The sequence below is a fragment of the Pseudomonas sp. AC136 genome, from assembly GCF_979258585.1.
The window spans coordinates 4,801,828-4,914,858 of record NZ_OZ409865.1 but is presented as its reverse complement, the minus strand read 5'-3'; the positions used below and the strand labels follow the sequence as shown (position 1 = coordinate 4,914,858).

Annotated in this window: 101 protein-coding genes, 4 tRNA genes, 3 rRNA genes and 1 pseudogene (2 of these 109 cut by a window edge); 38 read left to right on the top strand and 71 right to left on the bottom strand. The window is 59.7% G+C overall.

The genetic code is table 11. The features are described from left to right. Both pyk and ACZZZU_RS22010 read left to right on the top strand, forming a co-directional pair. A protein-coding gene (pyk, locus tag ACZZZU_RS22015) for a pyruvate kinase (protein WP_463541621.1) crosses the window boundary here: on the top strand, positions 1-1,053 show its 3' portion. The gene continues 393 nt to the left of window position 1, outside the view; only the last 1,053 of its 1,446 coding nucleotides appear in the window; its start codon lies beyond the left edge, outside the window; it ends in the stop codon at positions 1,051-1,053. 196 nt (positions 1,054-1,249) lie between these two features. Further along, on the top strand, positions 1,250-2,146 hold the full coding sequence (locus ACZZZU_RS22010) for an urea transporter (protein WP_463551814.1): 897 nt from the start codon (positions 1,250-1,252) through the stop codon (positions 2,144-2,146). Positions 2,147-2,328: 182 nt separating this feature from the next. On the opposite strand, the gene ACZZZU_RS22005 is transcribed toward ACZZZU_RS22010, so the two are convergent. The 6 genes from ACZZZU_RS22005 to dinG all read right to left on the bottom strand — a co-directional run bounded on the left by ACZZZU_RS22005 (position 2,329) and on the right by dinG (position 10,771). Next, positions 2,329-2,793 carry a glycine zipper 2TM domain-containing protein gene (locus ACZZZU_RS22005; RefSeq protein ID WP_122451358.1) on the bottom strand — a complete coding sequence of 155 codons (465 nt, stop codon included), beginning with the start codon at positions 2,791-2,793 and terminating at the stop codon, positions 2,329-2,331. Between the two features lie 102 nt (positions 2,794-2,895). Continuing rightward, entirely contained in the window at positions 2,896-3,543 is a 648-nt protein-coding gene (gene pdxH, locus ACZZZU_RS22000; protein WP_463551813.1) for a pyridoxamine 5'-phosphate oxidase, read from the bottom strand. Between the two features lie 48 nt (positions 3,544-3,591). Next, complete coding sequence (locus ACZZZU_RS21995; RefSeq protein WP_463551812.1) at positions 3,592-4,569, bottom strand: OmpA family protein; 978 nt, start codon at positions 4,567-4,569, stop codon at positions 3,592-3,594. Positions 4,570-4,799: 230 nt separating this feature from the next. Continuing rightward, positions 4,800-5,948, bottom strand: coding sequence for a serine hydrolase domain-containing protein (locus ACZZZU_RS21990; RefSeq protein WP_463551811.1), 1,149 nt, complete (start codon positions 5,946-5,948; stop codon positions 4,800-4,802). A 99-nt stretch (positions 5,949-6,047) separates the two neighbouring features. Continuing rightward, positions 6,048-8,567: a beta-agarase gene (locus tag ACZZZU_RS21985; protein WP_463551810.1), complete on the bottom strand. Its 2,520-nt coding sequence runs from the start codon at positions 8,565-8,567 to the stop codon at positions 6,048-6,050. Positions 8,568-8,626: 59 nt separating this feature from the next. Further along, positions 8,627-10,771, bottom strand: a complete 2,145-nt coding sequence (gene dinG / locus ACZZZU_RS21980) for an ATP-dependent DNA helicase DinG (protein ID WP_122496763.1) — start codon at positions 10,769-10,771, stop codon at positions 8,627-8,629. Positions 10,772-10,872: 101 nt separating this feature from the next. Between dinG and ACZZZU_RS21975 the strand changes: the two genes are divergently transcribed. Continuing rightward, the gene (locus tag ACZZZU_RS21975; RefSeq protein ID WP_463551809.1) at positions 10,873-11,337 is read left to right on the top strand and encodes a DUF2269 family protein; all 465 of its coding nucleotides are present in this window, start codon (positions 10,873-10,875) and stop codon (positions 11,335-11,337) included. Between the two features lie 168 nt (positions 11,338-11,505). On the opposite strand, the gene ACZZZU_RS21970 is transcribed toward ACZZZU_RS21975, so the two are convergent. The 4 genes from ACZZZU_RS21970 to ACZZZU_RS21955 all read right to left on the bottom strand — a co-directional run bounded on the left by ACZZZU_RS21970 (position 11,506) and on the right by ACZZZU_RS21955 (position 14,294). Then, a complete protein-coding gene (locus ACZZZU_RS21970) occupies positions 11,506-12,285 on the bottom strand; it encodes a collagen-like protein (RefSeq protein WP_463551808.1) in 780 nt (259 codons plus the stop codon). Continuing rightward, positions 12,278-12,616, bottom strand: coding sequence for a DUF1145 domain-containing protein (locus ACZZZU_RS21965; RefSeq protein WP_463551807.1), 339 nt, complete (start codon positions 12,614-12,616; stop codon positions 12,278-12,280). Before ACZZZU_RS21965 ends, ACZZZU_RS21970 begins: the two co-directional genes overlap by 8 nt. Before the next feature lie 136 nt (positions 12,617-12,752). Then, on the bottom strand, positions 12,753-13,412 hold the full coding sequence (locus tag ACZZZU_RS21960; RefSeq protein ID WP_463551806.1) for an OmpA family protein: 660 nt from the start codon (positions 13,410-13,412) through the stop codon (positions 12,753-12,755). A 183-nt stretch (positions 13,413-13,595) separates the two neighbouring features. Next, positions 13,596-14,294: a PA1041 family peptidoglycan-binding anchor lipoprotein gene (locus tag ACZZZU_RS21955; protein ID WP_122496753.1), complete on the bottom strand. Its 699-nt coding sequence runs from the start codon at positions 14,292-14,294 to the stop codon at positions 13,596-13,598. A gap of 131 nt (positions 14,295-14,425) precedes the next feature. Between ACZZZU_RS21955 and ACZZZU_RS21950 the strand changes: the two genes are divergently transcribed. Together ACZZZU_RS21950 and ACZZZU_RS21945 are read left to right on the top strand one after the other, a co-directional pair. Continuing rightward, on the top strand, positions 14,426-14,923 hold the full coding sequence (locus tag ACZZZU_RS21950) for a DUF6231 family protein (RefSeq protein WP_122496751.1): 498 nt from the start codon (positions 14,426-14,428) through the stop codon (positions 14,921-14,923). A 5-nt stretch (positions 14,924-14,928) separates the two neighbouring features. Next, on the top strand, positions 14,929-15,423 hold the full coding sequence (locus tag ACZZZU_RS21945) for a YchJ family protein (protein WP_122497277.1): 495 nt from the start codon (positions 14,929-14,931) through the stop codon (positions 15,421-15,423). A gap of 91 nt (positions 15,424-15,514) precedes the next feature. Here ACZZZU_RS21945 and ACZZZU_RS21940 read toward each other — a convergent pair whose 3' ends face one another. Further along, positions 15,515-16,075, bottom strand: coding sequence for a hypothetical protein (locus ACZZZU_RS21940; RefSeq protein WP_463551805.1), 561 nt, complete (start codon positions 16,073-16,075; stop codon positions 15,515-15,517). Positions 16,076-16,219: 144 nt separating this feature from the next. Between ACZZZU_RS21940 and ACZZZU_RS21935 the strand changes: the two genes are divergently transcribed. From ACZZZU_RS21935 to ACZZZU_RS21920, 4 genes are all read left to right on the top strand, one after another. Beyond that, complete coding sequence (locus tag ACZZZU_RS21935; RefSeq protein WP_122496747.1) at positions 16,220-16,714, top strand: LEA type 2 family protein; 495 nt, start codon at positions 16,220-16,222, stop codon at positions 16,712-16,714. 7 nt (positions 16,715-16,721) lie between these two features. Beyond that, entirely contained in the window at positions 16,722-16,928 is a 207-nt protein-coding gene (locus ACZZZU_RS21930) for an SEC-C metal-binding domain-containing protein (protein WP_463551804.1), read from the top strand. A gap of 314 nt (positions 16,929-17,242) precedes the next feature. Continuing rightward, the gene (locus ACZZZU_RS21925) at positions 17,243-17,890 is read left to right on the top strand and encodes a glutathione binding-like protein (RefSeq protein ID WP_122496743.1); all 648 of its coding nucleotides are present in this window, start codon (positions 17,243-17,245) and stop codon (positions 17,888-17,890) included. A 96-nt stretch (positions 17,891-17,986) separates the two neighbouring features. Next, positions 17,987-20,515, top strand: a complete 2,529-nt coding sequence (locus ACZZZU_RS21920) for a penicillin acylase family protein (RefSeq protein WP_463551803.1) — start codon at positions 17,987-17,989, stop codon at positions 20,513-20,515. Positions 20,516-21,023: 508 nt separating this feature from the next. Here ACZZZU_RS21920 and ACZZZU_RS21915 read toward each other — a convergent pair. Both ACZZZU_RS21915 and speE read right to left on the bottom strand, forming a co-directional pair. After that, complete coding sequence (locus ACZZZU_RS21915; RefSeq protein WP_463551802.1) at positions 21,024-23,120, bottom strand: LTA synthase family protein; 2,097 nt, start codon at positions 23,118-23,120, stop codon at positions 21,024-21,026. Between the two features lie 220 nt (positions 23,121-23,340). Then, positions 23,341-24,201 (bottom strand): polyamine aminopropyltransferase, encoded by an 861-nt coding sequence (speE, locus tag ACZZZU_RS21910; RefSeq protein ID WP_463551801.1) that lies wholly within the window; start codon positions 24,199-24,201, stop codon positions 23,341-23,343. 195 nt (positions 24,202-24,396) lie between these two features. On the opposite strand from speE, the gene ACZZZU_RS21905 reads away from it, so the two are divergent. Both ACZZZU_RS21905 and ACZZZU_RS21900 read left to right on the top strand, forming a co-directional pair. After that, positions 24,397-25,287, top strand: coding sequence for a DNA-3-methyladenine glycosylase family protein (locus ACZZZU_RS21905; protein WP_463551800.1), 891 nt, complete (start codon positions 24,397-24,399; stop codon positions 25,285-25,287). A gap of 3 nt (positions 25,288-25,290) precedes the next feature. Continuing rightward, positions 25,291-25,764 (top strand): methylated-DNA--[protein]-cysteine S-methyltransferase, encoded by a 474-nt coding sequence (locus ACZZZU_RS21900; protein WP_463551799.1) that lies wholly within the window; start codon positions 25,291-25,293, stop codon positions 25,762-25,764. 11 nt (positions 25,765-25,775) lie between these two features. On the opposite strand, the gene ACZZZU_RS21895 is transcribed toward ACZZZU_RS21900, so the two are convergent. The 7 genes from ACZZZU_RS21895 to aroC form a co-directional block, all read right to left on the bottom strand. Next, a complete protein-coding gene (locus ACZZZU_RS21895; protein WP_122451337.1) occupies positions 25,776-25,967 on the bottom strand; it encodes a PLDc N-terminal domain-containing protein in 192 nt (63 codons plus the stop codon). Positions 25,968-26,051: 84 nt separating this feature from the next. Next, on the bottom strand, positions 26,052-26,273 hold the full coding sequence (locus ACZZZU_RS21890; RefSeq protein ID WP_463551798.1) for a hypothetical protein: 222 nt from the start codon (positions 26,271-26,273) through the stop codon (positions 26,052-26,054). An 80-nt stretch (positions 26,274-26,353) separates the two neighbouring features. Beyond that, positions 26,354-27,037 (bottom strand): acireductone synthase, encoded by a 684-nt coding sequence (gene mtnC / locus ACZZZU_RS21885; protein WP_463551797.1) that lies wholly within the window; start codon positions 27,035-27,037, stop codon positions 26,354-26,356. A 158-nt stretch (positions 27,038-27,195) separates the two neighbouring features. After that, positions 27,196-27,741 (bottom strand): 1,2-dihydroxy-3-keto-5-methylthiopentene dioxygenase, encoded by a 546-nt coding sequence (locus ACZZZU_RS21880; protein WP_122496729.1) that lies wholly within the window; start codon positions 27,739-27,741, stop codon positions 27,196-27,198. Beyond that, positions 27,738-28,373, bottom strand: a complete 636-nt coding sequence (locus ACZZZU_RS21875; protein WP_463551796.1) for a methylthioribulose 1-phosphate dehydratase — start codon at positions 28,371-28,373, stop codon at positions 27,738-27,740. Before ACZZZU_RS21875 ends, ACZZZU_RS21880 begins: the two co-directional genes overlap by 4 nt. Further along, positions 28,370-29,566, bottom strand: coding sequence for an MFS transporter (locus ACZZZU_RS21870; protein WP_463551795.1), 1,197 nt, complete (start codon positions 29,564-29,566; stop codon positions 28,370-28,372). The genes ACZZZU_RS21875 and ACZZZU_RS21870 overlap by 4 nt, the downstream gene beginning before the upstream one ends. 58 nt (positions 29,567-29,624) lie before the next feature. Further along, on the bottom strand, positions 29,625-30,716 hold the full coding sequence (gene aroC / locus ACZZZU_RS21865) for a chorismate synthase (protein ID WP_463551794.1): 1,092 nt from the start codon (positions 30,714-30,716) through the stop codon (positions 29,625-29,627). A gap of 130 nt (positions 30,717-30,846) precedes the next feature. On the opposite strand from aroC, the gene ACZZZU_RS21860 reads away from it, so the two are divergent. Both ACZZZU_RS21860 and ACZZZU_RS21855 read left to right on the top strand, forming a co-directional pair. Then, positions 30,847-31,803: an alpha/beta hydrolase gene (locus ACZZZU_RS21860; protein WP_463551793.1), complete on the top strand. Its 957-nt coding sequence runs from the start codon at positions 30,847-30,849 to the stop codon at positions 31,801-31,803. A gap of 97 nt (positions 31,804-31,900) precedes the next feature. After that, positions 31,901-32,719 carry a hypothetical protein gene (locus ACZZZU_RS21855; protein WP_463551792.1) on the top strand — a complete coding sequence of 273 codons (819 nt, stop codon included), beginning with the start codon at positions 31,901-31,903 and terminating at the stop codon, positions 32,717-32,719. A gap of 348 nt (positions 32,720-33,067) precedes the next feature. Here the strand turns inward: ACZZZU_RS21855 and prmB are convergent, their stop codons facing one another. Further along, complete coding sequence (gene prmB, locus ACZZZU_RS21850; RefSeq protein ID WP_463551791.1) at positions 33,068-33,982, bottom strand: 50S ribosomal protein L3 N(5)-glutamine methyltransferase; 915 nt, start codon at positions 33,980-33,982, stop codon at positions 33,068-33,070. 182 nt (positions 33,983-34,164) lie between these two features. On the opposite strand from prmB, the gene ACZZZU_RS21845 reads away from it, so the two are divergent. The 6 genes from ACZZZU_RS21845 (at position 34,165) to ACZZZU_RS21820 (ending at position 37,611) form a co-directional block, all read left to right on the top strand. Further along, positions 34,165-34,758 carry a cysteine hydrolase family protein gene (locus ACZZZU_RS21845; RefSeq protein ID WP_122496721.1) on the top strand — a complete coding sequence of 198 codons (594 nt, stop codon included), beginning with the start codon at positions 34,165-34,167 and terminating at the stop codon, positions 34,756-34,758. Between the two features lie 108 nt (positions 34,759-34,866). Further along, positions 34,867-35,187 (top strand): hypothetical protein, encoded by a 321-nt coding sequence (locus ACZZZU_RS21840; protein WP_122496719.1) that lies wholly within the window; start codon positions 34,867-34,869, stop codon positions 35,185-35,187. A 70-nt stretch (positions 35,188-35,257) separates the two neighbouring features. Further along, positions 35,258-35,815 (top strand): Smr/MutS family protein, encoded by a 558-nt coding sequence (locus ACZZZU_RS21835; RefSeq protein WP_463551790.1) that lies wholly within the window; start codon positions 35,258-35,260, stop codon positions 35,813-35,815. An 88-nt stretch (positions 35,816-35,903) separates the two neighbouring features. Beyond that, a complete protein-coding gene (gene folE, locus ACZZZU_RS21830) occupies positions 35,904-36,449 on the top strand; it encodes a GTP cyclohydrolase I FolE (protein WP_122451324.1) in 546 nt (181 codons plus the stop codon). Positions 36,450-36,668: 219 nt separating this feature from the next. Then, positions 36,669-37,145, top strand: coding sequence for a bacteriohemerythrin (locus ACZZZU_RS21825; RefSeq protein WP_122496715.1), 477 nt, complete (start codon positions 36,669-36,671; stop codon positions 37,143-37,145). A gap of 94 nt (positions 37,146-37,239) precedes the next feature. Beyond that, the gene (locus ACZZZU_RS21820; RefSeq protein ID WP_122496713.1) at positions 37,240-37,611 is read left to right on the top strand and encodes a glutathione S-transferase N-terminal domain-containing protein; all 372 of its coding nucleotides are present in this window, start codon (positions 37,240-37,242) and stop codon (positions 37,609-37,611) included. A gap of 9 nt (positions 37,612-37,620) precedes the next feature. Here ACZZZU_RS21820 and ACZZZU_RS21815 read toward each other — a convergent pair whose 3' ends face one another. The 3 genes from ACZZZU_RS21815 to ACZZZU_RS21805 are packed head-to-tail and all read right to left on the bottom strand — an operon-like array spanning position 37,621 to position 39,580. After that, complete coding sequence (locus ACZZZU_RS21815) at positions 37,621-37,854, bottom strand: anti-sigma factor family protein (RefSeq protein WP_463551789.1); 234 nt, start codon at positions 37,852-37,854, stop codon at positions 37,621-37,623. Continuing rightward, positions 37,848-38,459 (bottom strand): RNA polymerase sigma factor, encoded by a 612-nt coding sequence (locus tag ACZZZU_RS21810; protein WP_463551788.1) that lies wholly within the window; start codon positions 38,457-38,459, stop codon positions 37,848-37,850. Before ACZZZU_RS21810 ends, ACZZZU_RS21815 begins: the two co-directional genes overlap by 7 nt. After that, positions 38,459-39,580, bottom strand: coding sequence for a beta-ketoacyl-ACP synthase III (locus tag ACZZZU_RS21805; RefSeq protein ID WP_122496704.1), 1,122 nt, complete (start codon positions 39,578-39,580; stop codon positions 38,459-38,461). Before ACZZZU_RS21805 ends, ACZZZU_RS21810 begins: the two co-directional genes overlap by 1 nt. Before the next feature lie 236 nt (positions 39,581-39,816). Between ACZZZU_RS21805 and ACZZZU_RS21800 the strand changes: the two genes are divergently transcribed. From ACZZZU_RS21800 to ACZZZU_RS21780, 5 genes are all read left to right on the top strand, one after another. Then, positions 39,817-41,073 carry a serine hydrolase gene (locus ACZZZU_RS21800; RefSeq protein WP_463551787.1) on the top strand — a complete coding sequence of 419 codons (1,257 nt, stop codon included), beginning with the start codon at positions 39,817-39,819 and terminating at the stop codon, positions 41,071-41,073. A gap of 284 nt (positions 41,074-41,357) precedes the next feature. After that, the gene (locus ACZZZU_RS21795) at positions 41,358-42,104 is read left to right on the top strand and encodes a gluconate 2-dehydrogenase subunit 3 family protein (protein ID WP_463551786.1); all 747 of its coding nucleotides are present in this window, start codon (positions 41,358-41,360) and stop codon (positions 42,102-42,104) included. A gap of 6 nt (positions 42,105-42,110) precedes the next feature. Continuing rightward, a complete protein-coding gene (locus ACZZZU_RS21790; protein WP_463551785.1) occupies positions 42,111-43,874 on the top strand; it encodes a GMC family oxidoreductase in 1,764 nt (587 codons plus the stop codon). Further along, positions 43,871-45,091, top strand: a complete 1,221-nt coding sequence (locus tag ACZZZU_RS21785) for a c-type cytochrome (protein ID WP_463551784.1) — start codon at positions 43,871-43,873, stop codon at positions 45,089-45,091. Before ACZZZU_RS21790 ends, ACZZZU_RS21785 begins: the two co-directional genes overlap by 4 nt. Positions 45,092-45,276: 185 nt before the next feature. Continuing rightward, on the top strand, positions 45,277-46,098 hold the full coding sequence (locus ACZZZU_RS21780) for an enoyl-CoA hydratase/isomerase family protein (protein WP_463551783.1): 822 nt from the start codon (positions 45,277-45,279) through the stop codon (positions 46,096-46,098). A 212-nt stretch (positions 46,099-46,310) separates the two neighbouring features. Here the strand turns inward: ACZZZU_RS21780 and ACZZZU_RS21775 are convergent, their stop codons facing one another. Beyond that, positions 46,311-46,754 carry a hypothetical protein gene (locus ACZZZU_RS21775; RefSeq protein ID WP_463551782.1) on the bottom strand — a complete coding sequence of 148 codons (444 nt, stop codon included), beginning with the start codon at positions 46,752-46,754 and terminating at the stop codon, positions 46,311-46,313. Between the two features lie 178 nt (positions 46,755-46,932). Beyond that, complete coding sequence (locus ACZZZU_RS21770; protein WP_122496686.1) at positions 46,933-47,370, bottom strand: HIT family protein; 438 nt, start codon at positions 47,368-47,370, stop codon at positions 46,933-46,935. A gap of 341 nt (positions 47,371-47,711) precedes the next feature. Here ACZZZU_RS21770 and ACZZZU_RS21765 point away from each other — a divergent pair, with 341 nt between their 5' ends. Beyond that, complete coding sequence (locus ACZZZU_RS21765) at positions 47,712-48,710, top strand: TRAP transporter substrate-binding protein (protein WP_122496683.1); 999 nt, start codon at positions 47,712-47,714, stop codon at positions 48,708-48,710. A 143-nt stretch (positions 48,711-48,853) separates the two neighbouring features. Here ACZZZU_RS21765 and hrpA read toward each other — a convergent pair whose 3' ends face one another. From hrpA to fadD2, 4 genes are all read right to left on the bottom strand, one after another. Next, positions 48,854-52,903 (bottom strand): ATP-dependent RNA helicase HrpA, encoded by a 4,050-nt coding sequence (gene hrpA / locus ACZZZU_RS21760; RefSeq protein WP_463551781.1) that lies wholly within the window; start codon positions 52,901-52,903, stop codon positions 48,854-48,856. Between the two features lie 170 nt (positions 52,904-53,073). After that, the gene (locus ACZZZU_RS21755; RefSeq protein WP_463551780.1) at positions 53,074-54,450 is read right to left on the bottom strand and encodes a hypothetical protein; all 1,377 of its coding nucleotides are present in this window, start codon (positions 54,448-54,450) and stop codon (positions 53,074-53,076) included. A gap of 258 nt (positions 54,451-54,708) precedes the next feature. Further along, positions 54,709-56,397 carry a long-chain-fatty-acid--CoA ligase FadD1 gene (gene fadD1, locus ACZZZU_RS21750; protein WP_122496675.1) on the bottom strand — a complete coding sequence of 563 codons (1,689 nt, stop codon included), beginning with the start codon at positions 56,395-56,397 and terminating at the stop codon, positions 54,709-54,711. A 239-nt stretch (positions 56,398-56,636) separates the two neighbouring features. Further along, a complete protein-coding gene (fadD2, locus tag ACZZZU_RS21745) occupies positions 56,637-58,325 on the bottom strand; it encodes a long-chain-fatty-acid--CoA ligase FadD2 (protein WP_122496672.1) in 1,689 nt (562 codons plus the stop codon). A gap of 282 nt (positions 58,326-58,607) precedes the next feature. On the opposite strand from fadD2, the gene ACZZZU_RS21740 reads away from it, so the two are divergent. Both ACZZZU_RS21740 and ACZZZU_RS21735 read left to right on the top strand, forming a co-directional pair. Continuing rightward, positions 58,608-59,567, top strand: a complete 960-nt coding sequence (locus ACZZZU_RS21740; RefSeq protein WP_463551779.1) for an alpha/beta hydrolase — start codon at positions 58,608-58,610, stop codon at positions 59,565-59,567. Continuing rightward, a complete protein-coding gene (locus tag ACZZZU_RS21735) occupies positions 59,564-60,034 on the top strand; it encodes a MaoC family dehydratase (protein WP_122451309.1) in 471 nt (156 codons plus the stop codon). The genes ACZZZU_RS21740 and ACZZZU_RS21735 overlap by 4 nt, the downstream gene beginning before the upstream one ends. Positions 60,035-60,148: 114 nt before the next feature. On the opposite strand, the gene ACZZZU_RS21730 is transcribed toward ACZZZU_RS21735, so the two are convergent. The 7 genes from ACZZZU_RS21730 to ACZZZU_RS21700 all read right to left on the bottom strand — a co-directional run bounded on the left by ACZZZU_RS21730 (position 60,149) and on the right by ACZZZU_RS21700 (position 64,803). Further along, positions 60,149-61,027 carry an efflux RND transporter periplasmic adaptor subunit gene (locus ACZZZU_RS21730; RefSeq protein WP_463551778.1) on the bottom strand — a complete coding sequence of 293 codons (879 nt, stop codon included), beginning with the start codon at positions 61,025-61,027 and terminating at the stop codon, positions 60,149-60,151. Between the two features lie 12 nt (positions 61,028-61,039). Beyond that, complete coding sequence (locus ACZZZU_RS21725; protein ID WP_122496665.1) at positions 61,040-61,246, bottom strand: DUF1656 domain-containing protein; 207 nt, start codon at positions 61,244-61,246, stop codon at positions 61,040-61,042. Beyond that, positions 61,233-63,251, bottom strand: coding sequence for an FUSC family protein (locus tag ACZZZU_RS21720; RefSeq protein ID WP_463551777.1), 2,019 nt, complete (start codon positions 63,249-63,251; stop codon positions 61,233-61,235). The genes ACZZZU_RS21725 and ACZZZU_RS21720 overlap by 14 nt, the downstream gene beginning before the upstream one ends. 160 nt (positions 63,252-63,411) lie before the next feature. Next, positions 63,412-63,531: a cytochrome c oxidase subunit CcoM gene (gene ccoM / locus ACZZZU_RS21715; RefSeq protein WP_277342762.1), complete on the bottom strand. Its 120-nt coding sequence runs from the start codon at positions 63,529-63,531 to the stop codon at positions 63,412-63,414. Between the two features lie 164 nt (positions 63,532-63,695). Beyond that, positions 63,696-63,860: a hypothetical protein gene (locus tag ACZZZU_RS21710; RefSeq protein WP_163016694.1), complete on the bottom strand. Its 165-nt coding sequence runs from the start codon at positions 63,858-63,860 to the stop codon at positions 63,696-63,698. Further along, positions 63,857-64,459 (bottom strand): alpha-ketoglutarate-dependent dioxygenase AlkB family protein, encoded by a 603-nt coding sequence (locus ACZZZU_RS21705; RefSeq protein ID WP_122496660.1) that lies wholly within the window; start codon positions 64,457-64,459, stop codon positions 63,857-63,859. Before ACZZZU_RS21705 ends, ACZZZU_RS21710 begins: the two co-directional genes overlap by 4 nt. Before the next feature lie 44 nt (positions 64,460-64,503). After that, positions 64,504-64,803, bottom strand: a complete 300-nt coding sequence (locus ACZZZU_RS21700) for an aspartate-semialdehyde dehydrogenase (RefSeq protein ID WP_122496658.1) — start codon at positions 64,801-64,803, stop codon at positions 64,504-64,506. Between the two features lie 257 nt (positions 64,804-65,060). Here ACZZZU_RS21700 and rapA point away from each other — a divergent pair, with 257 nt between their 5' ends. Beyond that, on the top strand, positions 65,061-67,907 hold the full coding sequence (gene rapA / locus ACZZZU_RS21695; RefSeq protein WP_463551776.1) for an RNA polymerase-associated protein RapA: 2,847 nt from the start codon (positions 65,061-65,063) through the stop codon (positions 67,905-67,907). A gap of 75 nt (positions 67,908-67,982) precedes the next feature. Here the strand turns inward: rapA and ACZZZU_RS21690 are convergent, their stop codons facing one another. The 6 genes from ACZZZU_RS21690 to ACZZZU_RS21665 form a co-directional block, all read right to left on the bottom strand. Further along, positions 67,983-68,558 (bottom strand): hypothetical protein, encoded by a 576-nt coding sequence (locus tag ACZZZU_RS21690; protein ID WP_463382158.1) that lies wholly within the window; start codon positions 68,556-68,558, stop codon positions 67,983-67,985. A gap of 191 nt (positions 68,559-68,749) precedes the next feature. After that, entirely contained in the window at positions 68,750-70,282 is a 1,533-nt protein-coding gene (locus tag ACZZZU_RS21685) for a DHA2 family efflux MFS transporter permease subunit (protein WP_122496649.1), read from the bottom strand. 31 nt (positions 70,283-70,313) lie between these two features. Further along, the gene (locus ACZZZU_RS21680) at positions 70,314-71,501 is read right to left on the bottom strand and encodes an HlyD family secretion protein (RefSeq protein WP_463551775.1); all 1,188 of its coding nucleotides are present in this window, start codon (positions 71,499-71,501) and stop codon (positions 70,314-70,316) included. Between the two features lie 5 nt (positions 71,502-71,506). Continuing rightward, positions 71,507-72,973, bottom strand: a complete 1,467-nt coding sequence (locus tag ACZZZU_RS21675) for an efflux transporter outer membrane subunit (RefSeq protein ID WP_463551774.1) — start codon at positions 72,971-72,973, stop codon at positions 71,507-71,509. Continuing rightward, positions 72,970-73,443: a MarR family winged helix-turn-helix transcriptional regulator gene (locus ACZZZU_RS21670; protein ID WP_463551773.1), complete on the bottom strand. Its 474-nt coding sequence runs from the start codon at positions 73,441-73,443 to the stop codon at positions 72,970-72,972. Before ACZZZU_RS21670 ends, ACZZZU_RS21675 begins: the two co-directional genes overlap by 4 nt. Before the next feature lie 167 nt (positions 73,444-73,610). After that, positions 73,611-74,222 (bottom strand): MiaE family protein, encoded by a 612-nt coding sequence (locus ACZZZU_RS21665; protein WP_463551772.1) that lies wholly within the window; start codon positions 74,220-74,222, stop codon positions 73,611-73,613. A gap of 156 nt (positions 74,223-74,378) precedes the next feature. Between ACZZZU_RS21665 and ACZZZU_RS21660 the strand changes: the two genes are divergently transcribed. Then, complete coding sequence (locus ACZZZU_RS21660) at positions 74,379-75,242, top strand: universal stress protein (RefSeq protein ID WP_463551771.1); 864 nt, start codon at positions 74,379-74,381, stop codon at positions 75,240-75,242. 56 nt (positions 75,243-75,298) lie between these two features. Here ACZZZU_RS21660 and ACZZZU_RS21655 read toward each other — a convergent pair whose 3' ends face one another. Beyond that, positions 75,299-75,775, bottom strand: a complete 477-nt coding sequence (locus ACZZZU_RS21655; RefSeq protein ID WP_463551770.1) for a DUF1289 domain-containing protein — start codon at positions 75,773-75,775, stop codon at positions 75,299-75,301. A 332-nt stretch (positions 75,776-76,107) separates the two neighbouring features. On the opposite strand from ACZZZU_RS21655, the gene acnB reads away from it, so the two are divergent. From acnB to ACZZZU_RS21630, 5 genes are all read left to right on the top strand, one after another. Then, positions 76,108-78,717, top strand: coding sequence for a bifunctional aconitate hydratase 2/2-methylisocitrate dehydratase (gene acnB / locus ACZZZU_RS21650; RefSeq protein WP_463552173.1), 2,610 nt, complete (start codon positions 76,108-76,110; stop codon positions 78,715-78,717). 140 nt (positions 78,718-78,857) lie between these two features. Further along, positions 78,858-79,067 (top strand): YgdI/YgdR family lipoprotein, encoded by a 210-nt coding sequence (locus ACZZZU_RS21645; RefSeq protein WP_122496630.1) that lies wholly within the window; start codon positions 78,858-78,860, stop codon positions 79,065-79,067. Positions 79,068-79,228: 161 nt separating this feature from the next. Continuing rightward, positions 79,229-80,449 (top strand): alanine transaminase, encoded by a 1,221-nt coding sequence (alaC, locus tag ACZZZU_RS21640; RefSeq protein ID WP_463551769.1) that lies wholly within the window; start codon positions 79,229-79,231, stop codon positions 80,447-80,449. A gap of 112 nt (positions 80,450-80,561) precedes the next feature. Continuing rightward, complete coding sequence (locus ACZZZU_RS21635; protein ID WP_463551768.1) at positions 80,562-81,251, top strand: polysaccharide lyase family 7 protein; 690 nt, start codon at positions 80,562-80,564, stop codon at positions 81,249-81,251. An 84-nt stretch (positions 81,252-81,335) separates the two neighbouring features. Then, a complete protein-coding gene (locus ACZZZU_RS21630; protein ID WP_463551767.1) occupies positions 81,336-81,779 on the top strand; it encodes a thioesterase family protein in 444 nt (147 codons plus the stop codon). A 149-nt stretch (positions 81,780-81,928) separates the two neighbouring features. Here the strand turns inward: ACZZZU_RS21630 and rrf are convergent. The 5 genes from rrf to ACZZZU_RS21605 form a co-directional block, all read right to left on the bottom strand. Then, positions 81,929-82,044: ribosomal RNA gene (gene rrf, locus ACZZZU_RS21625) — 5S ribosomal RNA — on the bottom strand. Positions 82,045-82,186: 142 nt separating this feature from the next. Further along, positions 82,187-85,076, bottom strand: a 23S ribosomal RNA gene (locus ACZZZU_RS21620). 249 nt (positions 85,077-85,325) lie between these two features. Continuing rightward, positions 85,326-85,401: transfer RNA gene (locus ACZZZU_RS21615), tRNA-Ala, on the bottom strand. 26 nt (positions 85,402-85,427) lie between these two features. Further along, positions 85,428-85,504 (bottom strand) — tRNA-Ile (locus tag ACZZZU_RS21610). A 128-nt stretch (positions 85,505-85,632) separates the two neighbouring features. Beyond that, positions 85,633-87,169 (bottom strand): 16S ribosomal RNA (locus ACZZZU_RS21605). Together the 16S, 23S and 5S rRNA genes with 2 tRNA genes alongside form the textbook arrangement of a ribosomal RNA operon. A gap of 681 nt (positions 87,170-87,850) precedes the next feature. Between ACZZZU_RS21605 and ACZZZU_RS21600 the strand changes: the two genes are divergently transcribed. Next, positions 87,851-88,717, top strand: coding sequence for an SPFH domain-containing protein (locus ACZZZU_RS21600; RefSeq protein ID WP_122492472.1), 867 nt, complete (start codon positions 87,851-87,853; stop codon positions 88,715-88,717). Positions 88,718-88,994: 277 nt separating this feature from the next. Here ACZZZU_RS21600 and ACZZZU_RS21595 read toward each other — a convergent pair. The 10 genes from ACZZZU_RS21595 to ACZZZU_RS21550 form a co-directional block, all read right to left on the bottom strand. Beyond that, a tRNA-Pro gene (locus ACZZZU_RS21595) sits at positions 88,995-89,071 on the bottom strand. 91 nt (positions 89,072-89,162) lie between these two features. Next, positions 89,163-89,519, bottom strand: coding sequence for a MerR family transcriptional regulator (locus ACZZZU_RS21590; protein WP_122492473.1), 357 nt, complete (start codon positions 89,517-89,519; stop codon positions 89,163-89,165). Next, entirely contained in the window at positions 89,500-89,802 is a 303-nt protein-coding gene (gene ihfA / locus ACZZZU_RS21585; RefSeq protein ID WP_003243414.1) for an integration host factor subunit alpha, read from the bottom strand. The genes ACZZZU_RS21590 and ihfA overlap by 20 nt, the downstream gene beginning before the upstream one ends. A gap of 3 nt (positions 89,803-89,805) precedes the next feature. Beyond that, positions 89,806-92,184: a phenylalanine--tRNA ligase subunit beta gene (gene pheT, locus ACZZZU_RS21580; RefSeq protein ID WP_463551766.1), complete on the bottom strand. Its 2,379-nt coding sequence runs from the start codon at positions 92,182-92,184 to the stop codon at positions 89,806-89,808. Between the two features lie 38 nt (positions 92,185-92,222). After that, positions 92,223-93,239, bottom strand: a complete 1,017-nt coding sequence (gene pheS / locus ACZZZU_RS21575; RefSeq protein WP_122492475.1) for a phenylalanine--tRNA ligase subunit alpha — start codon at positions 93,237-93,239, stop codon at positions 92,223-92,225. A 95-nt stretch (positions 93,240-93,334) separates the two neighbouring features. Beyond that, on the bottom strand, positions 93,335-93,691 hold the full coding sequence (gene rplT / locus ACZZZU_RS21570; protein WP_108096687.1) for a 50S ribosomal protein L20: 357 nt from the start codon (positions 93,689-93,691) through the stop codon (positions 93,335-93,337). Positions 93,692-93,720: 29 nt separating this feature from the next. Beyond that, complete coding sequence (gene rpmI, locus ACZZZU_RS21565; protein ID WP_042552869.1) at positions 93,721-93,915, bottom strand: 50S ribosomal protein L35; 195 nt, start codon at positions 93,913-93,915, stop codon at positions 93,721-93,723. Positions 93,916-93,975: 60 nt separating this feature from the next. After that, positions 93,976-94,527, bottom strand: a complete 552-nt coding sequence (gene infC, locus ACZZZU_RS21560; protein ID WP_206000741.1) for a translation initiation factor IF-3 — start codon at positions 94,525-94,527, stop codon at positions 93,976-93,978. Continuing rightward, on the bottom strand, positions 94,527-96,449 hold the full coding sequence (gene thrS / locus ACZZZU_RS21555; protein WP_463551765.1) for a threonine--tRNA ligase: 1,923 nt from the start codon (positions 96,447-96,449) through the stop codon (positions 94,527-94,529). The genes infC and thrS overlap by 1 nt, the downstream gene beginning before the upstream one ends. Before the next feature lie 222 nt (positions 96,450-96,671). Continuing rightward, positions 96,672-96,748, bottom strand: a tRNA-Val gene (locus ACZZZU_RS21550). 183 nt (positions 96,749-96,931) lie between these two features. Here ACZZZU_RS21550 and ACZZZU_RS21545 point away from each other — a divergent pair. Then, entirely contained in the window at positions 96,932-98,215 is a 1,284-nt protein-coding gene (locus ACZZZU_RS21545) for an NAD(P)/FAD-dependent oxidoreductase (RefSeq protein ID WP_122492478.1), read from the top strand. A 59-nt stretch (positions 98,216-98,274) separates the two neighbouring features. Here the strand turns inward: ACZZZU_RS21545 and ACZZZU_RS21540 are convergent, their stop codons facing one another. From ACZZZU_RS21540 to ppsA, 9 genes and pseudogenes are all read right to left on the bottom strand, one after another. Beyond that, positions 98,275-98,769, bottom strand: a complete 495-nt coding sequence (locus ACZZZU_RS21540; protein ID WP_463551764.1) for a peptidase C39 family protein — start codon at positions 98,767-98,769, stop codon at positions 98,275-98,277. A gap of 298 nt (positions 98,770-99,067) precedes the next feature. Continuing rightward, entirely contained in the window at positions 99,068-100,105 is a 1,038-nt protein-coding gene (locus ACZZZU_RS21535) for an OmpA family protein (protein WP_122492480.1), read from the bottom strand. Positions 100,106-100,212: 107 nt separating this feature from the next. Then, a complete protein-coding gene (sigX, locus tag ACZZZU_RS21530) occupies positions 100,213-100,803 on the bottom strand; it encodes an RNA polymerase sigma factor SigX (RefSeq protein ID WP_122492481.1) in 591 nt (196 codons plus the stop codon). Between the two features lie 93 nt (positions 100,804-100,896). Further along, a complete protein-coding gene (locus tag ACZZZU_RS21525; protein WP_122492482.1) occupies positions 100,897-101,721 on the bottom strand; it encodes a mechanosensitive ion channel family protein in 825 nt (274 codons plus the stop codon). A gap of 2 nt (positions 101,722-101,723) precedes the next feature. After that, entirely contained in the window at positions 101,724-101,969 is a 246-nt protein-coding gene (locus ACZZZU_RS21520; RefSeq protein WP_463551763.1) for a CrfX protein, read from the bottom strand. 53 nt (positions 101,970-102,022) lie between these two features. Continuing rightward, a pseudogene (locus ACZZZU_RS21515) lies at positions 102,023-103,019 on the bottom strand (zinc transporter ZntB). A 78-nt stretch (positions 103,020-103,097) separates the two neighbouring features. After that, positions 103,098-103,586, bottom strand: coding sequence for a ribonuclease E activity regulator RraA (gene rraA, locus ACZZZU_RS21510; RefSeq protein ID WP_122492485.1), 489 nt, complete (start codon positions 103,584-103,586; stop codon positions 103,098-103,100). Positions 103,587-103,654: 68 nt separating this feature from the next. Next, positions 103,655-104,662, bottom strand: coding sequence for an alpha/beta fold hydrolase (locus ACZZZU_RS21505; protein WP_463551762.1), 1,008 nt, complete (start codon positions 104,660-104,662; stop codon positions 103,655-103,657). A gap of 128 nt (positions 104,663-104,790) precedes the next feature. Beyond that, positions 104,791-107,163: a phosphoenolpyruvate synthase gene (ppsA, locus tag ACZZZU_RS21500; RefSeq protein WP_463551761.1), complete on the bottom strand. Its 2,373-nt coding sequence runs from the start codon at positions 107,161-107,163 to the stop codon at positions 104,791-104,793. A 192-nt stretch (positions 107,164-107,355) separates the two neighbouring features. Here ppsA and ppsR point away from each other — a divergent pair, with 192 nt between their 5' ends. Both ppsR and ACZZZU_RS21490 read left to right on the top strand, forming a co-directional pair. After that, entirely contained in the window at positions 107,356-108,174 is an 819-nt protein-coding gene (gene ppsR, locus ACZZZU_RS21495) for a posphoenolpyruvate synthetase regulatory kinase/phosphorylase PpsR (protein WP_110618553.1), read from the top strand. A gap of 45 nt (positions 108,175-108,219) precedes the next feature. Continuing rightward, positions 108,220-108,864, top strand: a complete 645-nt coding sequence (locus ACZZZU_RS21490) for a LysE family translocator (protein WP_463551760.1) — start codon at positions 108,220-108,222, stop codon at positions 108,862-108,864. 162 nt (positions 108,865-109,026) lie between these two features. On the opposite strand, the gene prpF is transcribed toward ACZZZU_RS21490, so the two are convergent. The 3 genes from prpF to prpC all read right to left on the bottom strand — a co-directional run. Further along, positions 109,027-110,214, bottom strand: coding sequence for a 2-methylaconitate cis-trans isomerase PrpF (gene prpF / locus ACZZZU_RS21485; RefSeq protein ID WP_463551759.1), 1,188 nt, complete (start codon positions 110,212-110,214; stop codon positions 109,027-109,029). A gap of 131 nt (positions 110,215-110,345) precedes the next feature. Next, positions 110,346-112,955, bottom strand: a complete 2,610-nt coding sequence (gene acnD / locus ACZZZU_RS21480) for a Fe/S-dependent 2-methylisocitrate dehydratase AcnD (protein WP_463552172.1) — start codon at positions 112,953-112,955, stop codon at positions 110,346-110,348. A gap of 14 nt (positions 112,956-112,969) precedes the next feature. After that, positions 112,970-113,031, bottom strand: partial view of a bifunctional 2-methylcitrate synthase/citrate synthase gene (prpC, locus tag ACZZZU_RS21475; RefSeq protein ID WP_463551758.1) — the 3' end only. It continues 1,102 nt past the right edge of the window; 62 of the gene's 1,164 nt are visible here — the last part of the coding sequence; the start codon falls outside the window, past its right edge; it ends in the stop codon at positions 112,970-112,972.

Below are 113,031 nucleotides of genomic sequence, written 5' to 3'. Positions count from 1 at the left end.
ATGAGCCTGCTGCTAGACGACGGCCGCCTGCGCTTGGAAGTGACGCGCAAGCAGAACACCGGGGTCGACACCCTGGTGAGCGCCGGTGGCGAACTGTCGGACCGCAAAGGCGTGAACGTGCCGGAAGCTGTGCTGCAACTGAGCCCGCTGACCAAAAAAGACCGCATCGACCTCGACTTCGGCCTGCAACTGGGCGTGGACTGGGTGGCCTTGTCGTTTGTGCAGCGCCCGGAAGACATCGTCGAAGCCCGCGAGCTGATTCAGGGCAAAGCCTTCCTCATGGCGAAAATTGAAAAGCCGTCGGCCGTGCAGCACCTCGAAGCCATCGCCCAACTGTGCGACGCGATCATGGTGGCCCGTGGCGATTTGGGCGTGGAAGTGCCGGCCGAGAACGTGCCGCGCATTCAGAAAGACATCATCCGCACCTGCCGCCAGCTGGGTAAACCGGTGGTGGTGGCCACGCAGATGCTCGAGTCGATGCGCTTCTCCCCTGCCCCGACCCGCGCCGAAGTCACCGACGTCGCCAACGCCGTGGCTGAAGGTGCAGACGCAGTGATGCTGTCGGCCGAAACCGCCTCGGGCGACTACCCGCTCGAAGCCGTAAGCATGATGAGCAAAATCATCCGCCAGGTTGAAAACGGCCCGGACTTCCAGGCCCAGCTCGATGTCAGCCGCCCACAAGCTGAGGCCACCGCCTCGGACGCCATCAGCTGCGCCATTCGCCGCATCAGCGGCATTCTGCCTGTGGCGGCACTGGTCAACTACACCGAATCCGGCAGCTCCAGCCTGCGCGCCTCCCGCGAGCGACCGAAAGCGCCCATCCTCAGCCTGACCCCCAACATCCAGACCGCCCGCCGCCTCTCCGTGGCCTGGGGCATTTACTCAGTGGTGAACGCACGGTTGAGCAAGGTCGAGGAAATCACCACCACCGCATTGGAAATCGCCCAGGCAACCAACATGGCCAAGCGTGGGGATACGGTGGTGATTACCGCGGGGATGCCGTTTGGGCAGTCGGGGACGACGAATAGCCTTCGTATCGAGACATTGCTTTAAGCGATCCCTGCGACCCGGAAGCCGGGCAGGAAAATCAAAATCCCATCTGGTTCATGCCAGTTCGGCGTTCTTCGTGCCCTCGTAGAACGCCTTTTTTTAGCTCCACGGAACCCTGTAGGAGCGGCTTTAGCCGCGATGCTTTTGATTTAAAAGCATCGCGGCTAAAGCCGCTCCTACAGGGGCTGACGTAACGACCATGCCCCATTTCACCTACGGCAAAGCCCTGCTCCACGGCTGCAGCCAAATCTTCCTGCAACAGCACGCCCTCTTCGGCGCGCTGTGTTTGCTCGCGATTGCGATCGGCGCGCCGCACTTGCTGGGCGGTGCGCTGCTCGGCGGTTTCGCTGCCACGCTGGCTGCCCGCCGTCGCGGTTATGACCTCGCCGATATCGACGCCGGCCTCTACACCTATAACGGCGTGCTGCTGGGCCTGATGCTGTGCGACCGCTTTGCCTGGTCGGCGCTGTTGCCGTTGCTGATCATCGCCAGCGCCGGCGCGTCGAGCCTGGTGTTGAACCGGCTGATGCGCGGCAGCCGTCAGCGTCAGTGGTTGCCGGCCTTTACCGCGCCCTTTGTGGGGCTGAGCTGGCTGGTGCTGAGTTTGCTGCCCGTCACCTTGGCGCCTCCGCTGCAAGCGACTGTGCCGAGTGTGGTCACGCTGGATGTGCCTGGCATTGGCGCGGCGCTGTTAAGAGGCATCGGTCAGGTGATCTTTTTAGGCGAGCCGCTGGCGGGCGCCATTGTGCTGATCGGCCTGTTTCTCGCCAGCCGGCGGGCGGCACTTTGGGCGCTGGCGGGCTCGGCCGTGGGGCTCGGCGTGGCGCTGCAACTGGGCTGGAATAGCGAACACGCGCTGAATGGGCTGTATGGCTATAACGGCGCGTTGGTCGGGGTGGCGCTGAGTCAGGTGTATCGCAACCTGGCGGTGATCGTGCTGGGTATTTTGCTGGCGTTGCCGTTACAACCGGGCTTCGCGGCGTTCGCGCTGCCGGAGCTGACGGCGCCGTTTATTTTGGCCTGTTGGCTGGTGCAAGCGACGCATCGGACGTTGCAGCGTGGGGCGGAAGATTCGCGGCCCAAAAGGCTTCTATAGCGGCGGCCCTCACCCCTAGCCCCTCTCCCGTAAACGGGAGAGGGGAATTTGATCACCGATGCTCCTGATGTTCGCGTTCAAGCCCCCTCTCCCGTTTACGGGAGAGGGCTGGGGTGAGGGGCGGTTAATCTGGCGCCCACAAAAAAGCCGGCCCTGAGGCCGGCTCTTCATTACCGCTGCAATCAGTGCGCGACGCGGCTGGTGCCGTTGACGCTCATGATGCGAACACGCTCGCCGACGCGGAAAATCTCGTTTTCCTGCACTTCCTGCACATAGGCGCGCATGCTGCCGTCGTCTTCGCGAACGGTGATTTCCACACCTTGCGCGCGGGTCAGGCCTTCTTCAGTTACCGAACCCAACAGCCCACCGGCCACAGCGCCGATCACCGCCGCGACGATGCTGCCGCGACCGCCGCCGACGGTGCTACCCGCGACGCCACCCACCACCGCACCGGCACCGGCGCCAATTGGCGTTTTAGTGCCTTCGATTTTGACCGGACGCAGCGATTCAACGGTGCCCATGCGTACGGTTTGCACGGTGCGCGCTTCATCACGCGAGTAGGAGTCGCCCGTCAGACTGGACTGGCAACCGGTGAGTGCCAGGGCCGCAACCGTGAACGACGCGACTAACAATAGAGACTTACGCATAACGGTACCTCCGGGAGATGACAGGCCATTAGACAGCGCCGCTCAGGGCGATGTCACGGGCGCTGCACAAGATTAGTTCCTGATTGGGCTGAACGGCCCAAATCAGGGCGCCAGGCGCTCACGCAACCAGGTGCCGTTGTCTAGACGATAGTTCAAACGGTCATGCAGACGGCTGGCGCGGCCCTGCCAAAACTCGATGCGCTCTGGCACCAGGCGATAACCGCCCCAGTGCGGCGGGCAGGTAGGCGCGGAATCAAGAAAACGCCGTTCGGTTTCGGCCAGCAGCGCTTCCAATTCGCCACGGTCTTCAATCACCCGGCTTTGCGGCGAGGCCCATGCGCCCAGGCGACTGCCCAGCGGACGGACTTGGAAGTAGGCATCGGATTCTTCGGCACTGACTTTTTCCACCCGCCCCTCGATGCGAACCTGACGTTCGAGGGTCGGCCAGAAAAACGTCATGGCCGCAAACGGACGCGCCGCCAGTTGCTCGCCCTTGGCGCTTTCGTAGTTGGTGAAAAAAGTAAAACCCTGCTCATCGACGCTTTTAAGCAACAGCACCCGGCAATGCGGGCGGCCGTCGGCGTCGACGGTGGCCAGGGTCATGGCGTTGGCTTCCACCGGCAGTTGCTCGGTGCTGCGCGCATCGGCGAACCATTGCTGGAACAACGCCACAGGCTCGGCCGGGGCTTGCGCCTCGGTGAGCCCGTCGCGGGTGTAGTCACGGCGCATATCGGCCAAATTAGCGGTCATCACGCGGCTCCTTGAGTGTTAACAAGCGGCGGACACAGACCAACCAGCTCAGTTCTTCGCCTCAGCGGCCTTGTCCGGACTGGCAGCCTGCCCTGGATTATTTTGCGCCACTTTGACCGAGGTCGACTTCGCCGCACTTGGCTTGTCAGCAGCCTTGGCAGCCGGTTTGGCGGCCGGTTTCTTGGCGGCAACGGCGGGCTTGGCAGCGGGTTTCTTCGCAGCCGGTTTGGCAGCAGCTTTCGCGGCGGGCTTAGCGGCGGTTTTACCCTTGGCTTTGGCTGGCGCCACGGCCGGAATCGGGTCGTTTTTCACCAGGGTTTGTACCGCCGGAACTGGGTCTGGCTGGTTGTACTTGGCAAGCAGCGCAGTCATGGTGTCTTGCGGCGTCAGCATGATTTCCACGCGACGGTTCAGGGCGCGGCCTTCCGGGCTGTCGTTGGCAGCACGCGGCAGAACAGAGCCAAAACCGCGCACCATGAGGCGATCATTTTTCAAACCGCTGAGGCGGAAGATGGCGGTGATGGCGCGAGCGCGGTCCAGGCTCAGCTCGCGGTTACGCGCTTCTTCGCCCGACGGATCGGCGTGGCCAAGAATCAGCACGGCCACTTGCTTGTCGTTTTCCACCAGCTTGGCAACGCGGCTGATGGGCCCCAGCGTAACGGGCATCAACATGCTCGGGCGGTCGGGGTTGAACGAGGAATCCACCGGGGCGGAGACCACCAGCAGGTTCTCACGACGCTCCAGTTCAAACTTGCTGCCCTCAAGCGCAGTGCGCAGGCGCGGCTCGTATTGGTCCATCCAGGCCTGGGTGATTTTCGGGTCGGGCATGACCACGGCATCGGCTTTTTTGGCTTTTTCATCATCGCCAAACGGCCACCACCAATGGCCGCCCGAAGCAGGCTTTTCAGCAGTGGCTACGGCGGCGGTGGCAGCGGGAGGCGATTTATCGGACGTTTCAGAAAAGGAAGCACAACCAGTGAGAGCGGCGCACAGCGCCAGAGCAGCAGCAGACTTGGTAGGAAACATTGGAACCTCAAAAAACACAAAAAAATAAACTCAAGAACCGCACAGCCCACGCTTTCTGCTTTGGAGAGCGCTATGGCCGGACTGGCTCGCGTAGCTGGCTGTTTCTAGCGGACAGCCATGGCAACGGTGCAGCGGCAAAGGTGATCACAATTGACGGGCCCACTCCTCCCTGACAGGGCACGCCCCCACTGTAAGCAGCTTCGTTTAACAGCCTGTGCAACGGGGTAAAACTACAAACATTCACCCAGCGTGCGCGCCAATTTTTGCGCCCGTGGGTCCATCAATACGTAGGGCCCGAGGGAATTGGTGACGAAGCCGAAAGCAACCTTACACGCAGGATCGGCAAAGCCGATAGAACCTCCCGCGCCGGGATGACCAAAGGCACGTGGGCCCAGGCCGTAGGTGGCGTTCGGCACATCGGGCTGGTCGAGCATGCAACCCAGGCCGAAGCGTGTTTGCGTGAGCAGGGTTTTGTCTTCACCCACGCTGTGTTCGCGGGTCAATTCGGCGAGCAATTGGCTGTCGAGCAACTGGCCGTTGAGCAAGCCGGTATAAAAACCCGCCAGGCTGCGCGCGTTGCCGTGGCCGTTGGCCGCCGGTTGCTGCATGCGCCGCCATTCCGGCTTGTTGGTGCTGGTCATGATCGACGGCGGATTGGCGAAGGCGCGCGTGGACATGGACGCCGGCTCGCTCATCATGGTTTTCAGCAAGCGCTGGGCCGAGGCGTCGCCGAAGTTGCCTTTGCTGCGGGAAATTTCCGCAACGCGGTAGAACTCCTCATCGGCCAGGCCAACATGGAAGTCCAGCCCAAGCGGCTTGGCGATGCGGTCAACAATCGAGTCACCCGGGCCTTTACCTTCCACACGACGCAGCAGTTCGCCTACCAGCCAGCCGTAAGTAATGGCGGCGTAACCGTGGCCTTCGCCCGGCGTCCACCAGGGCGTCTCGGCGGCCAGGGCGGCGGTCATGGTGTCCCATTCATACAGCGCTTGCGGAGGCAGCATCTCGCGCACCGCCGGCAGGCCGGCGCGGTGGCTGAGCAATTGGCGCAAGGTGATGTGTTCTTTGCCTGCAGCGGCAAACTCAGGCCACACCGTGGCCACGGGGGCGTCGAGCGAAAGCTTGCCCTCGCCCACTAGCTGCAGCGCGGCAACGGCGGTAAAAGTTTTGGTGCAGGAAAACAGGTTGGCGATGGTGTCGGTGTTCCAGGCTTGCTCGCCGGCTTTGTCGGCGGTACCGCACCAGATGTCGATCACGGTTTCGCCGTCGATCTGAATACACAGGGCGCCACCGCGCTCCTGAGGATCGGTAAACAGCGCCGCGAAGGCGTCTTTTACCTGCTCAAACTTGATATCGAAATAGCCTTGAACTTGCTGCACGTTCAACTCCTCAGGCAGACGCAACGGGAAAGGCGTTCGCACCGCTCAGTGTGCAAACGCTTGCCCGCGCAGGGAACCATCCGAAAATCGGGCTATGCCTCAGCCTTGACCAGCAGCGCCAGCCGGGCTGGCTTTGCCGTCATCCGCCTTGCCGTTGCCCTCGCCTTTACCGTCGCCGGCTTTGGCGCCGCCCTCAGGTTTGGCGGGAACCGGCGCGGCGGGTTCGGCTGGCGCGGCAACGGCTACCGGTTTCAGCACGCCCTTGAGCGCTTCCATGTTGGCTTTGCGAACAGCTTTAACGAAGCCGTCAAACGGCCGGTCGGTGATTGCCACCAGACCGAAGTGGCCGTTTTCGCCGTCCAGCAGGCGGCCGGTAACCGGTTGGTCGAGGTATTGGAACAGATGGGTGCCGACGATCATCGGTTCCTTCACGGCTTCCTCAACGAAGTGTGCATAGGCCGGGCCGCGCTGTTCTTCGTTATACACCTCGCTGACGCCGCCCCAGAACGGGCCACGGTCGCGCGAACCGAAGTGGAATTCGGTGACCAGAATCGGTTTATCCAGGGCTTTGAGCGCGGCGAAGTCGTAACCGTGCTGCGGCTCTTTGGTATAGAAGTTGAAGCTCAGCACGTCGCAATACTGCGCACACGCGGCGACGGCTTCCGGGTTGCTGGCGGCGAAACGACCGCCCAGCAGCAGATGGTTCGGCGCGTGCCAGTTCAAGGCATCGTCGATGGTCTTGAAGTAGGTGTCGGCGAACAGGCGCTGGAACTGCTGCATGTCCTGCTCGATCGCCGGGTGTTCCGGGTTCGGACGTGGCGCCTGGAAACCGGGGTCTTCCATCAATTCCCACGCCGGCAGCTCGATACCCCAGGCTTTCGACAGGCCGTCCTGGTTGCGGTACTTGTCACGCAGCATTTTCAGGAACGCGCGCTTGGCCGGCACGTCGGTGGTCAGGTTCAGGGTGCCGTAGGCCAGCGCGTAGCGGGCGTTCGGGTCGTTGGCCGGGCCGGCCCAGGCCAGTTCGTTGTCGGCGAAGAAGCCGATCAACCACGGGTCATCGCGATGGTCGCGGGTGGCGATGGCCACGGCACGCTCGGCTGCCATGGCGAAGCGCGGGTCGAACGGGTCAGGCATGCCGCCCCACCAATCCACGCCGGTGCTGATGGTTTTGTAATCGCCACTGATCGACAACGGCAAGGTGTACGGCATGCGCTTGGCAGCCGCCAGCGATGGATCGCTCCAGTTGCCGACGGTGTTGAAGCCCCACGCTTGCAGGCGGTCCAGGGTGTTCTGGGTCCAGCGCGCGGTGTCGAAACTCTTGGTCACGCACATTTCTTCGGCCACTGCCGGCGCGGCTGGCGGCGCGGCCACAACAGGTGGCGCAACTGGCGCGACGGCGGTGGTTTCAGCGGTGTTGGTGGTGTTGGCGGCGTTCGCTTCAACGTCGGCGGGCACTTCGCTTTCTTCGTCGTTCACCACTTGCGCGGTGCTCTTGTCAGCGACCTCGGCGCATTTCTGCTGCGGCCAGGTACGTTGCAGGTTGGCGCGGTAGAAATCGAACCAACGGCCTTGGTCGAAATTGCGACCTTTGGCGGCGCCGGTGTCGGCACGGCTGCTGCTGCCACCGTAATAAGCGGCCAGCGGATCGCCCTCTTTGGGCAGGTCGGTGAACATGCTTTCGCGACCTTCGACATACGTCGCGCTGTTGCCGGCGCTGACCGTATTTACGCCGAGCGAAAAGAACGGATGACCTTCGGGCGTGACCATAAACCAGCGGCCATCGCGTTTTTCCGTGCGGAAAAAGCCCGACGCTTCGAAGGTCGGCCCGCCGAGCAAGCCGCCGTACTGGTCGGTTTCGCCGCGTTTTTCCAGCCAGCTTTTCAGCTGCGCGGTTTCTTTGGCTGCAGCCGCTTTGAGCTGCTCGTCACTGCCCACTTTTTCCGGCCACTGACCACGGGTGTATTGGCCATAGGCGTCAACGATGCCGGTGTACAGCTGCTTGGCGGTTTCGTCGCCTTCTCGCACGCCGAAGCGGCCGAGCAGAATGCTTTGCGGCACGTCCGGCCGGCTCATATAAATGCCAACGGCGGTGACCTTGCTCAGGTCCAGATCGCCTTCAACGGTGTCGGCCAGAATCACCCGCTGGCCGTCCACGGTCCACGGCATTGCTGGCGCGGCACGCATGCCTTGGCTGCGCGGCGAGGTGGCGTGCAACGGAATCAACAGGTTCTGCGCCGGGCCGGCCGGCAGGGCAACACGGCTGGTGAGCACCTTGCCGTCGCTGCTTTCCATGCGGATGTCGAGGGTCAAGGCCCAGTCCATGGCGTTCTGAATACGCAGGGTCATGACATTGGCTTTGGACCAATCCCACACGCCGCTTTGCGGGATCAGGCGCAGGTTGGGGTTGTCGGCGGGGCTGAACGTCACCCGCCGCATCGGCTCGCTTTCGGCCGCCAGTTCAGCGGTCAGCGAAGGCAAGTTGGCGTTCTGGGTCTGCACCTGCACCACATCGGCGGGGCTGACGAAGTTGAATAGCGTCTGTTGCTCGGCGGCCAGCGCCAGCGGGGGCGCGGTAACCATCAAGGCGAAAATACCGGGCAGTGAACGGCGGATCATGTGACGGGCTCTCCTGAACAACCAGCCAATAGACAGCGGACTTTAGAATTGATGCTGTCTTATGAAATTTCTCGGCGAAACGGCGGCAAGGCGTTAAGAATCGCCTTGCCATAGCGTTGGGTTACAACGCGTCGATCCAAAAGCGTAATAGTGCCGCGATCCGCCTCGGTGCGCAGTAGACGACCGCACGCTTGCACCAAACGCAGTGAAGCATCGGGCACGGCAATTTCCATAAACGGGTTACCGCCGCGCGCTTCAATCCACTCGGCGAGTGCGGCTTCTACCGGGTCATCGGGCACAGCGAAGGGGATTTTGGCGATCACCACGTGCTCGCAATAGGCGCCGGGCAAATCCACCCCTTCAGCAAAACTGGCCAGCCCGAACAACACGCTGGCTTCGCCGTCGTCGACACGCGCTTTGTGCTTGTTCAAGGTTTCCTGCTTGGACAGGTTGCCCTGGATGAACACGCGCTTGCGCCAGTCGCGATCCAGGCCGTCGAACACGTCCTGCATTTGTTTGCGTGAAGAGAACAGCACCAGCGTGCCGCGCGACCCTTCGACCAAACCCGGCAGCTCGCGGATGATCGCCGCCGTGTGGGCAGCGGCATCGCGCGGATCGGCCTTCAAATCGGGCACGCGCAACACACCGGCATCGGCGTGCTGGAACGGGCTCGGCACCACCGCCGTCACCGCCGCTTTCGGCAGGCCCGCACGCATACGAAAACGGTCGAAGGTGCCCAGCGCCGTCAGCGTCGCGGAAGTCACCAACGCGCCGTAAGCGACGTTCCACAAATTGCGCCGCAGGGTTTCAGCGGCCAGGATCGGGCTGGCGTTTACTTCGATGTCGAACATGGCGCCGCCTTCGGCCAGGGTCAGCCAACGCGCCATGGGCGGGCTGTTCTCCGGGTCTTCGGCGGTAAAGGCCAGCCACAATTCCCAGTTGCCCTGGGCGCGGGCCAGCAGACTGCCAAACAGCGGGTACCACTCTTCGGCCTGGTGGCTGGCGATGCCGATGGAGGCTTCGCCGTCCATGGACTTTTTCAGCAACTCGGTAAGGCCGGTAAACAGGTCGGTCAGGCGCGAGAAGCCTTTCTTCAGCTCCACGCCCATCTCGGTCAAATGCTCGGGCACCACGCCGCCTTCAAAACGGTGACGCGGGCGCTCGCGGCCTTCCATGTCTTCGCCGGCCTTGAAATCGGCCAACTGCTCGCAGGCGTTGAACATGAATTGCTGCTGGGTACGGATTTCGCGGGCCAGAATCGGCACCTGCTCGATCAAGCGGCCGAGGTCACCCGGCAGCGGGTTTTGCGCCAGCAGCTTGGTCAGATTCTTCGCCGTCAGCTCCAGCCAATCTGCCGTGGAACGCAGACGGGTGTAATGGGCGAAGTGGCCGATGGCTTTGTCGGGCAGGTGGTGGCCTTCGTCGAAGACGTACAGCGTGTCGCGAGGATCAGGCAGCACGGCGCCGCCGCCGAGGGCCAGGTCGGCCAGGACCATGTCGTGGTTGGTGACGATAACGTCGACTTTGCCCATACCCTCGCGAGCTTTATAGAAGGCGCAGGTCTGAAAGTTCGGACAATGGCGATTCGTGCATTGGCTGTGATCGGTGGTCAGCCGCGCCCAGTCGGCGTCTTCCAAAGCCTCGGACCAACTGTCGCGGTCGCCGTCCCATTTGTTGCCGGCGAGCTTTTCGACCATTTGCGTGTAGAGCTTCTGGTTGCCCTGGTCGACTTCGATTTTGAAGCCTTCTTCGGCGAACAACGCGGCGGTAGCGTTTTGCGACTCGCCTTCCTGCATCAGGATGTCGAGCTTGGACAGACACAGGTAACGGCCCCGGCCTTTGGCCAAGGCAAAGGTGAAACTCAGGCCGCTGTTGCGCATCACCTCGGGCAGATCTTTGAACACGATCTGCTCTTGCAAGGCGACGGTCGCGGTGGCGATAACCAGGCGTTTGCCGGCCGCTTTGGCCAGGGGAATGGTGGCCAGGCTGTAGGCCACAGTTTTACCCGTACCGGTGCCCGCCTCGACCGCCACCACGGCGGCGTCGCTGCTGCGCCGGCCTTCGTCGTCAACCTTGATGGTGCCTAATACCTTGGCGATCTCGGCGATCATCAAACGCTGGCCGTAGCGAGGCTTGAGCCCTTTGGCTTCGAGAAAGCGGGAGTAGGCGCCCTGGATCTGGGACTTGATTTCAGTACTGAGCAATGGCGGGTTCTGCGAGATAAGCGAGCTGGATAAATTTTCAGTGGTCAAACTGGCCGGCTATGATAGCGCGCGTTTTGCCAACCGCCGACCGGAGATTGTGAATGACTGTTTATGCCCTGCTCTACGCCCTGCATGTTCTGGCTGCCGTTGTTTGGGTAGGCGGCATGTTCTTCGCCTGGATGGTGCTGCGCCCGGCCGCCGTCAGCGCACTGGAAGCCCCGGCGCGGCTGCGCTTGTGGAGCGCGGTGTTTCCCCGTTTCTTTCTATTCGTCTGGCTGTGCGTGTTGCTCTTGCCGATCAGCGGCGTGGGCATGTTACAGCTGCATTTTGGCGGTTTTGAGACGGCGCCTAAATACGTGCAGGTGATGATGGGCTTGTACCTGGCGATGCTGGCGTTGTTTATCCGCGTGCAGGCGCTGCAGCTTCCGGCGCTCAAGCGCGCGGTGGCCGCTGAAGACTGGCCGGCCGGTGGCGAGGTGCTCGGCAAGATTCGGCGGTTGGTGGGGTTGAACTTGTTGATCGGGATTGTGGTGGTGACGGTAGCGGCGACGCGGGCGAGCTTTTAAAAGCATCGCGGCTAAAGCCGCTCCCACACTGGTTCCTGTGGATTTGTGCTGCTGACGGTTGCGGTTGCTCAGGAGCCACTCAAAAAGCATCGCGGCTAATCGGAATGCCGCCCAGCCGCTCCAACAGGTCACTGGTTCCTGTGGGAGCGGCTTTAGCCGCGATGGGTTTTACTGGATACGAATCAGATTAAAACTACCCGCTGGCCCATCGCTGCCCGGCTTACCCGGCTGGCCTGGGCGACCCGGCTCCGCACCGTCGGCGCGATACACCAGGCAGCCTTTCGAGGCCCCGCCCTTGCCGCCTTTGCCGGCTTCCCCAGCCGCGCCACCCAGGCCGCCGTCAACTTTCACGGTCACCGCAGTTTCCGCAAAATTGGCCGGCACTTCGAGGCGCACTTGGCCGCCAGGTGCGCCGGCCAGGCCATCGCCGCCGTTCTGGCCGTCGTAACCGCGTCCGGCCTGGCCCCACAGGCAACCGCCCTGCTTGCCGTCGGCGCCTTCCAGGCCTTGATAACCCGGCCTGCCGATGCCGCCGCGTACGTCGATGGTCAGCGCGCCAATGGTGGCTTGTTCAAGGCGAATGGTCAGGTTACGGCCCGGCGTGGCGGGTTTTTCAAAACTGCCGCTGGCGCCTCGGCCGTTGATGTGGCTGCCGGTTTCCAGCTCGGCATGTCGCGCTTCCAGTCGGAACGGTTCAGCGCTTGGGGCAACCGAGATGTGCGCATCGCGGCCCATGTGCAGGTGGCCAACACGAATTTCGCTAACGGTGGGCGGCACGAACAAGGTGGCCGACTCGGCGATGTCGAGTCGGTCCAGCGACAAAATGCTGGTGGCGGTCGGCAAACGCAGCAAGGAGTTGGGCGCAACGTTTACTTCCACGTCGGCCTGCACCAACGCACCGAATAAAACCAGGGGCAGTACGCTGACGGCGAGAAGACGCTTATGCATGTTCCACCTCCGCTTTGACCGGTTCTTCAACAGCCGGCACAGCCATCGGCTGCGGTTGTTCGAGCACGGCGGCCGGTTCCGGATGAGCGATGCCGTAGAGGTGAAAGATGCCAAACAGCAGTACCTGGATACGGTGCGAGGTGAGGTTGTCGAGGCCACGCAAGCGATTGCCGAAGATGGCCAGCTCTACTACGTGCGCCAGCAGCACCACGCCGCCGAGCACATTGAGCAAGACGTCCATGGGTTTGTTCAGCGGGCTCACAAGGTTGGCCAGCACCAGCAACCAAAACACCGCCACTGCGGTCTTGCCCACCTGCAAAAACACCTTCATTGCACCGTCCCCTTGTTATTTTTTCTCGTCGCGCACCTTAACCGCATGCGGGCGACTGACACTAGCGTACCGGTGAAAAACCGACGCAAAAAAAACGGAGGCACCTGGCCCCCGTTCCTTTACTGCTCAACTGGCCTTAGTGGCTGACATGCAACTCGACACGGCGATTCTGCGCGCGGCCTTCGTCGCTGCCGTTATCGGCCACCGGCTGGCTTTCGCCGTAGCCAACAACCGACAGTTTTTGCGCCGGTATGCCTTGGGCCGTCAGGAAGTTGGACACGCTTTGTGCACGTCGTTCCGACAAGCTCTGGTTATACGCGTCGCTGCCTTTGCTGTCGGTGTGACCGGCCACCTGCACGCTCACCAGGCTCGCGCCGGTCAGGCGTTTGCTGATTTCCGTCAGGGAGTGTTTGGCGTTTTCGCTCAACTCGGCCGAGTCGAAGGCAAACAACACGTCGCCGGCGTCGCTGAGCACGATGGTTTCGTTCTTAGGCGCGGGGGCGGGTTCTGGTGGCGGTGCCGGGGTTGCCGCAGGGTATTGCGGCAGTGGGCAGCCACTGTTGTTTACCGGGGTGTTGGCGGGGGTGTCGGCGCAGACGTCGCGACGGTCGTGTACGCCGTCTGAATCGTCGTCTCCATCCAAGGCATAGCAAATCAAACCAAACACGGTGCAAATGGGCCAATTTCCCTGGTTAAGCGGGGCGTCTCCGTTACTTGAAGTCGACGAGCAACCAGACAGAACACTGCTGACCAAGAGAAGAAGGGGTACCGTGACCCGAAAGGATAGGGTTGGCATTTTTTTTAGTCTCCTGAGTCGCCGGCGGGTGCCGGCTCCAGAAGTAAAGACCAGCCCCGCGCAATAGGGTTGGCATTATTTATTGCGCTGTGCCGTTTGGCCTGTTCTGACCTGAAGAATGCACCGGATGCGGTGCACGTCCGCCTACCGTGCCCTGCAGGGCAGGACACGGTAGCGACGGGTTTAGCGGTGAATCTTGATTTCCACGCGACGGTTCAACTGACGGCCCGCGTCGGTTTTGTTGTCCGCTACGGGCATGCTTTCACCGGCGCCTACTACGTCTACGACGTTGTTAGGCGACACGCCATTGGCCACCAGATAATCCGCCACCGATTGCGCGCGGCGCTCGGACAGTTTCTGGTTGTAGGCATCCGAACCGACACTGTCAGTGTGCCCGCTGACGGTCAGCTTGGCGTTCGGGGCTTCGCTTTTCAGGCGCGTGGCGATGGTGTCGAGTTTGGTTTTGTCGGTGGCGGTGAGCTTGGCCGAGTCGAACTCGAACAGCACATCGCGCACTACGATCACTTCGTCTTCAACCACGACCACTTTCTCAACCACTTCCTCGACGACCGCTGGCGGTGGGCAGCCATTGGCATCCACTTGCGTGTTGGGCGGCGTGCCTGGGCACTTGTCGCGGCTGTCTGGGACGCCGTCGCCGTCTTCATCGCCGTCGCCATGGCTCCAGCAATAACCGGCTGCCAACGCCGCGCCACCTAACGCGCCCCAGCCTGCCCAGGACGAACTTTCAATGGCGCCCAACGCGGCACCACCTACACCACCAACCGCTGCACAGGTGGGCCAATCGGTTTTCTGTAAACCGGCACAGCCGGTCAGCAACGTACTCAATAGAATCAGGGGTACTGCAGTCCGTTTGATGCTCATATGCACAGTCTCCTCATGGGATCGGCGTAAACCGACACTCAGGGAGTAAAGACGGCACTTTTAGAATTCGCCAGCACTAGGCCATATCGCTGCATCAAGCTAGGCTTGTCGCTCATGTTCGAGGATTTTCGATGACTGAAAGCTTTTCTGCGCGCACCCCTCAACAGGCTGTCGCCGCCCTGCTGGACCGCTACGCGCCAGCCCGTTTGCTGGTAGTCGGTGCCAACGATTTTCCCGCCGTGCAAGCGTTCCAACAGGCCCACCCTGACAGCGTGTGCGCGTTCGCCCCGGCGGGCCCGCTGCCTGCCGAATTGGCCGCCCAGCGCTTCGACCTGGCGTTGATTGCCGACTGCCTGGAACACCTGCCCAAACGCACCGGCCTGGAACTGCTGGGCGGCATTCGCAATCTCAATGCCAGTCGCCTGGCCGTTTTGGTCGACCTGCCCGCCTGCGGATTGCTCGACACCGACCTGTTCGCCCTGGCCCTGCAAGCCAGCGAACGCTTCCAGCGCGACGCTCAGATTCTCACCCTGTTCACCTACGACTTGCGTGAGTACAAACAGGTGCCGGACTGGCTCAACGCGAAGTTTTGGGCCAATCCGGAAAATTTCGGAAAGTACTGGTGGTAGCGTTCATGCCTGCTTCGCCAACAACACAAGCCCCCGACACCGCCTGCCCCTGCGGCAGCGGCAATTTGCTCAGTGCCTGCTGCGGCCATTACCACGACGGCACACCCGCGCCGAGCGCCGAAACCCTGATGCGCTCGCGCTACAGCGCCTACGTGCTGGGCCGCATCGACTACCTCAAAAGCACCACCCTGCCCGCCCAACAGCCCGCGCTCGACACCGAAGCCATGCACGTGTGGAGCGCGCAAAGCACCTGGTTGGGCTTGGAAGTGGAAAGTGCCGAAGTGCACGGCGGCAAACCCGAGCACGCCTTTGTCACCTTCACCGCGCGCTGGCACGACGGCGCCGGCGAACACGCGCACCGGGAGCGGTCGGGGTTTGTGCAGAACGACGGGCGTTGGTATTTCATCGACAGCACGGTGCCATTGAAGGCAACACGCAATGATCCGTGTCCGTGTGGCGGTGGCTTGAAGTTCAAGAAGTGTTGCGCGGGTTTTGTTTGAACAGATGCAGGTAACGATCAACGCATCGAGGCTGAAGCCTCTCCCACAGGGGCGACGATTTCATGCGGGAGAGGCTTTAGCCTCGATGCTTTTATTCCTGCAACTTCAAATGCGATATATCCGGCGGCGGCCCGGCCGGTGCGGTTTTCGCCTGGCCCATATCGCTGCCCGCTGGCGCCAGGCTGAATTGGCTGAGGTCTACTTTCGGCGCCACCGGTTCTGGCTTCTGATCTTGTAAATCGACACCGACGGGCGCGATGCCGAAGTCGGGTGCCTCCACGTCGCTGAACGCGGCCATGTATTCGTCACGCGGGGCGACGACCAGGGGTTTCGGCGTACCAGCAGAAGCGGCGGACGCTACCGGAGCGGGCGCTGGCGGCTCGTAAGGGGGCGGCGGCGCCATTTCCACTTCTTCGATTTCGACGTCCATGTTGCAGACCTCGACCACCGCACCAGCACGCTCGATGGTCGCCCGGTATTTTTCTGCGGCGGCTTCGTCGAGGTTGTTCTTGATAACCAGGCGGCGCCCGGAAAACAGCAAGGCAATGCGCTGGGCATCGGCTTGGAACAGCTTGGCCATATTGGCTTTCACCAGGTCCGACTGGGCGCCTGGCACCAGTTGTCCAGAGAAAGCGATCTCGTAGCGGCTCATCGTCACACTCCTTTCCGAGGCGGCCTGTCCGAGGCGGGTCCGCGTTTCACACTCGATCAAGTATGGCGTAGATTTTTTTATATAAACAACACGTTGCCCGGAACCTGCGGCTTGCGACACACTCGGGCAACTAGGGAGTTCGCCATGCGGCAGCGCGCCATCCGCAGCACACACATCGCCATCATTTTCTTGCTTAGCCTGGCTTCGGGCTTGGGCGGCTGCTCGTGGTTCGCCGGCGACCTGCAAGACCCCACCGTGCAGCTGCAAAAAGTCGACGTGATCAAAGCCAAACTGGTTGAGCAGGAGTTTCTGCTGCACCTGCGCCTCGACAATCCCAACGACCGCGATCTGCCCATTCGAGGCATGACGTTCAGCCTGTACCTCAACGACATCAAACTGGCCGACGGCGAGTCTGACGTGTGGGCCACCGTGCCGGCCAACGGCCACCGGCGCATCAAGATTCCGCTGCGCACCAACCTCTGGCGCAACCTCAAGCCCATCGCAAAAATGCTGGAAAAACACGACCAGCCGATCCGCTACCGCTTCTACGGCGTGGCCGAAACCGGCGTGTTGTTCGGCGCGAGCGTGCACCTGGAACGAAATGGCGAGATAATTCCCGGCGATTTTATTCCGGAGTAAGCCTGCAATGAGCCAAGAACCTCACGTCCACGGTCCTGACTGCAACCACGACCATGATCACGACCATCACCACCACGACCACGGCCACGTGCATGGCCCGGACTGCAACCATGGGCACCAGGAGCCGGTGCGCAATGCGTTGAAGGATGTGGGTCGCAATGATCCGTGCCCCTGTGGCAGCGGGAAAAAATTCAAGAAGTGCCATGCGGCGTAAGTAGACGATCGGCTGCGCGTCGGCCTGGCTGCGTTAATAAAACGTTTTGAATGCTCATGGGCTGCAGCCCACTGCGCTTCAAAACGTTTTTTTGCCTTGCCAGACCTAGCTCGCTCGATCTTGAGTTTTGGTGCCTGTTGAAGATCAAGGGCATCGAGGCTGAAGCCTCTCCTACAGGTGAGGTGATTTTGATGTTGTAGGAGCGGCTTCAGCCGCGAATCCCTGCAAACGCAAAACACAGCCGCTGCGCTGTGTGCTGAACCTTCCCCTCTCCCCTTCAGTCAGTTAACTACACCTCTTAACGGAGCTTTCCGATGATCGATCTGTATTACTGGACCACGCCCAACGGCCACAAGATTTCGCTGTTTCTGGAAGAGGCCGGGCTGCCTTATAAGGTGCATCCGATCAACATCGGAAAGAACGAGCAGTTTGCGCCGGACTTTTTGAAGATTTCCCCCAACAACCGCATTCCCGCCATCGTCGATGACGAACCCGCTGACGGCGGTGAGCCGCTGTCGGTTTTTGAGTCGGGGGCCATTTTGTTGTACCTGGCCGAGAAAACCGGCGCGTTTATTCCCGCCGATTTGCGCGGCCGTCAGGAGTGCCTGCAATGGGTGTTCTGGCAAATGGGCGGCTTGGGGCCGATGGCTGGGCAGAATCATCACTTCAATATGTTTGCGCCGGAAAAAATTCCCTACGCGATGAAGCGTTATGTGGATGAAACCGCGCGGCTGTATGGCGTGCTGAATAAGCAGCTGGAAGGCCGTACGTTCATCTGCGGCGATGAGTACACCATTGCCGACATGATCAGCTACCCATGGATCGTGCCCCACGAGCGCCAGCAGCAGAACCTCGACGACTTCCCCAATCTGCAACGCTGGTTCAACGCCATCAAGGCGCGGCCGGCGACGGTGCGTGCCTATGCATTGGCCGAACGGATCAATCCGCAGCCGAAAAAATAACGCCCGCCCAACGCCCTTGGTCGCTTGCGCGGCGGCGGGCGCCTCACTAACGTAGCGCCTGCCGTTTTTTATTGATTCTTGCAGGAGCTTCACACCATGGCGTCGCCATTCTTCACGCGTCTCACAGCTGCCGCCGCCCTGGTGGGCGCCGTGAGTCTCAGCGGGTGTCAGAGTTGGCTCGACAGCCACTACGCCGACAGCCTGCCGCCCACCACCGGCATTCAGCCGGTTAAAGGGTTGGCGCAAAGCGTGTCGATCCGGCGCAACGCCATGGGCATGCCGCTGATTGAAACCACCACCTTCCACGACGCCCTCTTCGCCCTCGGCTATGTGCATGCCGGCGACCGCCTGAGCCAGATGGTGGGCATGCGCCTGATGGCCGAGGGACGTTTGTCGGAAATGGTCGGGCCGGGTGCCCTGGAAATCGACCGCTTTATGCGCGCGGTGAACCTCAAGCAAAGCGCCGACGTGCTGTACAAAAACGCCTCGCCGCGCATGAAGAAGTTCTTCGAGGTGTATGCCCGTGGGGTCAACGCTTACCTGTACCGCTACCAAGACAAACTGCCGATGGACCTGGCCGAGTCCGGGGTGAAACCGGCGTATTGGAAACCGGAAGATTCGGCGCTGATTTTCTGCCTGATGAACTTCGGCTTGTCGGTAAACCTGCAGGAAGAAATCGCCTCCCTGGCGCTGGCGCAAAAAGTCGGCAGCGACAAGCTCGCCTGGCTGACGCCCACCTACCCCGACGAACCTTTGCCGTTCGAAGAAGCCGACAAGCTAAAGGGCTTGGTGCTCAGCGGGCAGATTCAGGGCTTGGGCGCGCTCGGCAAGGTCACCGAACAAATTGCCGGGCTGGACATGCTCGGCGTTGCCGCGTCCAACAACTGGGCCATCGCACCGCAGCGCAGCCGTGGCGGTAAAAGCTTGCTGGCCAACGACACGCACCTGCCGATTTCCATGCCCTCGGCGTGGAACTATGTGCAAATCCGCTCGCCGAAATTCCAGGCCGCTGGCGTCTCGATTGCCGGTGTGCCCGCCGTGGTCGCAGGCTTCAACGGCAAGCTGGCGTGGGGCATGACCATGGTCATGGGCGACAACCAGGACCTGTTCCTGGAGAAGATCAAACGCCAGGGCAGCCAGGTGCTGTACGAGGCCGACGGCAAGTGGGTGGCCGCCAAGGTGCGCCAGGAAACCTTCTTTATCAAAGGCCAGCGCCCGGTGCGCGAAGCCATTTATGAAACCCGCCACGGCCCGCTGCTCAATAGCGTGCTAGGCGAGCGCAAACATATGTTGCAGCCGCTGCAAATCAGCAGCGGTTACGGCCTAGCGCTGCAAAGCGCATCGCTTGATGGCGACAAAACCCTGGATGCGTTCTTCAACCTGTCGCGCGCCCAATCGGTGGACCAAGCCTTCGACGCGACGCGTGAGATTCGCGCCATCCCGCTGAACCTGGTGTTTGCCGACGCGCAGCACATTGGCTGGCAAGTCACCGGCCGTTACCCCAACCGCCGTGCCGGTGTGGGCCTGCTGCCCTCGCCTGGCTGGAATGGTCAGTACGACTGGGACGGGTATGCCGACCCGATGCTGCACCCCTACGATCAGGACCCCGCGCAAGGCTGGCTGGGCACCGCCAACCAACGCACCATTCCCCGTGGCTACGGCATGCAGTTGTCCAATTCCTGGTACTACCCGGAACGTGGCGAGCGCATCGCCCAGTTGGCCGGCAGCGGCAAGCACGACGCGAAAAGCATGATCGCCATGCAGTACGACCAAACCTCGCCGTTCGTGGCCAAGCTGCAAGGCATGTTCGAAGCACCGGGCATGGCCCAGCCGCTGAAAAAAGCCATCGACGCCCTGCCCGCTGCCGACCGCGCCAAAGCCCGTGAAGCCTATAGCCGCCTGATGGCGTTCGACGGCAACTTGCGCGCAACCTCGGCGGACGCAGCGCTGTACGAAGCGTTCCTCCAAGAAAGCATGCGCCAGACTTTTCTCGACGAACTGGGCCCGGACACCAACGCTGCCTGGAAGGCGCTGGTGGACACCACCGACCTCTCCTACTCGGCCCCGGCTGACCATTTGCTCGGCCGCGACGACAGCCCGTTCTGGGACGACGTAAAGACGCCGCAAAAAGAAGACAAGCCCGCGATTCTGGCGCGCAGCTTGGCGGCGGCCGTCGCCCTGTGTGAAAGCAAACTGGGCGCCGACCGCGCGGCCTGGCAATGGGGCAAGCTGCACAGCTACACCTTCGCCACCGACTCCACGCAAATGGCCAAGTACATGAACGGCAGCGACGCCACCGGGGTGAACGCCATCAAGGGTTATCTGGACCGTGGTCCGTACGCCGCTGGCGGCGACCACACCACCTTGAACGCGGCGGCGTACCACTGGGGCAAAGATTTCGATACCTGGCTGATTCCGGCCATGCGCATCGTTGTCGACTTCGCGCAACCGGAACCGATGATGGGCCTGAACAGCACGGGTCAATCCGGCAATCCGGCGAGCCCGCACTATGCCGATGGCATTGATGCCTGGTTGAAAGGCCAGTACATGACCTTCCCGTTCCAGTCGCAGAATCTGGACAAGGTGTACGGCACCAAACGGCTAATGCTTACGCCGGGTAAGTGAAGAACTTTCGTCGGGGCTGGCGGAACTATTCGTACAGCCGCTGACTCAGAGAAAGTGGACTTACTCCATAGATCTTTTTAGGGCACCTTCGGGTGCCCTTTCTTTTGGTTGGTAGAACGTGAAAACAGGTTTGGAGCCCACGCACGGTTGAACTTTGCCGGGTGGCGTTGTTCAGACCTTATGCATCGTTTGATTCTCCGGGCGCCACCTAAGGCGCCTATTTTTTTGCCTGCGATTTGGTGGTTTGCCTCGCGTACCTGCTTTTTCATCGCCCAAAAAGCATCGCGGCTAAAGCCGCTCCCACAGGACGGTGGGATCCTGTGGGAGCGGCTTCAGCCGCGATTGGGCCTGGCCTGAAAACTAACAAATACAGCCGGTTTGCCTGGCGCGACCGGTTTTTCATCGCCCAAAAAGCATCGCGGCTAAAGCCGCTCCTACAGGTTGTATGAATTCCTGTGGGAGCGGCTTTAGCCGCGATTGGCCTGGCCTGAAAACTAATTAACTACGATCAATCCGGGTCTTTATCCGGCATCCCGTCCACGACCCCGGCGGTGTTGTCCAGCAGACTCTTGGTGGCGGTTTGCAGGAAGGCTTCCAGCTGCTTTTTCAGCTCAGGATCAATGTCACCCGGTACGCGGGTGGCGCTGGCTTTGGCGCCGAGCTGGTAGTCGTACAGGCGCGGTTCGAAACCTTTGGGTTGGATCAGGATGCGCTCAGGCGTGACGATGGCCACGGTCTGCTCGCCGCCCGAGGGTTTGATCACGCCGATGCCGTGGTCGCCTTCGGGCAGGGTCAGCAGGTCGCGGCCCCAGCATTGGTGACGCACCTGGCCACCGAGGCGACCCATGATGGTCGGCACGATGTCGATCTGGGTGCCAACGGTGTGGCGCAGCGGGCCGAATTTTTCCTGGATGCCAGGGCCGATCAGCAGCAACGGCACGTTGAAGCGGAACAGGTCCATCTCGGTCAGTTGTTCGTCGCTGCCGAAACCGTGGTCGCCAACAATCACAAACAGGGTGTCTTTGAAGTACGGCGCTTTACGCGCTTTTTCGAAGAACTGGCCCAACGCCCAATCCGAATAACGCATGGCGGTCAGGTGCTCGTCCGAGCTGCTGCCGGTGTTCACCCGTTCAACCGGCAAGTTGGCCGGCAAGGCGTACGGCGTGTGGTTGGACAGGGTTTGCAGCAGCGCATAGAACGGCTTCTGGCCGAAGTTGGCGGCCAGCTCTTTGGCGCCACGGTCGAACATGTCTTGGTCAGACACGCCCCAGGTCGGGTCCATAAACACCGGGTCGACGAAGTCTTCGCGGCCGATGAAGTTGGTCATGCCCTGATTACTGAAGAACCCGGACTGGTTGTCCCACTGGAAGTTGCCGTTGTAGACGTACAGGTTGTCGAAGTCGCGGGCATCGAGCAGTTGCGGCAAGCCGGAGAATTTGTGGTTGCCCTCGGGCATGCGCATCAAATACTCGAAGCTCGGCAGGTTGGGGAAGCACGCCATGGTGGCGAACATGCCCTGGTGCGTGTGGGTACCGTTGGAGAAGAAGCGGTCGAACAACACGCCCTCTTTGGCCAGCTTGTCGAATTCCGGCGTGATGTTCAGCGGGCTGCCCAAAGCACCGACAAAGTGGCCGGCGAAGCTTTCCATCAGAATCACCACCACGTTTTTCACACCCGGCAAGGTGCCATCAGCCGGCGGCGTGAAGTCACGACGGATCGCGGCCTTGTCGGCATCGACCAATACGTCGTGGGGCGTGAGGATCATTTTGCGCACGATTTCCTGCGCATCGGCATCCGCCATGGTGGATTTCCAGGCGTTCTGGCGATGGGACGAGAAACTGGCCGAGGCCGCAGACACCAGCGTCAAGGTGCCGTTAAGACCCAGTTGGTTGGCGAACATCGACTCGGTGGTATAGGCGTCGCCCCAGCGCAGCGGCGGGCCTTGCTTCAAGGTGCCACGGGCAGCCAGTACGGCGAGCACCAGGCACAACACGAACGCCACACCGCGCAGCGGCCACGAGGTGCGGCTTTGTGCAGTGCCAACCACCAAGGTGGAGGTGCCACGGGGACGGCTAAGCAAGTCCAGACCCTTGAACAGCTTCCACAACAGCCAGGTCGCCACGGCCCACGCCAGCAGATAGCGGCCAACCGGGAAACCGTTCCAGAGCATGCTCAGTACGGTTTTCGGGTCTTCCTGGAAGTATTGGAATACCAGGCTGTTCAGGCGCTGGTGAAACTCGCGGTAGAAGTCCAGCTCCGTCAGGCCGAGGAACAGCGTGACGCTGGCGAAGAACGTCAGCCACACGCGCATCCAGCCTCGGCGGGCCATGGCGGCCGGAATCAGGATCGCGATCAGCAACGGCGCACAGGCGTAAACAATCACCCGCAGGTCAAAGCGCATACCGTTGAAAAAGGCTTCGGCGAAGGTCGCCACGGTGTCCTGACCGATCAGCTCGCGGTTGTACACCAGCAGCGCCACGCGCAGCAGCGTGTACATCACCAACAGCGCAAAGGCGCTGGAAAAGGTGAAAAGCAAATGGCTTTTCAGCGTAAAGGGGCCGCGCGTAGAAACGGAAGAACTGCTCAGAGCGTCCGATCGTGCCATGTGTCCGAAACTCACTGGTTAGACGTGCATGAAAAAAAGGGTGACGAAGAATACTCCGCCGCCCCACCAGAAGCGAAGCCGCGAATATTCAGCGAGTGAATGTGAAAATTTCGTTTAGAAACGGCCTGATGAGGTCCTTTGGGAGCGGCTTTAGCCGCGATGCTTTTTGGCCATCAACCGCATCGCGGCTAAAGCCGCTCCTACAGGGTTCAGCGGAAGATCAGGCGTTATCGGCTTTGCCGATGGCTTCCAGCACGTACTGCGGCAGGGCGAAGGCGCCCAGGTGCACGTCGGGGTTGTAATAGCGGGTCACAATTGCACTGGCGGCGAAGCGCTGGCGCAGGGTGTCCAGCGGCAAGTCGCGCAGGCCCGGTTGCGTTGCGCCCCAGGCGAAGGTCATGGCGCCGCCAATGTAAGTGGGCACCGCCGCTGTGTAGAAATGCCAGTCGGCGAACAAACCGTTCATGCGCCCGGCGGTGTTTTGCACGCCGTCCAGTTGCATAAAGGGTGTGCCGTTCTGGGTCACCAGAATGCCGCCCTCGTTCAGGCAGCGGCGGCAGGCTTGGTAGAAGTTTTCCGAGAACAGCACTTCGCCCGGGCCGATCGGGTCGGTGGAGTCGGAAATGATGACGTCGAATTTTTCCGTGGTGGTGGCAACGAAGCGCATGCCGTCGTCGATCACCAGGTTCAGGCGCGGGTCGTCGTAGGCGCCGTTGGAATGGCGCGGCAGAAACTCTTTGCACATGTCCACCACCGTGCCGTCGATTTCGACCATGGTGATGTGTTCGACGCTACGGTGTTTGCTCACTTCACGCAGCATGCCGCCGTCGCCACCACCGATGATCAGCACCCGGCGCGCGGCGCCGTGGGCCAGGATCGGCACGTGGGTGAGCATCTCGTGGTAGATGAATTCGTCGGCTTCGGTGGTTTGAATCACGCCGTCCAGGGCCATGACGCGACCCATGCGCGGATTTTCGAAAATCACCAGGTGTTGGTGTTCGGTGCGCACTTCGTGCAGCAGTTTGTCCATGCGAAAACGTTGGCCGTAGCCTTCGTAGAGGGTTTCCTGATAGTCGCTCATGGCGTTGCTCCTCTGCGCCGCGCCGTGAACGGGCGCGGAAAAAATCGGGGCTGGAGCGCGTCGGCTCCAGGCAAGCGGCGCATTCTACGTGGCCGGCCATGACAGGTCGAACCTCTCTCGCAGCCGCCCCGGCAGCGAATTCAACAGCAAGAACGGGAGAGACAGGCGCGCGGCCAAGTCGCTATCGTTATCGCCATGAACACAGCAACCGCCCCCCTGCTCCTGCCTTATGTGCCACCGTGGAATTGGCAGCAGTTCCACGCCTACTTTGCCCTGCGCTGCCTGCCGGATATGGAGCGGGTGAGCGCCGATGGTTACATGCGCACCGTTCGAATTGGCGAAACCACGGGCTGGTTCGCCCTGCGCCATATGCCCGAACACGGCGCGCTTGAGCTGACCGTCAGCCCATCCGCCGCGCCCCTGACGCCGCTGCTGAGCGCGCGGGTGCAGCGCATGTTCGACCTCGATACCGACACCACGCTAATCGCCCGCCACCTGAGCCAGGATGCCCAACTGACAGCGCTGGTCGCCCGCTACCCGGGGCTGCGCATTCCCACTGCGTTCGATCCGTTCGAGCAAGCGGTGCGCGCCATTGTTGGCCAGCAAGTGACGGTAAAAGCAGCGGTGACCATCGTCGGCCGTCTGGTGAAACGCCTGGGCGACGAGTTGGCCGACGCGCCAGCAGACGGCCCGAACCGCCTGTTCCCCACGCCACAGGCCATCGCCGAGGCGGACCTGGCGGGGATCGGCATGCCCGGCAAGCGGGTCGCCACCTTGCAAGGTTTCGCCCGCGCGGTGTGCGACGGGCGCCTGGCGCTGCATGCCGAAGATGGCGTCGACGATTTGATCGAACGCTTGCGCGCCCTGCCCGGCATCGGCCCGTGGACCGCGCAGTACATTGCCTTGCGGGCCTTTGGCGTAGCGGATGCCTTTCCCGCCAGCGACCTCGGCCTGCTGAAAGCCAAACTCTGGGGCAGCGCCGGCATCACCGCGCCGGCCCTCACCGCCCAGGCCGAAGCCTGGCGACCGTGGCGCGCCTACGCCGCCATGTACCTGTGGCAAAGCTACGCCGAACCGGAGGAATGACCGATGCACTACCGCTACCACGACAGCCCCATCGGTCCGCTGCTAATTGCCGGCGATGAGCAAGGCTTGCGTCTGCTGCACATGGACGGCGCGCAGCCGTGGGAACTGAACGAAAACTGGCAGGCGGCGGATGCAGAGTTGGATGAGGTGTGTCGCCAGTTGGACGACTATTTCGCCGGTCGGCGCCAGCAGTTCGCGCTGCGCGTGGCACCGCTCGGTACGCCGTTTCAGCAGGAAGTATGGAAGGCGTTGCAGGCGATTCCGTTTGGTCGCACCTGCAGTTATGCCGACCTGGCGCAGCGCATCGAGCGCCCGTCAGCAGTGCGTGCGGTGGGTGCCGCCAATGGCGCCAACCCGATTGCCGTGGTCATTCCCTGCCACCGTGTGATCGGCAGCAACGGCACCCTCACCGGCTACGCCGGCGGCTTGGAGCGCAAACAGTTGCTGCTGCAACTGGAGGGTGCCTGGCTGTTGTAGCGGGTGCAGCGTCAGATGCGCACGTTGCCGCGCGGCCCGGCGATCGCCCAAATAATCAGGCCCAGCACCGGCAGCAGCACAATCAACAGCACCCACAGCACTTTCATGCCGGTTTCAGCGCCGCTTTTCAGCACGTTGATGATTGCCCAGATATCCAGCGCGAGAATGATCAGGCCGATCAGGCCGTTAAAACCAGAACCCATGGTGATACTCCTTAGTGGGATTGCTCTTCTAGGATAGTCGGCCGCAGGTTAGGTTCAGGATTTGTGCCATCACTGTGATTGCGCTTAGGGTCGGCGCGCCACCCCGGCGCGAGGGCCCATCACGTACCAGTTGAAAAACCCGAGCAGCGGAAACAGCACCAGCAGGCTGATCCACAGCACTTTCAATTGCCGGGCCAACGGGCTTTTCACCACGTTGTAGCCGGCCCAGACGTGCAACGCGACCAGCACCGCCAGGGCGGCGAAGAACCAGTAGCGGTAGGCGTAGTAATCGAAGTCCAGAAACATGGCGTTTCCCGTCGCGACAGGTGTTCTCTAAAGAGCCTGTGTGGCGCGACGAGGTTCCGCATTTGTCGCGGCGGCGCCGCTTAATAGGCGTTGAGGTCGATCAGCGCGAAGCTGGCCAGCGTCTGATGCCCGCGCAATTCGCCGCCTTCACGCGCCAGGCCGCAGGTTTGCAAACCGGCCGCCTGGGCCGCGTCCAGCTCTTCAACGATATCTGACAGAAACAGCACTTCATGCGCTGGCACCCCAATGCCGGCGACGATGGTGCGGTAGGACTGCGCCTCGCGCTTGGGGCCTGAGGTGGTGTCGAAGTAGCCGGAAAACAGCGGCGATAAATCACCGGCCACCGAGCAACCGAAAATCAATTGCTGCGCCTGGATCGAGCCGGACGAGTACACGTACAGCGCGTAGCCCTCCTCCTTCCAGCGCTTCAAGGCTTCAACTGCATCGGGGTAAACGTGGCCCTTGAGCAACCCGGCCTTATAGCCTTCAGCCCAGACCATGCCTTGCAGCGCCTTGAGCGGCGTGGCCTTGCGGTCTTCGGCGATCCACTGCAAGAGAATGTCGATCACGCGGGCCACATCAGCCTGCGGCTCGCCGCTTTGCTCGCGCACGGCGTTGAGCTGCTCGGCCACCTGCGGTTGCTGGGCATTGAGCAAGACGAAGTCGGGCAGGTGCTCGGCGGCGAAGGGGAACAGCACATCAAAGACAAAACTCACCGCGCTGGTGGTGCCTTCGATGTCGGTGAGGATGGCTTTGATGGGCATGGGTGGTGGTCCTTTCGAATTCGAATCAAACATCTACAACAAAACATCCGTCATCCTCGCGAATGCGGGGATCCAGAATGTATGTCATGGCGAAAATTCTGGATCCCCGCATTCGCGAGGATGACGGTGTAAGGGGTTTGGGATCAGGTGAAAGACAGTCAGTCTTCCAATCGCGGAAACCGGCTGGCGATATCTTCGCCGGTGAAATTCGCCACCCACCCCTCAGGGTTGTTGAACAGGCGAATGGCGATGAAATGCGGATGCTCGCCCATGTCAAACCAGTGCCGCGTGCCGGCCGGCACTGAAATAAGGTCGTTCTTTTCGCAGAGCACGGCGTACACGTAGTCGTCGATATGCAAGGTGAACAACCCGCGTCCGGCGACGAAAAAACGCACTTCATCTTCAGCGTGCTGGTGTTCGTCGAGGAACTTGGCGCGCAGCTCGGCTTTTTGCGGGTGGTCGGCGTTTAGGCTGATGACGTCGACGGTGACATAGCCGCGCTCGTTCATCAGCGCCTCGATTTGCGGTTTGTAAGCGGCGATCACTTCATCCTGGCTGGCGCCCGGTTTGATCGGCGCGACGGCTTGCCAGCGCTCGAAACGCACACCGACCGCCGCCAGGGTGCTGGCGATGTCTTCGAGGTGGTTGAGCACTTTGTTGGGGATGTCCGGCGTGGCGACGGAAAACACACTGAGGCTGCTCATGGCGCGGTTCTCTCTGTAGACGTGAGGCCAAGCGCGCGCATTTTCAGCTCGCACTCGAACAGGAATTCAAACGCTTCGACCTGGCGCAACGCGTCGCTCATGCGCGCGCCCCAGGTGTACAGGCCGTGGCCGCGAATCAGGTAGCCCACGCAATCGGGGTGCTGCTCGAGCCAAGGCTGAACCTTGGCGGCCAGGCGCGCGATGTCCTGATCATTGTCGAAAATCGGCACGCGCACTCGTGACTCGTGGGTGGCGATACCGCTGAAGGCTTTTTGCAGTTCGTAGTCTTCGAACACCAGCTCGCTGGCCTCGGTGGCGCGTGACAGCACCGTGGCGTTGACTGAATGGGTGTGCAGCACCGCGCCAATATCGGCGCGCCATTGGTACAGCTGCGTGTGCAACAAGGTTTCGGCGGAGGGCTTTTTGCCGGGTTCCAGGGAGTTACCGTGCAGGTCGGTGGCAAGCACATCCTCTGGGCCTAGCTGGCCTTTGTGCTTGCCGGAAACGGTGAGCAGCGCCTCAGTGGCCGAGAGTCGCGCCGAGTAATTGCTGCTGGTGGCCGGCGACCAGCCGCGACCATAAAGAAAACGTCCTGCCGCGATAATCTCGTCGGCCAATTGTTGCCGGCTCATGCCCGCTCCTCTTCGAATGCGGTGGGTGGCTTTGCGCCGTCGCGGGCGTTGTCGCTTGGCAGACGCAGCGCAATGATAACGGCGGCCGCCGTGGCCGCAACACTGGCGAGGGCAAACGTCCAGGCCGGGCCCAGCGTGTTCCAGCTATACCCCGAATACAGCGCACCGCACGCGCCGCCGATTCCCGCCAGTGCGGCATAAAGCGCCTGGCCCTGGCCTTGTTGGTTGGCGACAAAGCTGCGCTGCACAAAATGAATGGCCGCCGCATGAAAGCTGCCAAACGTGGCGGCGTGCAGCACCTGAGCCAGCACCAGCACGGGCAAGTGCTGCGCAAAATTGCCCAACAGCAGCCAGCGCACGGCGGCCAACAGGAAGCTGGCCGTTAAAACCTGGCGCAAGCTGAAGCGCTGAAGAATGCGCACCATCACTAGAAACACCAGCACCTCGGCGACCACGCCCAAGGCCCACAGCTGGCCGATAAACCCACGGGCGTAACCCAGCGCCTCCAGGTGCAAGGTGAGAAAGGTGTAATACGGCCCGTGGCTGAGTTGCATCAGACCGATGCACAGGTAAAACGCCAACACGCCTGGCTGGCGCAGCTGGGCGAGGAAACCGCCGACGTTGAGCTGATTGTCGCGCGCGTAGGGTTGCGCGTTCGGCACCCAGTAACTGCTGATGACGATGCCGGTCATGATGGCGATCAGCGCCCAGGGATAAATGTCCAGGCTCAGCCATTCGAACAGCTTGCCCAGCGCCGCCACGCAAACGATAAAACCGATGCTGCCCCACAGCCGAACCTGGCTATAACGCGCCGCTTGCTCGCGCAAATGGGCCAGGGTGATGACTTCGAATTGCGGCAGCACGGCGTGCCAGAAGAAGGCGTGCAGCGCCATGATCAGCGCCAGCCAGGCGTAGCTTTTGCTGATGAAGATCAGGCTGAAACACAGCAGGGTCGCGGCGGCGCCAAAGCGCACGATGGCCAGGCGTTTGCCGGTTCGGTCGCCGATCCAGCCCCACAGATTCGGAGCCACGCAGCGCATCAGCATGGGAATGGCCACCAGCTCGCCAATGCGCGCCGGGGAGAACCCAAGGTGATGAAAGTACAGCGCCAGAAACGGCGCGGTGGCCCCAAGCAGGGCGAAGTAAAAGAAGTAGAAACTGGATAACCGCCAGTACGGCAGTGGGCTGGCCATCACGCCTACCCCGCCACGCCCAGTGCGCCCATTGCGGGCGCCAGGGCAATAGGCGAAATCACAGCTGGCCCAGCACCGGGGTGCTGACGTGTACGTCGGCGTTCTGCCCGCGGTTACGCAGCAGGTGGTCGAGCAACACGATGGCCATCATTGCTTCGGCAATCGGCGTGGCGCGAATGCCCACGCACGGGTCGTGACGGCCTTTGGTGATGACATCTTGCGGCTGGCCGGCGACGTCCACCGAGCGGCCCGGCGTGGTGATGCTTGAGGTGGGTTTCAACGCCAGGTGCGCCACGATGGGCTGGCCCGACGAGATGCCGCCGAGAATGCCGCCGGCGTTATTGCTGAGGAAACCTTCTGGCGTCAGCTCGTCGCGGTGCTCGGTGCCGCGCTGGGCAACACAGGCGAAACCAGCGCCGATTTCCACGCCTTTCACCGCATTGATGCTCATCAGCGCGTGGGCCAGGTCGGCGTCCAGACGGTCGAAAATCGGCTCGCCCAGGCCAGGCATCACGCCATCGGCCACCACGGTGATTTTCGCGCCGACCGAATTCTGATCGCGGCGCAGCTGGTCCATATAGGCTTCCAGCTCCGGCACTTTGCTGGGGTTGGGGCAGAAGAAGGCGTTTTCTTCGACGCTGTCCCACGTTTGGAACGGAATTTCGATAGGGCCGAGTTGGCTCATGTAACCGCGCACCTGAATGCCAAAACCGGCCAGCACTTTTTTGGCGATGGCACCGGCCGCCACGCGCATCGCGGTTTCGCGCGCCGAGCTGCGGCCGCCGCCACGGTAGTCGCGTACGCCGTATTTGTGGTGGTAGGTGTAGTCGGCGTGAGCTGGACGGAACAGGTCTTTGATCGCCGAGTAGTCTTTGGACTTCTGGTCGGTATTGCGGATCAACAGGCCAATCGGCGTGCCGGTGGTTTTGCCCTCGAAGACGCCGGAGACGATTTCAACTTCGTCGGCTTCCTGGCGCTGCGTGGTGTGGCGGCTGGTGCCGGGCTTGCGGCGGTCCAGGTCGATCTGCAGGTCTGCTTCACTAAGCACCAGGCCGGGCGGGCAGCCGTCAACGATGGCCACCAGGGCCGGGCCATGGCTTTCGCCAGCGGTGGTGACAGTGAACAGCTTGCCGTAGGTGTTGCCGGACATGCAGGGGCGCTCCGCGAAATCAGCCAAAATAAGCGCCGAGGAGTATACCCGCGCCACGGGACCAGTTCATCCTCGAACCTTATTCCATCTGCTGCGTCCAAACGCCTACCTCCCGCTATGTAGCCCTCCTATGCCGCGCGCGCTTGCCCTGCTGCTGTTCCTGCTGATGCCTGCTGTAAGCCAGGCGCAATCGTTCACCGTATTGCAACGGCCGCTGACGCTGGACACCGCCGAAGGCCAATTGCACGGCACCTTGCTGCTGCCCAAAACCGACCTGCCGGTGCCCGTTGTGCTGCTGATTGCCGGCTCCGGGCCCACCGACCGTAACGGCAATAACCCCGAAGGCGGCAATAACGACAGCCTTAAACTGCTGGCGCAGAACCTGGCGCAGAACGGCATCGCCAGCGTGCGCTACGACAAACGCGGCATTGCCGCCAGCCGCCCCGCCACGCCGGATGAGCGCGACCTGAGCGTCGACAAATATGTGCAAGACGCGGTGGGCTGGAGCAGCACGCTTCGCCAAGATCAGCGTTTTTCCACCCTGACGCTGATCGGACACAGCGAAGGTGCGTTGATCGCCACCCTGGCCGCGCCTAAGGCCGGCGCCGATGCGCTGGTGTCGATTGCCGGCACCGGGCGGCCCATTGACCAAGTGATCAAAGAGCAACTGCGCGAACGCCAGCCCGCCGCCTTGCTGCCGCAAAGCCTGTGGACCATCGACCAACTCAAAGCCGGCCAACCGGTGCCCCACGTGCCGGAGGCATTGCAGGTGCTGTTTCGTCCCAGCGTGCAGCCGTACCTGATTTCACTGTTCCAGCAAGACCCGGCCGGCGCCTTCGCGCGGCTGACCATGCCGGCGCTGATCGTGCAGGGCAGCCATGACATGCAGGTTGAAGTGAAGGATGCCAACGCATTGAAAGCCGCCAAGCCGGACGCGCAGCTGGTGGTGATCGCGGGCATGAACCATGTGCTGCGCATCGTCGCCAACGAGCCGAAGGCGCAATTGGCGTCCTACAACAACCCAAAGCTGCCGCTGGCCCGCGAGCTGACAAGCCGCTTGGTCGACTTCGTGCTCGCCGTTCACTAGTAGCACTGCGCCAGCCTCAAGCGGCGCACGCCATAGCCGATAGAAACCCAGACGAGTACGCTTCTGCGTACCGCAACCACGGCTTTGGACCACGCGCATGGCAGACACCGACATCGAACAACCCGCGCCGCTTTCCGAGGAAACGCCCTCCGAAGAAACCGCCGTCAGCGAAGTCAATGCGGCGCTTCCGCACCCGTGGAACGCCCTGCCCGACGACCAGCTGCGCCTGCTGCGCTTGGCGCCCCTGCCCGCCGACCGCTACACCGGCAGCCGCCCGTTGCGCTTTGTGCAACTGGGGCGCCTGGCCCGCCACAGTCCCGACCTGAGTTTTCTGCGCCTGACCATCAACCTGCCCGGCATCATGACCCGCAAGGGCGACAACGTGCTGGAAGTGTGGATTGACCACCGGCTTAAAGAAGTGCGCTTCGGCCCGGACAAAGGCATGCGCCTGGAGCCGATCAACCGAGGCCTTGGCCGTTTCCTGCTAGCCCAAGGCATCGCCTGGGCCCAACAGCGGTGCGCGCACTACACCGTGGAAGGCGGTGCGTTGGGGATAAAAGACGTGCTCAGCGAAGATGCCCGTTTACGCCGCGACCATTTCCTCAAAGCCCAGGGCTTCGACATCGACTACGCCGATGCCCAGCAAGCCAAAGCCACCTACTCCGCGTCGCGCGTGAGCTCGCTGCGTGGCGACTGGAACAAGGAAAAGGTGCAAAGCATCGAACTGATGGACGCCGCCGCGATGCTCGAACACGCCGACCACAGCCTGCGCGAGCAGGACGTCAAACTGCTGAAACAACAGCAGCGCATCGACAGCCTGCGCCGCGAAGAAGGCACGCAGCGGTTCACCATTGCGTGTCTGGTGGCGTTTTGTGTGTTTCAGGCGGGGTTGTTTATTTGGATGGCGTCTCGGTAACAAACTCAACGGCCAAAACAAACTCAACGGCTCTGCTCCCCTCTCCCGCATGCGGGAGAGGGGCTGGGGGTGAGGGCAGCGGCGGACCCGGTCTCAGCTAAAAGCCCCTCTCCCGCCCTTCGGGCACCCTCTCCCGCAAGCGGGAGAGGGGAAATGTTCAGAACCGCGTGGGGCTTAAACGATGTTGCGATAGAGCTCCCCTCGCCCGCTTGCGGGAGAGGCGCTGGGGGTGAGGGCCGCGGCGCGCTCGGTCTCAGACAAAAGCCCCTCTCCCGCCCTTCGGGCACCCGCTCCCGCAAGCGGGCGAGGGGAAAAGTCCGAAACTGCGCAAGGCGTTAGAGGCGGACTTCAAACCCGCTCTGCAAACAACCCCTGATGCCGCCGGCACTGCTCAGCCGTCAGCAAAAACACGCCATGCCCACCGTTGGTGAACTCGGCCCAGGTGAAGTCCACTTCCGGGTACAGCGCTTCCACGTGCACCTGGCTGTTGCCGACTTCCACGACCAGTAAACCCTGCTCGGTCAAATGGTCAGCCGCTTCGGCGAGCATGCGGCGCACCAGGTCCAGGCCGTCGTCGCCGCAGGCCAGGCCAAGCTCCGGTTCGTGGTGGTATTCGGCGGGCATGTCGGCGAAGTCTTCGGCATCGACATAGGGCGGGTTGGAAACGATCAGGTCAAAACGCTGCGCCGGCAAACCGGCAAAGCCGTCGCCTTGCACGGTGAAAACACGCTCTTCTAGGCCATGACGCTCAATGTTCTGGTTCGCCACTTCCAGCGCCTCGAACGACAGATCCGCCAACACCACTTCAGCTCCGGTGAATTCATACGCGCAGGCAATGCCGATGCAGCCCGAGCCGGTGCACAGGTCGAGAATGCGTGCCGGCGTGGCGGCCAGCCAGGGGTTGAAGCGCTGTTGAATCAGCTCGGCAATCGGCGAGCGCGGAATCAGCACGCGCTCATCCACTACAAATGGCAGGCCACAGAACCAGGCTTCGCCCAGCAGGTAAGCAGTGGGAACGCGCTCTTCGATGCGTTGTTTGAGCAGGGTATGCAGGTAGTCGCGCTCGTCGTCTTCGAGGCGGCAGTCGAGGTAGGCGTCGGCCACTTCCCACGGCAGGTGCACGGCGCCGAGCACCAATTGCCGCGCGTCGTCCCAGGCGTTGTCGGTGCCATGGCCGAAGAACAGTTCTTCGGCATGAAAGCGGCTGACAGCCCAGCGAATGTGGTCACGCAGGGTACGCAAACGGGAGGTCGAAACGGTCACAGCGGCATCTCCAAAGTCGAGGCCGGCAGTTTAGCCGAAGGCGCTGGCGGCTCGGTCGCTTTCTTGCCATCGGCGCACGCGGCGCAAAATCGGCCCATAGCACAGACGTACAAGTAAATGGTTCACACGCACCGCCTGTGGGGTGACAATGACGCCCATTCGCGTCTGTCAGGAGCCACGACATGTCCCAACCGCAAACCTTACTCCAGCTCACCGGCCGCAGTTATCCGCCGGCCAGTTTGAGTAATGCCTGCCTGCTGATTATCGATGCGCAAGAGGAATACCGCAGCGGCGCCATGCCCTTGCCCGGCCTGGACGCCGCCATTGCGGAGATCGCCAGCCTGCTCGAAACCGCCCGCGCCAATGGCACGCCGATCGTTCATGTAAAGCACCTGGGGGTTCCCGGCGGCTTTCTCGATCCGCAAGGCCCACGCGGAAGATTCATGCCCGAATTGGCGCCGCTTCCGAATGAAACCGTGGTGGAAAAACGCCTGCCAAATGCCTTTTCGGGCACTGACCTGCACGGTCGCCTGGAAGCCATTGGCCGTCTGGATCTGATTATTTGCGGCTTCATGACCCATTCCAGCATCAGCACCACTGTGCGCGCCTGCAAAGATTACGGTTACCGCTGCACCCTGGTCGACAGCGCCTGTGCCACGCGCGACCTGCCGTACGGCGAGGGCGTGATCAGTGCCGCCGAGGTGCACCGCACTGAAATGGCCATTCTGGCGGACAACTTCGCCGCGCTGGTCAGCCACGCCAAGGCTTTAATCTAAGCCTGTTTCCCACGCCAAACCGGGCGCCCGCCGACTTCCGACGGCCCGGTGAGTGAACCTCGACCCCGTGCACCGGTCATACCGCCGACACCCTGAAAGGAAAGCGGAATGAAATTGTCTGATGGTTTCGATGCCCGACGCCTTCGCCCACGCGGCCCCGGAAGCTGGCGCTGGCGCTTCGCGGCCGCCCTTTCGGCGCTGTTCGCCGTGCTCGGAATTTTGCTGGCTATGGCCGGCGCCGCCACGCTGCTGGGTCGGCCACCGGCCTTGGGCGGCTTGAACGACACGCCCGGCAGCGCCACCGTGATTCTGGTCTTTGGCTTGGTGTTGCTCTGGCTCGGCATTGCCGCCTGGCGCCGCTGCCGCCGCCGTCTTCGTCGTCCAAGCGATCTGGCACTGGCTCCGCATTTGATGAAAAAACACGACTGATTCGCCGGGGGGTTGTTCGCCCCAAGTGGCGAACGGATGGGTAAACTCGGCCCATTCGCGGAGACCTCCCATGCAAGACGACGACTTTTCCCTCTTCAAAAACGAAACTCGCGGCATCAAACCTCTCCAGCACGACCGTGCCGAAACCGGTAAACCCAAAGCGGACCGCGCCCGTGTGCAGGCCCTGCGCCAGGCCGCGACCATTTCCGAAGGCGTTACTCGTGTTGATGGTTTGTCTGACCAGTTCGTTATCGACGTCGGCGCCGAAGACCCGCTGTACTGGGCGCGCGACGGCGTGCAAGACGGCCAGATGCGCAAACTCAAGCTGGGCCAGATCAGCTTCGAAGGCAGCCTCGACCTGCACGGCATGAACGTCGAGAAGGCCCGCGACACGCTGTGGGAATTCCTTGCCGAAGCCAACAAGCTGGAAATCCGCTGCGTACGGGTCACCCACGGCAAAGCGGTGCGCATGGATGGCAAGCGGCCGATGATCAAAAGCCACGTCAACACCTGGCTGCGCCAACACCCGGGCGTGCTCGGCTTTACCTCGTGCCTGGCAAAACACGGCGGCACCGGCGCTATTTACGTGCTGCTCAAACGCACCATGATGGATGGCCGCGACGAGTAGGACGCTTCTCATGGAGTGCTTGCAAGCGGCAGTGCCGCGCCCTACCCTGCGTCTTCTGCTTACTGCCCCCATGCCTTACAGGTAGATCATGTCTCTGGAACAGAATTACACCGCGATCCTCAGCCAATTGGGTGAGGACGTTTCCCGCGAAGGCCTGCTCGACACGCCCAAGCGTGCCGCCAAAGCCATGCAGTATCTTTGCCGCGGTTATGAACAGACCTTGGAAGAAGTCACCAACGGTGCCCTGTTCAGCTCCGACAACAGCGAAATGGTGTTGGTGAAAAACATCGAGCTGTACTCGCTGTGCGAACACCACCTGCTGCCGTTCATTGGCAAAGCCCACGTCGCCTACATTCCTAGCGGCAAAGTGTTGGGCTTGTCGAAAGTGGCGCGCATCGTCGACATGTACGCCCGCCGCCTGCAAATTCAGGAAAACCTCAGCCGCCAGATCGCTGAAGCGGTGCAGACCGTCACCGGCGCCTTGGGCGTCGCAGTGGTGATCGAAGCGCAGCACATGTGCATGATGATGCGCGGTGTCGAGAAGCAGAATTCGTCGATGGTGACGTCGGTAATGCTCGGCGAATTCCGCCAGAACGCCGCCACCCGGAGCGAGTTCATGGGCTTGATTCGCTAAGCCACGCCATACGAAAAAAACCGGCCACTGTGCCGGTTTTTTTGTGCCTCGAATTCGCCGTGCGACGGTGTGTACGCGCGCGGCTCTTCGCAAATCTCTAGGAAAACTCCTACAAACATAATCGACCTTGATGTAAGTCAGGCCCCGTCCTAAAGCCGCTCACTAGCCTTGGCGCATCCGCTCGCACGCCGTCGAGCAGCACGCTAAGGACGCAATCGCATGGCTTATTTAGTCTGGCAGGAAGACCTCAACACCGGCATTCAGATCATCGACGATCAGCACAAACGAATCGTCGCCATGATCAACCAGCTGATTCACGCCGACGAAAACAACCACAGCCGCGAAGAAGTCGGCGAGGTGCTCAGCGAATTGGTGGACTACACCCTTTCGCATTTCGCCTTTGAGGAAGCGCTGCTGGAAGAAGCCGGTTACGCCTTCACCCGCCCCCATAAACGCGTGCATGAAATCTTTACCGACCGGGTGAGCGAGTTCAATTTGCGTTTTCGCGCTGGCGAAGACGTGACGCAGGAGCTGATCAACCTGTTGTCACGCTGGCTGTTCAACCACATCCGCAACGACGACAAGGCCTACGCCCAGACGGTGAAGAACAACATCAACGCCCTGGTGAACAACAAACACAGCGGCGGCTGGCTATCGCGCTCGTTCAAACGCTTTTTCGGCGAAGCCCACGCCTGATCGGCGGCGCGGCTAAATGCGCTCCGGCTAAGGCCAGGGCGCACGCATTCAGGTAAGCTCCGCCCTCGAATTTTCAGCCGTTGAGGGTGTTCTGGTGCTTATCAAAGCGTTACGGGTTGGCTTGGGCCAGCTCATTGTGTTCATCGACTTCATAACCCGCCCGCGCAAACAAAAGCGCACGCCCGAGGCGCAAGCCCAAGTCGCCCAGGCCACCTCAGGCATGGCGCTGTATCAGTTCCAGGCGTGCCCGTTTTGCGTACGCACCCGCCGCACCATGCACCGCCTGAATCTGCCGGTTGAGCTGCGCGACGCCAAGAACAATGAGCAACACCGCCAAGCGCTATTGGCCGGTGGCGGCGCGATCAAAGTGCCGTGCTTGCGTATCGAAGAAAACGGCGGCACCACGTGGATGTATGAATCCAAGGCGATCATGCAGTACCTGGAAGATCGCTTCGCCACCGTATAAATAGAAGGTCTACTGACCGTTTCTTTGCAGCTCGGCCAAGCGTTGTGCCAGGCCGTCGAGGTCAGGAATCGGCGCCTCTGGCAGGTCGCGCAATACCACTCGGGTAAGGCGCATCTGCCGGATAAACCGACGGCAATTGGTGCAGCTGGCCAAGTGCAGGCGCACGGCAATGCGTGAGCGCAGGCGCAATTGCCCGTCGAGAAAATCACTCGAATGGGCGACCAGTTCTTTACACGTCAGCAATGCCCCGTCTCCTCGAAATGCTCCAGGGTGGCAAACACCTTGAGCCGTGCGCGATGCAACAGCACCCTTGCATTGGAGAGCGAGATGTCGAGAAGATTACAAATCTCCTCCAACTCCAAGCCCTGCCGTTCGCGCAGGTTGAGCACGCTGCCTTGCAAATCCGACAGACTCGCCAAGGTTTTCTCCAGGCATTCGCGCAGCTCGTCTTCGGTGAGCAACGCCTCCGGCGAATCCTGATGCCAGTTGTGCGGCGCCAGTAGCCAGTGGCCGTCTTCGGCGAAACGGCTGTCGTCGATGCTGCCGTGGGGCGATGGAATATCGTCCAGCAGCACTTCGCGGCGGTTGTGTTTCAGGCGGGTTTTGGCGGTGTTGGCGGTGATGGTCAGCAGCCAGGTTTTCAGGCTGGAGCGGCCCTGAAAACCAGCCAGATTGCGCACCACCGCCAGCCAGGCGTCTTGCACCACTTCATCGGCATTGCGGCTGCCGACAATGGCATAGGCCACCGCGCGCATCGCGCTCTGATAGCTGGCGACCAACTCGCGAAAGGCCAGTTGGTCGCCGGCCAGCAGGCGTGGCAGTAACTGCGCGTCGGGCGGCGCGCTCATCAATGCTTACGCAGAATCACGCTGCCAATGGAGTAACCGGCGCCGAACGAGCTGAGCACACCCAGGGTGCCGCTTGGCAGGTCGTCCTGATTTTTGTGAAAGGCGATAACCGAGCCGGCCGAACTGGTGTTGGCGTAGGTGTCGAGAATCACCGGCGCTTCGTCCGGCAAGGCGTCGCGGCCCAGCAGCTTTTTGGTGATCAGCAGGTTCATGCTCAGGTTGGCTTGGTGCAGCCAGAAGCGTTTCACGTCAGACACCTGAATGTCGTTGGCGGCCAAGTGCTCGCCCACCAGCTCGGCCACCATCGGGCACACGTCACGGAATACCTTGCGGCCTTCCTGCACGAAGAGTTTGTCGCGCTGGCCGATGCCCTCTTCCGCCGCGCGGTTGAGGAAGCCGAAGTTGTTGCGGATGTTGTTGGAGAACTGAGTCAGCAGCTTGGTGCTGACGACGTCGAACTGGTAGGCCGAAGTAGCCAGATCGGCACGTTCCACCAGCACGGCGGTGGCGGCATCGCCAAAGATGAAGTGGCTGTCGCGGTCGCGGAAGTTCAGGTGACCGGTGCAGATTTCCGGGCTTACCACGAGAATCGCGCGGGCTTGGCCCAGTTGAATGTTCTGCGTGGCTGCCTGAATGCCGAAGGTGGCAGAGGAACACGCCACGTTCATGTCGTAGGCGAAACCGGTGATGCCCAGCGCGGCTTGCACTTCAATGGCCACGGCCGGGTAGGCGCGTTCCAGGTTCGAGCAGGCGACGATTACACCGTCGACGTCCGCCGCCGTTTTGCCGGCGCGTTGCAAGGCTTGCTCAGCCGCCGCCACGCCCATTTGGCAAAGAATGCCCCACTCTTCGTTGGAGCGTTCCGGCAGACGTGGGGTCATGCGTTGCGGGTCGAGAATGCCTTCTTTGTTCATTACAAAGCGGCTTTTGATGCCGGAGGCTTTTTCGATGAAAGCGCTGCTGGACTCGCTCAGCGCCTCGACTTCACCGCGTTCAATGGCGGCAGCGTTGTCGGCGTTGAATTGCCGCACGTACGTATTAAAGGACTCCACCAGCTCATCGTTCGAAATGCTGTTTTCCGGGGTAAATAGGCCGGTACCGCTGATGACGACGTTATACACGGTCGATCCTCTTGCAACGTTATTGATCGGAATGGCGGCTATTGTGCCCGAAAAGGACTACAAATCCCCAGCGATACCGGCAGACGTTCGTCACCACCGAGAAGGCACACAACGGCGTCCGATACAGCAAGGGCAGTCTTCGGAAAAGGCACCAGGAACGGCCGGATGCGTCAGCTTAAATAGCGCTCGGCCCCTATGGTTGACTGGTTTCCCACTGCCGACGGAGCGCCTCGCCCATGACTGTCAACGCCGATTACCCCGCTAGCTGGCGGGAAAAAATTCAAAATGAGCTGCGCTTTTCCGTCGCCAACGGTTTACCCGGCGCGGTGATCGCCGCCCATTGCAAGGGCCGACCAGTGCTGTTCGAGGCGCACGGTCAACAGCGGCGCTACAACGAAACGGCACTAATGCCGACACCCGAGCCCATGCGCGCCGATACCCTGTTCGACCTCGCCTCCCTGACCAAAATCTTTTCCACCACGCTGGCGCTGATGCACTTGGTGGACGTAGGCGCGGTGAGCATCGACGCCCCTGTTTCGCATTACCTGCCGACCTTCGCTGGCGGCAGCAAAGCAAAGGTTACGGTGCGGCATTTGCTGCAGCATCGATCGGGCCTGCCCTCGTCCTTTCATTTTTACGACCCCAAGCAAGTGCCCGTCGCGTTTTACTCTCAGAGCCGAACGCAAACATGCTGGCTGCTGCCCCTGGTGCCGCTGCGGCATGAGCCCGATAGCGTGACGCTCTACAGCGACGTCGGCTTTGCCATGCTGGGTTTGATCATCGAAACCGTCACGGGCGTTCGGCAAGACGCGTACGTTCACGAACACATCTATGCGCCGCTGGGCTTAGATGACACCGGCTACAAAATGCGCGAACGCGGCATCGACCGAAACCGCTTCGAAGCCACGGAGCGCTGCGGTAATACCCGTGATGGGCACGTCTGGTTTCCCAACATTCGCACCTACACGCTGCAGGGCGAGGTGCATGACGAAATGGCCTATTACGCCATGGGCCAAGTCTCTGGTCATGCAGGACTGTTTTCCACCGCAGCCGACCTCAGCGTATTGAGCCAACTGCTGCTCAACGGCGGCAGCCTGGGCGATTACCGCCTGTGCTCGGCGCAAACGGTGCAGTCGTTCACCCAAACGCTAAATGCCGACGCCACATACGCACTGGGTTTCCAGGTGCCAACAGCCAGCACGCAGCTAACTTATGGCGTGCTGCTGCCGGCCGCTGGCAACGCCGTGGCGCACACCGGGTGGACCGGAAAGTGCGTGGTGCTCGATTTCGCCCACCAATCGAGCTTCCTTTTATTAACCAACAAAAAACACAGTCCCGTGCTGGCCTTGCCCAACGGTGACTGCAATCACTTCGCCGGCGATCTGCTGCCCAGCGCTTTGTACGGCGCAACCGTGCAGCTGTTCTACGCCGGGCTGCTGGCCGCTCAAGCGGCTCGCCTTGAAGCTGCGGACACAATGTCGGAATGCGTCTAGCACGCGGATTGTTACCCCAGCCGCAACAGATATTTACGCGGATAAAACCTGCAACAATTTGTAATGAACCGTAGTCTAAAAATCCGCGCGGACAAGACGACCGCGGATAACGCCCTGCCGTTAATCCGCATCCGGGGCCGTAAACGGCCACCTTTCGCACCCTCGCTTCGCTCGTCTGACCCTACGGCCAGGCTCGCAAAAAACCCGTGAACTGATAACGGCAGGCCCGCCTCTACCAAGCTGTAACCCAGCACCCGAGGCGCGCGCTGCGTCAGGAGCCCTGCATGACTGAGCAATCCAAAGGCTTCACCCGCCGGCAGTTGTTGAAAACTTCCGCCACCTCCCTGGCCATTGGCGCCGCCGCAACCGCCCAGGCGGCCACCGTGATCGGCACGCCCAAATGGCTGCCCTTCGACCACAACGGCCCGCTGCACTATGACAGTCCGGGTTGGCAATTTTTTACGGCAGAGGAAGTGGTTGAGCTTGAGGCCATCGTTGAGCAGCTGATTCCTGCTGACGAACTGAGCGTCAGCGGTAAAGAAGCCGGCTGTGTGGTGTTCATGGACCGCCAGATGATGAGCGACTACGGCGACTTCGGCCGCTTATATATGCAAGGCCCGTTTACCCCCGGCACGCCCGCACAGGCCGACCAGTCGCCCTTGGTGCCACGCGAGCGTTATCGCCTCGGCCTGGCCGGGCTGAACAAATATTGCCAGGCCACCTTCCAGAAAAAATTCAGCGAGCTGCCACCGGAGCAGCGCGACAAGGTGCTGGTCGACCTGGAAAAAGGCACCATCACGCTCGAAGGCATCGAAGCCAAAGCGTTCTTCCAGCAAGTGCTGGATAACACCATGGAAGGCTTTTTTGCCGACCCAATCTACGGCGGCAACCGCGACATGGTGGCTTGGAAAATGATCGGCTTCCCCGGCGCGCGCTACGACTACCGCGACTACGTGGGCATGCATAACCAGAAGCTGAACCTCACGCCGCTCTCGATCATCGGCAGCTCCGCCTGGAATAAAAAGGGTTAACTCATCATGGCTAAAAAACTTCCTTCCACCGATGTGGTGGTTGTCGGCCTCGGCTGGGCTGGCTCAATTATCGCGAACGAACTGGCGGACACCGGCCTCAACGTCATCGGTTTTGAACGCGGCCCGTGGCGCGACACCGCCAGCGATTTCAACCTGGCCCACGCCACCGACGAATTGCGCTACAGCCGCCGCCAGGAGCTGATGCTGCGCACCAAGCAAAACACTTGCACGATGCGCAATAAAGAATCGGAAACCGCGCTGCCCATGCGTGTGTGGGGCTCGTTCCACCCCGGCAACGGCACCGGCGGCGCCGGCAACCACTGGGCCGGCATCACCTTTCGCTTCCAGCCTGAAGAGTTCCGCCTGGCCAGCCATTTGAAAGAACGCTACGGCAAGGAAGTTCCCGCAGAGCTGACCCTGCAAGACTGGGGCACCACGTGGGAAGAAATGGAGCCGCACTACGACGCCTTCGAGCGGTTGGCTGGTGTGTCTGGCAAGGCCGGCAACCTCAATGGCACCATCGTTGACGGCGGCAACCCATTCGAAGGGGCCCGCTCCAAGGAATACCCGAACCCGCCCACCGCGCAAACCTACGCGCCGACGCTATTCGCTGAAACCGCGAAAAACCTCGGTTACAAGCCCTTCCCGGTGCCCTCGGCGCTGGCCTCGCAGGCTTACACCAACCAGTTGGGCGTCACCATGGGGCCGTGCACGTTCTGCGGCTTCTGCACCAACTACGGCTGCGCCAACTATTCCAAGGCCAGCGCCATCGTCAACGTGCTGCCAGCGCTGATTCGCAAGCCCAACTTCACCGCCAAAACCAATTCCGAAGTGCTCAAGGTGGTGATGGACAGCACCGGCACCCGCGCCACCGGCATCATTTATGTCGACTCCAGCGGCGAAGAGTGGGAACAGCCGGCCGAGATTGTGGTGATCGCCGCGTTCATCTTCGAAAACGTGCGGCTCATGCTGCTTTCAGGCATCGGCGAACCCTACAACCCCATCGCCAACACCGGCACCACCGGCCGCAATTTCGCCTACCAGACCGCCAACAGCGTGCGCATGTTCTTCAACGACAAGAACTTCAACCCGTTTATCGGCGGCGGCGCTATCGGCATGGGCATCGACGAATTCAACAACGACAACTTCGACCACTCCGGGCTTGGCTTCGTCGGGGGCGGCAGTACGCGCGTCACCCCGATTGGCGCCCCGCCCATCGACTCCCGACCCGTGCCGCCGGGCACTCCGAACTGGGGCGGGAAGTGGAAAAAAGCCACGGTGGAAAACTACCTGAGCAGCATGTCCATCGGCTGCGAGGCCAGCAGCTACACCACGCGCAATAACTACTTGTCGCTGGACCCGAACTACACCGACCCGCACGGCCGGCCGCTGCTGCGCATCACCTTCGACTTCCCTGAAAACGACCTGAAGATGGCGCAGTACTGCACCAACAAAGTCGTGGAAATTGCCAAGGCCATGAACCCGCGAGAATTCGTACCGGCACCGAGGAAAGGGCCGTGGTCGAACACCTCGTACCAGTCGTCGCACATCGTCGGTGGTTTCATCATGGGCGCCGACCCGAAGAACAGCTCGGTCAACAAACACCTGCAAGTGTGGGGCGTGCCCAACCTGTTTGTGGTCGGCTCGTCTGCCTTCCCGCAGAACCCCGGCTACAACCCCACCGGCACCGTGGGCGCGCTGGCCTTCAAAGCGGCGGACGCCATTCGCCGCCTGTACCTAAAACGCCCCGGGGAGATGATCAGCGTATGAAAACTTTCATTTCCCTGGGCGCCTTTGCCCTGTTCGGCCTGAGCCTCAGCGTTCACGCAGCTTCTGGCGCCGACTCGTACAACATGGTGGAAAAAGGCCGCTACCTGGCCGTGCTGGGCGACTGCACTGCCTGCCACACCGTGCCCGGCAAACCGGCGTTTTCCGGTGGCGTGGCCATTGAAACGCCGTTTGGCAAACTGGTCGGCGCCAATATCACGCCCGACCGGGAAACCGGCCTGGGCCATTGGAATTTCGACGACTTCCAGGCCGTGATGTCCGAAGGCCACAGCCGCGGCGGCAAACGCCTGTACGGCGCCATGCCCTTTACCGCGTACACCAAGGTCACGCGCGAAGACAACCGCGCCCTATGGGCGTACCTGCAGACGTTGGAGCCGGTGAACAACCCGGTTGAAACCAACCAACTGCCCTTCCCCTTCAACGTGCGCACCAGCCTCATTGGCTGGAACTGGCTGAACTTCACCGCCGGTGAGTTCGTGCCCAACGCAGAAAAAACGCCGCAGTGGAACCGAGGCGCGTATCTGGTGGAAGGTCTTGGTCACTGTGGCACCTGCCACACGCCGAAAAACATCATCGGCGGTGACGACAATGACCAGTTCCTCGCCGGTGGCGATTTGCAGGGCTGGATCGCGCCGGACATCACCTCCAACCCGCACAGCGGTATGGGTAAGTGGAGCAACGAGGACATCGTCGAGTACCTGAAAACCGGCGCCAACCGCTTCGACATCGCCTCCGGGCCGATGGCCGAGGCCGTGGAAAACTCGACTCAGCACTGGACCGATGAAGACCTGATGGCGGTAGCGGTGTACCTCAAAGATGGGCAGAAACCGTCACCGGCGCCGCAGCCGGTAGCGGCCGATGACCCGGCGATGGTAGCGGGTAAAGCGTTGTACGCCGACCGCTGCTCCGCCTGCCACGTGCCGAACGGAGAGGGCATCAAAACCCTGTTCCCGAAACTGGCCGCCGCGCCATTGGTTAACAGCACCGACCCGACCTCGCTGATTCGCGTGGTACTGGCCGGCAGCCGTGCCGGTAGCACCGAAGCCGCACCGACCGGGCCCGCCATGCCGGCGTTCGCCTGGAACCTCACGGACGAAAACGTCGCTGACGTGCTGACTTACGTGCGCAACACTTGGGGCAACGCCGCGCCGGCTGTAACGGCGGGCGAAGTGGCCAATTTGCGAGAGAACCTGCAGTAACCGCATAACCCTGTGGGAGCGGCTTTAGCCGCGATGCTCTCGAAAAGCATCGCGGCCAATCGGAGTGCCGCCCTGCCGCTCCCACAGGGACCCGCTGCCGTTATGCCCTGCATCACCCAACTGGATAGTCCTTGAGCCGCGCCCCGACGCCGCGCCACTCTGCTGAGATCCACAAGGAGACCAGCATGAGCGACTACCGCACCCTCACCCGCCACGATGCCAACGGCGTGGCCACCATCGAATTTGATCACCCGCCCATCAACCTGATGGACCGCGAGGTGATCATCGACCTGCTGAAACTGGCGAAAAGCCTGGAAGCCGATAAAGCCACCCGCGTCGTGCTGTTTCGCAGCGCCAACCCGGAATTCTTCATCGCCCACTTTGACCTCGGCAGCCAACTTAATCAGCCAGCGCCGCCGCTGCCCGAAGGCCAGGCCAGTTTGCTCAGCGCCCTGTTCACGCGCTTTAGCCGCCTGCCGCAAGTGACCATCGGCGAACTGCGCGGCCGTGCGCGCGGCGCCGGCAGTGAATTTTTGTTGGCGCTGGACATGCGCTTTGCCTCACGCGAGCACGCCCTGTTGGGCCAGCCAGAAGTGGCCGTCGGCTTGCTGCCAGGCGCAGGCGGCACGGTGCGGTTAACGCAACTGGTCGGACGTGGCCGCGCTTTGGAAATTTGCCTGGGCGGCGCCGACTTCGACGCTGACATGGCCGAGCGCTACGGCTGGATCAACCGCGCCGTTCCCGACGCGAACCTCAGCGCCCATTGCGAAGCGCTGGCGCAACGCATCGCCAGTTTTCCAGCGGCGGGCATTGCCCATATCAAAGCGGTGGTCGAACAGGTGAGCGCTGCACCGGAGGCGGCGCTGGTAGAAGAATCGCAACGCTTCGGCGCCGACATGAATGCACCAGCGACACTGGAGCGGGTGCAATGGATGATGGAAAACGGCGGGCAAACGGACGGGGAAATGGAGCGCGAGTTGGGTGCCAACCTGGCGAAATTCGCCTGAGCGCTAAGGCTCCGTAGAAGCGGCGCTCGCCGCGATTTGGCGTGATCTGAAATCACCGTTTTCAGTAACGACAAAAAAGCATCGCGGCTGAAGCCGCTCCCACAGAAGGTGGGTGTTGGCGCTGAAGCTTTGGCAGAGAATTTCAACCCACCTCCGTCATCCCCGCGCAGGCGGGGATCCAGAATCGCGAACGGGAACGCCAAACTCGGCGCTTATGCCGGTCGCAAGATAGCCACTGCCTGCTCGCCGTATTGCACGACGTACCCGCCATGCGCGCGTTGCCAGTCGCGCGCTGAAGTCGGGTCCGGGAACCAGTGTTTTTCGTAGTCGCCAAAAGCGCCGGCGTCTAGGCGGTAGCGATCCAGGCAGGCGGCTTCGCGGGTGTCGATTTCAGCCTTGCAGCTCGCCCAGTCGGCGTAGCCCAGTTCTATCGCTAACAGACGCAGCAGCGTTTTCAACTGCAGCGCGGCGCGGTTGGCCTGCAACGCGGACACGCTCAAACCACCGCTAAGCTTCGCCGCGTGCAGCCGGCGCAACACCGGCAGCGCCACGCTCAAGCTGTCCGAACGAGCGTGCCGCAACAGACGCCGCGCGTGGCTGCGTAGAAAATCGCTGTGTCGATGGGTGGGGGACAACGGGTTGGATGTAGACCACATAAACCTTTCCTCTTCTAATGTGGCCGTTCTCGCTGCGGCGTGAAGATTCAGGTTGCGGTAGATCCGAAGAAAAAACCGAACGACAGGTGCGGCTGGCTTTTGCGAGAGCGGGCGCCCTGTCGCGCCCGGTGGCAAGTTTAGTGTGGGGCGTAACTCAGTGACAAGGGTGCTGTGGACATCACCCGTTCAGACGCTTCACCAAACGCGCTTGCAACGCCTGCAACTCACCCGCGTCGGCCTTCTGGCTGGCGTGAACACCAAGGCCTTCGCCGGCGTAGCGCGGCACGATGTGCATATGGATGTGGAACACCGTTTGCCCGGCTGGCGCGCCATTGAACTGGGCGATTTGCACGCCGGCCGGTTCCAGTTCCTCAACGATCGCGCGGGTGAGTGTTTGCACCACGGCCATAACCTTGCCCAACGCACCGGTATCGACTTCCAGGATGTTGCGCGCCGCCGAGCGTTTGGGGATCACCAAGGTGTGGCCGAACGACTGCGGGAACACGTCGAGAAACGCCAGCACGTCGTCATCTTCGTACAGTTTGTAGCAGGGCGCGTCGCCGCGAATGATCTGGGCAAAAATGTTCTGGTTGTCGTAATCGCCGTGCAGGCTCATCTAGGTTCTCCGTCCGTTGGGCTGAGGGCAAACCATACCGGCTCAGCCCCTCGTCTGAAAACCCCACTATTTTTCAGAATTGCGAGCGCCTCGGCATACCACAGGTTGCGGCGCGCGGCGCTTTACGGAAAAATCCCCGCCCTTCGCAAACCTGGCGGTCCTACCCTGGCCCACCAGTCATGGCGGCCCTACCAATAATAAACAGCACCGCGATCCGCGCTTGCCCCGAGCAGGCTACGGCACTTATCGCCCATCGCTGACTACATCCGACACACGCATGCCCCGTTCAGGCCACAAGCCTGAGGCGGGTTCTTTGGCTTGGCAGAATTTAAGGAAAACCGATGTTCAAGTATCTGTCTTTGGCGCTCGCCGCCTTGCTGCTGACGATCAGCCCCTCAATGGCGACGGCTGAAGATGCAGCCCCGATCGTTATCAAGTTTTCCCACGTGTCGGCGGAAAGTACGCCCAAGGGCCAAGGCGCCTTGCTGTTCAAAAAATTGGTGGAAGAACGCCTGGCCGGCAAAGTAAAGGTTGAGGTGTACGCCAACTCCGCGCTGTTTGGCGACGGCGAAGAACTGGCCGCGCTGGCCGATGGCCGTGTGCAAATGCTGGCGCCGTCGCTGTCGAAATTCGACAAGTACACCAAGCGCCTGCAAGTGTTTGACCTGCCGTTCTTGTTTACCGATCAGGCAGCGGTCGACCGTTTCCTCAAGCGTGAAAAAAGCCGCGAACTGCTGCGCTCGATGAACAGCAGCAACATCTACGGCCTGGGCTTCTGGACCAACGGCATGAAGCAGCTGTCGGCTAACAAAGCCCTTCACACCCCGGCCGATGCCAAAGGCCTGGCCTTCCGCATTCAAGCGTCGAGCGTGCTGGAAGCCCAATTCGCAGCCCTGGGCGCCACCACCGTGAAGCTGCCGTTCGCCGAGACCTACAAGGCGTTGGAAAGCGGCACCGTACAGGGCACGGAAAACCCGTGGTCGAACTTTGTTTCGCAGAAGTTCGAGAAAGTGCAGCCGTACGTGACCATCACCAACCATGGCGTGCTGAGCTACATGGTGGTGACCAACAGTAAGTTCTGGACCAGCATTCCCTTCCAGATCCGCAGCGAGTTGGAGTCGATTCTGGACGAAGTGACCCTCTCGGTTAACCAGACCGCCGAAGCCAATAACCAGCGCGATTACGAGCAGCTGGTAGCGGGCGGCAAGGCCAAAATCATCACCCTGACGCCGGCCGAACAGGCAGCCTGGCGCGAGGCGATGCTGCCGGTGTGGAAGCAGTTTGAAGGTGAGATTGGCGCCGATGTGTTGCATGCGGCGCGGGCTGTGAATCGCAAATAAAAAGCGTACCCTCTCCCCCAGCCCCTCTCCCCTAGGGGCGAGGGGAGCTAATCGGTGACTGGGGCAATATCGCCGCTTTCGCTGCTGATCCCCTCGCCCCTCGGGGAGAGGGTTAGGGAGAGGGGGGAAGCAGCGACGCCGCGTTAACCCTCCACCGCCGCCCACTGCTTACCCAAGCGCTTATCCGACACCGCCACCTTCGTGCCCAACTGCTGGGCAAACAACGACACCCGATATTCCTCGAGCATCCAGCGATACAGCACCAGCTGTGGATCACGCTTGCCTTCCTGCGCGTGCTTATCGGCTCGGGCCTGGTATTGCGCCCACAACCCAGCCAGCTCGCCGCTCCACACCCGGTCTTTCTGCAATTGCGAGCCGAGTTTGTCGAAGCGCTGTTCGATGGCTCTCAGGTAGCGCGGCAGTTCTTTTAGCCATTCGGCCGGGGTTTCGCGCACGAAGCCTGGGTAGACCAAATGGCTTAGCTGCGCCTTGATGTCGTTGAGGGCGACGGCTTGAGCCAGGTCGATTTTGCCTTTGAAGCGCTTTTGCAAACCGTGCCATAGCTTGAGAATTTCCAGGGTCAGGCGCGCCACGCGTTCGGCGTGCTCGGCCCAGGCGCCACGCTTTTTCTCGGCCAGTGCCAGCAGGCCGACACCGTCGCGGGGCAAGGGGTTTTCGCCGTCGAGGATGCAGGTGTCGAGGCTGGCCAGCAGAATGTCTTCCACCAACGCATCGACCCGGCCCAGGTCTCGGTACAACAAGCCCAAGTCCGTCAGGCCCGGCAATTTGCTGCGCAGAAACTTCGCCGGCTCACTGAGCTGTTGCAGGAGCAAGCGCTGCAAGGCGCGACGGTGTTGGAATTCGGCTTCGGCAGCAGTGGCAAAGCGGCCTTCTTTGACCGTGCCGCCCTCCTCCACCAGCGCCGGGTACACGGTCATCGACAAGCCGGCGATGTTTTGCTGCGTGGTCTGCGCCACCGGGGCGAACACTTTGGCTTCGACCGGTTTTTGCTGTTTGTCGGTTTTAACCATGGCCAAGGCGGCCTGGCTGGCTTCGGCGAAACGCGCTGTCAGTTCAGCCAGGTCACGGCCTTCTCCGAGCAACTTGCCCTGACCGTCGACCACTTCAAGGTTCATTTTCAGGTGGTTTTCTACCTGCCGTTCCGCCTCGGCCCACGCCTCTTCCGTTACGCGCACACCGGTCATGCGCTGCAATTCAGCGCTCAAGGCTTGCACCAACGAGCCTTGCCCGAAGGCGATGCGCGACAACGCGGCTTTGACGAAATCCGGCACCGGCACAAAGTTTTTGCGCAGGGCTTTGGGCAGCTCACGCACTAGGGCGATGCACTTGGCTTCGAGCAAACCCGGCACCAGCCATTGCAGGCGCTCGGCGGGAATTTGCGGCAGCAACGGCGCCGGCACGCGCAGCGTGACGCCGTCGCGCGGGTGGTTGGGCTCGAAGTGATAGGTCAGCGGCAGGCGCAAGTCGCCCAGTTGCAGGTGGTCGGGGTACTGCGCGTCTGTCACTTCGCTGGCGTCGCGGGCGAGGATGTCTTCCTCGCGCATGATCAGCAGCTGCGGATTTTTCGCGCTTTCGGTTTTGTACCAACTGTCGAAGGTGGCGGTCTGGTAAATGTCGGCCGGCAGGCGCGCGTCGTAGAAGGCGAACAGGGTTTCTTCGTCGGCAAGAATATCGCGACGGCGAGCCTTGGCTTCCAGTTCGTCGAACAGCTCCAGCAGTTCCTGGTTGGCTTTCAGGCACTTGGCGCGCGACTGAATTTCGCCGCGCACCAGCCCTTCGCGGATAAACAATTCACGCGCCACTGCCGGCTCAATCGGGCCAAAGTGCACCGGCCGGCGGCCGACCACGATCATGCCGTACAAGGTGATCTGTTCGAACGCCACCACTTGCCCGCGTCGTTTTTCCCAGTGCGGTTCGAAGTGGTTTTTCTTGATCAGGTGGCCGGCCAATGGCTCGATCCAGTCCGGCTCGATTTTGGCCACCTGGCGGGCGAACAGCTTGGTGGTCTCCATCAGTTCAGCGGCCATGATCCATTGCGGTTTTTTGCGGCCGATGACGCTGGAGGGGTGAATCCAGAAACGCCGCTGACGGGCACCGAGGTAGTCGCCGTCTTCGGTTTTCTGCCCAATCTGGCTAAGCAGGCCGCACAGAATGGCTTTGTGCACGGCGGCGTAATCTTTGGCGCGCTGCGCCGTTTCCACAGCGTCGGCGGTTTTGGCGGCGGGCGGATTGGCTTTGGTGCTGTTGGCGCTGGCGTTGGCGTTGGTCTTGGGATCGCTTTCGCGCGCGAGCTCGCTCCTGCGGGACGAATCGGCGGCGCGCTCTGGGGCCAGTTTGAGTTCGCGGGTAATCAGCACCAGTTGGCGGTGGGCGTCACGCCATTCGCGCAGGCGCAAGTAGTTGAGGAAGTTTTTCCGGCACCAGTTACGCAGCGGGTTGGAGCCCAGCTCCTGGCGCTTTTCCTCGAAGCCGCGCCACAGGTTGATCAGGGCGGCGAAGTCGGAGTCGACGTCTTTCCACTGCGCATGGGCCTGGTCAGCGGCTTGCTGGCGGTCCATCGGCCGCTCGCGCGGGTCTTGCACCGACAGCGCGCTGGCGACGATCAGCAATTCATCGAGGCTGCCCAGCTTGGCGGCTTCCAGCACCATGCGGCCCAGGCGCGGATCGATGGGCAAGCGCGCCAATTGCCGGCCAATTGGCGTCAGCTGACTTTCACGGTTTACCGCCGACAATTCTTGCAGCAGGTTGAAACCGTCACTGATGGCTTTGCCATCGGGTGGCTCGATAAAGGGGAACGCGTCGATCTCGCCCAGGCGCAGGTGCAGCATCTGCAAGATCACCGCTGCCAAGTTAGTGCGCAGAATCTCCGGGTCGGTAAAGGCTGGGCGCGCGAGGAAATCTTCCTCGCTGTACAAACGCACGCAAATGCCCGGCTCCACCCGCCCGCATCGGCCTTTGCGCTGGTTGGCGCTGGCTTGCGATACCGCTTCGATGGGCAGGCGCTGCACCTTGGCGCGGTAGCTGTAACGGCTGATGCGCGCGGTGCCGCTGTCGATCACATAACGAATGCCGGGCACGGTGAGCGAGGTTTCCGCCACGTTGGTGGCCAGCACAATTTTGCGTCCAGCCATGGGCGCGAAAATCTTTTGCTGCTCGGCCGGCGTCAATCGCGCATACAGCGGCAGCACTTCGGTGAAGCGTAAATTGGCTTTGCGCAGCATGTCGGCGCAGTCGCGGATTTCGCGCTCGCCGGGCAGGAATACCAGCACATCGCCAGGGCGTTTACCTTCGCTGCGCTCGAACGCGTCGATTTCGTCCAGCGCGGCGAGAATGCCTTGGTCGACGCTCAGGTCATCCACCAGGCTTTCGCCCTCCTCGTCGACCTCTGCCACCAATGGCCGGTACCAGGTTTCAACCGGGAAGGTGCGGCCCGAGACCTCAACAATCGGCGCATTGTCGAAGTGCTTAGAGAAGCGATCGAGGTCGATGGTGGCCGAGGTGATGATGACTTTTAAATCCGGGCGACGCGGCAGCAGCGTTTTCAGGTAGCCGAGCAGGAAGTCGATGTTCAGGCTGCGTTCGTGCGCTTCGTCGACGATCAGCGTGTCGTACTTTTCCAGGTAGCGGTCGTGCTGGGTTTCGGCCAGCAAAATACCGTCAGTCATCAGCTTGATCAGCGAGCTGTCTTTGCTCTGGTCTTCGAACCGCACCTGGTAGCCGACCAACTCGCCCAACGGTGTGCCGATTTCTTCGGCCACCCGCGTTGCCACACTGCGCGCCGCCAAGCGCCGTGGCTGGGTGTGGCCAATCAGGCCATGCAAGCCACGGCCGATTTCCAGGCAAATTTTCGGCAGCTGCGTGGTTTTCCCCGAGCCGGTTTCGCCGGCAATGATCAGCACCTGATGCTTGGCCAACGCCGCCTTGATTTCATCGCGTTTGGCAGCGATGGGCAGGCTGTCGTCGTAGCGCATCACCGGCACACTCAGGCGCCGCGCCTCGACCTTGGCGCAGCTCTGCTGGAAGCGCTCCAGCCATTGCGCCAACTTGCCTTCGTCGGCGTGCCCGGCTTTGCGCAACTCGTGCAGTTGCCGGCGAAGACGATGGCGGTCAGCGACCAGGGCTTGATCGAGGTTTTTCAGCAGGGCGTCAAAGGTGGGCGTGGCGTCGGTCATTGGCGGGTGGGCAACGGTCAAAAAGGCGGGGGCAGATTGTCGCAGATTTTGCCGGTGACCGGCGTTCGCGACATCTGCCCTGTCTATTGCCGACAGCGGGTGAAAACAGATCAGGCGCGTTGTTAGAGCGCCCACTCCGCCAACGCCACTGTTGCCGGCAGCCCCGTCACCTATTGCACATCAATTGTGATCGAAAATGGCACGACCAGTTGCTGCACCGCAGGTGTTTTACTCGTCGTCTGGTAGTACTTGAATCTAAAGGGTGAGCTCACCTTGCCGATACCGGACTCGCCATCTACCCAGCCCGCGCCGCTCATATCGCTGCCACAATTAGCCTGACAGAAGGAGCCGCTGGTGTTGGACGGTCCGCCCGGAAATGTTGGAAAGGAATTCATTGGGATATCAATGCCGAACGCTTTGCCTAGCTCCACAGGCTGGTCATCCAGAAAAATCTGCACACCCACATCGCTCGAAGCCGACTGCATGCCCACGCCAACGGCGCCGGTTAGTGGATAGGTGGCTTCAAACGTGACCTCAGGTTTGGTCGACAGCAGCCCCCAGCACTGAAAATCGATGTTCTGCGTCTTCCCGCCATCTTCTATCGCCCCAACCGCTTTGAACTTTTGCTGGCTAACATCTGGCAGTTTTATATTTGAAGGATTGAGCGGAAACGCTGTAAATCTACACACTGGCGCTCCCGCATAAGCTACCCAGTTTGGGGTGTTCGCCACGAGCTTCTGCTCAGGGAAGACAATTTTTTCTCCGGCAAGGGCGAGCCTCGTACCGTCTTGCGAGTAAAACTTGAAAGTGCCCAGTTGCTCAGTCCCGAGCGTAATCGACCCGATCGCGCCTATTAGACCCTGCGGGGCGGATGGCGCAGTGGATGATAACGGGCCTGTTTTCACCATCGACAGCCTCAGAGTGAAGATGTCGAAACCCCTCGCGACGCCGAGGTTCGCTATCACCGGACCGCCGCTCGTACCGAGGTCGATGCCGTCAGTTCCAAAAGTCCCTTTTCCGGGAAATTCGACTTCGAATGCGACCCCCTCGCTTGTGGTCGGTATGCGAAACCGGTTCCCGTTCCTGGTTGCGAGACTGGGCGGAAAATACACCAGCCTAAGAGTTTCATTTTTAAACTCAGCAGGGAAGGTACCGGCGTTACATGTTTTCAAGTCCACCTTCACTTCTTTCAGCAGCATCAAGGTTCCGTTCGGGTACGGATTTTTTGCGTCTTCAAACCACATTTTAGTGTGCAAGAGATCCATGCTAGCCCGCATCAGATTGAGCTGGCCAACTCCCGGCTCATCACCGCCGTAGAGACAGCCAGCATTCGCATTGGAACAAGCTGCGAGGCCAATCAGGGAAAACAGCAGCGCCGGCATGACTGGACGCCGTCCGTCCGGACGGGAGCGGGGCTTTTGTGTAAGGCCGGCTACGTCTGTTCTCCCTGGTTTCACTGTAATTGCAATGCGGTGCCTTTGATTAAAAAGGCCCAGCCGCCGGGAAAGCCCCCCTGCCACATCCTTGAGCGAACGAAACGTTTTCATCGACAAACTCGCGAAAGATTCAAAGCCGCAAGCCTGAACTCGAAAGCGATTGATGGATGCCCGCTACGTCCGCCAGTGATCCACGACAAGCGAACATGGCAATAAGTACAATTCCTACGCGAAGACACTATCGTAAGCAGGGGCTTGCTGAATTTACCTTCTACCCCCATGCACTTTCACCAGCCCGCCTTAGCCGGGAAGACCCTTCACAAACAAAAACGCCACCTAGACGGTGGCGTTTGTTGATTCACGGTGGACTCACTTTTTACCGAGCTTTTTCAACTCTTCATCGCGCAGTTCACGACGCAGGATTTTGCCGACGTTGGTGGTCGGCAGCACGTCGCGGAATTCAACGGCTTTGGGAACCTTGTAGCCGGTGACGTTAGCGCGCATGTGCTCCATGACTTGCTCTTTGGTGACGCTGGCGCCCGGTTTCACGACCACGAAAATCTTGATCGCTTCGCCCGACTTCTCGTCCGGAATGCCAATGGCGGCGCACTGCATAACGCCTGGCAAAGTGGCGAGTACGTCTTCCAGTTCGTTGGGGTACACGTTGAAGCCCGAGACCAGAATCATGTCTTTCTTGCGGTCGACAATGCGCAGGTAGCCGTCTTCCTGAATCAGGCCGATGTCACCGGTTTTCAGCCAGCCTTCGCTGTCGAGAATTTCGTCGGTGGCTTCCTGGCGCTGCCAGTAGCCTTTCATCACTTGCGGGCCTTTGACGCACAGCTCGCCGACCGCGCCGATTTCCAGCTCCTTGCCTTCATCGTCGATGACCTTGCACAAGGTGGAGGGCAAGGGAATACCGATGGTGCCCAACTGAATGGCGTTGAACGGGTTCACGGTAGCAACCGGGCTGGTTTCGGTCATGCCGAAGCCTTCGCAGATGGCGCAACCGGTGACTTCCTTCCAACGCTCGGCCGCCGCTTGCTGCAGCGCCATGCCGCCGGAAACGGTGAGCTTCAGCGAGGAGAAGTTCAGGCGACGGAACCCTTCGTTGTGGCACAGGGCAACGAACAAGGTGTTGAGGCCTACGAAACCGGTGAACTTGAATTTCGACAGGTCGTTGACCATGGTCGGCAAGTCACGCGGATTGGTGATCAGCACGTTATGGCCGCCCAGCAGCATCATGGCCATGCAGTGAAAGGTGAACGCATAGATGTGGTAAAGCGGCAGCGGTGCAATGACGATCTCGCAACCTTCATTGAGGTTGGCGCCCATCAGTTGCTTCACTTGCAGCATGTTGGCGATGAGGTTGCGGTGCGTAAGCATCGCGCCTTTGGCCACGCCGGTAGTGCCGCCGGTGTACTGCAGCACGGCGATGTCGCTGCTTTGCGGGTTGGCTTCGTTGACCTTCTGGCCACGGCCTTTGGCCAGGGCGTCGTTGAGTTTGACGGCGTTCGGCAGGTTGTAGGCCGGCACCATCTTCTTCACGTACTTGACCACGCTGTTGACCAGCAGGCGTTTGAGCGGCGAAAGCATGTCGCCGACTTCAGTGACGATAACGTGCTTGACCCCGGTTTTCGGCAGCACGGTTTCCGCCAGGTGCGCCATGTTGGCCAGGCAGATCAGCGCTTTGGCGCCGGAGTCGTTGAATTGGTGTTCCATTTCCCGCGCGGTGTACAGCGGGTTGGTGTTGACCACCACAAGGCCGGCACGAATGGCGCCGAAAACCACCACCGGGTATTGCAAGACGTTGGGCAACTGCACGGCGATGCGGTCGCCTGGTTGCAGGTCGGTGTGTTGTTGCAGGTAAGCGGCGAAAGCACCTGACAACTCATACATCTCACCGTAGGTGAGTGACTTGCCCATGTTGCTGAAGGCCAGCTTGTTGGCGAAGCGTTCGCAAGACTGTTTCAGTACCGTTTGAATATTCGGGTACTGATCGGGGTTGATTTCGGCAGCAACCCCAACAGGGTACTTATCCTTCCAGAAATTTTCGATCATGGAAGCCCACTCCTAAGCAACAGCTAATCTTCACCGCGCGATGACGGATGTTTTTGTGATTTTCGTACGTTTTAGCCGTGCTGGCAGGCCAAAAAGCGCGCCGAGATTAGCAGCTTTAAAGGAAGGGGAACAGCACCAAACATGGCCTTACCGGTCAAAAAAATGACCGAAAGCCAGGCTTTCGGTCACGTTTAAAACAAAACCGGTTAAAGCCGACTAGCGGCTTTACGCTCAGGTTTTCAGGCGATATCGCGCAGTTCGCGGCGCAGAATTTTGCCGACCGGCGTCATCGGCAGTGATTCTCTGAACACGATGTGCTTGGGAATCTTGTAGCCGGTGAAGTTCTCTTTGCAGTAGGCCTTGAGTTCTTCGGCGGTCAAGCCGCCCTCACGCGCCACCACAAACAACTTCACCGCCTCGCCCGACTTCTCGTCCGGTACGCCAATGGCCGCGCAGCTCTGCACTTTCGGATGGGCCATGACCACGTCTTCGATCTCGTTGGGGTACACGTTAAAGCCCGAGACGATGATCAGGTCTTTCTTGCGGTCGACGATGCGGGTGAAACCGTCCGGGTCGATGACCGCGATGTCGCCGGTCTTCAGCCAGCCTTCGGCGTCGAGCACTTCAGCGGTGGCTTCCGGGCGCTGCCAGTAGCCTTTCATTACTTGCGGGCCCTTGATGCACAGCTCGCCGCGTTCGCCCAACGGCACTTCCTCGCCGTTGTCATCCACCACTTTGAACGCCGTGCCCGGCACCGGAATGCCGACCGTGCCCAGGCGCGCTTTTTCGCCGTAGGGGTTGGTGCTGGCGACCGGGGAAGTTTCGGTCAGGCCATAGCCTTCGACCACGGTGCAACCGGTGACGGCATGCCAGCGCTCGGCAGTGGCTTTGACCAACGCGGTACCACCGGAATTGGTGACCTTGAGGTTGGAGAAATCGACGTTCTTGAACTCGGGATGATCCATCAGCGCCACGAACAGCGTGTTCAGCCCCAGCAACGCCGAGAAGCGCCACTTTTGCAGTTCCTTAATAAAGGCACCGATGTCGCGCGGGTTGCTGATCAGCACGTTGTGGTTGCCGTTAACCATCATCGACATGCAGTTCGCGGTGAAGGCATAGATGTGGTACAGCGGCAGCGGCGCGATCATCACTTCCTGGCCAGGCTGCATCAGCGGACGACCGTCCGGCCCATGCTGGGCGAGGCAAGCGTCGACCTGCTGCATGTTGGCGACCAGGTTGCCATGGGTGAGCATCGCGCCCTTGGCCACGCCCGTGGTGCCGCCGGTGTATTGCAACACGGCGATGTCTTCGAGACCGACCTTCACCGGTTTCAGCGGCTGGCCACGGCCTTGCTTGAGCACCTCTTTGAAACCGACGGCTTGCGGCAGGTTGTAGTCAGGCACCAGCTTCTTGACGTTCTTTACCACGGTGTTGACCAGCCAGCCTTTGAGGGCCGGTTGCAGGTCGCCCATCTTGGCTTCGATCAGGTACTCGATTTCGGTGTCGGGCAGCACTTCCTGCACCAGCTTGCCGAACATGTTCAGGAACACCAGGGCGCGAACGCCGGCATCTTTGAACTGGTGGCGCATTTCCCGCGCGGTATACAGCGGGTTGGTGTTGACCACCACGAGGCCGGCGCGCATGGCACCGAACACAGCAATCGGGTAATGCAGGACGTTGGGCAACTGCACGGCGATGCGGTCGCCAGGCTTGAGGTCGGTGTGCTTTTGCAGGTAGCCGGCGAACGCGGCGGACAAGCGATCCAGCTCGGCGTAGGTCAGCGTTACACCCATGTTGGAGAACGCCGGACGGTCGGCGTATTTCTTACAGGAGCGCTCAAACACCTCGATGACCGACTTGTAGGCGCCGAGGTCAATCTCGTTCGGTACGCCGGCCGGGCGTTTGTCGCTCCAGAAATCAGGTTGCATTATTTTTATCCTCGTTACCTGAGAGTGTCTGGCCCGCGCATTCGGGGCTGACGGGAACTTAGCAGTTCTGGCATACAGCGCAAATACCAGAGGTAGCGTCATTTATTACGTGAATCTTGCTCAACTCGTGCTGACGGACTAAACGACGCCGGGCTGGGACAAGCCCTGACGCTGGCTCTACAATGCCCCACCGCCCGGCAACCGTATGTAGCGCTTTTGTCACCGCCGGCCGGACGCCCGTCAGGGTCAGACCAGGGACGCAGACAAGGAACGAGGACTGCCATGCTTCACGACGACTTCTGGCTCACCGCCAGTGATGCCGCCCCGCTATTCGTCAACCGTTGGTACGCCGAGCACACGCCCAAAGCGGTGGTGATGGTGTCGCACGGCATGGCCGAGCATGGCGGGCGCTATGCAAGGTTGGGTGAAGTATTGGTAGCCGCCGGCTACGAGTTGTATGCCCACGACCAACGCGGCCACGGCCGCACGGCCCAGCGCGGCGTGCTGGGCATGTACGCGGAAAGCAACGGCTGGCAACGGGTGGTCAACGACCTGGCCAACCTCAACCACCACATCCGCCAACAACACCCCAACGTGCCGATTTTCCTGCTCGGCCACAGCATGGGCAGCTACATCGGCCAGGCGTACCTGATGCACCACAGCTGCAGCTTGCAAGGCGCGGTGTTGTCGGGCTCCAACTATCAACCGGCTGGGCTGTACAAAGCGGCGGCGGCCATCGCCCGTTTCGAGCGCTGGCGCCAAGGCGCGACGGGGCGCAGCGCGCTGATGGATTTCCTCTCGTTCGGCTCGTTCAACAAGGCCTTCAAACCGACGCGCACTTCATTCGATTGGCTGAGCCGCGACCCGCTTGAAGTGGACAAGTACGTCAACGATCCACTGTGCGGCTTTCGTTGCACCAACCAACTGTGGATTGACCTGCTCGAAGGCCTGCAGCAGATCACCCCGGTCACGCAGCTCAAACAAATAGACGCCGACCTGCCGTTGCTGGTGATTGGCGGCAGCCGCGACCCGGTGAGTGAAGGCAAGCGCCTGGAACACCTGACCGCCGCGCTACGCGAAGCCGGCCACAAGAACACCCTGCTGAAAATTTACCCGGACGCCCGCCACGAGTTGCTCAACGAGACCAACCGCGACGAGGTGACGACCGACCTGCTCGGCTGGCTGGATCAAACCCTGACCCATAGCCGCCGCAGCCAACCCGAAAGCCAGGAGCCTGCATGAGCCAGATGAGCAATACCCCCTACGAAGCCCTCGAAGTCGGCCAGACCGCCAGCTACAGCAAGACGGTTGAAGAGCGCGACATTCAGTTGTTCGCCGCGGTGTCTGGAGACCACAATCCGGTGCACCTGGACGCCGAATACGCGGCCGGCACCATGTTCAAAGAGCGCATCGCCCACGGCATGTTCAGCGGTGCGTTGATCAGTGCAGCGGTGGCCTGCGAGCTGCCTGGGCCGGGCACCATCTACCTGGGCCAGACCATGCGCTTCACCTTGCCGGTGAAGCTGGGCGACACCCTGACCGTGCGCCTGGAAATTCTGGAAAAGCTGCCGAAATTCCGCGTGCGTGTGGCGACTCGTGTGTTCAACCAGCGGGATGAATTGGTGGTGGATGGTGAAGCCGAAATTCTCGCGCCGCGTTCGCAGCAGACCGTGACGTTGACCGAGCTGCCGCCGATTCAGATCGGTTAACCCTTTCCTGCGAGATTCTGAGTCCCCGCCTGCGCGGGGACGACGGAGTTTTCCCACATTCCACCGTCATCCCCGCGCAGGCGGGGATCCAGAGTCTGGAATCCGGCACACGTTTTAAGGCTTCTCGCTCGCCTCCCCTTCCTCACTCACCCGCACACTCGCCGTCATCCCCGCGCTCAGCTGAACATCAGCGGGCAGCGGGTCGAGTTTGATGCGCACGGGAATCCGCTGCGCCAGCCGCACCCAGTTGAAGGTCGGCTCCACATTGGCCAGCAATTGCTGATCGGGAATGGCGTTGCGGTCGGTAATGCCGCGGCTGATGCTTTCAATCTGGCCGGTCAGTGCCTGGCCCTCGCTCATCAACCACACCTTTACCGGCGCACCGACGCGAATGCGCGGCAGCTTGGTTTCTTCGAAATAGGCCTGAACATAAAACGACTGCTCATCGACCAGCGCCATCATCGGCTGCCCGGCGGTAACGTAGTTACCTTGGGCCAGACGCAAATTGGTGATTTGCCCAGTGCGCGGTGCGCGCAATTCGCTGCGCGCCAGGTTGAGCTCAGCGACGGCCACATCCGCCAGCGCTTCGCGGTACGAGCCCCGGGCTATGTCGGCGGTGATCAGGGCGTTTTCTTTGAGTTCGGCGCTGATCGCTTGTGGGCCAAGCTGAGCACGGCGCGAGGCCTCATGTTCGCGCAATCGCAATTGTTGTTGCCGGGTGTTGGCCACGGCTTGCGCTTTATCCAGCGCTGCCTGGTAGCGCTGACGGTCGAGGCTGAGCAACACGTCGCCGGCTTTAACCGACTGGTTGTCATGCACCTTGAGGTCGACCACCCAACCGGAAACATCCGGGGCAATTACCACGACGTCTGCCCGCACGCGGGCATCGCGGGTCCAGGGCGAGAGCATGTAATAACGCCACAGGTCGTAGCCGGCGAACACCGCCACCACCACCAGACACAGGGTAATCACCACCCGCAGGGTTGAACGCATACCGCCTCCTCTTCACCAGCGCCCAGTTACGGCAACCACGGCCGCCAGTACGCATACAAACAAGGCGGTGTCGAACAACGCCTCATGCCAAATCCAACGCGCCGCGCCAATGCGCTGCAAGCCAAAGCGCAACAGCCCGGTGCACAGCAGCGCCAGCAGCGCATACAACAAAAAAGGGCTGAGCAATACGCCGCCCAACGCCCATTCACGCAAGCCCATGTTCACCCTCCTGTGGCGGCGTATACGGGTTGAGTTCCGACTGTTCACACCACACGCGCCAGCTGTATTGCAGTTGCAATAACGCCGCCTGCGCCAGGCGCCGGTCGATGCTGGCGCCCGACGCACGCAGCGCCGCTTGCAGCTCGGCGGCCGGTTCGTCCAGCGCCGTTACCGAATGGGCTTCGGGCCCCTCGAGCAGCACCGGCTCCAAGGCGCGCATAAACCGCCGCTCGGCCTTGCGAAGCTCCGGCGCGGCGGCCACTTCCAGGCAGCGACGCAGGTGTAGCAGCTCATCGCCTAAATCCAAGCCGCTGATTCCGTCATCCCAACGGCTGCGCGACTGCGCCGGCAGCACCGGGTAATGCCGCGCCAATTGCAGTAGACGATCAGCCATGCGCCCACCAAACCAGTTCTCGGCCCCGGCCAACGGGCGCTGCGGCAAACGGCTGAGGTCCACCAACATGGCGCGCAACAGCCGCTGCGCATGCCAGGCCGGATGGCGCAGGTCGATCACGCGGAAAATCTGCACGGCAAAGCCCACGCCCAGCACGATGGCCACGCCCTGATTGAGGAATGACGACACGTCAAAACGCATCAGATTCTGTGGCCCGCACAGCACGATGAATTGCAGCGCAAACGAGGTGCAGGTGCCGGCGATGGCCGGTTTGGTCATGCCCAGCAAGGCGAAAAACAGCGGCACGCCCATGGCCAGGCACAGCAGCGGGAAACCGCTTAATTCGGGCAGCAGCAGTTGGCCAACACCGAAGGCGACGGGCAACGAATAGATCACGCCGCGCAGAAAGCCGAGGCCGATTTGGGTGGCGTTTTCGCGGTTAGCGAACAGGCTGCAAAGCACGGCGGTCATGGTCAGACCACCGGCGGCAGAGGTCCAGCCAGTGGCCAGCCAGAACGCCGCGATAAGCAGAAACGCTACGCCGCTGCGAAAGCCATACAACGACGCCATTTGAATGTCGCGGTGCCAGGACAGCGCGCGCGGCGCATCATCCGGCGCTACGCCCTGCTCAACCGCTTCCAGCGCCTGATGCGCCGCCAGCACTTGGCGCACCAGCAAGGCCAGGCGGCCGACGGAATATTGCTGAACGGTGGACAGCGAGGCGTCATCGGCGGCGGCAATCAGGCGTTCGCGCAATTCAAGCAGTTGCGGTATTTGCGGATCGGCCAGCGCCGCTTGCACTTCATCCAACAGCGGCCGTAGCTGCTCGGTTTCTGCTGGCGACAGCTGCCGCCATTGCCGCGCCACGCCGCGTGCAAGGCGCAGTTGGGTGAGCAAGTCACGGCTGAGCACACGCAAGGCCACCGCCCGCTGGCGCCCGCGACTGCCCTCGAACCAGGCGTGCTCGCGCTGAGCGTCTACCGCAACGATGCGCCCCAACGCGCCGAGTAAACCCTGCCGCTCCTGACGCTCGCCGCTCAGCGCCGCGCCTGAAGCCTGCAAGCCCGCGAGCCAGGCATCGCGCGCCTGCTTGGCTAACAACTGCTCGACTCGCTGCGGCCACAGCAACGCGCTCATCACCGTGGCGCAGACAATGCCCAGCGAGATTTCCGTACAGCGCGCCACGGCTTGGTCAAACACATTCAGCGGGTTACCAATCGCCGGCAACGCGATGATCACCACCGTGTAGCCAGCCAGCACAAACGCATACGCCCAGGCGCTGCGCAGCAAGGTCGACGCCGCCGTGCAGATGCCCAGCCACGTTGCCAGCACCAGCAGAAACAGCCACGGCGTCTGCGCAAAAAGCGCCATCACCACCACCGACATCACCGTGCCCACCAGGGTGCCGCACAACCGCGCCAAACCCTTCTGCACCACCATGCCCGACAGCGGCTGCGCGACGATCACCGCCGTCATCAAGGCCCACTGCGGTTGCTCCAAACCAAAACGCATCGCGCACCACAACGCCAGGCCGGCGCCCAGAAGCGTTTTGATCGCAAATTTAACCGCAGGGATTTCAGGCGCAAGAAACGCCTGCAATTGAGCGCGCACTAGGCGAAACCTTTTAAGAGATACGGTTCAACATAGCTGGGACTGGTGAAAAACGGGAATGGTGCGAGCGGGATTTCAAGGTGGCCAAATCGCAGGCAAAAAAAAGGGCAACCTAAGTTGCCCAAATTGCCTTGCGTGCCCGTGAAACCGTAGTGACCGCTTACTGCTGTGCTTTGTGCTTGCGGATGTCACTGCGGATGAACCAACCAATCCCACCGAAAAACGCGAACATCAGCGCCACTGTGGCCAGACCTGCGAATACTGCTACGTCGAAAAACATGGAAGCCTCCAGGTATGTTCGTTTGAACATAGGTTCTGCAAAGAATGGACACAGGATAGGGAGTCGATTCGGAAGCGAACTTGATCTGGGTCAACGGCAACCAAGGTGGCGTATTGGGAAAACTCGGTGGTTGCCGTCGGACGACAGCAACGCAGGGGCGACAATCAGGGCTTTTTCGGTTTGTTCTTGGGTTTTTTCTTTTTCGCCTGGGTCAGCGGCAGCGCCTGTTCAAACGCCTGGCGCACTTCGTTCAAGCGCTTGTCGTTGAGGTCGTGAATGCGTTTGTCGCGCTCGGCGGTGAAGTCGATCAGCTTGCTGTCAGTGCTCATGGCTGGGACCGAATAAGGCGAAAAGTGAGGTTAAGCCGCGGCGCGCAGGGTTTGCGCGTTTTGGCGACCTGATGCTGCCAATAATGCTGCGTCTGCCCGGCCATGACCAGTAGCGAACCGTGCTCAAGCATTAATGAATGCTCGATACGACTGCTGCCGACGCGGCGCAGGTCAAAGCGTCGCGCGCCGCCCAGGTTGAGCGACACCACGGTCGGGTTAAGCCCCAGCACCGCTTCGCTGTCGCTGTGCCAGCCCATCGAATCCTGTCCGTCGCGGTAGTGGTTGATCAGCAGCCCGTTAAAGCGCTCGCCCACTTCCGTTTGCACACGCTGGCGAATGTCGGCGAGTAGCGGCGTCCACGGCAATGGCTCGTGGGTCATGCCGGAATAACGGTAACGGGCATCGCTGTCGCCATACCAAGCGAGCAAGCGCGGCACGGGAAAATGCTGACCGTGAATAAACACGCTCGGCTGCTCCCACGGCGTTGTCGCCACTAGTTCAGCAAGCCAGCGGTCGGCCGTGGCTGTATCGATCCACTGGGGCGTGTAACGCAAATCGGCGTTGGCAAGGGCAATCGGCGCAGTATCGAAAAGATCCAAAACCAGTCCTGCAACAGTTGGTGAACGAGCGCAGCCGGCGCGCCCTACACTTCGACATCCACCCACAGACCCTGACGCGGCAATTGCTCAATCAGGTCCTGGTCTTCCTCGGCCACCTCGCCTTCGGCCAGCTCGGCGGCGCTGTAGCCGCGACGCTGACGACGCCGGCGCTGCTCTTCCCACAGCAGCTCCTCGGCGTCTTGCGGATGACGCTTATCGAGCGCGACCGGACTTTCTTCGGCGCTGCTTTCGGTGGGCGCCACCGCTGGCACCACCGGAACCGGCTTGACCGGATCCTGCTGGGTGGTAACCGGAGCGAGGCTATGGGGAATCGGGGGAAGCATTGTTTAGCTATCCTCTGAATGACCGACGGTTTAGGCGCAAAAAGATTGGGGCCTTTACCAGGGCTTTCGGCCATCAAATCGACGACTTTAGCGGAGTATCGCTACACTTTAAGCATATGGATATGCCTTTATGCTCTTTTTGACGCTGTACCGCGCGCGATGTTCAAAGCGCCAGTAAGCAGTTGATGTTGATCGTCTTTGGCCAGAGCCGCCGGGTTCCGTTACCATAGCCGGCTTTTTCACCGCGGGAGACAGGCATGGCGCAGCAGTATGAACCGGGGCAACGCTGGATTAGTGACAGCGAAGCGGAGTTGGGCTTGGGCACGGTCCTGATGCAGGACGGCCGCATGCTCACCATGCTCTACCCGGCCACTGGTGAGACCCGCCAATACGCCACCCGTAACGCGCCGCTGACCCGCGTACGCTTTTCGCCCGGCGATGAAATCACCCACTTCGAAGGCTGGAAGCTGACGGTTCAGGAGGTCGACGACGTCGACGGTCTGCTCGTCTATCACGGCCTCAATGCGCAGAATCAGTCGGTCACGCTGCCGGAAACGCAGCTCTCGAACTTCATCCAGTTCCGTTTGGCCAGCGACCGCCTGTTCGCCGGCCAGATCGACCCGCTCGCCTGGTTCGCCCTGCGCTACCACACCCTGGAACACACCAGCCGCCAGCTGCAATCATCGCTCTGGGGCCTGGGCGGCGTGCGCGCACAACCCATCGCGCATCAGTTGCATATCGCCCGTGAAGTGGCCGACCGCATTGCCCCGCGCGTATTGCTGGCCGACGAAGTGGGCCTGGGCAAAACCATCGAAGCGGGCTTGGTTATTCACCGTCAGTTGCTGTCAGGCCGCGCTAACCGCGTACTGATTCTGGTGCCGGAAAACCTTCAGCATCAGTGGCTGGTGGAAATGCGCCGCCGTTTCAACCTCGACGTCGCGCTGTTCGACGCCGAGCGCTTTATTGAAAGCGACGCCAGCAACCCGTTCGAAGATTGCCAGTTAGCTTTGGTCGCCCTGGAATGGCTGTGCGACGACGACAAAGCGCAAGACGCCCTGTTCGCCGCCGGCTGGGATTTGCTCGTGGTCGACGAGGCGCACCACCTGGTTTGGCACCCGGAACAAGCGAGCCCGCAGTACCAACTCGTTGAGCAATTGGCCGAAGTGATTCCCGGCGTACTGCTGCTCACCGCCACGCCCGAACAGCTCGGTCAGGACAGCCACTTCGCGCGCCTGCGCCTGCTCGACCCGGCGCGCTTCCACGACCTGGAAGCTTTCCGCGCCGAAAGCGCCAATTACAAGCCGATTGCCGAAGCGGTGCAGGAGCTGCTCGACCAAGGGCGCCTGTCCGCCGCTGCGCACAAAACCATCCACGATTTCCTCGGCGCCGAAGGCGAAGCGTTGCTCGCGGCCGTCACCGATGGCGATATCGAAGCCTCCGCCCGCCTGGTGCGCGAACTGCTCGACCGCCATGGCACCGGCCGCTTGCTGTTTCGCAACACCCGCGCCGCCGTGCAGGGCTTCCCGGAGCGCGAACTGCATCCGTACCCGCTGCCGTGCCCAGATCTGTATCTCGAGCTGCCGGTGGGCGAACACGCCGACCTGTATCCGGAAGTCAGCTTCCAGGCCCAGCCTGAGGCGAGCGAGGAAGAGCGCTGGTGGAAATTCGACCCGCGCGTCGATTGGCTGATCGACACCTTGAAAATGCTCAAGCGCGTGAAGGTGCTGGTGATTTGCGCCCACGCCGAAACCGCCATGGACCTCGAAGACGCCCTGCGCGTGCGCTCGGGCATTCCGGCCACGGTGTTCCATGAAGGTATGAATATTCTGGAACGCGACCGGGCAGCGGCTTATTTCGCCGATGAAGAATTCGGCGCTCAGGTGTTGATCTGTTCGGAAATCGGCAGTGAAGGCCGCAACTTCCAGTTCTCTCATCACTTGGTGCTGTTCGACCTGCCGGCGCACCCGGACCTGCTCGAGCAGCGCATCGGCCGCCTCGACCGTATCGGCCAGAAGCACACCATTCAACTGCACGTGCCGTATCTGGAAAACACGCCTCAAGAGCGTCTGTTCCAGTGGTATCACCAGGCGCTGAACGCCTTTCAGGCCACCTGCCCCACCGGCAACGCCCTGCAACATCAATTCGGGCCGCGCCTGCTGCCGATGCTGGAAAACGCTGACGACGGCGACTGGCAGGTGTTGGTCGACGAGGCCAAAGCCGAGCGCATTCGCCTTGAAAGCGAGCTGCACAGCGGCCGTGACCGCCTGCTGGAACTCAACTCCAGCGGCTCGGGCGAAGGCCAGGCATTGGTTGAAGCGATTCACGAACAAGACGACGAATTCGCCCTGCCCATTTATATGGAAGAGCTGTTCGACGCCTTTGGCATCGAGAGCGAAGACCACTCCGAGAACGCATTGGTGCTGCGCCCGAGCGAGAAAATGCTCGACGCCAGCTTCCCCCTGGGCGACGACGAAGGCGTGACCATCACCTACGACCGCAACCAGGCGTTGTCGCGTGAAGACATGCAGTTCCTGACCTGGGAACACCCGATGGTGCAAGGCGGCATGGACCTGGTGCGCGGCGGCTCGATGGGCAACACCGCCGTCGCGCTGATCAAAAACAAAGCGCTCAAGCCCGGCACCGTGTTGCTCGAATTGCTCTACGTGAGCGAAGTCGTGGCGCCGCGCGTGCTGCAACTTGGGCGTTACCTGCCGCCGGCCGCCCTGCGCTGCCTGCTCGACGCCAGTGGCAACGACCTGGCCGCGAAGGTGTCGTTCGAAAAACTCAACGACCAACTCGAAGCCGTGCCGCGAGCCAGCGCGAACAAGTTTGTGCAGGCGCAACGCGACAGCCTCAATCAGCAACTCAACTCGGCCGAAGGCAAAATCAGCCCACGCCACGTTGAGCGCGTTGAAGAAGCCAAGCGCCGTCTGGCCGCCGACACCCACGAAGAACTGGCGCGCCTCACCGCCTTGAAAGCGGTGAACCCCAACGTGCGTGACAGCGAGCTGGAAACCTTGCGCAGCCAGTGCGAACAAGGCTTGGCCATGCTCGACAAAGCGGCCCTGCGCCTGGAAGCCATTCGCGTGCTGGTCGCCGGCTAATTACTGCGCCCATAAAAAACGGCAGCCCTCGGGCTGCCGTTTTTGTTTACGCCGCTTACTGGCTAAACGCGTCGCTTACTTCGGGTATTTCTGGTGGAACAAAGCGATTTGTTTCTCAGGCTTCCTTTCTTCTTTCATCAGCCCGTACACCACGCGCTCACCTTTAGGGCCGCCACCGATTTCGGTGTAGCTGAAGGTTGGCTCGCCGGTTTTGTACATGTCCATCATGTCGCCGTAACGGGCGAACACGTAAATGATGCCGTCCTTGCGAATTTCACCGTAGAACGGGTTGCCAGGCACCAGGCTTACGTCGAGAAAACGAGCAGCGGCCACGTCTTTCAGCGCCAGGTTCTGGTCTTCAGCTTTCAGGCCAAGAATGACCGAGCGGCCGAAGTTGTCTTTCTTCTCCAACGGCTTGAGCACCGGAGCCTGGCCGGTTTGCAAGAACTGGCTGAACACCGCGTAGTCGTCGAATACATAGACTTCGCTCTGGGTACGCACCTGATACCAATCGGTGTTGTTCAGCGCTACGTCCGGCGCTTTGCCGGCAGGCTTGGCAGGCGTCTGCGCCGTGCTCGCGCAGGCGCTGACGGCAGCGGCCAGCAAGGCAATGGCGACGGGTTTGATGTAACGCGACTGGATAAACAACATGGCAACTCCTCTGAGGTAAACGCAGGCTTGCAAACTGCCCGAGTTCCGTGACGGAGGAATTAATTTTTGATGTATGAATGATGACAGCGGCAAGCGGAAGCGTTTCCACCGCTCGTAGGAGCGAGCTTGCTCGCGAAGCTCTTGGGATCAACAGCTTCGCGAGCAAGCTCGCTCCTCCACTCTATATACCGTTAATGCCCGGCGCTGGCTTCTGGCCCGGCTTTAGCGGTGAACGGCGGCTTGGCCAGCCAGACAATCACGATCAGGCCCATAAACATCCAGCCCAGCAAGGTGAAGTAGTCGATGGTCGAGAGCATGTACGCCTGGCTTGTCACCATCTGATCCAGTTGCGCATAACTCTGGGCACCGGCGCCGCCGAGGTTGTGCAAGGCCTCACGCGTGGCGGGGTCGTACACGCTGATGCTTTCGGTCATGTAGGCATGGTGCTGATCGGCGCGACGGATCCAGATCCAGGTGGTGAGCGACGCCGCGAAGCTGCCGCCCAGCGTGCGCAGAAAGGTGGCCAAGCCCGAGCCGTCGGCGATCTGATTCGGCGGCAGGTCCGACAGCAAAATCGTCAACGTCGGCATAAAGAACAGCGCCACACCGATGCCCATAAACAGCTGCACCAGGGCGATGTGCTGGAAGTCCACCTCGGTGTTAAAGCCGGCGCGCATAAAGCAGCTCAAGCCCATGGCCAGAAATGCCAGACCGGCCAGCAAGCGCATGTCGAACCGTGGTCCGTACTTGCCGATGAAGGGTGACAGCAACACCGGCAATATCCCCAACGGCGCGGCGGCAAAGCCGGCCCACGTGGCGGTGTAGCCGAGCCGGGTTTGCAGCCACTGCGGCAAGATCAGGTTGATGCCGAAGAACGCCGCATAGCCCAGCACCAACACCAGCGTGCCGTAGCGAAAGTTGCGGTAGGCGAACAAGCGCAGGTTGACCACCGGGTGAGCGTCGGTCATTTCCCAGATGACGAAAAAGGCCAGGGCCACCACCGAAATCGCCGTGCCGACAATGATGAAGGTGGACTCAAACCAGTCGGCGTCGTTGCCTTTGTCGAGCACGATCTGCAACGCACCAACCCCCACGATCAACGCCATCAAGCCCACGTAATCCATGGGCTGGCGGCTGGTGACCACCGGCCGCGCAGCCAGTTGCTGACGCACCACGAACGCGGCGAACAGACCAATCGGCACGTTGATAAAGAAAATCCACGGCCAGCTGTAGCTGTCGGTAATGGTGCCGCCCAGAATCGGCCCGGCAATCGGCGCCACCACCGTGACCATGGCTAGCAAGGCGATGGCCATGCCGCGTTTAGACGGCGGGTAGATGGCGATCAGCAGCGTCTGCGCCATCGGGTAAAGCGGCCCCGCGACGATGCCTTGCAGCACGCGAAAACCCACCAGCTCAGGCATCGAGCGGGAGATACCGCATAGAAACGAGGCCAGCACGAACAGCAGCGTGGCCCACAAAAACAACTTCACCTCGCCAAAACGTCGGCTCAGCCAGCCGGTGAGCGGCAGCGCGATTGCATTGCTCACCGCAAACGAGGTGATCACCCAGGTGCCCTGCTCCGCACTGACGCCCAGGTTGCCCGAGATGGTGGGCAACGCCACGTTGGCGATGGTGGTGTCGAGCACCTGCATAAAGGTGGCGAGCGACAGGCCAATAGTGGCGAGCAGCAAGCTGGGCGGTGTGAATGACGCTTTGGTGTCCATGGCTTTTCCTGACGGGCGCAACGCCTGGCGATTAACGCTGAGCGGTTTTAGCCACGGCGCTGTTCTGTTGAATCAGTTGCTGAATCAACGCGTCAGCCTGCGACAGTTGCTGCTGGTACACGTCCGTTTCAAAGGCCGGCTGCTGCCGCGCTTTTTGCGCCAACACCGGGCCGCTTTGGTCGTGCAGGTCAACATCCACTTGCGTCGACAAGCCAATACGCAACGGATGCTCACGCAGCTGCTCGGGGTTGAGCACCACACGAACCGGCACGCGCTGCACGATTTTGATCCAGTTGCCAGTGGCGTTTTGCGCCGGCAGCAAGGCGAACGCGCTGCCCGTACCGGCGCCCAGGCTGTCGATGGTGCCGCTGAAGGTGACGTCGTCGCCGTAAAGGTCGGAGGTGATGTGCACGGCCTGGCCGATGCGCATCTCAGCCAACTGGGTTTCCTTGAAGTTGGCGTCGATCCACAGCTGGTCGAGGGGAATCACAGCCATCAACGCTGTGCCCGGCTGCACGCGCTGGCCCAGCTGCACGGTGCGTTTGGCCACATAACCGGTGACCGGCGCGATCAGCGTGGTGCGCCCGTTTTCCAGGAACGCCTGGCGCAACTGCGCGGCGGCGGCCTGAACATCGGGGTGCGAGGCCACGCTGGTGTCATCAACCAACGCGCTGCTGGTGTTCAGGCGCTGCTGGGCATCGCTCAGAGAGCCTTGTGCGGCGGTCAGGTCATCGCGGGCGTGGGACAGTTCTTCTTGGGAAATCGCCCCGCTCGCCGCAAGGGTTTTGCGGCGGTTGTAGTTTTCCTGCGCCTTTTGCACCGCTGCCTTTTGCGCCACTACCTGGGCTTTCAAGCCATCGACATTGCTGTACAAACCGCGCACTTGGCGCACGGTGCGGGCCAGGTTGGCTTCGGCACTTTGCAGGGCGACTTCGGCGTCGTTGGGGTCGAACTTGACCAGCACCTGGCCTTGTTGCACCAGGTCGCCATCGTCAGCACCGATGCTAATCACGGTGCCAGTGGCCAGTGGCGTAACGGAGACCACGTTGCCGTTTACGTAGGCATCGTCGGTGTCGACGCTGAAACGGCCATACAAGTGATACCAGGCCCACGTGCCGGCGCAGGCCACAAGAACCACGACCAGCAAACCCAACAGCAGGGCTTTGCGTTTGCCTGGATTGGCGTTGGTTTGTTCGGAAGTTGCGGTAGGAGTAGCCATGGCAATTACCTTGTTTGTTCAGACAGAGGGGCGTTACTCGCAGCGAGGTGCTCGCCTTGGTAACCGCCGCCGAGGGCCTGCATCAGTTGGATCGACAAATCGATTTGCTCGGCATTCAGACTGGCGAGCTGGCGTTGCGACTGGAGCAATTGCTGCTCGATGGTCAATACATCGAGGTAATTGCCGATGCCCGAGCCGAAGCGTTGCACCGCCGTGTCATACGACTGCTGCGACACATCGGTGGCGCGCTGCTGCGCAACGATCTGGCGGGCAATCGCCTGAAGCTGATTGATGGTGTCGCTGACGTCGTTGAGTGCGGCGATCAGGCTTTTGTTGTATTGCGCCACGGCCAGATCGTAGTCGGCGTCGCGTCCGTCCAGGTCCGCGCGCAGACGGCCGCCGTCAAAAATCGGCAGGGACACGGCAGGGGCAATATTGAAAAACCGACTCGGTGCGCCAAACAGGGAATCGCCCAGCAACGATTGGGTTCCAGCGGCCGCAGTGAGGTTCAGGTTGGGGTAGAACTGCGCCTTGCCGGCCTCAATGTTTTTGCTCGCCGCTTCAACCCGCCAGCGCGCGGCGACCAGGTCGGGGCGCCGCCCCAACAGCTCGGCCGGCAGCGACGACGGCAACGCCACTGCGCTGGGCTGCAGCACCGCCGGACGGGCGATCTCGTTGCCCCGATCCGGCCCTTTGCCCAACAACACGGCCATCGCCACGCGAGCGCTTTGCAGGCGTTTTTCAGCGTCGATCAGCTGCTCTTGGGAGCTGGCAGCCAGGCTTTCGGTTTGCTGGTATTGGTATTCGCTGTCGATACCCGACTGCAAGCGGCGCTGGCCGAGGTCGAGCATTTCTTGCGTGCGCTTCACGTCTTCCTGGGCGAGGTCGCGAACGATATAGGCCTGCCCCAAGTCGCTGTAGGCGCGGGCGACGTTGGCGGCGAGGGTCAGCGACGCGGCCTGGCGATCCACTTCAGCGGCGCGGGCCTGGCCCAATGCCGACTCCCACGCGGCGCGCTCACCGCCCCACAAGTCAAAGCTGTAGTCGAAGCCGAGCTGGGCGCTGCGCAAGGTGCTGTAAGCGCCGCCCTGCCCGAGCGGATCTTGGTCGCGAGCCAGGCGTGAACGGCTGACGCTGGCTTGGGCGTTCACGTTGGGCATGCGTGCGGCATCAGCGCCCAACGCGGCGGCGCTGGCCTGATGCGCCCGGGCGCTGGCGATCTGCATATCGGGGCTGTCACGAAGCGCCTCGTTGATCAACGCATCGAGTTCGCTGTCGCCAAGACTCGTCCACCAATCGCGCTGCGGCCAGGCAGCCGGTGACAGGGTGATGCCTTCCAAACTCTGCCCCGCTTTCAGGTTCCGCGCGTCCAGGCTCTCGCCTTGCGTGCTAAGGCCGCGATAGTTGGCGCAGCCGGCCAGCAACAGGGCGGCGAGCGTCAGGCTGAAAGCGCTTTTCAGGGATTGGCTCATGCCTCACCCCCGAAGCGTTCCACTACGATGGAGTCGCCCGCGGCCAGCAGCATTTTTTTCAGCAGCCCCTCCAGCGTCTGAAGTTCGGCGGGCGTCAGCGCGGCAGTGAAGTCGTTCATGGCAGCGGCGCCAATGGTCGGCAGCAGCGCATTGAGGGCACGGCCTTCATCGGTCAGCGACAGGCGCACCTGGCGGCGGTCGCTTTCGCTGCGGGTGCGGCTGATCAGGTTTTTCTGCTCAAGGCGGTCGAGCATGCGCGTCATCGAGCCGCTGTCCAGAGACAAGTGGCGGCACAACTCGGCCGGGGTATCGTAGCCCTGCAAAATGATCATCAGCACTTTGAATTGCGCGGCCGTCACGCCGTGAGGCACGAGGTAGCTGTCGAGAATGCGGTCTTTGAGCAACGCAGCGCGCCCCACCAGCATGCCGATGCGCACGTATTCGAAAGTTTCGGGGGTGTAATGGGTCATTGGAATCACCGATAGCTGCCTAGGCAGGTAGTGGCGTCCAATTTACTGCCTAGGCAGTTAAAGTCAACGAAAATACTTAGGCCACTATCGGAATTTCCTGATAGGAAAGATCGAAGCGCCCGATGGTTTTCGGGCGGCTTCTGATTAGCGGAGAGGAAAAGGCGCGCTTAAGCGGCAGCAGGAACGCCGCTGTGGAAGCGGAAGTCAGGATCGGGAGTTTCGATAAGCTCGCGTTCTTTCTCTGCGATCTCAACGATTTTGCCTTGAATGTCCGCTTCGTCGCCGTACTGGTAGGCGAGCTTGAGGTAGTCCTGAAAATGTCGCGCTTCGGACTTGAGCAAGCTGCTGTAGAACTTGCCTAACTCCTCGTCCAAGTGCGGCGCCAGGGCGGCGAAACGCTCGCAGGAGCGGGCCTCTACAATGGCGCCCACCAGCAGCGAGTCGGTCAGGCGATAGGGTTCGTGGTTTCGAATCAGCTTGCGCAGTGCCCCGGCGTAGCGCGCCGAGCCGACGTTGAACCACGGCATACCGCGCTTTTTCATCAAGCCCAGCACCTGCTCGAAATGACGCAGCTCCTCACGGGCCAGGCGGGACATCTTGTTCTGCAGGTCCAGCTTGTTGCTGTACTGGAACATGAACTGAAACGCCGAGCCGGCGGCCTTCTTTTCATTGTTGGCGTGGTCGATCAACAGGATATCGAGGTTGTTCAGTGCCGCTTCCACCCAACTGGCGGGCGTGGGGCAAAGCAGGAAGGCGTCGATTTCAGGAAGAACAGGCATAAATCACGGCTGGGCTATTGGGCAGGCGGCGGATTATACGGCGGTGTTCGCTGTAACGCGCGTGGAAAACGGTTGATCCACATCATTCAGCGCAGCGCTGAGCTAAACCTATAGTGCCGCCGCACGACCATGCCGATAGACAGTGAGGACACGACCATGCAAGCCGTTCGCAGCATTCTGGTGATTATCGAACCCGACCATCCCGAAGGCCACGCGCTGAAACGCGCGAAGCTGATTGCCGGCGTTACCCAGTCGCATCTGCACCTGTTGGTATGCGACAAGAAGCACGACCATTCCGGCTTGCTGGACGTTCTAGGCAACGGTTTGCGTGAAGAGGGTTACAGCGTCTCCAGCCAGCAAACCTGGCATGACAACCTGCACCAAACCGTTATCCAGGTTCAGCAAGCCGAAGGCTGCGGCTTGATCATCAAAGACCATCGCCCAGACAGCCCGCTGAAAAAAGCCATTCTCACGCCGGAAGACTGGAAGCTGCTGCGGTATGCGCCCTGCCCGGTACTGATGGTGAAAACCGAACGGCCGTGGACACAGGGGGTCATCCTGGCCGCTGTCGATGTTGGGAATAGCGACGGTGAGCACAGAGCGTTGCATGCCAGCATCATCAACCACGCCTTTGAAATTGCCGGGCTGGCCAAAGCCACCCTGCACGTCATCAATGCTCACCCCTCGCCGATGCTGGCTTCGGCCGATCCGGTGTTTCAACTGAGCGAAACCATCGAAGCCCGCTACCGCGAGCGGTGCAAAACTTTCCAAGAGGAATTCGGCTTCGGCGACGAGCAATTGCACATCATGGAAGGGCCGGCCGATGTGATGATTCCATTCACGGCGAAAAAGCTCGGCGCCGTCGTTACGGTAATGGGCACAGTGGCCCGCACCGGGCTTTCCGGCGCGTTGATTGGCAACACGGCCGAGGTGGTGCTGGATCAGTTGGAGAGCGATGTGCTGGTACTTAAACCGGACACGGTGATCGCGCACTTGGAGGAGTTGGTGGCACAACGTTAATCGTCGCGTTATCGCGCCCTTAGAAACCGCCTGCTGTAGGCGGTTTTTTTACGCCTTTACACGCGGCTTTCGACGCCTTCGCGCAAGAAGCGGGGGGCGATGTAGCGGTCGTAGTGGGCTTCGGACAGCAGGAAGAATTCGCGGTCGATGGCGTCGCGCAGTTCCGGCAGCGACCAGTCGCGAAACTCTGGCAGCAGCACCATGCCGTAAGCCTCCAACTGGTTAATCACCCGCGCGCCCCGGGCGATGAGCTGGTAGGCCCAACAGTATTCCGATTGTTCAGGCACAAACCGGATCTGCCGTTGTTCAAGCTGCTGACGCAACCGCGCAGCGTCAAACACGTCGACCTTGGCGGCCATCACCTGAACCAAAAGAATTTCCAGGCGTAACCACACGGCGCGTTTTTCTTCATCGGTATACAGGTTCCAATTCACCACTTCATGGTGAAAACGCTTACAGCCGCGACAGACCAGATCCCCATACACGGTGGAACACAGGCCGACGCAGGGCGTTTTTATGCGGTGATTGGACATAGGCAGACGGTGACAGAAAGGCAGGAACAGGCCGGCATCTTAGCCCTTTGTCTAGAGGGGGTCACCCCGGAGGTTGTAGGGGTTTGTCTTACCTTTACTGCGCTTTTCCAGTAGAATCGCCGGGCCATTCTTAGGCGTGATGTCCGTTAGAAGCTGTTTTCAAAGCGTCACGAGCACAGTTAATCCCGCAGGAACGCAGTTGGCTGGGTTACCACGATTCGCCGGTAGTCCAGCCAGCCCTCATCTAAACGTCCTGCAGGCGTAAAACTTTGAAAGCAGCTTCTGGATGCGTCCCGGACAACCCTATGGGACCACTGATGAGGGTAATAACTGTGCTTGAAGCCTATCGCAAACACGTTGCAGAGCGTGCAGCTCAGGGTATCGTGCCCCAGCCGCTAAACGCCGAACAAACTGCCGGCCTGGTTGATCTGCTGAAAAACCCGCCTGCAGGCGAGGAAGAATTCCTCGTTGACCTGATCACCAACCGCGTACCACCAGGCGTAGACGAAGCTGCCTACGTGAAGGCCGGTTTCCTCTCCGCTGTCGCCAAGGGCGAAGCCACTTCTCCGCTGATCAGCAAACAACGCGCCGTTGAGCTGCTCGGCACCATGCAAGGCGGCTACAACATCGCCACCATGGTTGAGCTGCTGGATAACGCCGAGCTCGCCCCTACCGCTGCCGAACAACTCAAGCACACCCTGCTGATGTTCGATGCGTTCCACGACGTGGCCGAAAAAGCCAAGAACGGCAACGCTCACGCTAAAGGCGTGCTGCAATCGTGGGCTGACGGCGAATGGTTCCAGAAGCGCCCAACCCTGGCTGACAAAATCAGCCTGCGCGTGTTCAAAGTAACCGGCGAAACCAACACCGACGACCTGTCGCCTGCTCCTGATGCCTGGTCTCGTCCAGACATCCCGTTGCACGCCCTGGCCATGCTGAAAATGGCTCGCGACGGCATCGTGCCGGACGTTCAAGGCTCCATCGGCCCGATGAAGCAGATCGAAACCATGCGCGGCGAAGGCTTCCCGATTGCCTACGTCGGTGACGTGGTAGGTACCGGTTCTTCGCGTAAATCCGCCACCAACTCGGTGCTGTGGTTCTTCGGCGACGACATTCCGTACGTACCGAACAAACGTGCCGGTGGCTTCTGCTTCGGCTCGAAAATCGCCCCGATCTTCTACAACACCATGGAAGACGCCGGCGCACTGCCTATCGAGTTCGACGTATCGAACATGCATATGGGCGACGTCATCGACCTGTACCCGCATGCCGGCAAAGTCTGCAAGCACGGTACCGATGAAGTCCTCACCACCTTCGAACTGAAAACCCCGGTTCTGCTGGATGAAGTTCGTGCCGGCGGCCGTATTCCGCTGATCGTGGGCCGTGGCCTGACCGAGAAAGCGCGTGCCGAACTGGGCCTGGGCCCAACCGATCTGTTCAAGCTGCCAGAAGCCCCGGTCGACACCGGCAAGGGTTACACCCTGGCGCAGAAAATGGTCGGCAAGGCGTGCGGTCTGCCAGTTGGCAAGGGCATCCGTCCTGGCACCTACTGCGAACCGAAAATGACCACCGTCGGCTCTCAGGACACCACCGGTCCAATGACCCGTGACGAACTGAAAGACCTGGCGTGCCTGGGCTTCTCGGCTGACCTAGTAATGCAGTCTTTCTGCCACACCGCTGCTTACCCGAAACCCATCGACGTCACCACCCACCACACCCTGCCGGATTTCATCCGCACCCGTGGCGGCGTGTCGCTGCGTCCTGGCGACGGCATCATCCACAGCTGGCTGAACCGTATGCTGCTGCCAGACACCGTCGGCACCGGTGGTGACTCGCACACCCGTTTCCCGATCGGTATTTCCTTCCCGGCAGGTTCCGGTCTGGTCGCCTTCGCCGCAGCCACTGGCGTAATGCCGCTGGACATGCCGGAGTCGGTACTGGTTCGTTTCAAAGGCAAGCTGCAGCCAGGCATCACCCTGCGTGACCTGGTACACGCGATTCCTTACTACGGCATCCAGAAAGGTCTGCTGACCGTCGAGAAGAAGGGCAAGATCAACGCCTTCTCCGGCCGCATCCTGGAAATCGAAGGTCTGGACGAGCTGACCGTTGAACAGGCTTTCGAGCTGTCCGACGCCTCTGCCGAGCGCTCCGCTGCTGGTTGCACCATCAAGCTGCCGGAAAAAGCTATTGCTGAGTACCTGAAGTCGAACATCACCCTGCTGCGCTGGATGATCAGCGAAGGCTACGGCGATGCCCGCACCATGGAACGTCGCGCTCAAGCGATGGAAGCCTGGCTGGCCAACCCGGAATTGCTGTCTGCCGACGCCGATGCCGAGTACGCCGAAGTCATCGAAATCGACCTGGCCGACATCAAAGAGCCTGTGCTCTGCGCGCCAAACGACCCGGACGACGCCCGTCTGCTCTCGACCGTTCAGGGCGAGAAGATTGACGAAGTGTTCATCGGTTCGTGCATGACCAACATCGGCCACTTCCGCGCTGCCGGCAAGTTGCTCGACAAGGTCAAAGGTTCGATTCCTACTCGTCTGTGGCTATCGCCGCCGACCAAGATGGACGCTCATCAGCTCACCGAAGAAGGCTACTACGGCATCTACGGCAAGGCTGGCGCGCGTATGGAAATGCCGGGTTGCTCGCTGTGCATGGGTAACCAGGCACGCGTTGCGGCGAACTCGACCGTTGTGTCGACCTCGACCCGTAACTTCCCGAACCGTCTGGGCGATGGCGCCAACGTGTACCTGGCATCCGCTGAACTGGCCGCTGTGGCGTCCATCCTCGGCAAGCTGCCAACCGTTGCCGAGTACATGGAATACGCCGCGAGCATCGACAGTATGGCTGCCGACGTTTACCGCTACCTGAGCTTCGACCAGATCGCGGAATTCCGCGACGCTGCGGCAAACGCTCAGATTCCGGTTGTTCAAGCGTAACGAAACGCCGCTTTAGAAAGAGCCCCGCCTAGTGCGGGGCTTTTTTATGCCTGCGCTGGCGCAGCGCTCGAGTGCTGCTAGGGTAACAACCGTGGCGCGGCCTTGAAGCGCGCTCTCATTTACCGATTGGGGAGCTCACCATGAAACATTGGATTTTTGCCGCATTTTGCCTGCTTAGCCTGTCGGGTTGCTCAAGCGAATACATCATCACCACCACTGACGGCCAGATGCTCACCAGCGATGGCAAACCGGACTTGGACGAAGATACCGGAATGCTGGAGTTCGAAGACAGCGAAGGACGCAAGCAACAGATTCCGCAGTCATCCGTGAAGCAGATGCTGGAACGCTGATCGTGCGTTGGGGTGAGCGAGAGCTACTCATGCGGTACAGACAGTTGAAATTTTCGATGCCCTCTCGACAAGCGTAACGGCGCCACTTATCTTCGCGACTGGCCAGCGCACTGGCCAACGTCGCTCGGACGGTTCCGGGCGCTTACGTCTTCGAGGAACACATGGCTGAACAAGCTTCGCGCCGTTTCGCGCGCATCGATCGTCTCCCCCCTTATGTTTTCAACATCACAGCTGAGCTGAAGATGGCGGCCCGTCGCCGCGGCGAGGACATCATCGACCTAAGTATGGGCAACCCGGATGGCGCTACCCCGCCCCATATCGTGGAAAAGCTCGTACAGGTTGCTCAGCGTGAAGACACGCACGGCTACTCGACTTCACGCGGCATTCCGCGCCTGCGCCGGGCAATTTCGCGCTGGTACAAGGATCGCTACCAGGTCGACATCGACCCGGAAAACGAAGCCATCGTCACCATTGGTTCCAAAGAGGGTTTGGCGCATCTGATGCTGGCCACGCTGGATCAGGGCGATACGGTGCTGGTGCCTAACCCAAGTTATCCGATTCATATTTACGGTGCGGTCATCGCTGGCGCTCAGGTGCGCTCGGTACCGCTGGTGCCTGGCGTTGATTTCTTCGCCGAAGTGGAGCGCGCCATTCGGGAAAGTATTCCGAAACCAAAAATGCTGATCATTGGCTTCCCCTCCAACCCTACCGCGCAGTGCGTGGAGCTGGACTTTTTCGAACGCATCATCACGCTCGCCAAGCAGTACAACGTGCTGGTGGTGCACGACCTGGCCTACGCCGATATCGTCTACGACGGTTGGAAAGCACCATCGATCATGCAAGTGCCCGGCGCCAAGGATATAGCGGTGGAGTTCTTCACGCTGTCCAAAAGCTACAACATGGCCGGGTGGCGCATTGGCTTTATGGTCGGCAACCCTGAACTGGTGAACGCCCTCGCCCGCATCAAGAGTTACCACGACTACGGCACCTTCACGCCGTTGCAGGTGGCGGCGATCGCTGCGCTGGAAGGCGATCAGACATGCGTGCACGAAATCACCGCCAATTATCAGCAGCGTCGCGATGTATTGGTGCGTGGCCTTCATGAGGCGGGCTGGATGGTGGATAACCCTAAGGCTTCCATGTACGTGTGGGCAAAAATTCCGGAGCCCTACGCCAAACTCGGCTCGCTTGAGTTTGCGAAGAAGCTGCTGGCTGAGGCGAAGGTGTGTGTGTCGCCTGGGCTGGGTTTTGGCGATTACGGTGACGATCACGTGCGCTTCGCCCTGATCGAGAACCAGGACCGCATCCGCCAAGCTGTGCGGGGGATCAAGGCCATGTTTCGCGCTGATGGGCTGCTCGCTAAGGCGAAAGTCGAGTCGTAGAACCCATAGCGGCTACCGTTGAATAACCGTAGCCGCTCATCCTGCCGCGCTGAACTTGTCCTGAACCGGGTAACCCAAGGGGGGCTTTCCTCACTTGCGTTAAGGACAGTTAATGATTGATCTGACCACCTGGAATCTCGCCGTACCCGCCACCGAATCTGCAACAGCCATCGACACCGCCCGCCTCAACAACGGTTACCAAAGCCAGTATTTTCGCCGTCATTCCGATGGCAGCGTCACCTTCTGGGTTCCGGTTTCCGGATCGACCACCGAAGACGCCCATTATCCACGCGCTGAACTAAGGGAAACTCAGACAGACGGGACGCTGAGTTATTGGCCGTACCAAACTGCGGATAACTACCTCAGTGCCGTGCTCACGGTTAACCAAGTGCCCAGCAAAGGCAAAATAGTGATTGGGCAAATCCATAGCGACGACCAACCTGGCAGTCAGAACGATCCGCTGCTCAAACTGCAGTATCACTATCTGAGAGGTGTTGGCCGGCTGGAAGCTTTGCTGCGTAAGCGTCCCGGCGACAGCGCGGTGGAAAACATCCTGCTCGCTGAGAATGTGCAACTGAACGAGCGGTTCAGCTATGACCTGCGCCTCACGCCTTCGGGAAAGCTCGGTATACGAGTTCAAAGCAAAGATAACGATACCGGCTCCTACTATCGTCAACTCAGCGGCTACTGGGGCAACCAGCGCTTTTACTTCAAGGCAGGCGCGTACATTCAGGACAACTATGGACCTGCGGATGAAGGCGGCCGGGTTACGTTTTACTGGCTTAACAGCGTTCATCAATAATCGCTGTATTTGCGGGCAGGCTGCTATTGACCGCGATGGAGCCGTAAAATGGTTCTACTTTCGCAAACGCTCATAGAGACTGAAATGGCCCGCCTGCAACTTGCATTTCCTGAAGACCAGTTTTGCTACAGCACACATTTGACCGTTCGTGTCACCGATATCAATGCGGGAAACCATTTGGGCAACGACTCGATGATTTCCATGATTTCGGAGGCGCGGGCGCGGTTCTTGTTTGACTTCGGCATTCAAGAAACCAATGGCACGGGACTCGGGATCATCGTCACCGACCTCGCCACAACCTATAAAGCTGAAGCGCACGCCCGCGATCAATTGCTGTTTGAAGTGGGGGTAATGGACTTCAACAAATACGGCGGCGATATCACGTTCCGTATCACTCGGCCAGCAAATGGCAGCTTGATAGCGATGGCAAAATCAGGGTTTGTGTTCTTCGATTACAGCGTTTCGAAAGTAGTCTCGATGCCTGAAGACTTCTTTGGCAAGTTCAGCAAAGTTAACTGGCTTAGCTAAACCCTGCATTTCGCTTGGACAGCTTTTCAATACAGATAGATGAGCTGTTCAGACGAAGATTTAATCTAGACCGCTGCCCTCGCCTCACTTTTCTTGGCCCAAAAACAAACCCCCTACCCGTTTTCACGAGTAGGGGGTTTGGAATTTAAGCTTGACGATGACCTACTCTCACATGGGGAGACCCCACACTACCATCGGCGATGCGTCGTTTCACTACTGAGTTCGGGATGGGATCAGGTGGTTCCAACGCTCTATGGTCGTCAAGCAATTCGGGTGGAGCGTCGCGTTAGCGCAGCTCCAAATTGGGTATGTGATGGTGTTGCGGGTAATTTGTGTGTTTGCCGAATTTTCGGTTTGTATCGTCTTCACACCGTCAATTTGCGCTAAGCAAATTGCTTGGGTGTTATATGGTCAAGCCTCACGGGCAATTAGTATGGGTTAGCTCAACGCCTCACAACGCTTACACACCCCACCTATCAACGTCGTAGTCTTCGACGGCCCTTTAGGGGATTCAAGATCCCAGTGAGATCTCATCTTGAGGCTAGTTTCCCGCTTAGATGCTTTCAGCGGTTATCTATTCCGAACATAGCTACCCGGCGATGCCACTGGCGTGACAACCGGAACACCAGAGGTTCGTCCACTCCGGTCCTCTCGTACTAGGAGCAGCCCCTCTCAAATCTCAAACGTCCACGGCAGATAGGGACCGAACTGTCTCACGACGTTCTAAACCCAGCTCGCGTACCACTTTAAATGGCGAACAGCCATACCCTTGGGACCGGCTTCAGCCCCAGGATGTGATGAGCCGACATCGAGGTGCCAAACACCGCCGTCGATATGAACTCTTGGGCGGTATCAGCCTGTTATCCCCGGAGTACCTTTTATCCGTTGAGCGATGGCCCTTCCATACAGAACCACCGGATCACTAAGACCTACTTTCGTACCTGCTCGACGTGTCTGTCTCGCAGTCAAGCGCGCTTTTGCCTTTATACTCTACGACCGATTTCCGACCGGTCTGAGCGCACCTTCGTACTCCTCCGTTACTCTTTAGGAGGAGACCGCCCCAGTCAAACTACCCACCATACACTGTCCTCGATCCGGATAACGGACCAGAGTTAGAACCTCAAAGTTGCCAGGGTGGTATTTCAAGATTGGCTCCACGCGAACTGGCGTCCACGCTTCAAAGCCTCCCACCTATCCTACACAAGCAAATTCAAAGTCCAGTGCAAAGCTATAGTAAAGGTTCACGGGGTCTTTCCGTCTAGCCGCGGATACACTGCATCTTCACAGCGATTTCAATTTCACTGAGTCTCGGGTGGAGACAGCGCCGCCATCGTTACGCCATTCGTGCAGGTCGGAACTTACCCGACAAGGAATTTCGCTACCTTAGGACCGTTATAGTTACGGCCGCCGTTTACCGGGGCTTCGATCAAGAGCTTCGCGTTAGCTAACCCCATCAATTAACCTTCCGGCACCGGGCAGGCGTCACACCCTATACGTCCACTTTCGTGTTTGCAGAGTGCTGTGTTTTTAATAAACAGTCGCAGCGGCCTGGTATCTTCGACCGGCATGAGCTTACGCAGTAAATGCTTCACCCTCACCGGCGCACCTTCTCCCGAAGTTACGGTGCCATTTTGCCTAGTTCCTTCACCCGAGTTCTCTCAAGCGCCTTGGTATTCTCTACCCAACCACCTGTGTCGGTTTGGGGTACGGTTCCTAGTTATCTGAAGCTTAGAGGCTTTTCTTGGAAGCATGGCATCAACCACTTCGCGCTCTAATGAGCACTCGTCATCAGTTCTCAGCCTTAACCGCCCGGATTTACCTAAGCAGTCAGCCTACAACCTTAAACTTGGACAACCAACGCCAAGCTGGCCTAGCCTTCTCCGTCCCCCCATCGCAATAACTAGAAGTACAGGAATATTAACCTGTTTTCCATCGACTACGCTTTTCAGCCTCGCCTTAGGGACCGACTAACCCTGCGTCGATTAACGTTGCGCAGGAAACCTTGGTCTTTCGGCGTGGGTGTTTTTCACACCCATTGTCGTTACTCATGTCAGCATTCGCACTTCTGATACCTCCAGCAAGCTTCTCAACTCACCTTCACAGGCTTACAGAACGCTCCTCTACCGCATCACCTAAGTGATACCCGTAGCTTCGGTGCATGGTTTGAGCCCCGTTACATCTTCCGCGCAGGCCGACTCGACTAGTGAGCTATTACGCTTTCTTTAAAGGGTGGCTGCTTCTAAGCCAACCTCCTAGCTGTCTAAGCCTTCCCACATCGTTTCCCACTTAACCATGACTTTGGGACCTTAGCTGACGGTCTGGGTTGTTTCCCTTTTCACGACGGACGTTAGCACCCGCCGTGTGTCTCCCGTGCTCGCACTTGCTGGTATTCGGAGTTTGCATCGGTTTGGTAAGTCGGGATGACCCCCTAGCCGAAACAGTGCTCTACCCCCAGCAGTGATACACGAGGCGCTACCTAAATAGCTTTCGAGGAGAACCAGCTATCTCCGAGCTTGATTAGCCTTTCACTCCGATCCACAGGTCATCCGCTAACTTTTCAACGGTAGTCGGTTCGGTCCTCCAGTTAGTGTTACCCAACCTTCAACCTGCCCATGGATAGATCGCCCGGTTTCGGGTCTATACCCAGCGACTAAACGCCCTATTAAGACTCGCTTTCGCTACGCCTCCCCTATTCGGTTAAGCTCGCCACTGAATATAAGTCGCTGACCCATTATACAAAAGGTACGCAGTCACCCAACAAAGTGGGCTCCCACTGCTTGTACGCATACGGTTTCAGGATCTATTTCACTCCCCTCTCCGGGGTTCTTTTCGCCTTTCCCTCACGGTACTAGTTCACTATCGGTCAGTCAGTAGTATTTAGCCTTGGAGGATGGTCCCCCCATATTCAGACAAAGTTTCTCGTGCTCCGTCCTACTCGATTTCATTGATAAGAGATTTTCGCGTACAGGGCTATCACCCACTATGGCCGCACTTTCCAGAGCGTTCCGCTAATCTCAAATCAACTTAAGGGCTAGTCCCCGTTCGCTCGCCACTACTAAGGGAATCTCGGTTGATTTCTTTTCCTCAGGGTACTTAGATGTTTCAGTTCCCCTGGTTCGCTTCTTACACCTATGTATTCAGTGCAAGATACTTAACTTATGTTAAGTGGGTTCCCCCATTCAGACATCTCCGGATCAAAGTCTGTTTGCCGACTCCCCGAAGCTTTTCGCAGGCTACCACGTCTTTCATCGCCTCTGACTGCCAAGGCATCCACCGTATGCGCTTCTTCACTTGACCATATAACCCCAAGCAATCTGGTTATACTATGAAGACGACATTCGCCGAAAATTCGAAATACTCTTGATCTCTCAAGAGAACTCACAAATTTTACCTTAGCCTGAATAAACACCAGTGAAAGTGCTATCCAGTCTATCTTTCTATCACATACCCAAATTTTTAAAGAACGATAATACTTTCTAGTCAAAGACCAGAATTCAATATTCAACCAACAGGCGAATACTCAATTCTGAACTCTACATGTCGTCGTGGTGGAGCCAAACGGGATCGAACCGTTGACCTCCTGCGTGCAAGGCAGGCGCTCTCCCAGCTGAGCTATGGCCCCGTATCTGAGGCTTCTTCCACAACAATTGGTGGGTCTGGGCAGATTCGAACTGCCGACCTCACCCTTATCAGGGGTGCGCTCTAACCAACTGAGCTACAGACCCAATTGTTCGGGCTACTAGGCTGACAACTCGTCACTGATCCTCCTAAAACCTCTAGGACGACCCTATCGTCTTTCGCAATGAATCAAGCAATTCGTGTGGGAGCTTATAAGGAAGCTGATGTCGTCGATTAAGGAGGTGATCCAGCCGCAGGTTCCCCTACGGCTACCTTGTTACGACTTCACCCCAGTCATGAATCACACCGTGGTAACCGTCCTCCCGAAGGTTAGACTAGCTACTTCTGGTGCAACCCACTCCCATGGTGTGACGGGCGGTGTGTACAAGGCCCGGGAACGTATTCACCGTGACGTTCTGATTCACGATTACTAGCGATTCCGACTTCACGCAGTCGAGTTGCAGACTGCGATCCGGACTACGATCGGTTTTATGGGATTAGCTCCACCTCGCGGCTTGGCAACCCTTTGTACCGACCATTGTAGCACGTGTGTAGCCCTGGCCGTAAGGGCCATGATGACTTGACGTCATCCCCACCTTCCTCCGGTTTGTCACCGGCAGTCTCCTTAGAGTGCCCACCATAACGTGCTGGTAACTAAGGACAAGGGTTGCGCTCGTTACGGGACTTAACCCAACATCTCACGACACGAGCTGACGACAGCCATGCAGCACCTGTGTCTGAGTTCCCGAAGGCACCAATCCATCTCTGGAAAGTTCTCAGCATGTCAAGGCCAGGTAAGGTTCTTCGCGTTGCTTCGAATTAAACCACATGCTCCACCGCTTGTGCGGGCCCCCGTCAATTCATTTGAGTTTTAACCTTGCGGCCGTACTCCCCAGGCGGTCGACTTAATGCGTTAGCTGCGCCACTAAAGTCTCAAGGACCCCAACGGCTAGTCGACATCGTTTACGGCGTGGACTACCAGGGTATCTAATCCTGTTTGCTCCCCACGCTTTCGCACCTCAGTGTCAGTATCAGTCCAGGTGGTCGCCTTCGCCACTGGTGTTCCTTCCTATATCTACGCATTTCACCGCTACACAGGAAATTCCACCACCCTCTACCATACTCTAGCTCGACAGTTTTGAATGCAGTTCCCAGGTTGAGCCCGGGGATTTCACATCCAACTTAACGAACCACCTACGCGCGCTTTACGCCCAGTAATTCCGATTAACGCTTGCACCCTCTGTATTACCGCGGCTGCTGGCACAGAGTTAGCCGGTGCTTATTCTGTCGGTAACGTCAAAATTGCAGAGTATTAATCTACAACCCTTCCTCCCAACTTAAAGTGCTTTACAATCCGAAGACCTTCTTCACACACGCGGCATGGCTGGATCAGGCTTTCGCCCATTGTCCAATATTCCCCACTGCTGCCTCCCGTAGGAGTCTGGACCGTGTCTCAGTTCCAGTGTGACTGATCATCCTCTCAGACCAGTTACGGATCGTCGCCTTGGTGAGCCATTACCTCACCAACTAGCTAATCCGACCTAGGCTCATCTATTAGCGCAAGGCCCGAAGGTCCCCTGCTTTCTCCCGTAGGACGTATGCGGTATTAGCGTTCCTTTCGAAACGTTGTCCCCCACTAATAGGCAGATTCCTAGGCATTACTCACCCGTCCGCCGCTGAATCAAGGAGCAAGCTCCTCTCATCCGCTCGACTTGCATGTGTTAGGCCTGCCGCCAGCGTTCAATCTGAGCCATGATCAAACTCTTCAGTTCAAACATATCTGGGTTTTGTGAAAACCCTAAACTTGGCTCAGCAATCGCAAAAAACTCTCAAATTAACGAGTGTTACTTGTGATGCTGATAATCTGGTGACTATCAGTCTTACCTCACAAGCACCCACACGAATTGCTTGATTCAGTTGTTAAAGAACAGTTGGTTAAGCCTTTCGTCTCAACCGAGGCGCGCATTCTACAGCAGCCTCTTATTCCGTCAAGCGATTTCGAAAATTTCTTTTCAAACTCAACCGCTTGCGCTTCAGATCAACTTCAGTCTCTCGTCAGCGGGAGGCGAATTCTACAGCGTTTCAAACCGCTGTCAACCACCTCATTTACCGCTTTTCGATCAACTTACTCGACCGACCAACAAGACCAACCTTCAACCTCATCAGCCCGGCGCATTCTACGCAGATCGCTCTGCTTTGCAACCCTCAATTTCAATCTAACCTATTGATTAGAAAGAACTTTTAGGAGCCTTCCGCACCGGAAGAGGTGCGCATTATAAGCACCTGGGAAAAGCCGTCAAGGCATTCCTGGAAAATTCTTCAAAGACCCCACTGGTAACGCACTTCAGCAGAAGCGACTTATTTAGCAGACCTACCCGCGCACTCCCTATACGCTACGGAGTTCGGCGGAGCGTATGCTGACTGATTACACGAAACCTATATAAGGAAGAGATATGCAGGGGCTCAACAGCAAGGCGATCGGAATAGTCGCAGTAGTGCTGGTTATGCTTGGAGTGTTCTTCAGTTCTTGGTACACAGTCGATGAGACTGAGCGAGGTGTACTTCTACGAAACGGCGCTCTGGTTGGCGTCGTCGAGCCAGGCCTGTCATTCAAGACACCCTTCATTGAAACCGTAAAGTTCATTTCGGTGCAAAGCCAGGCGACTTCCTATAGAGAGTTGCAGGCCTACAGCAAGGACCAACAAACCGCGACCCTCCAGGTTTCTGTTTCCTGGCACGTGGTGCCCGGCGAAGTCTCCAAGGTCTACACGCAGTACCAGGATCTTGAAGGGCTCGTCAGCCGCCTGATCAGTCGCCAAGTTCCCACGCAAGTCGAGAACGTGTTCGGCCAGTACAATGCTGTTACTGCCGTCCAGCAACGAGGCAAGTTTGTCGCTGATGTGGCTCGTGCTATTAAAGAGTCGATCAACGGCCCCGTGGTGATTGACGGCGTTCAGGTGGAGAACATTGACTTTAGCGACGACTACGAGCGCTCAATCGCTCTGCGAATGAAGGCTGAAGTCGAAGTAAAAACCCGCGAGCAGATGCTAGCTACCGAACAGGTCCAGGCTCAAATTCGCGTGACCCAGGCGCAAGCAGAAGCCGACTCCAAGCTTGCCGAGGCCAAAGCCGACGCCGAGGCAACTCGGTTGCGCGGCGAGGCGGAAGCAGATGCAATTAAAGCAAGAGCGCAAGCACTTGCCAGCAACCAAAACTTGGTGGAACTCACCAAGGCCGAACGCTGGGACGGCACCCTGCCCACAACGATGCTTCCCAATAGCGCCCTTCCCTTCATTGATGCAACGAAGCGAAGCGAATAACGCCAGTCTCAAAACGCTAAAAAGGCCAGCTAAGCTGGCCTTCTTTACTTGGCACCCCGAAAGCGGATCGCTAATTATTGGCCAGCGCGCTTCCCAGCCTGATGACGCGGCGCCAACATGCTTACTGTCGGGACTTGACATTAACCACGGGCGCCATGCGCTCGCCCGACTAGCAACAGCCGCGATACTCACCCGCCACGACCGCCGGGCAGGGCAAAAACACTTACCCATAAAAAAATCCAGTCACCGCAAAATGACTGGATCTCTCAGATAAATATGGTCGGGACGGAGTGATTCGAACACTCGACCCCTAGCACCCCATGCTAGTGCGCTACCGGACTGCGCTACGCCCCGACGGTACAGCTTTATTTCTTCCAAACTGCTCGAAAGCGGGGTGGACTATACACTAAGCTTTTGAAATGTGGAAGTTTTCTAGCGAAATCGATTACTTACGCAACACCAGCAAAACTTCTTCTAACTCTACAATCATCTGGCGGATCAGCTGCTTGTACTGAGTGGTGTCGTCCTTAGCTTCATCTCCGGATAACCGCTGCCGCGCTCCTCCGATTGTGAAGCCTTGCTCGTACAAGAGAGCCCGAATCTGCCTAATCATCAGCACATCCTGTCGCTGGTAGTACCGCCGATTGCCGCGTCGCTTTATAGGGTTGAGCTGGGTAAATTCCTGCTCCCAGTAACGCAACACATGCGGCTTCACCGCACACAGCTCGCTCACTTCACCAATAGTGAAGTAGCGCTTGCCGGGAATGGGCGGTAACTCGTCGTTATGACTTGGTTCCAGCATAAGCCTCAACTCTGGCCTTTAATTTTTGCCCGGGGCGGAATGTGACCACGCGTCTTGCCGTGATCGGAATTTCTTCCCCTGTTTTCGGGTTCCTGCCAGGTCGCTGACGCTTATCGCGCAAGTCGAAATTGCCGAAACCGGACAACTTCACTTGCTCATTAAGCTCTAGCGCCTGACGGATTTCCTCAAAAAACAGCTCCACCAATTCCTTGGCTTCCCGTTTATTCAGGCCTAGCTCTTCGTACAGACGTTCGGCCATTTCAGCTTTCGTCAGAGCCCCCATACGCTACTTCCTTAACGTGGCGTTGAACCTTTCTTCAAGCGAGGCAAGGATATTCTGAGTTGTAGTGCTCACCTCTTCATCATTAAGAGTGCGCGATGGATGTTGCCAGGTCAAGCCGACGGCCAAGCTTTTTCTATGCGGATCAATACCTTTACCGTGATACACATCAAATAGCTTGAGGTCAGTTAGATACTCGCCCGCCGCCTCGCGAATTGCGCCGAGTACCGCATCGGCAGCGATGCTTTGGTCGACCAAAAGTGCCAGATCGCGGCGCACTTCAGGGAAGCGCGAAAGCTCGTGGAATTTGGGTAAAAGACCCTGCGCAACTTCAGCCAACACCAGCTCGAACAGGAAAAGCGGTTGATCAATGCCGAGGGTTTTCGCCAACTCAGGATGAAGCGCACCGATATAACCAACCAATTGGCCATCTCGCTCAACCCGCGCGGTCTGGCCTGGATGCAGTGCCGGATGCTCGCCCGCAACAAAATTGAACGCACCTTGGGCGCCCGAGAAGCCCAGTAGTGCTTCAACGTCAGCTTTCACATCATAGAAATCGACCGTATCACGACCGTGGGCCCACCCTTCGGCCAGACGCGAGCCGCAAATTACGCCGGACAACATGGCCTCTTGCCTCAAGCCGTCAAGCTGCCCCACGAAACGCAAGCCACTTTCGAACAAACGCACGCGTGTTTGCTGACGATTCAGGTTGTGCTGAACGGCTTTGACCAAACCTGGCCACAGCGAGGAACGCATTGCTGCCATATCCGAAGAAATGGGATTGGCCAACATCAAAGGCTCGACGCCGGGAGTGAACAAAGCGAACTGGTGAGGATCGATGAAGCTGTAGGTGATCGCTTCCTGATAACCACGAGCCACTAACAACCGACGCAGCGCGGGCAGTTCGGCTCTTGCCTCGGCTTTAGGTTGTGGCGCCAGGCGCGCTTGCGGGTAGCGAACCGGAAGACGGTTGTAACCATACAGACGCCCCAACTCTTCGATCAGGTCAACTTCGAGACTAATGTCGAAACGATGACTCGGAACGACTACGGACCACTGCCCCGCTGCTGAATTGCTAACCTGCAAGCCCAACGCCGTCAGCAGGCGCTCGATCTCTCCGCCATCCATTTCCATGCCAAGCATCTGATTCACGCGCTCAGCGCGAAGTGTGACGTTTGCCGTAGTTGGCAATTCTTCGCGGCTGACAACCTCGACTATCGGGCCGGGCTCACCGCCGACTATCTCAAGCAGCAGACCTGTAGCGCGCTCCATCGCCTCACGGGCAAGGTTCCAATCGACGCCGCGCTCGAAGCGATGCGAGGCATCGGTGTGCAAACCGTAGGACCGCGCCTTACCGGCAACGGCGATCGTGTCGAAGAACGCACTCTCCAGGAACAGATCGCGCGTACTGGTTGCGACGCCACTGTGCTCGCCACCCATAACACCAGCAATCGCCAACGCGCGCTGGTGATCGGCAATGACTAGAGTGTCAGCTCGCAGCGCCACTTCCTGACCGTCCAGAAGAACCAGCTTTTCGCCCTCCTCGGCCATACGTACCCGAATTCCGCCTTGGAGCTCGTTCAAATCGAACGCGTGCATCGGCTGTCCGAGTTCCAACATCACGTAGTTCGTGATGTCTACGGCAGCATCAATGCTGCGAACATCGGAGCGACGCAGGCGCTCAACCATCCAGAGCGGCGTCGGCTTGCTCAGGTCAACATTCCGGATAACGCGACCGAGGTACCGCGGACAGGCTTTTACAGCAGAAACCTCGACGGGAATCGTCTGTTCGTGAACAGCTGGAACAAGCGCGACTGCAAGACGACTGACGGGTGTGTCGTACAACGCGCCGACTTCCCTCGCCAATCCGGCAAGCGACAAGCAGTCGCCGCGGTTGGGCGTGAGATCGACTTCTATACTGGCGTCGTCCAGACCGAGGTAGGCGCGCACGTCTTGGCCAACTGGCGCATCAGCTGCCAGCTCCATCAGACCGCTGCTGTCATCGCTGATTTGCAACTCAGATGCCGAGCAGAGCATGCCGTAAGACTCGACGCCTCGCAGCTTAGCTTTTTTGATTTTGAAATCGTCCGGCAGCTCAGCGCCGATCATGGCGAAAGGCACTTTAAGTCCTGCTCGCACATTTGGCGCGCCGCACACGACTTGAAACGTCTCTACGCCATTGCTGACCTGGCAGACGCGAAGCTTGTCTGCGTCGGGATGCTGCTCGGCGCCAAGGACCTTGCCAACCACAACACCACTGAATACGCCGGCGACCAACGAAACGCTGTCGACCTCAAGCCCGGCCATGGATAGACGCGCTATTAACTCATCACGGGAAACCGACGGGTTTACCCAACTACGCAGCCACTGTTCGCTGAATTTCATTCTGCTCTTCTCCTAAAAAACGTTAACGGGCAAGCGACCTAGCGAAATTGCGCGAGGAATCGCAGGTCGTTGTCGAAGAACAGACGCAAGTCGTTAACGCCATAACGCAGCATGGCCAGACGTTCAACACCCATACCAAACGCGAAGCCCTGGTATTTCTCGGGGTCGATGCCGGACATGCGCAACACATTCGGGTGAACCATGCCGCAGCCCATAACCTCGAGCCAGCCGGTTTGTTTACACACACGGCAACCTTTACCGCTGCACATCACGCACTGCATGTCGACTTCAGCGGATGGCTCGGTGAACGGGAAGAAAGAGGGACGGAAACGCACGCCGAGGTCTTTTTCGAAAAACACTCGCAGGAACTCTTCGATCGTACCTTTCAGGTCTGCGAAGCTGATGTCCTGATCGACCAGCAGCCCTTCAACTTGGTGAAACATCGGCGAGTGCGTGATATCGGAGTCGCAACGATAAACCCGGCCCGGGCAGACGATGCGGATCGGTGGCTGCTGGGATTCCATGGTGCGCACCTGGACAGGCGAGGTGTGAGTGCGCAGCAACATGTTGGCGTTGAAGTAGAAGGTGTCATGCATTGCCCGCGCCGGGTGATGGCCGGGAATGTTGAGCGCCTCGAAATTATGGTAGTCGTCTTCGACCTCAGGACCTTCGGCAATGCCGTAGCCAATACGAGTGAAGAATTGCTCGATGCGCTCAAGCGTGCGCGTGACAGGGTGCAGCCCTCCAGAGGACTGACCGCGACCTGGCAAAGTTACGTCGATAAACTCAGCAGCAAGCTTCGCGCTCAGCGCGGCTTGCTCGAGCAAATCCTTTCGACTGTTGAGCGAGTCTTGAACGCGATCCTTGGCGGCGTTGATCAACGCACCGACCTTGGGACGATCCTCTGCAGACATATTCCCCAGGCTTTTCATCACCTGAGTCAATTCGCCTTTCTTGCCGAGATACAAAACCCGGATCTGCTCCAGGGCATTGACGTCTTCTGCGCGCTGAACGGCCTCTAGTGCTTGAGAGACCAGCGCATCCAGGTTTTCCATTTACAGACTCCAGATACGAAATAGGGGAAGAGCTTGAAGGCTCTTCCCCTATTGGTGACGTTTAACACCGGGCGAGCCCGGTGATTGTCGGGGACTTAAGCCAGAACGGCTTTCGCTTTCTCGACAATCGCAGCAAACGCCGCTTTTTCGTTCACTGCCAGATCAGCCAAAACCTTACGGTCGATCTCGATCGCTGCCTTTTTCAAGCCAGCGATGAAACGGCTGTAGGACAAACCGTTGATGCGGGCGCCAGCGTTGATACGGGCGATCCACAGAGCACGGAATTGACGCTTTTTCTGACGACGGTCGCGGTAGGCGTACTGGCCTGCCTTGATTACCGCTTGCTTGGCAACGCGGAACACGCGTGAGCGTGCGCCATAGTAGCCTTTAGCGAGTTTCAGAATTTTTTTGTGACGACGGCGAGCAACAACGCCACGCTTAACACGAGCCATGAGTAACTTCCTCTAATTCTTGACCGAAATTAACGAACGCGCAGCATGCGCGCGACCTTTGCCACGTCAGACGGATGCACCATGGTGCTGCCGCGCAGATGACGCTTACGCTTGGTCGACATTTTGGTCAGGATGTGGCTCTTGAAAGCGTGCTTGTGCTTGAAACCGGTAGCGGTTTTCAAGAAACGTTTAGCTGCACCGCTTTTGGTTTTCATTTTTGGCATGTTCGGATACTCCGCATTCAGTTGATAAACATAACCGCAAGGCCTGCCGTGCCCTGGTGGTTATTTCTTCTTTTTGGGGGCGATGACCATGATAAGTTGGCGTCCTTCCATCTTCGGGTGCTGTTCAACGGTGCCGTATTCAGCGAGGTCACCTTCAACCCGCTTCAACAACTCCATGCCCAGCTCCTGATGCGCCATCTCACGACCGCGGAATCGCAATGAAACCTTGGCCCTGTCCCCATCACTAAGGAAACGTACCAGGTTGCGTAGTTTTACCTGGTAATCCCCTTCTTCCGTCCCTGGACGAAACTTAATTTCTTTTACCTGAATCTGCTTCTGGTTTTTCTTCGCTGCGGCAATCTGTTTCTTCTTTTCGAAGATCGATTTGCCGTAATCCATTACGCGGCAGACCGGTGGAACCGCATCAGCGGAAATCTCTACCAGGTCCAGCTTGGATTCTTCAGCGATTCTAAGCGCTTCATCAATCGAGACGATGCCAATTTGCTCGCCGTCAGCGCCAATTAACCGAACCTCGCGTGCCGAGATATTCTCGTTGATCGGGGCTTTCGGTGCAGCTCGTTTATCTTGTCTCATTTCACGCTTAATAATAATTACTCCGAATCTTGGCGACCACGCCGGGAAACCGCTTGCGTAAGAAATGCTGCGAATTGGGCGACGGGCATGGAGCCCAGATCTGCGCCTTCTCGCGTACGCACAGCGACAGTTTGCGTTTCAACTTCCCGATCTCCGATAACTAGGAGATAAGGAACCTTGAGCAAAGTATGCTCGCGGATTTTAAAGCCGATTTTTTCGTTTCTCAAGTCAGACTTGGCACGGAACCCGCTTTGATTGAGTGTTTTTTCAACTTCAAGCGCAAAATCAGCCTGCTTGTCGGTGATATTCAAAATTACAGCCTGGATGGGCGCCAGCCAAGCCGGGAATGCACCTTCGTAGTGCTCGATTAACATCCCGATAAAGCGCTCAAACGAACCGAGAATCGCGCGGTGAAGCATAACCGGGTGCTTGCGGCTGTTGTCTTCGCTCACGAACTCCGCACCCAGACGAACAGGCAAGTTGAAATCGAGCTGCAACGTGCCGCACTGCCAAACGCGGCCGAGGCAGTCTTTCAGGGAAAATTCAATTTTCGGCCCGTAGAAGGCGCCTTCGCCTGGCTGCAAATCATAGGGCAAACCGGCGCTCTCAAGTGCCGACGCTAACGCCGACTCAGCGCGATCCCACAACTCATCCGAACCAACGCGCTTCTCAGGACGCGTCGACAGCTTGAGCTGGATATCGGTAAAACCGAAGTCTGCATAAACGTCGAGAGTCAACTTGATGAACGCAGCGGATTCTGCCTGCATTTGCTCTTCAGTACAGAAGATGTGCGCGTCATCCTGAGTGAACGCCCGGACTCGCATGATGCCGTGCAGCGCACCCGACGGTTCGTTACGGTGGCAAGCGCCGAACTCAGCAAGACGCATCGGCAGCTCGCGGTAGCTTTTAAGCCCTTGGTTAAACACCTGCACATGGCACGGGCAGTTCATTGGCTTGATGGCATAGTCACGACTTTCCGATTCGGTCGTGAACATGTTTTCCGCGTAGTTCGCCCAATGCCCCGACTTTTCCCACAGACTGCGATCCACAACCTGCGGCGTCTTGATTTCGAGGTAGCCATTCTCGCGCTGAATCTGGCGCATGTACTGCTCAAGCACTTGGTAAAGCGTCCAGCCGTTAGGGTGCCAAAACACCATGCCCGGCGCTTCTTCCTGGGTGTGGAACAGATTCAGGCGTTTACCGATTTTGCGGTGATCGCGCTTTTCTGCTTCTTCAATACGCTGAACATAGGCGGCCAACTGCTTCTTATCGGCCCACGCGGTGCCATATACACGCTGCAATTGCTCGTTCTTTGCGTCGCCGCGCCAGTAAGCGCCGGACAACTTGGTCAGCTTGAACGCTTTAAGGAAACGCGTGTTCGGCACGTGCGGACCGCGGCACATGTCGACGTATTCCTGGTGATAGTAGAGACCCATTTCCTGGGTATCAGGCATGTCATCAACCAGACGCAATTTGTACTCTTCGCCGCGCGCGGTGAATTCAGCGATTACCTCTGCACGAGGGGTCATCTTCTTGACCACGTCGTATTCGGTATCGATCAGTTGATGCATACGCGCTTCAATTGCCGAAAGGTCATCGAGCGTAAAGGGACGCTCATAGGCGATGTCGTAATAGAAGCCTTCGTCGATCACCGGACCGATCACCATGCGGGCAGTGGGGTACAACTGCTTAACCGCATGACCGACCAAATGCGCGCAAGAGTGGCGAATGATTTCGAGCCCCTCTTCGTCTTTCGGCGTGATGATCTGCAGGGTGGCGTCGCTGCTAATGAGGTCGCAGGCGTCGACCAGCGTGCCGTTGACCTTGCCGGCTACGGTGGCTTTAGCCAAGCCGGCGCCAATGGATTGAGCAACCTCGGCTACGGAAACCGGGTGATCGAACGAACGCTGACTGCCGTCGGGAAGAGTAATAACAGGCATGGCGCTTCCTCTCCTAGTGGTGACCCCTACCAAAGGTCACATGGGTTGGGATGAGCCAGTACGCGATCCGGCGGTGTACCCGCCTCACAGTGGCAGGAGCCCAAAGGCCGACCTGACCGAACCGCAGTCACTGGAGATTTTGTGGACCTCGGATGCTTTCAGAAAGCCGCAGCCCTGACAAGCGCCCAATAAAAAAGGGTCACCTAAGTGACCCTTTATATTTGGTAGGCACGATTGGACTCGAACCAACGACCCCCACCATGTCAAGGTGGTGCTCTAACCAACTGAGCTACGTGCCTGCAATGGAGGCGCATTCTACGGAGGCAGGTGGAAGAGTCAACTGTTTTCTCCCTAACTACCTGAAAAAGCGTATTTTTTACTGTTCAAGCCGGCGTTTTATATTTCCCACGGAGGCTAGCCGGGCATTTTTAACTCAGGTAGGATCGCCCGGTTCGTAAAAAATATAAAACAGAGGTTGCAAGATGGCACACACTCCTTATCCGCAGTCTTACTACGCCGCATCGGCAAATGCCGCTCCCGCCAGACCCGAATTGGTAGGCGACGTAGAAACCGATGTCTGTGTAGTGGGTGCCGGATACACCGGCCTTTCAACCGCCCTCTTCCTCTTGGAACATGGCTTCAAGGTCACAGTCGTAGAAGCAGCCAAAGTCGGCTTTGGCGCATCGGGCCGTAATGGCGGCCAGATTGTTAACAGTTACAGCCGCGATATCGATGTCATCGAGCGCACTGTTGGCGCCAAGCAGGCCCAGCTCCTCGGACAAATGGCCTTTGAAGGCGGCCGCATCATTCGTGAGCGCATCGCGACTTACAACATCCAGTGCGACTTAAAAGATGGCGGGGTTTTCGCAGCCATCACGAAAAAGCAGATGGGCCATCTAGAGTCGCAGAAAAAACTTTGGGAACGTTACGGCCATACCCAGCTTGAGCTGATGGACGGCGCGCGCATCCGCGAAGTGGTAAATACCGAGAACTACATCGGCGGCATGCTCGACATGAGCGGCGGGCACATCCACCCGCTAAACCTGGCGCTCGGCGAAGCGGCTGCGGTCGAATCCCTGGGCGGCATCATTTATGAGCAAACGCCTGCCACACGCATCGAACGCGGCGCCAACCCAGTGGTGCACACACCGCAAGGCCGAGTGAAGGCTAAGTTCATTGTTGTTGCGGGCAACGCTTACCTAGGCAATTTGATTCCCGAACTGTCGGCCAAGTCGATGCCGTGCGGCACGCAGGTTCTCACCACAGAACCGCTCAGTGACGAAGTCGCCCGCAGCCTGCTACCCCAGGATTACTGCGTTGAAGACTGCAACTACCTGCTCGACTACTACCGCCTCAGTGGCGATAAACGCCTTATCTTCGGCGGCGGTGTGGTCTACGGCGCCCGCGACCCAGCCAACATCGAAGCCATCATTCGGCCGAAGCTGATCAAAACCTTCCCGCAGCTGAAGAACGTAAAGATCGACTACGCCTGGACCGGCAACTTCCTTCTGACCTTGTCGCGCCTTCCGCAAGTAGGCCGCCTGGGCGACAACATCTATTACTCCCAGGGTTGCAGCGGCCACGGTGTTACCTACACCCACCTGGCCGGCAAGATTTTGGCCGAGTCGCTGCGTGGTCAGGCCGAACGCTTCGATGCGTTCGCCGGGCTTCCACACTACCCATTCCCAGGTGGCGAACTGATGCGCGTGCCATTTACGGCGATGGGTGCTTGGTACTACAGCCTGCGCGACAAGCTGGGCTTCTAACTTGAGCCACAAACAACAACGGCGCCCATCGAGGCGCCGTTTTTTATCGCTTCGTTTTTTCAGTGCGGCGCGCTTTTCAACGCTTCATAGGCATTGCTGGCCGCCAGTTTCTGACCGACCTGTTCAAGTTGCGACGCGGCCGCCATCCAGCGCTGGTGATCAACATTAGCCGGCAATTGCGCCGGCGCTTGGACCAGCACCGCCCAATTGCCAACCTCTTTCCAGGCCGACTCGAAACTCTTAAAGCTCATCACCAGACGGCGGCTCATGCCGGAGCGCAGCAGTAAACGCTGCTTGACCCGGTCATATCCCACCACCACGGCATACCGTGGCGACGAAACAAAGCTGCCATCGTCTATCCGAACCAACACAGGAAAGCCTGCAGAGACCTGCTCAAGCACATCGGCCAGTTGCGGAGACAATGGATACACCAGCAACCCATGTTCATTAACCACGCGCGTGAGATTTTTCTCGATCGTTGATTCCTGGCCGGGCAAATGCATTTTCTTCGCGACCAATCCCGGCGTGGTTACCACATTCTGCTGAGACAGCATTTCTGCCACCGCGCCTGGCGCACCTTCAAACGCGGTTTCGGCGAAAAACGGTACAGCGTTCAGCTCGACCCGCTCCGGCAAAGCACGCACTTGCGGCGCTACAGTCACCCGCGAGGAACAGCTGGCTACCAGCAGTAACACGCAACTTGTTAATAGTAAGAACCGCACTCTCGCCACTTGCACAGCTCCTAATTAATTAAAGAAAGGCCTAAATCATACCGCGCCGGCTACCAGCGCACTTAATCGCAGGCAAAGAAAAGCCCGGCCTAAGCCGGGCTTTTCTGAAACACCGTGCTAATTACTTAGCCTGGGCTTCAACTTCAGCTTCTACGCGACGGTTAACAGCGCGGCCAGCTTCGGTAGCGTTGTCAGCAACCGGCTTAGACTCACCGTAGCCAACAGCGTTAACGCGCTCGCCACCTACACCGTACTGGTTAACCAGAACTTCACGAACGGCGTTAGCACGACGCTCGGACAGTTTTTGGTTGTAAGCGTCAGTACCAACGGAGTCAGTGTGACCTTCAACAGTTGTGGAAGTCGCTGGGTACTGGTTCATGAAGTCAGCCAGGTTCTTGATGTCGCCATAGCTTTCTTCTTTGACTTTCGATTTGTCGAAGTCGAATTTCACGTCCAGTTCAACGCGAACAACTTCAGCAACGGCTGGGCAGCCATCAGCGTCAACAGTTACGTTGGCAGCGGTGCCTGGGCACTTGTCGACATTATCGCAAACGCCGTCGTTGTCGCTGTCCGAGCAAACTTCTGGAGCAGCAGCAGCGGCTACAGGCTCAGCTGCTTTCTTGCCGCCGCCGAAGTTCACGCCGATACCAACGCTTGGCGCCCACTCGGTGTCGCCTTGGTCGATGTTGTATTGAGCTTCAACGCCAGCACGGGCGTAGAAGTTCTCGGTGAAATACACCTTGGCACCGCCGCCCAGGTTGGCGAAGGTGGAGCCGTTACGACCGCCATTGCCATTCTGGCCAATGCTCTGGTCGGAGAAGCCGGCCGAAACGTAAGGGCGCAGCATGTCGCCAGGAGCGTTGAAGTGGTACAGCGCGTCCAGAGCGGTGTTCGAGCCTTTGATGTTGCGGCCGTCATCGCTGCGAGCGTTGTGAACTTCGTCGTAGCCCAGACGCAGTTCAACGTCGTCGGTCAGGAAGTAACCAACGGAACCGCCGAAGAGGTTGCCGTTGTTTTTGAAGTCACGAGCGCTGTCGAACATTTCTTTTTTCGCGAAGCCTTCGATTTCTACTGCACCTTGGCCTTGGGCCAACGCCTGAAGAGAGGAAGCAGCGATCAGCGAGCCGATAACAACGCCTAAGGTGTTTTTAAATTTCATCCGTAAATCCCTATCTTGGTGGTCAGTAAGTTGTCTGACAAACGCAAGACAACTCAGGCGGCGATTCTAACAGCAATCGCCTGGTCGGTTAGAGGTATTTCACCTAACTAAGTTTCGGTAACGCCGGAAAATTTTTCCCGCAACCGGTCGAGCGCTCTTTTATAACGCATCTTGGTTGCGCTCAAGCCCATATGCATGATGTCGGCGATTTCCTGAAACTCCAGTTCGGCAACAAATCGGAGCACCAGAATCTCCCTGTCTATGGGGTTTACATGGACTAGCCAGCGGTCCAGCCCGCCGGGCTCTTGGGCAATGGGCGCTTTTTCTTCGGAAGCTTCTTCCAAAGGATCCAAACTTAAAGCGTCCAACAAACGCCTTTTTCGACGTTCTTTACGGTACTGGGTAATGCACTCGTTGTAGGTAATGCTGTAAAGCCAAGTCTTGAACTTTGACTTGCCTTCGAAATTCTTCAACCCATATAAAACTTTCAACATTACTTCTTGACAGACGTCGTCGGCATCCCGGTCGTTTCCGAGATAACGGGCACACACGTTAAATAGGGTTCGCTGGTAACGACGCATCAGCTCTTCATATGCCCGCGTAATGTGGAACAACTCCACATGCGCACGCGCCACCAGCTCTTCGTCCGAGAGCTCGCGGGGGTCATAACGGGACGATAGCGATTGAGCTTTATTCAAAACGAGTCGGGCCGGCAGTCTGGTGGATAGCCGCCAAGGCCCTGAACCTCAGGCAGTTCAGGATGGCGGCATACATTAGCAGGGATTGGCGCGTTAGCGACTGCTCACCCGTTGCTCAAGGATTTCGCGATTGGACAGCGAAACCAGCTCGCCGTCATCCGTCAGCAGGGTAGTTTTCACCGTACCGATTTCCTCGATCTGCCCTTCCACCTCACCCACTTTCAACTGCTGCCCCACCTCATACAGCTCTCGCACATAGATACCGGCGAGTATCTGCGCAGCGATGTCCCGACTGCCCAGGCCCAGCGCCAGTGCCACAGCCAGGCCAACCGAAATCAGCACGATGGCGATCACGTTGTTGAGCAGATCAGTTTTGACTTCGAGCTGGCCGATAGCGACCGAGATGCTGAGGATAATGACCAGGCCCTGAGCGATGCGGGCCAGACCATTGGCGTAATCCAGACCCACGCCATCCGCTGCACTGCGCACCAGACCACTGACCAGTTGCGCCAGCAAAATACCAATCACCAGCACCAGTGCCGCGCCAAAGACTTTTGGCAGGTACAGCGCCAGCACATCCAGCGTGGCGGAAACGCGCTGCAGACCAAGCGACTCAGCCGCCGACACCAAAAACACCAGCAGCACAAACCAATAAACGATCTTGCCAATCAGCGCCGACACCGGCACTTGAATGCCCGCACGGCCAATCAGCTTGGTCAGGCCAGTGCCTGCCATCAAGCGATCCAGGCCCACTTTGCCGAGCAGTTTCGACAGCAAGGTGTCGAGCAGCTTGGCGACCACAAACCCCAGCAACACCAAAATCAGCGCCACGAACAGGTTGGGAATGAACACTGCAACCTTGGTCCACAGCGCAGCCATTGCCTCTTTCAGGCTTTGGGTCCAGAGATCGAGTTCCATGTTCAGTCAGCCTTCTTGGTCATACGAGCGGAAGAGGCGCGGCGCGATACCGGCGCGACATGATCAGAGCCTTTGTTCACGGCGATCATCAGCGCTTCGAGGCAACGGCCCATGAGGCCGAACAGGTCGCCGGCACCCACTTGTCTATTGGCGGTTTTCAACACGCGGCCCAACGTTGCGTCATCGTCGTGGCTGGTGGCCGAGGACTTGAGCAGATCTCGCAGGGATTGTTCGAATGGATCGTGCATGCGCACCTCAGGATTTCTCAGGGCTAGACGCGGGCTATTTTTGCCGGGTCACATCAAACCCAACGTAATCGGCGAAAAAGCCACCATTGTCCCAGCGCGACCGATGCCATCAGCACACACGCCAGAAGAAAACCGTACGGGCTTTCGGAACCCGGAATGCCGCCGACGTTGATGCCCAGCAGCCCGGTCAGAAAACTCATCGGCAGGAAAATACCGGTGATGATGCCGAAGCGGTACATGGTGCGGTTCATCCGCTCGCTCATGCGCCGGCTCTCGGTTTCCAGCACCAGCCCTACCCGCTCGCGAATCAACTCGAGCTCTTCGAGGTAGCGAGTCAGAAGGTTGTTCAGCTCGTTCCAGTAATCCGCATCGTCGCTGCAGAACCAGGGCAGCTTATTGCGGGTGAGTTGCGCATAAATGTCACGCTGCGGCGCTAGGAACCGACGCAAGCCGGCGGCGCGACGGCGGATATGCAGCATCTGCCCATGCTCCGGCGTAAAACGCTCATCCGCATCGGCGCGCTCTTCCTGCGCATCGACCAGCTCGGACAAATCCATCACCAGCGCGTCCACCTTGCCGGTCATGTGCTGCGCGATATACAGCATCAGTTCCGAGGCGCTTTTCGGCCCCTTGCCGGCATCAAGTTCGGCAATCAGATCTTCGGTCGCATGCAACGGCCGCAGTCGCAACGAGATAACGCGCTGGGGCGGCAGCGAAAATTCGCACCGACACCATGTCTTCCGGCTCGGCGCCCGGGTTGAGGTTCACGCCACGCAAAAACAGCAGCAGCTCATCGTTGGGCAAGGGAAGCAGACGCGGGCGGGTGTTCTCCTCCAGCAGCAAATCGCAGCTGAATTCGTTAAGACCACTGTCGGTGCGAAGCCAGGCGTGGGTTTGCGGGTGACCGCGATCCCAATGCAGCCAAAGACTTTCCGCCGGCTCAAGCTGAATAACGTCGAGCTGCTGACGCGTAATGGCGCGCGCACCACCCTCGCCGTCCAGCACAAACGCGTGCACCAGGCCCCATTGGGCGTTGTCTTCCTCGTGCATTCCCTCGGCATTCCTTCTTTATTACTGCGGCGCGAGCCTAAAAGAAAAACCCGACTTGCGCCGGGTCTTATGGCCGTATCAGGACGGCATGCTGAGCGGTTGCGGAGAAACGATGATGCCGTTGTTGTCGGCGTACACGTACTCGCCCGGGCGGAAGGTGACGCCGCCGAAGGTCACCACCACGTTGAGGTCACCAATGCCGCGCTTGTCGGTTTTCATTGGGTGAGTGGCCAGCGCCTGCACGCCCAGTTCGGTTTGGGCGATGACGTCGACGTCACGGATGCAGCCGTAAATCACCAAGCCTTCCCAGCCATTTTTAGCCGCCTTTTCCGCGAGCATGTCGCCCAGCAATGCACGGCGCAGCGAACCGCCACCGTCCACCACCAGCACTTTGCCCTTGCCGTTCAGGTCGACCTGATCTTTAACCAGCGAGTTGTCTTCGAAGCACTTGATGGTGACGATTTCACCGCCAAACGAGTCGCGGCCACCGAAGTTGCTGAACATCGGCTCGACCACTTGCACCAACTCGGGGTACGCATCGCACAAATCGGGAGTGACGTATTGCATGGGAAAACTCCTGGTGAGGTTCTGGAAACCGCTGACTCAAAACTGGATACGGCGACATCTTAGCCGTGTCACTGCAACGAAGAAACGCTCGGCGCAGGCGCTTCTACAGGTTCTAACGCAGCGGGCAGGCGCAAATTGCGCAACCAGTGCTCGGCTAACGGCCAGACCTCGGCCTGCGCCTGTTTGCTGACTAGCATCTCGACGTGCCCGAAGTCATCGCTGAAACCTTGCCGTTTGCCCAGGCAGACAAAGCGGCGCTGCTCGGAGCCGAATTGTTCCAGCAACTTGCGGCAGCCCCACGCCGGGTCTTGCTCATCGCCGTCGGCAGTTACTGCCATTACGGGCACGTTGACCTCGGCCAGCCCTTTCCACCAGTCGTTTTTCTTCCCTTCACCAAAACGGCCAAACAGGCGGTGCCAGCGCAGGCTCTCGCGAATCAAGCCAACCGGCTCGTCCTCCGGGCCGCGCTTGAGGCGCGAACCAGAAATCACCGAAACGCCCTTGAGCAGCAAGCGTGCGCCCCACTCCACTGGCGGAATTTTCAGCGGCCAGTAAACGCGGCTGACCTGGCTGCCGAATAGCGCCACCGACGCCACGTCGTCTTCGCTCAGGTAATGCCCACCCAGTGCGGCGGCCAAGGTAATGCCACCCAGCGAATGGCCAATCCAGTGCGGCGCCTGCCCGCTCTGCTCGCGCACGAAAGCGGCAATGGCCGGCAAGTCGTAGCGGGCGTAGTCGGCCACGGTGTTGTTGTTGTAGTCGAGGTTGCGTGGCGACAAGCCGTGGCCACGCATTTCGGCAATCCACACGTCGAATCCCGCGCGCGCCAGATACGGCCCCAAGCCAATGCACTTGGGCGAATACCAGAAGCGGCGGTTGGAAAAGCTGCCCGGAATCAGAATGACCGGCACGCCCCGGTCTTCACCGTGGTCAGCCATGCCCAAGCGGGTCAGCGCCAGCTCGACGCTGAAATCCGGGCTGTTTGAGGGTTTGAGGCGATAAACATCCTCGCTGAGATCGCCACGAAACTCGGCGCTCATCAAGGCTACGGGAAACAGTTCACTGCTACTTTGCATGCGGATCGACTGACAGGAAAACTTGCAGAAAAAAGGGCGGGAAATAGCCCCGCCCTTCTTTTGTTTTTTGTGTTTCTTGTTGGGCTTTGCGGTGCTCAGCTGTGAGCATCGCGAAACCCAACGGGACCTTAGGCCTGTTGACCTTCAGCCAAGAAGAACCAGGTTTCCAACACGGAGTCCGGGTTCAACGACACGCTTTCAATGCCTTGCTCCATCAGCCACTTGGCCAGGTCCGGGTGGTCCGATGGGCCCTGACCGCAAATGCCGATGTACTTGCCGGCTTTGTTGCAGGCCTGAATGGCGTTGGACAGCAGCTTTTTAACCGCCGGATTACGCTCGTCAAACAGGTGAGCGATGATGCCGGAGTCACGATCCAGGCCCAGGGTCAGCTGAGTCAGGTCGTTGGAGCCGATGGAGAAGCCGTCGAAGAATTCCAGGAACTCGTCGGCCAGAATGGCGTTGGACGGCAGTTCGCACATCATGATGATGCGCAGGCCGTCTTTGCCACGGGACAACCCGTTGGCCGCCAGCAAGTCGATTACCTGGCTCGCTTCGCCCAGGGTGCGTACGAACGGCACCATGATCTCGACGTTGGTCAGGCCCATCTCGTTGCGCACTTTCTTCAGCGCACGGCATTCCAGTTCGAAGCAGTCGCGGAACGATTCACTGATGTAACGCGAGGCACCACGGAAGCCCAGCATCGGGTTTTCTTCTTCCGGCTCGTAGAGCTTGCCGCCGATGAGGTTGGCGTATTCGTTGGACTTGAAGTCCGACAGCCGCACGATAACTTTCTTCGGCCAGAACGCGGCGGCCAAGGTGCTGATGCCCTCAACCAGCTTCTCGACATAGAAGCCAACCGGATCGTCGTAACCGGCGATGCGTTTGTCGACGCTGTCTTTGATGTCTGCCGGCAGACCTTCGTAGTTCAGCAGCGCCTTGGGGTGCACGCCGATCATACGGTTGATGATGAATTCCAGACGGGCCAGGCCGACACCGGCGTTAGGCAACTGGGCAAAGTCGAACGCGCGGTCCGGGTTGCCGACGTTCATCATGATTTTGAAAGGCAGATCTGGCATGGCATCGACGGAGTTGGTGCGAATGTCGAAGCCCAGCTCGCCTTCGAAAATAAAGCCGGTATCGCCTTCAGCGCACGACACAGTCACGCCCTGGCCATCGACCAGGACTTGCGTCGCGTTACCGCAGCCGACCACTGCCGGAATACCCAACTCACGGGCGATGATCGCGGCGTGGCAGGTACGGCCGCCACGGTTGGTGACGATGGCGCTGGCGCGCTTCATGACCGGTTCCCAGTCCGGGTCGGTCATGTCGGAAACCAGTACATCGCCCGGCTGAACCTTGTCCATCTCGGCGATATCGTTGATCACGCGCACTTTACCGGCGCCGATCTTCTGGCCAATGGCGCGACCTTCCACCAGCACTTTGCCGGTCTCTTTAAGCAGGTAGCGCTCCATCACGTTGGCCGTGGTGCGGCTTTTTACGGTTTCCGGACGGGCTTGGACGATGTACAGCTTGCCGTCGTCGCCGTCTTTGGCCCACTCGATGTCCATCGGGCGGCCGTAGTGTTTTTCGATGATGATCGCCTGCTTGGCCAGCTCGGTGACTTCGGCATCGCTCAGGCAGAAACGGGCGCGGTCAGCGCGGTCGACATCAACGGTTTTCACCGACTTGCCGGCCTTGGCTTCGTCGCCATAGATCATCTTGATGGCTTTGCTGCCCAGGTTGCGACGCAGGATCGCCGGGCGGCCTTCTTCCAGGGTTTTCTTGTGAACGTAGAATTCGTCGGGGTTCACCGCGCCTTGCACCACGGTTTCGCCGAGGCCGTAGGCGCCGGTGATGAACACCACGTCACGGAAGCCCGATTCGGTATCCAGGGTGAACAACACGCCAGCGGTGCCGGTTTCCGAACGCACCATGCGCTGAACGCCAGCCGACAACGCCACCAGCTTGTGATCGAAGCCCTGGTGCACGCGGTAGGAAATGGCGCGGTCGTTGAACAGCGAGGCAAACACTTCCTTGGCAGCACGGATTACGTTTTCCACGCCACGAATGTTCAGGAAGGTTTCTTGCTGGCCGGCGAACGAGGCGTCTGGCAAGTCTTCGGCGGTGGCCGACGAGCGCACGGCGACTGCCATGTTTTCGTTACCGTTGGCCATGACCGCAAAGGCTTCGCGGATTTCGGCGTTCAAACGTTCAGGGAATTCGGCTTCCATGATCCATTGACGGATCTGCGCACCGGTTTTGGCCAGGGCGTTGACGTCGTCGACATCCAGCGCGTCGAGCGCGGCATGGATCTGGGCGTTGAGGCCGCTCAGTTCGAGGAAATCACGGTAGGCTTGGGCAGTGGTTGCGAAACCACCGGGGACCGAGACGCCAGCGCCTGCGAGGTTACTGATCATTTCGCCGAGGGATGCGTTCTTGCCCCCCACGTGCTCCACATCATGGACGCCGAGCTTATCGAGGGAAACTACGTATTCAGCCAAGGGATCTCTCCACTAACGGTGTTGGACTAGCTCAGACCCTATTTACTCTCACGCTTTGCTGCACCTTGGTGCCGCTCCCTGTGACGGTGGCCTGGCCCTGGAAAATAAGTAACAATGCCAACCGGCATGGCTTCGATCAAAGGGGCCCTATGATAGCCAAGAATCATCCTTAGCTTAAGGCCCTCGGTGCAAATGAAACGAACCGCTTTCTTCATCTCCGACGGCACCGGCATCACGGCCGAAACGCTTGGCCAAAGCCTGCTGGCGCAGTTCGAGAACATCACGTTCCACAAGCTCACGCGCCCCTACATCGACACCGTAGAAAAAGCGCGGGCGATGGTACAGCAAATCAATAATGCGGCTGAGAAAGACGGCGTTCGCCCGATCATTTTCGACACCATCGTCAACCAGGACATCCGCGATATTCTCGCCAAGTCCGATGGCTTCATGATCGACATCTTCTCGACCTTTCTCGCTCCCCTCGAACAGGAACTGACGTCGCACTCGTCCTATTCGGTGGGCAAGTCCCACTCCATCAGCCACAACTCCAACTACATGGAGCGTATCGAGGCCGTTAACTTCGCCCTCGACAACGACGATGGCGCCCGCACGCATTACTACGACAAGGCCGACCTGATTTTGGTCGGTGTCTCGCGCTGCGGTAAAACCCCAACCTGCCTATATATGGCACTGCAATATGGCATTCGTGCAGCCAACTACCCGCTGACCGAAGACGACATGGAGCGCCTGCAACTACCCAACGCGCTCAAGCAGTACAAAGACAAGCTGTTCGGCCTGACCATCGACCCCGACCGCTTGACCGCCATTCGCAACGAACGCAAGCCCAACAGCCGTTACGCCAGTTTTGCCCAGTGCGAGTTCGAAGTGCGTGAAGTCGAACAACTGCTGCGCCGGGAAAACATTCCGTACATCAATTCCACGCATTTTTCCGTGGAAGAAATCTCCGCCAAAATCCTGGTGGAGAAAGGCGTTGAACGGCGCTTGAAATAGACGCCGCTGAAACAGACCCGCTACAGCGAAAAAGGTGCACATTCGATGACGCTAATGGACTGCTTGTTGTTTGCACCGATCGCCGTAGCGATTGCCCTCACGCCTGGGCCCAACAATTTCTGCGCGCTCAATAACGGTATTCGTCACGGCGTCGGCACTGCCGTTGCCGCCACGGTTGGCCGCAATGTGGCCTACGCCATCTTCCTGGCCATTTCCGCCGTTGGCCTGGGCGCCATGTTGCTGGCGTCGGAAACCGCGTTCACCGTCTTGAAATGGCTGGGCGCGGCTTACCTGCTTTACCTCGGCATTCGCGCCTGGCGCAGCCGGGAATTCAGTGGCCTCGACCTGGCTGAAAGCAGCGTAGCAGAGGGCGCGGCTGGCGGCCGAAGTGTGACGTGCCTGATGCTTCAAGAGTTCCTCGTCGGCATCAGTAACCCCAAAGCCATTCTGCTGTTCGCCGCCATCTTCCCGCAGTTCATCAAACCCGATTTGCCCACCACCGAACAATTTGTGTACCTGGGCGGCACGTACCTGTTGGCCGAGTTCGTGGCCTCCATGGTGTACGGCCTGTTCGGGCGGCAGATTCGCCGGCTGATCAAGACTCCTACAGGCGCGCGGCGCCTGAACAAAACCACCGGGGCGTTTTTCATGGGCGCCAGTGGGGTGTTGTTGAGCACTACGCACCATTGATCGTGCTCGCAGCCTCCCCCTCTCCCTAACCCTCTCCCCGCTGGGGCGAGGGGACTGAAAGCCGATCGGAAATAAGCCCGCCACCGCGCTCAAGCTCCCCTCGCCCGCTAAGCCGGCCGGGCAGGCGAGAGGGGCTGGGGGAAGGGGCGGCCTCCACGCAAATCAGAAGCTCCCCGCCGGCACCCGCACCCACCCTTCCATCAACACCCGCGCACTGCGGCTCATGATGGCTTTCTTCACCACCCACTCCCCGTTCACCTGCTGCGCCTCGGCGCCGACGCGCAAGGTGCCGGACGGATGCCCAAAGCGCACCGCCGTGCGCTCACCGCCGCCCGCCGCCAGGTTCACCAACGTGCCGGGAATCGATGCCGCAGTGCCAATGGCCACCGCCGCCGTGCCCATCATGGCGTGGTGCAGCTTGCCCATGGACAGCGCGCGCACCAGCAAATCAACGTCGCCCTTGGCCACGGTTTTGCCGCTCGAAGCGCGGTAGTCCTGCGCGTTGGCAACAAACGCCACCTTGGGGGTGTGCTGGCGGGTCAGTGCTTCTTCCGGGCTTTTGATCAGGCCCATGCGCAGCGCGCCGGCCACGCGAATGGCTTCGAAACGCTCAAGCGCGGCGGGATTGGTGTTGATGTCTTCGCGAAGTTCGGTGCCGGTGTAGCCGATGTCCTTGGCATTCACGAACACCGTGGGAATACCGGCCGTGATCATCGTCGCCTTGAAGGTGCCGATACCCGGCACTTCCAGATCGTCGACCAGGTTGCCCGTGGGAAACATCGAGCCGCCCGCCTCGCCGTCGTCCGACGGGTCGAGAAACTCCAGCACGATTTCCGCTGCGGGGAAGGTCACGCCATCCAATTCGAAGTCGCCGGTTTCCTGAACCTGACCGTTGCTTACCGGCACATGGGCGATGATGGTTTTCTGGATATTGGCCTGCCAGATGCGCACCACGCACACGCCGTTTTCGGGAATGCGCGCGGGGTCGACCAACCCGGCATGCAGCGCAAACGCGCCGGCGCCGGTGGAAAGGTTGCCGCAGTTGCCGCTCCAGTCGACGAACGCTTTGTCGATGGAAACCTGGCCGTAGAGGTAATCCACGTCGTGATCCGGCTGCGTGCTTTTCGACAAAATCACGCACTTGCTGGTACTCGACGTGGCGCCGCCCATGCCGTCGATTTGCGCGGCGTACGGATCGGGGCTGCCGATCACGCGCATAAACAAACGGTCGCGGGCCGTGCCCGGCACCTGGCAGCTTTCCGGTAAATCTTGCAGGCGGAAGAACACGCCTTTACTGGTGCCGCCACGCAGGTAGGTGGCGGGGATTTTGATTTGTGCTGGGTGAGGCATACATCGAGTCCTCGATAGTTGGAGCATTCCTTCTCCCTCAGGGAGAAGGTGCCCGAAGGGCGGATGAGGGATGTCGTAAACCAAACCCTCACCCCAACCCTCTCCCAGAGGGAGAGGGAGCTAGCCTGTTTTCACGCCACCGTCGCTTCCAGGAAGTCCTTGGCAAAGCGCTGCAACACGCCGCCCGCTTCGTACACCGACACTTCTTCGGCCGTATCCAGGCGGCAGGTCATCGGCACTTCCAGGCGTTCGCCGTTCTTCCGAGTGATAACCAAGGTCAGCGTGGCGCGCGGGGTGCGCTCGCCGATCACGTCGTACACCTCGGTACCGTCCAGGCCCAGGGTCAAGCGGTTGGTGCCGGGTTTGAACTCCAGCGGCAACACGCCCATGCCCACCAGGTTGGTGCGGTGAATACGCTCGAAGCCTTCAGCGGCAATCGCTTCCACGCCAGCCAGGCGCACGCCTTTGGCGGCCCAGTCGCGGGACGAGCCCTGACCGTAGTCGGCGCCGGCCACGATAATCAGCGGCTGCTTGCGCTCCATGTAGGTTTCGATGGCTTCCCACATGCGCGTGACCTTGCCGTCCGGCTCAATGCGCGTCAGCGAGCCCTTCTTCACCTGCCCATCCACCACGGCCATTTCGTTGACCAATTGCGGGTTGGCAAAGGTGGCGCGCTGGGCGGTCAGGTGGTCGCCGCGGTGCGTGGCGTAAGAGTTGAAATCCTCTTCCGGCAAGCCCATTTTCGCCAGGTATTCGCCGGCGGCGCTGTCCAACAGAATGGCGTTGGACGGCGACAGGTGATCGGTGGTGATGTTGTCCGGCAGCACCGCCAACGGGCGCATGCCGGTCAGGCTTCGCTCGCCGGCCAGGGCGCCTTCCCAATACGGCGGGCGACGAATATAGGTGGACTGCGGGCGCCAGTCGTACAGCGGGCTGGCCGCCTCCTCCACCGTGCCCAGGTCGAACATCGGAATGTAGATCTGCTTGAACTGCTCCGGCTTCACCGACGAGGCCACCAAGGCGTCGATTTCCTCGTCGCTTGGCCACAAGTCTTTAAGCGTGATCGGGTTGCCCGCAGCGTCATGGCCGAGCACGTCTTGCTCGATGTCGAAGCGCACGGTACCGGCGATGGCGTACGCCACCACCAACGGCGGCGAGGCCAGGAACGCTTGTTTGGCGTACGGGTGAATACGCCCGTCGAAGTTGCGGTTGCCCGACAACACGGCGGTGGCGTACAGGTCGCGGTCGATGATTTCTTGCTGAATCACCGGGTCCAGCGCGCCGGACATGCCGTTACAGGTGGTGCACGCATACGCCACGATGCCAAAACCCAACTGCTCCAGTTCGCTGAGCAAACCGGCTTCTTCCAGGTACAACTTGGCCACTTTCGAGCCCGGCGCAAACGAGGTTTTCACCCACGGTTTGCGTTGCAGGCCCAAGGCGTTGGCTTTCTTCGCGACCAGGCCGGCGGCAACGACGTTGCGCGGGTTCGAAGTGTTGGTGCAACTGGTGATGGCGGCGATGATCACCGCGCCGTCCGGCAACTTGCCCTCGGCTTCTTCGCCCTTGGCCGCCGCCAGCATGGCGTCGCCGGCAATACCGCGTTCCTGCAAAGCGCTGGTGGGCAGGCGTTTGTGCGGGTTGCTGGGGCCGGCCATGTTGCGCACTACGCTGGACAAATCGAAGCTCAGCACCCGCTCGTACTCGGCCGTTTCCAGCGCGTCGGCCCACAGGCCGGTGAGCTTGGCGTACTGCTCAACCAACGCCACTTGCTGCGGCTCGCGGCCGGTCAGCACCAAGTAATCGATGGTTTGCTGGTCGATGTAGAACATCGAGGCGGTGGCGCCGTATTCGGGGCACATGTTCGAGATGGTCGCGCGGTCGCCGATGGACAGGCTGTTGGCGCCCTCGCCGAAGAACTCTACATAGGCGCCAACCACGCGCTCCTTACGCAGGAATTCGGTAATCGCCAGCACGATGTCGGTGGCGGTGATGCCGGGCTGACGCTTGCCGGTCAGCTCGACGCCGACGATATCGGGCAGGCGCATCATCGAGGCGCGGCCGAGCATCACGGTTTCCGCTTCCAGACCGCCAACGCCAATGGCGATCACGCCCAAGGCATCCACGTGCGGGGTGTGGCTGTCGGTGCCGACGCAGGTGTCGGGGTAGGCCACGCCGTCACGCGCCATGATCACCGGGCTCATTTTCTCCAGGTTGATCTGATGCATGATGCCGTTGCCGGCCGGGATCACGTCGACGTTCTTGAACGCGGTTTTGGTCCACTCAATAAAGTGGAAACGGTCCTCGTTGCGACGCTCTTCCACGGCGCGGTTTTTCTCGAACGCATCCGGGTCGAAGCCGGCGTATTCCACGGCCAGCGAGTGGTCGACGATCAGTTGCGTCGGCACCACCGGGTTGACCTTCGCCGGGTCGCCGCCCATGTCGGCAATGGCGTCACGCAGGCCGGCCAGGTCCACCAAAGCGGTTTGACCGAGAATGTCGTGGCACACCACGCGCGCCGGGTACCAAGGGAAGTCGAGGTCGCGTTTGCGTTCGATCAGTTGCTTGAGGGAATCGGTGAGCATGGCCGGGTCGCAGCGGCGCACCAATTGCTCGGCCAGCACACGCGAGGTGTACGGCAGCTTGGCGTACGCGCCGGGCTCGATGGCATCGACCGCTTCGCGCGTGTCGAAGTAATCCAGCACGGTGCCCGGCAGGTTCTTGCGGTATTGGGTGTTCATCGCAATGCTCATGGTTATGGGCGGTCCTTGAGCGGCACGAACTTCAGGTCTTCGGGACCGGTGTAGTTGGCGCTCG

Excerpts from the sequence above, each read along its gene's own strand:
- ACZZZU_RS22010 (WP_463551814.1), top strand. The coding sequence starts at position 1,250 with ATGCCCCATTTCACCTACGGCAAAGCCCTGCTCCACGGCTGCAGCCAA.
- ACZZZU_RS22005 (WP_122451358.1), bottom strand. The coding sequence starts at position 2,793 with ATGCGTAAGTCTCTATTGTTAGTCGCGTCGTTCACGGTTGCGGCCCTG.
- pdxH (WP_463551813.1), bottom strand. The coding sequence starts at position 3,543 with ATGACCGCTAATTTGGCCGATATGCGCCGTGACTACACCCGCGACGGG.
- ACZZZU_RS21995 (WP_463551812.1), bottom strand. The coding sequence starts at position 4,569 with ATGTTTCCTACCAAGTCTGCTGCTGCTCTGGCGCTGTGCGCCGCTCTC.
- ACZZZU_RS21985 (WP_463551810.1), bottom strand. The coding sequence starts at position 8,567 with ATGATCCGCCGTTCACTGCCCGGTATTTTCGCCTTGATGGTTACCGCG.
- ACZZZU_RS21975 (WP_463551809.1), top strand. The coding sequence starts at position 10,873 with ATGACTGTTTATGCCCTGCTCTACGCCCTGCATGTTCTGGCTGCCGTT.
- ACZZZU_RS21970 (WP_463551808.1), bottom strand. The coding sequence starts at position 12,285 with ATGCATAAGCGTCTTCTCGCCGTCAGCGTACTGCCCCTGGTTTTATTC.
- ACZZZU_RS21965 (WP_463551807.1), bottom strand. The coding sequence starts at position 12,616 with ATGAAGGTGTTTTTGCAGGTGGGCAAGACCGCAGTGGCGGTGTTTTGG.
- ACZZZU_RS21960 (WP_463551806.1), bottom strand. The coding sequence starts at position 13,412 with ATGCCAACCCTATCCTTTCGGGTCACGGTACCCCTTCTTCTCTTGGTC.
- ACZZZU_RS21955 (WP_122496753.1), bottom strand. The coding sequence starts at position 14,294 with ATGAGCATCAAACGGACTGCAGTACCCCTGATTCTATTGAGTACGTTG.
- ACZZZU_RS21950 (WP_122496751.1), top strand. The coding sequence starts at position 14,426 with ATGACTGAAAGCTTTTCTGCGCGCACCCCTCAACAGGCTGTCGCCGCC.
- ACZZZU_RS21945 (WP_122497277.1), top strand. The coding sequence starts at position 14,929 with ATGCCTGCTTCGCCAACAACACAAGCCCCCGACACCGCCTGCCCCTGC.
- ACZZZU_RS21940 (WP_463551805.1), bottom strand. The coding sequence starts at position 16,075 with ATGAGCCGCTACGAGATCGCTTTCTCTGGACAACTGGTGCCAGGCGCC.
- ACZZZU_RS21935 (WP_122496747.1), top strand. The coding sequence starts at position 16,220 with ATGCGGCAGCGCGCCATCCGCAGCACACACATCGCCATCATTTTCTTG.
- ACZZZU_RS21930 (WP_463551804.1), top strand. The coding sequence starts at position 16,722 with ATGAGCCAAGAACCTCACGTCCACGGTCCTGACTGCAACCACGACCAT.
- ACZZZU_RS21925 (WP_122496743.1), top strand. The coding sequence starts at position 17,243 with ATGATCGATCTGTATTACTGGACCACGCCCAACGGCCACAAGATTTCG.
- ACZZZU_RS21920 (WP_463551803.1), top strand. The coding sequence starts at position 17,987 with ATGGCGTCGCCATTCTTCACGCGTCTCACAGCTGCCGCCGCCCTGGTG.
- ACZZZU_RS21915 (WP_463551802.1), bottom strand. The coding sequence starts at position 23,120 with ATGGCACGATCGGACGCTCTGAGCAGTTCTTCCGTTTCTACGCGCGGC.
- speE (WP_463551801.1), bottom strand. The coding sequence starts at position 24,201 with ATGAGCGACTATCAGGAAACCCTCTACGAAGGCTACGGCCAACGTTTT.
- ACZZZU_RS21905 (WP_463551800.1), top strand. The coding sequence starts at position 24,397 with ATGAACACAGCAACCGCCCCCCTGCTCCTGCCTTATGTGCCACCGTGG.
- ACZZZU_RS21900 (WP_463551799.1), top strand. The coding sequence starts at position 25,291 with ATGCACTACCGCTACCACGACAGCCCCATCGGTCCGCTGCTAATTGCC.
- ACZZZU_RS21895 (WP_122451337.1), bottom strand. The coding sequence starts at position 25,967 with ATGGGTTCTGGTTTTAACGGCCTGATCGGCCTGATCATTCTCGCGCTG.
- ACZZZU_RS21890 (WP_463551798.1), bottom strand. The coding sequence starts at position 26,273 with ATGTTTCTGGACTTCGATTACTACGCCTACCGCTACTGGTTCTTCGCC.
- mtnC (WP_463551797.1), bottom strand. The coding sequence starts at position 27,037 with ATGCCCATCAAAGCCATCCTCACCGACATCGAAGGCACCACCAGCGCG.
- ACZZZU_RS21880 (WP_122496729.1), bottom strand. The coding sequence starts at position 27,741 with ATGAGCAGCCTCAGTGTGTTTTCCGTCGCCACGCCGGACATCCCCAAC.
- ACZZZU_RS21875 (WP_463551796.1), bottom strand. The coding sequence starts at position 28,373 with ATGAGCCGGCAACAATTGGCCGACGAGATTATCGCGGCAGGACGTTTT.
- ACZZZU_RS21870 (WP_463551795.1), bottom strand. The coding sequence starts at position 29,566 with ATGGCCAGCCCACTGCCGTACTGGCGGTTATCCAGTTTCTACTTCTTT.
- aroC (WP_463551794.1), bottom strand. The coding sequence starts at position 30,716 with ATGTCCGGCAACACCTACGGCAAGCTGTTCACTGTCACCACCGCTGGC.
- ACZZZU_RS21860 (WP_463551793.1), top strand. The coding sequence starts at position 30,847 with ATGCCGCGCGCGCTTGCCCTGCTGCTGTTCCTGCTGATGCCTGCTGTA.
- ACZZZU_RS21855 (WP_463551792.1), top strand. The coding sequence starts at position 31,901 with ATGGCAGACACCGACATCGAACAACCCGCGCCGCTTTCCGAGGAAACG.
- ACZZZU_RS21845 (WP_122496721.1), top strand. The coding sequence starts at position 34,165 with ATGTCCCAACCGCAAACCTTACTCCAGCTCACCGGCCGCAGTTATCCG.
- ACZZZU_RS21840 (WP_122496719.1), top strand. The coding sequence starts at position 34,867 with ATGAAATTGTCTGATGGTTTCGATGCCCGACGCCTTCGCCCACGCGGC.
- ACZZZU_RS21835 (WP_463551790.1), top strand. The coding sequence starts at position 35,258 with ATGCAAGACGACGACTTTTCCCTCTTCAAAAACGAAACTCGCGGCATC.
- folE (WP_122451324.1), top strand. The coding sequence starts at position 35,904 with ATGTCTCTGGAACAGAATTACACCGCGATCCTCAGCCAATTGGGTGAG.
- ACZZZU_RS21825 (WP_122496715.1), top strand. The coding sequence starts at position 36,669 with ATGGCTTATTTAGTCTGGCAGGAAGACCTCAACACCGGCATTCAGATC.
- ACZZZU_RS21810 (WP_463551788.1), bottom strand. The coding sequence starts at position 38,459 with ATGAGCGCGCCGCCCGACGCGCAGTTACTGCCACGCCTGCTGGCCGGC.
- ACZZZU_RS21800 (WP_463551787.1), top strand. The coding sequence starts at position 39,817 with ATGACTGTCAACGCCGATTACCCCGCTAGCTGGCGGGAAAAAATTCAA.
- ACZZZU_RS21795 (WP_463551786.1), top strand. The coding sequence starts at position 41,358 with ATGACTGAGCAATCCAAAGGCTTCACCCGCCGGCAGTTGTTGAAAACT.
- ACZZZU_RS21790 (WP_463551785.1), top strand. The coding sequence starts at position 42,111 with ATGGCTAAAAAACTTCCTTCCACCGATGTGGTGGTTGTCGGCCTCGGC.
- ACZZZU_RS21785 (WP_463551784.1), top strand. The coding sequence starts at position 43,871 with ATGAAAACTTTCATTTCCCTGGGCGCCTTTGCCCTGTTCGGCCTGAGC.
- ACZZZU_RS21780 (WP_463551783.1), top strand. The coding sequence starts at position 45,277 with ATGAGCGACTACCGCACCCTCACCCGCCACGATGCCAACGGCGTGGCC.
- ACZZZU_RS21775 (WP_463551782.1), bottom strand. The coding sequence starts at position 46,754 with ATGTGGTCTACATCCAACCCGTTGTCCCCCACCCATCGACACAGCGAT.
- ACZZZU_RS21770 (WP_122496686.1), bottom strand. The coding sequence starts at position 47,370 with ATGAGCCTGCACGGCGATTACGACAACCAGAACATTTTTGCCCAGATC.
- ACZZZU_RS21765 (WP_122496683.1), top strand. The coding sequence starts at position 47,712 with ATGTTCAAGTATCTGTCTTTGGCGCTCGCCGCCTTGCTGCTGACGATC.
- hrpA (WP_463551781.1), bottom strand. The coding sequence starts at position 52,903 with ATGACCGACGCCACGCCCACCTTTGACGCCCTGCTGAAAAACCTCGAT.
- ACZZZU_RS21755 (WP_463551780.1), bottom strand. The coding sequence starts at position 54,450 with ATGAAAACGTTTCGTTCGCTCAAGGATGTGGCAGGGGGGCTTTCCCGG.
- fadD1 (WP_122496675.1), bottom strand. The coding sequence starts at position 56,397 with ATGATCGAAAATTTCTGGAAGGATAAGTACCCTGTTGGGGTTGCTGCC.
- fadD2 (WP_122496672.1), bottom strand. The coding sequence starts at position 58,325 with ATGCAACCTGATTTCTGGAGCGACAAACGCCCGGCCGGCGTACCGAAC.
- ACZZZU_RS21740 (WP_463551779.1), top strand. The coding sequence starts at position 58,608 with ATGCTTCACGACGACTTCTGGCTCACCGCCAGTGATGCCGCCCCGCTA.
- ACZZZU_RS21735 (WP_122451309.1), top strand. The coding sequence starts at position 59,564 with ATGAGCCAGATGAGCAATACCCCCTACGAAGCCCTCGAAGTCGGCCAG.
- ACZZZU_RS21730 (WP_463551778.1), bottom strand. The coding sequence starts at position 61,027 with ATGCGTTCAACCCTGCGGGTGGTGATTACCCTGTGTCTGGTGGTGGTG.
- ACZZZU_RS21725 (WP_122496665.1), bottom strand. The coding sequence starts at position 61,246 with ATGGGCTTGCGTGAATGGGCGTTGGGCGGCGTATTGCTCAGCCCTTTT.
- ccoM (WP_277342762.1), bottom strand. The coding sequence starts at position 63,531 with ATGTTTTTCGACGTAGCAGTATTCGCAGGTCTGGCCACAGTGGCGCTG.
- ACZZZU_RS21710 (WP_163016694.1), bottom strand. The coding sequence starts at position 63,860 with ATGAGCACTGACAGCAAGCTGATCGACTTCACCGCCGAGCGCGACAAA.
- ACZZZU_RS21700 (WP_122496658.1), bottom strand. The coding sequence starts at position 64,803 with ATGCTTCCCCCGATTCCCCATAGCCTCGCTCCGGTTACCACCCAGCAG.
- rapA (WP_463551776.1), top strand. The coding sequence starts at position 65,061 with ATGGCGCAGCAGTATGAACCGGGGCAACGCTGGATTAGTGACAGCGAA.
- ACZZZU_RS21690 (WP_463382158.1), bottom strand. The coding sequence starts at position 68,558 with ATGTTGTTTATCCAGTCGCGTTACATCAAACCCGTCGCCATTGCCTTG.
- ACZZZU_RS21685 (WP_122496649.1), bottom strand. The coding sequence starts at position 70,282 with ATGGACACCAAAGCGTCATTCACACCGCCCAGCTTGCTGCTCGCCACT.
- ACZZZU_RS21680 (WP_463551775.1), bottom strand. The coding sequence starts at position 71,501 with ATGGCTACTCCTACCGCAACTTCCGAACAAACCAACGCCAATCCAGGC.
- ACZZZU_RS21675 (WP_463551774.1), bottom strand. The coding sequence starts at position 72,973 with ATGAGCCAATCCCTGAAAAGCGCTTTCAGCCTGACGCTCGCCGCCCTG.
- ACZZZU_RS21670 (WP_463551773.1), bottom strand. The coding sequence starts at position 73,443 with ATGACCCATTACACCCCCGAAACTTTCGAATACGTGCGCATCGGCATG.
- ACZZZU_RS21665 (WP_463551772.1), bottom strand. The coding sequence starts at position 74,222 with ATGCCTGTTCTTCCTGAAATCGACGCCTTCCTGCTTTGCCCCACGCCC.
- ACZZZU_RS21660 (WP_463551771.1), top strand. The coding sequence starts at position 74,379 with ATGCAAGCCGTTCGCAGCATTCTGGTGATTATCGAACCCGACCATCCC.
- ACZZZU_RS21655 (WP_463551770.1), bottom strand. The coding sequence starts at position 75,775 with ATGTCCAATCACCGCATAAAAACGCCCTGCGTCGGCCTGTGTTCCACC.
- ACZZZU_RS21645 (WP_122496630.1), top strand. The coding sequence starts at position 78,858 with ATGAAACATTGGATTTTTGCCGCATTTTGCCTGCTTAGCCTGTCGGGT.
- alaC (WP_463551769.1), top strand. The coding sequence starts at position 79,229 with ATGGCTGAACAAGCTTCGCGCCGTTTCGCGCGCATCGATCGTCTCCCC.
- ACZZZU_RS21635 (WP_463551768.1), top strand. The coding sequence starts at position 80,562 with ATGATTGATCTGACCACCTGGAATCTCGCCGTACCCGCCACCGAATCT.
- ACZZZU_RS21630 (WP_463551767.1), top strand. The coding sequence starts at position 81,336 with ATGGCCCGCCTGCAACTTGCATTTCCTGAAGACCAGTTTTGCTACAGC.
- ACZZZU_RS21600 (WP_122492472.1), top strand. The coding sequence starts at position 87,851 with ATGCAGGGGCTCAACAGCAAGGCGATCGGAATAGTCGCAGTAGTGCTG.
- ACZZZU_RS21590 (WP_122492473.1), bottom strand. The coding sequence starts at position 89,519 with ATGCTGGAACCAAGTCATAACGACGAGTTACCGCCCATTCCCGGCAAG.
- ihfA (WP_003243414.1), bottom strand. The coding sequence starts at position 89,802 with ATGGGGGCTCTGACGAAAGCTGAAATGGCCGAACGTCTGTACGAAGAG.
- pheT (WP_463551766.1), bottom strand. The coding sequence starts at position 92,184 with ATGAAATTCAGCGAACAGTGGCTGCGTAGTTGGGTAAACCCGTCGGTT.
- pheS (WP_122492475.1), bottom strand. The coding sequence starts at position 93,239 with ATGGAAAACCTGGATGCGCTGGTCTCTCAAGCACTAGAGGCCGTTCAG.
- rplT (WP_108096687.1), bottom strand. The coding sequence starts at position 93,691 with ATGGCTCGTGTTAAGCGTGGCGTTGTTGCTCGCCGTCGTCACAAAAAA.
- rpmI (WP_042552869.1), bottom strand. The coding sequence starts at position 93,915 with ATGCCAAAAATGAAAACCAAAAGCGGTGCAGCTAAACGTTTCTTGAAA.
- thrS (WP_463551765.1), bottom strand. The coding sequence starts at position 96,449 with ATGCCTGTTATTACTCTTCCCGACGGCAGTCAGCGTTCGTTCGATCAC.
- ACZZZU_RS21545 (WP_122492478.1), top strand. The coding sequence starts at position 96,932 with ATGGCACACACTCCTTATCCGCAGTCTTACTACGCCGCATCGGCAAAT.
- ACZZZU_RS21540 (WP_463551764.1), bottom strand. The coding sequence starts at position 98,769 with ATGCTGTCTCAGCAGAATGTGGTAACCACGCCGGGATTGGTCGCGAAG.
- ACZZZU_RS21535 (WP_122492480.1), bottom strand. The coding sequence starts at position 100,105 with ATGAAATTTAAAAACACCTTAGGCGTTGTTATCGGCTCGCTGATCGCT.
- ACZZZU_RS21525 (WP_122492482.1), bottom strand. The coding sequence starts at position 101,721 with ATGGAACTCGATCTCTGGACCCAAAGCCTGAAAGAGGCAATGGCTGCG.
- ACZZZU_RS21520 (WP_463551763.1), bottom strand. The coding sequence starts at position 101,969 with ATGCACGATCCATTCGAACAATCCCTGCGAGATCTGCTCAAGTCCTCG.
- rraA (WP_122492485.1), bottom strand. The coding sequence starts at position 103,586 with ATGCAATACGTCACTCCCGATTTGTGCGATGCGTACCCCGAGTTGGTG.
- ACZZZU_RS21505 (WP_463551762.1), bottom strand. The coding sequence starts at position 104,662 with ATGCAAAGTAGCAGTGAACTGTTTCCCGTAGCCTTGATGAGCGCCGAG.
- ppsR (WP_110618553.1), top strand. The coding sequence starts at position 107,356 with ATGAAACGAACCGCTTTCTTCATCTCCGACGGCACCGGCATCACGGCC.
- ACZZZU_RS21490 (WP_463551760.1), top strand. The coding sequence starts at position 108,220 with ATGACGCTAATGGACTGCTTGTTGTTTGCACCGATCGCCGTAGCGATT.
- prpF (WP_463551759.1), bottom strand. The coding sequence starts at position 110,214 with ATGCCTCACCCAGCACAAATCAAAATCCCCGCCACCTACCTGCGTGGC.
- acnD (WP_463552172.1), bottom strand. The coding sequence starts at position 112,955 with ATGAACACCCAATACCGCAAGAACCTGCCGGGCACCGTGCTGGATTAC.